The following is a 113,325-nucleotide window of genomic DNA, read 5'->3' as shown; positions in this document are numbered from 1 at the left end:
CGCAGGACTACGACGGCGGCGAGCTGCTCATCCAGCACCCGCAGGGCGAGCGCGTCGTGCGGCTGCCTGCAGGCGACATGGTGCTCTACCCCAGCTCCACGGTGCACCAGGTCACGCCCGTCACGCGGGGTGCCCGCGTAGCCAGCTTTTTCTGGATCGAAAGCATGGTGCGCTCGACCGAGCAACGCCAGTTGCTGTTCGACATGGACATGGATTTGCTCAAGCTGCGCAGCGCCATCGGCGAGAGCGCGCCCGCCGTCGTCGGGCTGACGGGCACCTACCACAACCTGCTGCGCATGTGGGCTGATGCCTGACTTAAAAACAATAGCTGCTTGCGCTTGATGGTATTGCCCTAGAGGCCATTTTGACTAAAACTTTTTCACTGCAGCGCCAGCCTATTCCAGAAGACACCGTGGCCCTGGCCGACTACGCGCAGCATGCACGCCAGCGCCTGGACGATCCCGCCTGGGCCTATTTCAGCGGCGGCGCTGCGGACGAAATCACACTGCGCGCCAACCGCAGCGCCTGGGACGGGCTCACCCTGCAGCCGCGCATACTGCGCTCTCTTGCCGGCGGCCACACCCGCACCACCCTGCTGGGGCGCACGCTGGCCCACCCCATTTTGTTGGCCCCGGTGGCCTACCAGCGGCTGGCCCACCCCGACGGAGAACGGGCCAGCGCCTATGCGGCCGCTGCGCTGGGTGCAGGCATGGTGCTCAGCACCCAGGCCAGCACGCCGCTGGAAGAAGTGGCCCAGGTCTTTCTGGACGACCCGGCGCGTGGCCCGCTGTGGTTTCAGCTCTACCTGCAGCACGACCGGGGCTTCACCCGCGCGCTGGTGCAGCGCGCAGAGGCCGCAGGCTACGAAGCCCTGGTGCTCACAGTAGACGCCCCCACCAGCGGTGCACGCGACCGCGAACGCCGCGCAGGCTTTCACCTGCCACCCGGCATTGCAGCGGTGAACCTGGCCGGGCTGGCTCCGCCGCCCCCTCAGCCGCAAACCACGGACGGTACCCACCTGCTGTGCCAGGGCCTCGTCGAGCACGCCCCCACCTGGGACGATGTGCAGTGGCTGCAATCACAGACGCGCCTGCCGGTGCTGCTCAAGGGCGTGCTGCACCCCCAGGATGCGCTGCAGGCGGCCGCCCTGGGCGTGGCTGGTCTGATCGTTTCCAACCACGGCGGCCGTACGCTTGACACGGCACCTGCCTCGGCCCATGCACTGGCGCGGATTGCCGATGCCCTGCAAGGCGCTCTACCGCTGCTGGTCGATGGCGGCATCCACCGCGGCACCGATGTGCTCAAGGCCCTGGCACTGGGCGCAACGGCCGTGCTGCTGGGCCGCCCCGCCATCTACGGGTTGGCCACCGCCGGCGCCACCGGTGTCGCCCATGTGTTGCGCCTGCTCTGCGACGAACTGGAAATGGCCATGGCCCTGACCGGCTGCGCCACGCCCGCGCATGCCAGCCGCGCCCTGCTCGAATAACCTGTGTTTATCCATCCCAAAGATCCACACATATTGCTAATGCGATGGATTCGCATTTATAATTTCATCACTTTATCCACCACTGACTGCCATGATCGTCTGTGTCTGCCGCCGGGTCTCTGACCGTGAAATCGCTCGCCACGTTCGTGCGGGCATGGGCTTTGACGAAATCCAGTTTGAACTGGGCGTGGCCACCCAGTGCGGCCAGTGCGAAGGCTGCGCACGCGATGTGGTGGCCCAGTGCCAAAGCAGCCACCCGGTTGCTGCATTGCACAATACAGCCGCATGCACACCGTCAACCTGCGCCTGTGCAGGTTGAGCCGCCATGGAGCTTTTCACTACACTGCTGATCTGCCTGCTGCTGGTAGTGGGTTCCCTGGGCTGGATTTTGCGCCGTTAAAAAACGCCTCATTTCTGCCGTGGTGCAGGCCTGTACTGCGCTGACTGCTATTCATTTTTTATGTCAACCTACGATCGATTCGAGCAACCCGGAGGGCTGAGTCGCACCGCTGTCATCGCCATCGGCGTGGTATTGCTGCATGTGGCTGGCCTGTGGGCCCTGCAAACCGGCCTGCTGCGCCGCGCCGTGGAAGTGGTCGTTCCCGTCGAGTTGTTGAGCGAGTTCATCACCCCGCCCGCGCCCAAGGTGGCACCGCCCCCGCCCCCCGCGCCCCCGCCGGTGCAGCCCGCGCCCAAAATTCAAAAGCCCCGCCCAGCCCCCATGCCCATGGCGGTGCCCGACCCCACGCCTGCGCCCAACGCCCCCCTGGGCGTGACGACACCACAGCCACCCGCGCCGCCCATCGAGGCGCCTGTGGAAGTGGCGGCACCACCGGCGCCCCCTGCCCCACCGGCCCCCGCGCGCATCGAACTGCCATCGAGCAACGCCGCCTACCTGCAGAACCCGGCGCCCAGCTACCCGGCCATCAGCAAACGCATGGGCGAACAGGGCAAGGTCATGCTGCGCGTACTCATTGGTACCGATGGTCTGCCGCAAAAGGTGGAGGTCCAGAAATCCAGCGGTTTCGACCGCCTCGACCGCCAGGCCCAGGACACCGTCAGGCGCTGGCGCTTCGTGCCCGGCAAGCGCAACGGCGTGGCCGAAGCCATGTGGTACCAGGTGCCCATCAATTTTGTTCTCGAATAATTTTCAGGAGTTCTCATGGAATCGCAATTCGGCCTTGCCAACGTCTGGACCCAGGGCGACTTCGTCACCCGGGCTGTCGCCGTGCTGCTGCTGGGCATGTCACTGGCCTCGTGGATCGTCATCCTGGTAAAGGCGCTGGACATCGTCAAATACAAGAAGCACGCCAGCGCGGTGCAAACCTTCTGGCACAGCGAAGACTTTGCCGCCGGGCTGACCCGGCTGGGCAGCGACCCCTCCAACCCCTTCCGCCAGCTCGCCATGGAAGGGCGCGAAGCCACGGCGCACCACCGCAACACCAAGGGCCAGTTGCATGAGAGCCTGGACATCAGCGACTGGATTACGGGCAGCCTGCGCAACTGCATCGACGGTTTTACCGCCCGCCTGCAATCGGGCCTGGCGATCCTCGCCTCGGTCGGCTCCACGGCGCCTTTCGTCGGCTTGTTCGGCACGGTCTGGGGCATCTACCACGCGCTGCTGGCCATTGGCACCTCGGGCCAATCCACCATCGACAAGGTGGCAGGCCCCATTGGCGAGGCCCTGATCATGACGGCGCTGGGCCTGGCGGTGGCCATTCCAGCCGTGCTGGGCTACAACGCCCTGGTGCGCGGCAACAAGCACATACTCATGCGCCTCAACAGCTTTGCCCATGACCTGCACGCCTACTTTGTGACCGGCGCCCGGGTGAATGCCCAGGGCGACAGCGGCAACGTGCGCCCGCTCAAGAAAGGCGCCTGACCATGGCCTTTGGTACCCAGGACGAAGCCGACGAGGTGATGAACGAGATCAACATGACGCCGCTGGTGGACGTCATGCTGGTGCTGCTCATCATCTTCATCATCACCGTACCGGTGATGAAGCATTCGGTGAATGTCGATCTTCCACGCGCAACCAACACGGCCGAAGAACTCAAGCCCGAGACGGTGCGCTTGAGCGTAGCGGCCGATGGCACCTACTACTGGAACGGCCAGACCATTGACGATGCCGAACTGGCCACCCGCCTGCAAGCCGAAGGCGCCCGCGAGCCGCAGCCCGACCTGCACATCCGCGGCGACCGCGAAGTGCGTTACGAACGCGTGGCCCAGGCTCTGGCCGCCGCCCAGCGCGCGGGCGTGCGCAAGATTGGTTTCGTGACCGATCCCCAAGAATAAAAAACTTCAAAATGTGCTGGACAGTTTGTTGAGAATGGTTATCATTACCTGCATCGCACAGCACAGCTTTTTGTTCCATGCACGCCACCACCCTGCACCTTCCCGTCCTGTTCAGCCAGACCCCGCCCGCAGCCTCCCCTGCCGCAGTGCCCCGTGAAGACCATCTGCCAGCGGTAGAAAGCCATGCCCTGCTGCAAGGCCAGAAGGCAGTCACCATCCACCACAACGGCGCTCTCTACCGCTTGCAGGCCACGCGCCTGGGCAAGCTGATTCTGACCAAATGAATTTCAGCGCGCCTGCCACAGCAACCCGCGTGCAGGGCGCAACGATCATCGTGGGGCGACTCCCGGACTGACAGTCCAGTCCGTGAGAGTCGTTTTTGCCAGCCAACGGTACTCCCGCGTAGCCAGGCTTTTTTTCCACCGATCCAGCAAAAAACCGGCCATTGGCCGGTTTTTTAATGAAAAGTGGCTGTAACGCCCTTCCATTAAGCGCTAGCAGCTCTTTATTCCATAGCAAAATATCGATTACAACCCGAGCGCAGCAATCCCGGCCTTGGCAATCTGAGCGTCTTCAGTCGATTTGACGCCGCTCACGCCCACGGCGCCCAGGCACTGCCCGTCCTTGAGGATCGGCACGCCACCTTCCAGCAAACCATCGATCGTTGGAGCGCTCAGGAAAGACGTGCGCCCGCCATTGACGATGTCTTCATACACCTTGCTCTCGCGGCGCCCCAGGGCTGCCGTGCGGGCCTTGGAAGGCGCGATGTGGGCAGAAATGGCCGCCGCGCCGTCCAGCCGCTGCAGTGAGAGCAGGTGGCCGCCGGCATCGACGATGGCAATGGTTACGGCCCACTGGTTTTTCAGGGCTTCGGCTTCGGCAGCGGCGGCAATTTTCTTGACGTCGGCCAGTTCAAGTTCAAAGGTGGTCTTCATGCGGTATGCGGCCTTGTGGGCCGTTGTTCAGTGGCCCGTGGGCCTGGGTGATGGAACCGAAAGGATAGCGCGGGGTCACACATCCGTCATTGGCTTGCAGGGCAAAAGAATCCTGACCCAAAACGAGGTAGTGCCCGCCATTGCAAATGGCTGTATGCATCACCATCTACAATCATGCGGCCTGCGCTGTGCAGGTCACTCAGGAGAGAAACGATGAACGATCGGGTCACCACCCTCCCCTCTGCGGACTATGGCTACGGCATTTCGCAGGAGCAGCGCCACAAGGTGATGCGCAATACCTACTGGCTGCTGGCGCTGAGCCTGCTGCCCACCGTCTTGGGGGCATGGCTGGGCGTGGCCACGGGCATCACCCAGTCGCTGCGCGGCGGCGTGGGCCTGATTGTCTTCATGGGCGGCGCCTTCGGCTTCATGTTCGCCATCGAGAAAACCAAGAACTCTGCCGCCGGTGTCCCCGTGCTGCTGGGCTTTACCTTCTTCATGGGCTTGATGCTGTCGCGCCTGATCGGCATGGTGCTGGGCTTCTCGAATGGCACCGAGCTCATCATGACGGCGTTTGCCGGCACGGCCGGTGTTTTCTTTGTCATGGCCAGCCTGGCCAGCGTCATCAAGCGTGACCTCTCGGGCATGGGCAAATGGCTGTTCGTGGGCGCCCTGGTGCTCATGGTGGGCGCGATGGTCAACGTGTTTGTCGGCTCGTCGGCCGGCATGATGGCCATCTCGGTGGCGGCCATTGGTATTTTCAGCGCCTACATGCTGTACGACCTCAAACGCATCCTGGACGGTGGCGAGACCAACTACATCAGCGCCACGCTGGCCCTGTACCTGGACCTGTTCAACGTGTTCCAGAGCCTGCTCGCTCTGCTGGGCATCATGGGCGGCGAGCGCGACTGATACCGCACCCAACCATCCTCGCAAAGGCTCCCTCGGGAGCCTTTTTGCTGGGCATATACCCGCAGCATGCCTCAACCCTGGCGCCGGGTTGCCGATAATGGAGAAAGATGTTCCCTCAAAAATCTGCCATGCCCCGCCGCATTCTTCTGGCCGCAACCGTGGTGTCACTGCTCTCGGGCTGTGATATTCCCGGGCTGGGCCCCGACCCCCGCATCGCTCAGCGCGAGGAGGAGGCCAAGGCCATCGGCGGCGCCTGCCGCCATGCGCTGCGCGGCCTGGAGGACTGCTACGCGCTCAACCCCAAAGCCAGCAAGGCCGCGGTCTTCAACGGCTGGAAAGACATGGATCTGTACATGCGCGAAAACAAGATCGAGGGCTCGCCCTCGGTCATGGGCAAGGCACCCGGCGCCGCGAAACCTGCGAGCGACATCGAAACGGAACCTGCAGAGAAAAAGTCCTGACCGCTCAGTCGGCATCCCGCTCGAACACCGCCATGCTCTCCACATGGGCCGTGTGCGGAAACATGTTGACCATGCCCGCTGCCGTGCAGCGGTAACCCGCCAGATGCACCAGCAACCCGGCATCGCGCGCCAGCGTGGCGGGGTTGCAACTCACATAGACGATACGCTTCGGAGGTGTCCAGTGTTCAGCCCCCGCAGGCAGCGGCGCAGCACCCTCGACTCCGCGGCGTGCCTGCTCGATGGCGGCCAGGGCCTGGGCCAGCGCAAAAGCGCCATCGCGCGGAGGATCAACCAGCCATTTGTCCGCCACCCCATCCTGCACCAGCATTTCAGGCGTCATCTCAAACAGATTGCGCGCTACAAAATTAGTAGCTGCCAGCGCATTACCTTCCTGCCTTAGGGCCGAATTTCTATCATAATTCTCGCGGGACCGCGCCACCAGAGTCTCACTGCCCTCGATGCCCAGCACCTCGCGGGCCTGGGTGGCCAAAGGCAAGGTGAAGTTGCCCAAACCGCAGAACCAGTCGATCACGCGCTCGTGCGGCTGCACATCGAGCAGGCGCAGGGCGCGCGAGACCAAAACGCGGTTGATATGCGGGTTGACCTGGGTGAAATCGGTGGGCTTGAAGGGCATGGTGATACCGAACTCGGGCAGCGCATAGGCCAGTTGCTCGCCGCCTTCATCAAGCAGGCGCACTGTTTCGGGGCCTTTGGACTGCAACCACCATTGCACGTTCTGCTCGGCAGCAAAACTGCGCAGGCGCACCAGATCCTCGCCGCTCAGCGGCTCCATGTGGCGTAGCACCAGCGCCGTCACGGTGTCGCCACAGGCCAGTTCGATTTGCGGGCAGGTGTCACGCGCATCGAGCGAAGTGATGAGTGCGCGCAGCGGCATGAGCAGGGCACTGACATGCGGCGGCAGCACCGGGCAAACTTCCATGTCGGCCACATAGCGGCTCTTACGCTCGTGAAAACCCACCAGCACGATCCCTTTTTTGATCACGTAGCGCACCGACAAGCGCGCCCGGTAGCGGTAGCCCCAAGTAGGCCCCTCGATGGGGCGCAGCAGCATTTCAGGCTTGACCTTGCCCAGGTGCCACAGGTTGTCTTCCAGCACCCGCTGTTTGACGGCCACCTGGGCGCCCACATGCAGGTGTTGCATCTTGCAGCCGCCGCAGGCGCCAGAATGCAGGCCGAAATGCGGGCATCCCGGCTGCACGCGCTGCGGTGATTCGCGGTGAATCGCTGTCAGGTGGGCCTGTTCCCAGTTGTTCTTCTTGCGGTAGGTGCTGGCGCTTACCCGCTCGAACGGCAAGGCTCCTTCCACGAAGACCACCTTGCCATCACTCTTGTGGGCCACGCCCTGGGCTTCAAGGTCCAGGGATTCAATCTCCAGCCAATCGGGCGTGGGGGAGGGCTGTTTTTCTGTCGGTTCACTCATGCTCTGATTGTCTCAGAGCCTCAGCGCGGCCGCCGCCGACCCCAAGGCGGGCTCAGCGGGATTTTTCCTGCCCGGCCTGTCGCGCCACGGGCAGCTTGTGCACTTCCACATCGCATCCATAGTCTTCGAGCGAAAACACCAGAGTGCCGCCAGGAAGCACCTCGGCCAAGGTCTCGTGCAGGGGACGGGACAAATCCACCGGTGGCTCGGGCGCGCGGTACACCACGCTTTTGTCAGGGCCATACACAACATAGCAGGCGGCAAAGGCGCCTTGGCTGAACAGGCCAGCCGCCAGGACAGCGGCGGCCATAGAGAGCATGCGCATTGGGTTTTTCTCCTTCTCTGGGGTTCTCTGGGGTTCTTTGCGGGCCATTATGCAGGCAGGCACCGCTGTTCAAAAGCATGGATTCAGTCCAGTGGCAGACGGGTGCTGTGCTTGACCTCTTCCATCACGGCATAGGTGCGTGTCTCGCGCACCCCCGGCAGTTGCCACAAAACGGCACCGGCAAACTCGCGGTAGGCATTCATGTCGGCGGTACGGGTTTTGAGCAGGTAATCAAAGCCCCCAGCGACCATGTGGCACTCCATGATTTCGGGGCGCACCTGCACCGCGGCCTTGAACTGGTCGAACACATTGGGCGTGGTGCGGTCGAGCAAAACCTCGACAAACACCAGCATGCCAGCCCCCAGCTTGAGCGGGTTGAGCCGTGCTTCATAGCCCACGATGAAGCCGTCGCGTGTGAGCCGCTGCACCCGTGCGAGCACGGCAGTGGGCGACAAGGCCACGCTTTCAGCCAGCTTGAGGTTGGCGATGCGTCCGTCATCCTGCAGGATTGCAAGAATTTTTCGGTCGATACGGTCCAGATCGGCCCCAAAGTCGCTCATGAATAGTGAATTGTTTTGTTTGTTCGGCGATATTTGACCATTAATTTTGCGCCCCACCGATGATGATCTCGCTGTATCGGGATCACTCTCTTCTTGCACGAAACCATCGCCATGAACCAGCCCCTCCACGCGCCTGCCGCCCCTGCCCTGCCCTTCGCCGCCTTTGCTCCACGCCCTGCAGATCAAGGTCCGTTGCGCGAGGCCATTACAGCGGCCTACCGCACGCCAGAGCCCGAGGCACTGGCCCCTTTGCTGGAGCAAGCTCAACTGCCGCCGGACCTGGACGCCGCCGCCCAGGCACTGGCCTTGCGCATTGCCGGCACACTGCGCCAGCGCAAAAGCTCGGCAGGCCGGGCAGGCATCGTGCAGGGGCTATTGCAGGAATTTGCCCTGTCGTCGCACGAGGGCGTTGCGCTGATGTGCCTGGCCGAAGCGTTGCTGCGCATCCCGGACAAGGCCACGCGCGATGCGCTGATCCGCGACAAGATCAGCAACGGCCAATGGGAGCAGCACCTGGGCAAAAGCCCCTCGCTGTTCGTCAACGCCGCCACCTGGGGCTTGCTACTGACCGGCAAGCTGGTCTCCACGCACAACGAGGGCAGCCTGTCGGCCTCGCTCGGCCGCCTGACGGCCAAGGGCGGCGAGCCGCTGATCCGCAAGGGCGTCGACATGGCCATGCGTATGATGGGCGAGCAGTTCGTCACGGGCGAGACCATTGGCGGAGCACTGGCCAATGCGCGCAAGATGGAGAGCGAAGGTTTCCGCTATTCCTACGACATGCTGGGCGAGGCCGCACTCACCAGCGAGGATGCGCTGCGCTATTACGCCTCGTATGAGCAGGCCATCCACGCCATCGGCAAGGCGTCCAACGGTCGGGGCATTTATGAAGGCCCCGGCATCTCGATCAAGCTCTCGGCTTTGCACCCGCGCTACAGCCGCGCACAGTGGGAGCGCGTGATGAATGAGCTCTACCCGCGCGTGCTGCGCCTGACCGAACTGGCGCGCCAGTACGACATCGGCTTGAATATCGATGCCGAAGAAGCCGACCGGCTCGACATTTCGCTCGATCTACTCGAACGCCTGTGCCATGCCCCCAGCCTGCAGGGCTGGAACGGCATCGGCTTCGTCATCCAGGCCTACCAGAAGCGCTGCCCGCGCGTGATCGATTTTGTGATCGACCTGGCCCGGCGCACACAACGGCGCCTGATGGTTCGGCTGGTCAAGGGTGCGTACTGGGACAGTGAGATCAAGCGCGCCCAGGTCGATGGCCTGGACGACTACCCGGTCTACACGCGCAAGACGCACACCGATGTGTCTTACCTTGCCTGCGCGCGCAAGCTGCTGGCCGCGCCTGAGGCCATTTACCCGCAATTTGCCACGCACAATGCGCAGACGCTGGCCGCCATCTACCACCTGGCCGGCAACAACTACTATGCCGGCCAGTATGAGTTCCAGTGCCTGCACGGCATGGGCGAACCGCTGTACGAGCAGGTGGTAGGCGCCGTCACGGTCGGCAAACTCGGGCGCCCCTGCCGCATTTACGCGCCCGTGGGCACGCACGAAACTCTGCTCGCCTATCTGGTGCGCCGCTTGCTGGAAAACGGCGCCAACACGTCGTTCGTGAACCGCATTGCGGATCATTCCATCGCATTGGACGAACTGGTGCGCAACCCCGTCGTGACAGTACAGCAAGCGGCTGCAGCAGAAGGCGCTTCAGGCCTGCCCCACCCACGTATTCCACTACCCCCGCAGCTCTACGGCACTGAACGCCCCAATTCCCGGGGGCTGGACCTGTCCAGTGAACACGAACTTGCCCGCCTGGCCCCCGCCCTGCAAGACAGTGCCCGCCAGCCCTGGCAGGCAGGCCCTCTGCTGGCGCAAGACGTAGCGCCCGCCCTTGCCGTGCCGGTGCGTAACCCGGCCGACCACCGCGACGTGGTGGGCCAGGTGTGCGAGGCTACCGAAAGCGATGTGGACCATGCCGTGGCCTGGGCCCACCAAGCCGCACCGCAATGGGCCGCCACGCCGCCCGCAGAGCGCGCGGCCACCCTGGCACGCGCGGCAGACTTGCTGGAGCAGCAAACGCCAGCACTGCTGGGCCTGCTGATGCGCGAGGCCGGAAAGACCTGCACCAACGCCATTGCCGAAGTACGCGAAGCGGTGGACTTCCTGCGCTACTACGGCGCCCGGGTGCAGCACAGCTTTGACAATACGACCCACATCCCACTGGGCCCCGTGGCCTGCATCAGCCCCTGGAATTTCCCGTTAGCCATCTTCATGGGCCAGGTGGCTGCAGCGCTGGCCGCAGGCAACACGGTGCTGGCCAAACCGGCAGAACAGACGCCTTTGATTGCGGCCCAGGCAATACGCACCCTGTGGCAGGCCGGCATTCCCCGTGCCGCCGTGCAACTGCTGCCCGGCCAGGGCGAGACGGTAGGCGCACGCCTGGTGGGTGACGATCGCATCATGGGTGTGGTGTTCACCGGTTCAACCGAGGTGGCGCGCATTTTGCAGCGCAGCATTGCGGGCCGGCTCGATACCGCAGGCAACCCCGTGGTGCTGATTGCCGAAACGGGTGGCCAGAACGCCATGATTGTCGATTCCTCGGCCCTGGTGGAGCAGGTGGTGGGCGATGCCGTGGCTTCCGCTTTTGACAGCGCAGGCCAGCGCTGCTCCGCATTGCGCGTGCTGTGCGTGCAAGAGGACGCTGCCGATCGGGTAGTGGCCATGCTGCAAGGCGCCATGGGCGAGCTGCGCCTGGGCAACCCCGACGCCCTGAAGGTCGACGTAGGCCCTGTCATCGACGCGCAGGCGCGCAGCGGCATCCTGGCGCACATTGATGCGCTGCGGGACAAGGGCCATCGTGTGTTCCAGCACCAGGCCCGCACAACGTTCGTGACGGAAAACGGCACTTTTGTACCGCCGACACTGATCGAGATCAGCAGCATCGTCGAACTTGAACGCGAAGTGTTCGGTCCCGTCCTGCACCTGGTGCGCTACGCCCGCAAAGATCTGCCGCGCCTGCTGCAACAGATCAACGCCACCGGCTACGGCCTGACACTGGGTGTGCACACGCGCATCGACGAAACCATCGCCCAGGTGGTGGACCAGGCCCGCGCAGGCAACGTTTATGTAAACCGCAACATGGTGGGCGCCGTGGTGGGTGTGCAGCCGTTTGGCGGCGAAGGTCTTTCAGGCACAGGACCCAAGGCGGGCGGCCCCATGTACCTTCTGCGCATGCTGTCCCGCTACCCCGCCGATGCACTGGCCACCACATTGGCACAAGACGACGCAGCGAGGCCGCGCAACGAAGCGCAGCGCCAGCCCCTGCTCGCCAACCTGCAGCTACTGGAAGACTGGGCACGCAGCCACAAGAACACAGCGCTGGAACACACCTGCCAGCACCTGGCCGCCACCACGCCCAGCGGGGTGCTGCGCACCCTGCCCGGCCCCACCGGCGAGACCAACAGCTACCAGATCCTGCCCCGCGAGCGCGTGCTGTGCCTGGCGAGCCAGGATGGCGATCTGCTGACCCAGCTGGCCTGCGTGCTCGCCACCGGCGGTCAGGCCCTGTGGCCGGTGCAGCACACCGACCTGCATGCCCGCCTGCCCGCCGCGCTGCAGGAGCGCGTGGCACTGGTGGCGCAGTGGCAGGCCGACGGCGTGTGGTTTGATGCCGTGCTGCACCACGGCGACAGCGATGCGCTACGCTCCGCCTGCCGCACCATCGCCATGCGCCCCGGCCCCATCGTGGGTGTGACCGCTCAGCCCGCAGGCGGAACGGAGGTGCCGCTGGAGCGTCTGGTGCTGGAACGCTCGCTCAGCGTGAACACGGCGGCGGCCGGCGGCAATGCCAGCCTGATGACCATCGGCTGATCCCCCGCCCAACAGACAAAACAGTCCGGGTGGTCGCATGCAGAAAAAAATAGTGGGAACAACTCCTGTGGCCGACCGTTGAATCAGACAAGGGTCGGCCTACGTCGGTCCCCATCCTTCAACTCTTGGAAATTACCATGCGATCTCCCCGCTTCCTTATCTGGACCCTCGCCATCGCGGCACCAATGGTTTCGTTTGCCGCCCCCCCGCACAGCCCGGATGCCATGGACCGGCACTCGGCCGCGTCACAGGGTGACCTCTACGGCCTGGATTTCGAAGCACGCTTCACGCCCTACCGCGACAGGGTCGCAGTACGGGCCGAAGCCCGGATGGCAGCACCCCATTTCAAGAACGAATCCGCCCCGCCAAGCATGGATACCCCTTCCCGGACCAATCGCGAGGTGGTTCGGACCGAGGCAGCCGCTGCCCAGCGCGCTCGCCAGATTCCGGTTGGTAACCTAGGCTAGGCCCACACGGCCGGGACACATGGGCGAGGCGGCCTGTACACAGTAGTCTCATGACCCCGGCTGCGCGCAAAAATATGGAACTTTTGCGCGTCCCGTTCGTTGACACTGGCAAGCACCATGAGATCCTTTCGCCATCTCGATGACGACGACTGCATCGCCCACGCACAGCGGGGCGACCGCGCAGCGTTCTCGGAGCTGGTGGGGCGCTACCAGGACCGCATCTACCGGTTCCTGGTGCGGCTCACACGCTCCCAGGACGACGCACGGGAGCTGACCCAGGAAACCTTCCTCCACGCCTACGAAGCGCTGGAGCGCTGGCGCCCCGAGGCGCGCTTCACGACCTGGCTGTTCCAGATCGCGCGCAACCAGGCCTTTGACTGGCTGCGGCGCGGCAAGCGGGTCGAATTCGTGGCGCTGGAAGACGACGACGAGGCCTCCCTGCCCGACCCGGCCCCCGCGCCCGATGCGGCGCTGGAAACCCGGCAGCGCTTTCATGCGCTGGAGCGGGCACTGGCACGCCTGCCCACCGAGCACCGGGAAATCCTGCTGCTGCGGGAGATCGAAGACATGTCCTATGAAGATATCGCGGCCGTGCTGGACATCGGCCTGGGCACCGTGAAATCACGCATCGCCCGGGCCCGCGCCGGACTGCTGGAAAAAATGCCGCGCTGACAGGAGGAAATGCCATGACTTGCCCCGGAACCGAAGAACTGTCCGCCTACGCCGACCACATGCTCGCACCGCGCGATCACGCGCAGCTCCAGCAGCACCTGCAGGGCTGCCCTGCGTGCCAGCACCGGCTTGGCGAACTGACGTCACTGCAACACGCACTGCGCGCGCTGCCGTCGCCCACGCTGGGCTTTGACCTCGCCTCCCGCCTGGAAGGCCGCCTGCGCCCCAGGCCACAACACCCACCGACCCGGCACTGGCTGGGCGACTGGGGCGGCTGGCTACCGGCGGGCCTTGCAGCCGGCATGGCGCTGGCCTCGGGCGTCTGGATGGGCGGCCTGCTGCTTGGCGGCGGGGCCGCCAGCACACGCCCGGCCACCATGGCGCGGGTGTTCGATCCGGTGCCGCCAGGCGGGCTGTGCGCCGCCGCTGAACTGTGCCGCCTGACGAAAGGAATGCCATGAACCGCAACCACTGGACCCGCTCTCTGCTGGCCATCTCCCTGTCGCTCAATCTGGGCATCGCTGGCGCCCTGCTCTGGCAATCATCCAGGCCCCGGCCGCAGACCGACCCGGTGCATCCAGCACCCCTGAACCTGCAGGACCACCTGGCGCTGAACGCCGAGCAGCGCGCGCGCTGGCAGGCACTGGAGCCAGACTTTCTGCAGGCACTGGCGGCCAACTGGCAGGCCATCCGCCAGCACCGCGAGGCGCTGGTCCGGCATATCTTTGCCGCCACACCCGACCGTACCGCCATCGACGCAGAGCAGGCTGCCATCGCTCGCCTGCAGGGTGCCCAGCAGCAACGTGTCATCGCGCAGCTGCTGGCTGAACGCGCCCTGCTGGACGAACACCAGCGCACGCGCCTGATGGAGTTGCTGCTCAACCGCTACGCCCAGGAAAGCACGGAGGAAGAACAGCTGCACCGGGACTGAAGCAGCGGCTCTGCAGCCCGCGGCAGCCATACAGAGAAAAAAGATGCAAAGAAAATGGAACATTTTCGGAGGCGGCTCGTTGAAACCAGTAAGGCCCCGCAATCGCGAGGCCCCAGTTTCCATCCACCCTCACGGAGTCCCCATGAAATCACCCATCGCCCTGATGCTCGCCGTTGCCCTTTCGTCCCCCCTGGCCGCGCTGGCCGCTACCGACGCCCATGACCACGGCAAGTCCGCCCCCCACAAGCTCGAACTGAATGCGGGCAAGAAATGGGGCACCGACGACGCGCTGCGCCAGGCCATGTCGACCATCCACCAAACGGTTTCGCAGACGCTGCCCACGGCCCATTCAGGCAAGGCAAAGGTTGCCGATTACGAAGCCTTTGGCAAGGACGTCACAGCGCAAATCACCTATATCGTGGAGAACTGCAAACTCGACCCCAAGGCCGATGAGCAACTTCACATCATCGTGGCAGACATGATGAGCGGCGTGGAAGCCGCCGAGGGCAAGGAAGGCGAGAAGAAACGCGCTGCGGGAGTCGTCAAGGTTGCCCAGGCCGCCAATGCATACGGCAAGCACTTCGACCATGCAGGCTGGAAGGCGATCAAGGTGCCGCACTGAAGGGCAGGTTGAACCGGAAAGAGCGGTGGAACTTACGCTCCCCGCTCGTTGGAATCTTCAATCCCAAAAACCGAGGTACGCACCATGTTCATTGTCATTATCGATTTCCCACCGATCCAGCCGGGCAAGGATGCCGAGTTTCGTGAGTGGTTTATCCAGACCAACGATGAGTTTGGAAAACATGAAGGATTCATTAGCCGACGGCTCTTGAACCCCCTCAAGGGCGGCAACTATGCGGCCATCGTGGAGCATGAGAGCCATGAAATTTTCATGAAAATGCACAGCACCCCCGCCCATGCCCAAGCCAGTGAGCGTGTTGCGCCCCTTTTTGATGGCCGCCGGACACCTCAGTTCTACGATGTGATCATTGGCTGAAAAACCGCACCCTGCCTCGCTAAAGCGTGTGCGTCACCATCTTGAATTCCGGATCATCGGCATAAGCCTTGATCGAGAAACCCAGGTTGCGCATAAGCTTGAGCATCTCTGGGTTGTTCGCCAGCACCAATCCTTCGATTTCAGCAAGCCCCTTGTCACGGGCGACATCCATGATGCTGAGCATCAGCCGTGAGCCCAGGCCTTTGCCACTGAAATCATCCGCGACCACCAAGGCAAACTCACAGCTGGAATGGTCGGGGTTGGTGATGTAGCGTGACACGCCAACAATGCGTTCGGTTTCGACGATTTCGCCATCCGGCCCTGCCTTGCGTTCCTTGAAGATGGCCACCAAAGCCATCTCACGGTCGTAGTCGATCAGGGTAAAGCGGGCCAGCATCATCGGCGGGAGCTGCGCCATGGATGAGATGAAACGGAAATAGCGACTCTCTGGCGAGAGGTTCTGCACCAGCGTCTGAAGCATCTGCGCATCGTCCGGCCGGATAGGGCGCACCGTGTATTCACCACCGCCGCGCAGCGGCCAGATCTGCTCGTAGCGCGCGGGATACGGCAGGATGGCCAAGTGGCCATACTGGCCGACACTGCCATTGCCGGAATGCGGGGCATGGTCGATCACAATGCGGGCGTCCACCGCCACGGCGCCTGACTCATCCACGATGATGGGGTTGATGTCCATCTCGCGCAGCTGCGGCAGCTGGCACACCATTTCTGACACACGCAGCAAAATTTGCTCCAGCGCCTCATGGTCTGCGGCCGTGGCACCGCGCCACTCTCCCAGCGTTTCGGCAACGCGCGAACGCTCGATCAAACGGCGCGCCAGAAACTGGTTGAGGGGCGGCAGTTCCATGGCACGGTCATTGATGAGCTCGATCATCGTGCCCCCGGCACCAAAGGTAATGACTGGACCAAAGGGATCATCCGTCACCAACCCAATGCACACTTCACGCCCCCGTCGTGCGCGCACCATGTTCTGCACGGTGACGCCATTGATGCGGGCATGGGGTTGCAGGCGCGCTACGCGCGCCACCATATCGGTATAGGTATCACGAGCGCTTGCGCCGTCTATTACGTTCAAGGCCACGCCCTGCACATCCGACTTGTGACTGATGTCGGGCGAGTCGATCTTGAGCGCCACCGGAAAACCCAGTTGCGTGGCGATCATCATGGCTTCGTGCGCGCTGCGCGCCAGAATGGTTTTGGTGACGGGTATGTGGAATGCCGCCAGCAGCGTCTTGGATTCCATCTCGGTGAGCACCTTGCGGCGCTCGGCCAACACACTCTCGATGACCAAACGCGCACCCTTGATATCCGGTTTGGCAAGGGCCGAGAGCGGTGGCGGCGTTTGCTGCAGCAGTTGCTGGTTCTGGTGGAAGGCGGCGATGTTGCCAAAAGCGCCAACCGCCGCCTCAGGAGTACGAAAACTCGGGATAGAGGCTTCAAGCAAGATGCCCCGGGCCGGGACCACGGTGGCGTCACCCATCCAGCAGGTCAGTAGCGGCTTGGTCATCTGGCGTTTGACTTCGGCCAACACGCGCGCCACGTCTGAAGGGTCCACACCGGACTTGGGTGAATGGATGGCCAGCACACCGTCAATCTGCCGGTCTTTGGAAGCGGCTTCAACGGCGATGCGGTAATGCTCGGCAGTGGCATCCTCCGACACATCAATCAAATCCGACAAGGAGGCCAGTTCTGGCAATTGCGGCTTGAGTGCAGCAGCTGATTCTGGCGAGAGCTTGCCCAAATCCAGAAAAATCTCGTTCACCCAGTCGGCCGCGAGGACACCGGGGCCGCCGCCATTCGTGACGATGGCCAGCCGCCGCCCCACAGGACGGTAGCGCGATGCCAGGCACTTGGCCGCAGAAAACAGCGCCACGAAGGACCGCACCCGCACAGCACCCGCCCGCCGCAAGGCGGCATCGAACACATCATCACTGCCCACGATGGTGCCGCTGTGGGTCTGCGCGGCTTCATTGCCCGCCGGCTTGCGCCCAGCCTTGAGCACCACCACGGGCTTGGCGTTGGCTGCCGACCGCAGAGCGCTCATGAAAGCACGGGCGCTGGTAATGCCCTCCATGTACACCACAATGCTGTGGGTTTGGGGGTCATTGGCCAGGAAATCCAGCACCTGCGCAATATCAATATCGGTGTTCGGTCCCAGCGACACCACGGAAGAAAACCCCACGGCATTGTTGCGCGCCCAATCCAGGATGGACGCTGTGAGCGCCCCCGATTGCGACACCAGTGCCAGTGAGCCGGTTCTGGCCAACGGCCCCGCAGCACTGGCATTGAGTTGCAAGGCCGGCCGCTGCAGCCCCAGGCTGTTGGGCCCCAGGAGGTACATGCCCTCGCGGTGGGCAATCTTTTTCAGTTGTGTGGCCAGGTCGGGGCCAATGCCACTCGAAACAATCATCGCCGCCCGGCAGGCCATGCGTCCCGCCACTTCCAGTGCCGCCGCCACATCGGCCGCAGGCAGTGCGATGACCGCCAAATCGGCGCGTGTCTGAACCAGATCGGCCAAGGAGCCCGTCGTTTTTTGCAGATCCACAAAGACCAGGCGTCCCGTATAACGCTGCGCTCTCAACGCTTCATGCAGCGCTTTGGCCTGAGAAGTCAAATGGGCGTCGTCTTCGCAGTCTCCGGCAAAGACAGCAACAGTTTCGGGAGAGAAAAGAGGGGTGAGGTAATGCTTTTCCATGATTTTCTCCGACAGCCGTATCAACGCACATCCGGCCTAGCTTCCTGCAGACTACAGGACACGGGCGCAACTTGCGCAGAAATGAAAACGGGCTACAGCATTTCTACTGTAACCCGTTGTCTTCTTTATATTTGGTCGGCGTGAAAGGATTCGAACCTTCGACCCCTTGCACCCCATGCAAGTGCGCTACCAGGCTGCGCCACACGCCGACAAGCCTGTGATTATAGGCCGAAAATTATGCGTCCAACGAAAGAAGCGCCCGAATTTCAAACAACTCTTTCTGAACAGCTTCCCAGCTCTGCAATCGACCCGTCAAAACCTCTTCGGGTGACGGGTCCATGGGCAACGCTGTATCGACTTGCATCTCCAAGGCAGGTCGCTGCGCATGGTGTGAATCCTGTAGTTGGTTGCGGGCGCCACTGATGGTGAACCCCTGGTCGTACAGCAAATCCCGGATGCGGCGGATCATCAACACTTCGTGGTGCTGGTAGTAGCGGCGGTTTCCACGCCGTTTCATGGGGCGCAACTGGGTAAATTCCTGCTCCCAATAGCGCAGCACATGGGGTTTGACGCCGCAAAGCTCGGCCACTTCACCAATAGTGAAATAGCGCTTGGCCGGAATGGAAGGAAGCAGCGTGCCCATGAATTCAGATCAGAAACAATGCAGCGACGGAAAACCCTTAAGCCTACTGCAGACGCACGTTAAACGCCACCCGGCTGCAGCAAATGAGCCACAACAACGGGGCCCGGCCCCCATCACTCAGGAGCGCCCTGGATCTGCTCCTTGAGCTTGCTGCTGGCATGGAAGGTGACAACGCGGCGCGCGCCAATGGGAATGGCTTCCCCCGTGCGCGGATTGCGGCCAGGGCGAGGCGCCTTGGTACGAATCTGGAAATTGCCAAACCCCGACAGTTTGACGTCCTCACCCTCCACCAGGCTTTGCGCGATCAGGTCAAAGAAGGCATCCACCATGTCCTTGGACTCGCGCTTATTAAGCCCGATGTGGTCAAACAACAGGTCCGCAAGCTGCGCCTTGGTCAGGGCCGGCGTTTCGAGACTCTCTACCGCAAATTCGATCACGTCACTGCTCCATTCCTGTTTTACACGCGCAGTCTTGCGCCGACTTGCTCTACCAGGCGGGTCAACACCGCTTGCATGGCTGCATCGATTTCAGCGTCCGTCAGGTTGGCGTCACCGCCTAACGTCAGGCGCACTGCAAGGCTCTTTTCGCCTGCTGCCAGGCTGTTGGATCCTTCGGCAGCGCCTTCATGCTTGGCGGGCTTGGGCCGATAGACATCGAAAAGCACGGCATTGCGCAACAGGGTGCCCGGCAATGCCGCCCGAATGGACGCCATGATATCGGCATGGGTCACCTGCTCGGCGACCACCACCGCCAGGTCGCGCTCGACCGACTGGTGCTTGGAAACCGGCTTGAACCGCGGCACCACGCGCCCCTGCACGGCGTTCAGGTCCAGTTCAAACAGCACGGGAACCTGGGCCAGCTCCCACGACTGGCGCCACTGCGGGTGCAACTCGCCGACAAAGCCGATGGCTTCGCCATCGAGCAGCACGCGGGCGCAGCGACCCGGGTGCATTGCAGGGTGTGCGGCCACTTCAAACTGCGGCTGCAAGGGTGCCAGCAAGGCTTCGATATCGCCCTTGACGTCGTAGAAGTCGACCGCCTGCTCCTTGCGTCCCCACTGCAGCCTATCGGCCGGGCCGCACGCCAGACCGGCAACGCGCACCGGCTGGTCGAACCCCTCCACCGTCGTATCGGTGTTTTCCACGGACGAATCACGCAGAAACACGCGGCCCATCTCAAACACACGCACACGCTCGGTGCGGCGATCAAGGTTGAACTTCAGCACCTGCAGCAGCGAACCCAGCAGCGTCGAGCGCATGACACCCATCTGGCTGGCAATCGGGTTGAGCAGCTTGATCGGGTTGGGATTGCCTGCCAGCCCATGCTCCCAGCGCTCCTCGACAAAGCTGAAATTGATGGTTTCCTGGTAACCCAAGCCGGCCAGCTGGCGCCGCACCGCAAACGGGCCGCGCCGGTTTTCAGCCTGCAACTTGGGGGTGATCGGGGCCAGCGGCGGGGTGGTGGGCAGCTGGTTGTAACCCACCATGCGTGCAACTTCTTCGATCAGGTCTTCTTCGATCGCAATGTCGAAACGGTACGAGGGCGGCACCACCGTGACCGTCGCATCGCCCAGCGACACGGACAACCCCAGGCGCTGGAGTGCGTCGGCGCACTGCGCCTGGGTGAGTGGCATGCCAATCACCTTGGCAGCGCGCGCTACGCGCAGCGTGACGGGCTGTGGAACAGGCATCCCTGCCTGCTGGTCCACCACGGGGCCGCAAACGGTTTCGGGTGTACCGCAGATCTCAAGGATGAGTTGCGTGATGCGCTCGATGTGTTCCACGGTGAGCTGTGGATCAACACCGCGCTCGAAACGGTGACCGGCATCGGTGGAGAAGTTGTAGCGGCGCGAGCGACCGGCAATCGCCTTGGGCCACCAGAAGGCGGCCTCGACGTAGATGTGGCGCGTGCCGTCGGACACGGCCGTGGCGTCACCGCCCATGATGCCGGCGAGCGATTCGACCTGTTGCTCGTCGGCGATCACGCCGACCTTCTCGTCCACTTCGACGGTGTTGCCGTTGAGCAGCTTGAGCTGCTCGCCCGCGCGGCCCCAGCGCACCTCCAGGCCGCCATGGATCTTGTCGAGGTCGAAGATGTGCGAAGGACGGCCCAGCTCGAACATCACGTAGTTGGAGATGTCCACCAGCGCGGTCACGCTGCGCTGACCGCAGCGCGCCAGGCGGTCCACCATCCACTGCGGGGTCTTGGCCTGCGTGTTGACGTTGCGCACGATGCGGCCCGAGAAGCGGCCGCACAGGTCGGGGGCGCTGACCTTGACGGGCAGCTGGTCGTCCAGCGCAACGGCCACTGCGGGAAACGCGGGCGCCTTGAGCGGCGCGCCGGTCAGGGCGGCGACCTCGCGCGCCACGCCGTAGACGCTCAGGCAATGCGCCAGATTGGGCGTGAGCTTGAGCGTGAACAGGGTGTCGTCGAGATTCAGGTACTGGCGGATGTCCTGGCCCAGCGGGGCGTCCAGCGGCAGCTCCAGGAGGCCGCCATGGTCTTCGGAGAGCTTGAGCTCGCGCGCCGAGCACAGCATGCCCTGGCTTTCCACGCCGCGCAGTTTGCCGACCTTGATGAGAAAGGGCTTGCCGTCCTCGCCGGGGGGTAGCTCGGCGCCCACCAAGGCGCAGGGCACGCGGATGCCCACGCGCGCATTGGGCGCGCCGCAGACGATGTTGAGCAGCTCGCCCTGGCCCACGTCCACCTGGCACACGCGCAGGCGGTCGGCATTGGGATGCTGCTGGGCGTCCTTGATCTCGCCCACGACGATTTTCGTGAACGGCGGCGCCACGCTCTGCAGCTCTTCAACCTCCAACCCTGCCATGGTCAGGGTGTCGGCCAGTTCTTGGGTTGTGAGCGGCGGGTTGCAGAATTCGCGCAACCAGGATTCAGGAAATTGCATAGTCAGACTTCTTTGGCGTGCTCTTAAAAAATGAGCTGCTTGCGCTTGTCAGGTATAGGTTTGATCAACAAAACAAGTTGAAAACCAATCAATATAAGCGCTGGCAGCTCACTTTTTTGTATTACTGGAACTGCGACAGAAAACGGATGTCACCGTCGAAGAACAGGCGCAGATCGTTCACGCCATAGCGCAGCATGGTGAGCCGGTCTGGCCCCATGCCGAAAGCAAAACCAATGTAGCGCTCGGGATCGAGCCCCATGTTGCGCACCACGTTGGGGTGCACCTGGCCGGAGCCAGCCACTTCGAGCCAGCGGCCGGCGAGCGGCCCGTCCTGGAACTGGATGTCGATCTCGGCACTCGGTTCGGTGAACGGGAAAAAGCTGGGGCGAAAGCGCAGCACCAGGTCATCGCTCTCGAAGAAAGTACGGCAAAACGCCGTAAAGATGACCTTCAGATCTTTAAAGCTCACGTTCTCGCCGATCCACAGGCCTTCACACTGGTGGAACATGGGCGAATGCGTGGCATCGCTGTCCACACGGTAGGTGCGGCCCGGCGCGATGACGCGAATTTCGGGCATGGGCTGGCCGGCGTCGAGCAGTGCGCGGTGGCGCTTGACATGCTGCACCGCGTGGCGGATCTGCATGGGGCTGGTGTGCGTGCGCAGCAGATGGGGCGCCTCGGGCGATCCGCCCTCGACGTAAAAAGTGTCGTGCATGGAACGCGCTGGGTGGTCTTCGGGCGTGTTCAGTGCGGTGAAGTTGAACCAGTCGGTCTCGATCTCGGGGCCCTCGGCCACGTCGAAACCCATCGAACCGAAGATACCCTCGATACGTTCGAGCGTCAGGGACACGGGGTGCAACCCACCCTGGCCTCGCTGGCGGCCCGGCAGCGTGACGTCCAGCGCCTCGGCCTTGAGCTGCGCCTGCAGTTCGGCGTCCTGGAGCGCCTGGCGGCGCGCCGTGAGCGCGGCCTCAATGGCCTGCTTGGTCACATTGATGGCGGCGCCGCGGGATTTCTTCTCTTCCACGGAAAGCTGTGCCATGCCTTTCATGAGTTCGGTCACACGACCGGACTTGCCCAGAAACTGGGCTTTGGCATTTTCCAGATCAGCGGGCGTGGCGCTTTGCGCGAACAACTGCTGTGCGCTTTCGACCAGAGAGTCCAACTCGTTCATATGCATTCTTCAAAAGAAACAAGGGCTAGTGCCTTTTCAAGCCCTAGCCCTTGTTGTTTAAGCGCTTGCAGCTATCAAAAAGATAGTTGCTCGCCGTGAACTCAGGCAGCCAGCTTGGCCTTGACCTGTTCCACGATGCTGCCGAAGGCAGCCTTGTCGTGCACCGCGAGGTCGGCCAGCATCTTGCGGTCGATCTCGATGGACGCCTTCTTCAGGCCGTTGGCGAACTGGCTGTAGGTCAGGCCCAGTTCACGGGCACCGGCATTGATACGGGCAATCCAGAGGCGGCGGAACACGCGCTTCTTGGCACGGCGGTCACGGTAGGCATATTGCCCCGCCTTCATTACCGCCTGTTTGGCGATCCGGAAAACATTACCGCGACGACCGCGAAAACCCTTAGCGAGGGCCAGAACCTTTTTGTGACGGGCATGGGCCGTTACACCACGTTTAACGCGAGGCATGTGAGTACTCCTTGTTCGTCAGTTGATTACAGGCCAGCGGAAGGCAACATCTTTGCGATGGAGCCCATATCGCCATCATGCACGCCGACAATGCCACGCAGGTGGCGCTTGTTCTTCGTGGTCTTCTTGGTCAGGATGTGACGTTTGAAGGCTTGGCCGCGCTTGACGGTGCCACCTGGACGAACGCGAAAGCGCTTTTTAGCGCTGCTCTTGGTCTTCATTTTGGGCATTTGAATGCTCCTATTTTTTGTGCTCGTGAGGCGTTTGCAAAACGATTTGCAAACTTGTTGGCCCCGAGCCACTTTTACCGGCAGGCTTTACAACCCACCGCAGAAAGGCGCTAGCGCCCCTCCTATGCCTGGTTTCATCGTCGCCAATGAAACCAGCCCATCTTGTGAATATCCCGCAGGCAAAGACTCAATCCGCAGAATCCGCACCTGCTGCGCCATCGGCAACAGGTTTGGGCGCAGCGGCCTTCTTGCGTGCCGGTGCAATCATCATGATCATCTGGCGACCTTCAAGGCGGGGAAACTGCTCCACCAGAATGGTATCGGCCAGATCATCACGCAGGCGATTGAGCAGGGCCAAGCCCAGATCCTGGTGCGTAATCTCGCGACCGCGGAAACGCAGCGTGATCTTGCACTTGTCGCCTTCCGCCAAAAAACGGCGAATATTGCGCAACTTGATGTTGTAGTCGCCATCGTCCGTACCGGGACGGAACTTGACTTCCTTGATCTCAATGACCGTCTGCTTGGCCTTGGCTTCCGCTGCACGCTTTTGTTCAATGTATTTGAACTTGCCGTAGTCCATCAGGCGGCAGACAGGCGGATTGGCCGTAGCGGCGATTTCTACCAGATCCACATCCAGTTCACCCGCCATGCGCAGCGCCTCCATGAGGCTGACCACACCGAGAGGCTCGTTTTCCGGCCCGGAAAGACGGACTTCCGGGGCCATGATTTCACGGTTCAGGCGGTGCTTGCGCTCTTCACGGTGGCGACGATCACGAAATTCAGTAGCTATGGCTTTCACCCTTAAATCAAAACGCTACAAAAAGCGTAGCTGCTAGCGCGCAACCAGCTTACGCTGGAGCGCATTTCAACCAAAAATTAGGTCTTGGATGCAATCGCCTGGGTGATGAGTTCAATAAACGCATCGACCGGCATCACGCCGAGGTCTTTGTTGCCACGGGCGCGTACTGCGACGGCACCAGCTACCCGCTCCTTGTCGCCAGCGACGAGGATAAAAGGCAGCTTTTGCATGGAATGCTCCCGTATTTTATACGTAATCTTTTCGTTACGCAGATCCAGCGCCACACGCAAGGGGTGTTGGGGCAGTGCTTTTTCCAGTTTTTCGGCAATTTCACGACAGTAATCGCTCTGCGCATCGGTGATATTGAGCACCGCCACCTGCACTGGCGCCAGCCAGGCCGGCAAGGCACCGGCGTGCTGCTCGATCAGAATACCGATGAACCGCTCCAGACTGCCGACGATGGCACGGTGCAGCATGATGGGTCGATGGCGCGCGCCATCCTCGCCCACATACTCCGCGCCCAGTCGCTCGGGCATGTTGGGATCCACCTGGATGGTGCCGCACTGCCAGGGGCGCCCCAATGCGTCCTTGAGCGTGTATTCGATCTTGGGGCCATAGAAGGCGCCTTCACCCGGCAAGTACTCGAACGCGCAGCCGGAAGCCCGCAAGCCTTCGGCCAACGCCTGCTCGGCACGGTCCCAGCTTTCTTCGGAGCCAATGCGCTGTTCAGGCCGGGTGGACAGCTTGTAGACGATGTCCGTAAAGCCAAAATCCTTGTACACCTTCTGCAGCAAAGTGGTGAACGCCACCACCTCGCCCTGGATCTGCTCTTCGGTGCAAAAAATGTGGCCATCGTCCTGTGTGAAGGCACGCACCCGCATGATGCCGTGCAAACCGCCCGTGGGTTCATTGCGATGGCACTGGCCAAACTCACCAAAACGCAGCGGCAGATCGCGGTAGCTTTTGATGCCCTGGTTGAAGATGATGATGTGGCCCGGACAGTTCATCGGCTTGAGCGCGTAATCGCGCTTTTCGCTTTCCGTGGTGAACATGTTCTCACGGTACTTGTCCCAGTGGCCCGTCTTCTCCCACAGGCCCTTGTCCAGAATTTGTGGCCCCTTGACTTCCTGGTAGCCGTTGTCGCGGTACACACGGCGCATGTACTGCTCCACCTCCTGCCACAGCGTCCAGCCCTTGGGGTGCCAGAACACCGTGCCGGGCGAATGCTCGTCGATGTGGAACAGGTCCAGTTCACGGCCCAGCTTGCGGTGGTCACGCTTCTCGGCCTCTTCCAGCATGGTCAGGTACTGCTGCAGCTCGTCCTTGGTGGCCCAGGCTGTACCGTAGATGCGCTGCAGCATTTCGTTGCGGTGGTCGCCGCGCCAATAGGCACCAGCCACCTTCATGAGCTTGAAGAACTTGAGCTTGCCCGTGCTCGGCACGTGGGGGCCGCGACACAGGTCTTCAAAAGCGCCCTCGCGGTACAGGCTCACATCTTCATTGCTGGGAATGCTGGCAATAATTTCTGCCTTGTAATGCTCGCCCAGGCCCTTGAAGTACTGTACGGCCTCATCACGCGGCAGCACCCGGCGCACCACAGGCTCATCCTTGGCCGCCAGTTCAGCCATGCGCTTTTCGATCGCAGCCAAATCTTCGGGTGTGAAGGGGCGCTTGTAGGCAAAGTCGTAGAAGAAACCGTGTTCGATCACAGGGCCAATCGTGACCTGCGCCTCAGGGAACAGCTCCTTGACCGCATAGGCCAAGAGGTGGGCCGTGGAATGGCGAATGACCTCCAGCCCATCGGCGTCCTTGGCCGTCACGATCGAGAGCGGGCTGTCCTGCGCAATCAAATAGCTCGTATCGACCACCTTATCGCCAATCTTGCCGGCCAGCGCCGCCTTGGCCAGACCGGCACCAATGGAAGCGGCGACCTCGGCCACCGTGACCGGGCCGGGATACTCGCGCTGTGAGCCATCGGGGAGCGTGATGTGAATCATGGAAGTCCTTGTCAAATCTTGTGTGGGTGCAATGCAGCGCTTCTCATGCAGAAACAAAAAAGCGCGGAACATGTCCGCGCTTTTTCAGGGAGAGGGTACAAATCCTGTGCAGGCGCGAACGGCCAGCCTCAACGGCCGGTAAACATCTCCGATGTAGTTCGCGGTGTCATAACCAGCATGCCTTTCTCGCCCTTGTGCATTAGTAACTGCGGTTATTTTAGCCTGTACGGGCAATTCCGGAAATCAGACAGCAATCAACATGCGTCGGTATCATGGCTCGTGGCCCATGGAACGGCACAGGAATCGTCGCATCCCCCTGTCAAAACTGACGGGAATAGATGAATCCCACATACGAGCGCCCGATCACAGGCATGAGGACATATTTATCGGTGACCCATGCCCCCAAGGCAGCACCTGCCGCATGGGAACCAATATCGAGCAACTGGCTTGACCGCTTCGCGCCACGCGAGATCTGGTAGGCCGATTCAAGCACGATGGCAGAGGTACTCAGGGCGAAGCCAATCCAAGCACGGTTCTCGGATTCGCTATAGAACCGCGTCACCGCACTGGCCAGCAACGCACCACCTGCGGCATGGCTCAATTCGCTCGTCAGGCCATCGTACGCATGGGCACTGCCCATCAACAGCCAAAGCGTCAGTATCCAAATTTTCTTCATATCGGCCTCGCTTGCAGCACATCGCGCCTTTCCATTCTAGGACTGCAATGGAGGATCGCAATATTCCAAGCGCGCGGCCGACACCAGCAGGGCACCAAAAGCAAAACCACCGGATGCCAAGGCACCAGGTGGTTTGCTGAGTTCTACTTTGGCATCCCCATGGACGCCAAAGCATCAGATCAGTGGAACTGCTCTTCTTCGGTGGAACCAGTCAAGGCCTTCACGCTGGAAGAACCGCCTTGGATCACGGTAGTCACGTCGTCGAAGTAGCCTGCGCCCACTTCTTGCTGGTGCGACACGAAGGTGTAGCCCTTCTCACGTGCTGCGAATTCGGGCTCTTGCACCATTTCCGTGTAGTGCTTCATGCCTTCGCCGCGTGCATAGGCATGGGCGAACTGGAAGGTGTTGAACCAGTTGATGTGGATGCCAGCCAGCGTAATGAACTGGAATTTGTAACCCAGTGCCGACAGATCTTCCTGGAACGAGGCGATCTGCTTATCGTTGAGGTTCTTCTTCCAATTGAACGAAGGCGAGCAGTTGTACGACAACAGCTTGCCAGGGCAGGCAGACAGCACGGCTTGGGCGAATTCGCGTGCGAAGCCGATGTCAGGCACGCCGGTTTCGCACCACACCAGATCGGCATAGGGAGCGTAAGCCACACCACGGCTGATGGATTGCTCCAGACCATTTTTGACACGGTAGAAGCCTTCTTGCGTGCGCTCGCCAGTCAGGAAAGGCTTGTCATTGGCGTCGTGGTCGGACGTGATCAGGTTGGCGGCTTCTGCGTCGGTGCGTGCCAGGATGATGGTGGGCACACCCATCACGTCGGCAGCAAAACGGGCCGAAATCAGTTTCTCGCAGGCTTCCTGCGTGGGCACCAGCACCTTGCCACCCATGTGGCCACACTTCTTCACGGCAGCCAGCTGGTCTTCAAAGTGCACACCGGCAGCGCCTGCGGCGATCATGTTCTTCATCAACTCAAAGGCATTGAGCACGCCGCCAAAACCAGCTTCCGCATCGGCCACGATGGGCAGGAAGTAGTCGATGAATTCCTGGTCGCCAGGGTTGATGCCACGGCTCCACTGGATTTCGTCCGCACGCTTGAAAGTGTTGTTGATGCGGCGCACCATGGTGGGCACCGAGTCGTAAGCGTACAGGGACTGGTCGGGGTACATGGTTTCCGACGTGTTGCCGTCAGCGGCCACTTGCCAGCCCGACAGGTAGACAGCTTCCAACCCAGCCTTGGCTTGCTGCATGGCTTGGCCGGCAGAGATCGCGCCGAAAGCGTTGACGTAACCTTTCTTGGCACCACCATTGACTTTTTCCCACAGCTTCTCGGCACCGCGCTGGGCCAGGGTGTGCTGGGGCTGCAGGCTACCGCGCAGGCGCACAACGTCGGCAGCGGTGTAACCGCGCTTGACGCCCTTCCAACGGGGGTTTTGGGCCCAGTCTTTTTCCAGGGCAGCAATTTGCTGTTCGCGACTCAGTTGTTGGGTCAGGGATTGGGGCATTTAATTACTCCGTCGGTTGATTGAAATTTATCGGTACAGCAAGTGCTGCGCATGGGTCTACTTTAAGTCTTCTATAAGACTTGCGCAATATCTTATGTCTTATAGAAGACTTAAATTTTCCACATAAAATCAACAACTTAGGTAAGTTATTCCATATTATGGAAGCAATTTTCTCTTAACGATAATCCACCTTGCAAGATCACCGGATGAAATTTCATATAGCAAAAACAAAAGATCACGATGCAGAATCTCCATAGACCTGTTTTTTCGCCCATCCAGATTGCCAGATCAGGGATGATGTGCGTCTATTCATCTCAGACGGTTTCGCATTGAGTCCACCTCCCAGCCGCCCTCTCGCCTATGGCTACCTGGCACTGAGCATGACTCTGGTGGGTTGCTACGTGGCGCTGTCCAAACCCCTGGCCGCCGTATTGCCCGTGTTTCTGCTGGCTTGGCTGCGGTTCGGCATCGGCGCCGTAGCCATGCTGCACTGGCTGCCCAAGCCGCCGGAAGAAGCGCCACTGGATGCACGCACCCGTTGGCTGCTGTTCGCCGAGTCGTTCCTGGGGAATTTTCTGTTCACGGTGTGCATGATTACCGGCGTCAAATGGGCGGGGGCCGTGACTGCAGGCGTCATCTTGGCGGCCATTCCAGCGGCGATTGCGGTCATGGGCTGGGTTTTTCTGAACGAACGGGTCACGCAGCGCACTGGGCTGGCAATCGCTTGTGCCATTCTTGGCATTGCACTTTTTTCACTCTCAAAACAAGAGCAGCTACCGCTTGCTACAAAAGCGTTTGGGACCGAAAACACCCAAGGAATGATCTGGCTGGGTCAGTTGCTTTTACTGGCAGCAGTGGTGTGTGAAGCAGCGTACTCGGTGATCGGCAAGAAGCTCACGGACACGCTGGGACCCAAGCGGATTTCGTCACTCATCAATCTGTGGGGGTTTGCGCTATCCACTCCGCTGGGGTTGTACGCGGCGTGGGATTTCGACTTTGCATCCGTGCAATGGAACACCTGGGTGCTCCTGGTGTTCTATGCACTCGCAGCCTGCATCTGGACCGTCTGGTTGTGGATGACGGGCCTCAAGACCGTGCCCGCCGCTCAAGGTGGTATTTTCACGGTCTTTCTACCTGTCAGCTCCACCCTGGTGGGTGTTGTGTGGCTGGGTGAGACGCTGCACGCACTGCAGTGGCTGGCCTGCGCAATTGCCTTGGCTGGAGTGCTGTTGGCCACCCTGCCGTCCCGGCTGGCGTGGCGAATTCGATCAGTGCAATGAGGTGGCGCCGACCACGATGCCGTCGGCATCGGCGTACAACCAATCCCCAGGGCGCACCACCACACCCTGAAGCACCACCACCACATCACGCTGGCCTTCGTTGCGCTTTTCCGTGGGCAAAGGCATCAGCGCCAACGCACGCACACCCACTGGGGCAGCATGAAGTTCGGCCGCATCCCGCACACAGCCATCCACCACGATGCCGGCCCAGCCATTGCGTGCAGCAGCAGTGGCCAGGTTTCCGCCCACCAAGGCGCGCCGCAGCGAGCCGCCCCCATCCACCACCAGCACTCGGCCATCGCCCGGGGTATCGAGCGCTGCCTTCACGAGCGAATTGTCTTCAAAGCATTTGACGGTCGTCACCATTCCAGCAAAAGCAGCAAGCCCGCCAAAGCTGGAAAAGACGGGCGGCAAGACCCGGAATGTGCCACTGTCGTTGCCCTTATGGGCATCACACAAGTCGCAGGTACTGAAGGCGGTAAGGAGGGTCATAGAGCGTCAGAAAAGTGAGGCTTCATCCATGAAATTTCAAACATATCGTTTGTGCAGCGCGGGCGACCGCCACCACGCCATGACGAAAAGGCTATGGCAGGTGGGTATTTCGTGGATTTAATTACAAGGGCTGGATTTGTGGCAGCCTGCCGGGCGCTGGTCTATGGGAAACGGGCAGCGATTCACTTCGAACGGTGACATCGCCAGCAAGGTCGTCATGGCACTTGAAACCATGGTAACGATCCAGAACACAAAGAATGCAATCGTGTAAACGCCTTCGCGCGACAGCGTGATGGGCTGACCGAACCAATGGAGATCCTGCGGATCGATGAAGGCAAAAACCAGCGCTTCGAGTACACCCGCCATCAAAAAGGCGGGCCAGGCAATCCACATCAAGCGTTGGGTCCACATCGTGCATTTCTCCTTGTCAGATCGATCGGGTAGAGCGCTGGTCCAGTGCCATGCACACTCAACGCGGCAGGCTGTGCTGCGGAGTGGCCGCATGGTTGCGACCCTTCATGGCAGGCACCAGGTTTTTTTCAGGCGACTCCAGCGTCTGGTTGATATTGATTCCACGCTGGTAATAATCTTCCGCAATCACTGGATCGGGCGTGCGTATGGCCAGCCAGAGCGTGATGAAGCTTGCGACAACCACCACGGTGGGTCCCCCCACGACCAGCCACATATAGCCAAACTTCCACCACGGCCGTGCATCGGTTTTGCGATCAGGGTTCAACGCCATAAAGGTGCTTTCAAATAAGAGGACATACAGGCGGTTGATGCCGCAGGATCAGCGGGGCACCAGAAAAACTGCTTTCTCATCGACGCGCGCGGCTGAATCAACGGCTGCGATATTGAAATGCACGGTATGCGAGCCCGGGGCGGCCGACCCATAAGGGATCTGCAACCGCACGACCACCCAGCGCGACTCCGCGGCCGCAATCTCGAATTCGGGCTCGGAGACCACTTCCAACCCCGTCAACCCTTGGGCACTGATGCGGTAACGCTGCGTTGTCTCGGTGGCATTCATGATTTGCAGGCGGTACGTGTTCTCCAGCTTGCCCCCCGCGACGATGCGCGACAAGGACGCCCGGTCACGCACCACGTCCACCTTCAAAGGCGTGCGCACCACCAAGCTGACCAGCATGCCCACACACAAGGCAACCAGCACTGCGCTGTAGATCAAAACCCGCGGACGAATGACCCGGCGCAGTATTTCTGCTTTTCCCCAACCCTTGCTGACACCGTTTTGCGTAGAGAAACGAATGAGCCCACTCGGGTAATGCATCTTGTCCATGACAGTGTTGCAGGCATCGACACACAGGCCACAGCCAATGCATTCGTATTGCAAGCCATCGCGGATATCGATACCCGTCGGACACACCTGGACGCACAACGTGCAGTCAATGCAGTCCCCCAGACCCTTGGCCTTGTGATCTACGGTTTTGATGCGTGGCCCCCGAGGTTCGCCGCGTGCAACGTCGTAGGTCACGATGAGGGTGTCGGGGTCGAACATCGCGCTCTGAAAGCGCGCATAAGGGCACATGTACATGCACACCTGCTCACGCAGGAAGCCGGCATTGCCATAGGTGGCAAAACCGTAAAACAGCACCCAGAAAATTTGCCAGCTGCCGCTCAAAGCCAGCAGCTCCGCACCCAGCTCACGGATGGGGACGAAATAACCTACAAAGGTGAAACCAGTCCAGACTGAAATCACGATCCAAGTGAATTGCTTCAGGGACTTTTTCCAGACCTTCTCAAAGGTCCAGGGGCTGCCATCGAGGCGCAGGCGTGCACTGCGATCACCCTCGATCTTGTGCTCGATCCACATGAAAATTTCTGTGTAAACCGTTTGCGGACAGGCAAAACCGCACCACAGACGCCCCGCCACCGCTGTAAACAAAAACAGCGACAGCGCCGAGATGATCAACAAACCCGTGAGGTAGATGAAGTCCTGTGGGTACAACACCAACCCGAAAATGTAAAAGCGCCGTGCCCCCAGATCGAACAGCACCATCTGACGCTGCCCCCATTCAAGCCACGGCAGCCCATAGAAAACCAACTGCGTCAAAACCACCATGAACCAACGCCACCGGGCAAAAAACCCGCTGATGGAGCGTGGATAGATTTTTCTCTGCGCTTCGAACAAGCTTCCCACGTCACTGTCCGTGGCGATGGGGATGACCTTGCGGGGTTTTCCGCTGGGTGTATTCATGGTGCAGACTTCTCAGAACAGGGAGGCAATCACAGCGCGATGGCGCCCACCGGCGCCACCGCTGTCAAACCAGGCATCAAGCCTTATTGTGCCGCCGCACCCGCCTTATGAGAGAGCCCCCACACATAGGCGGTCAGAACGCTCAGCTGTGCGTCCGTCAGCTTACCCGCCTGAGCGGGCATTTCGTTGACCTTGCCCTTGTTGATCATCGCAGTAATGGCCTCTTCGCCCCAGCCGTGCAACCAGATGTCATCGGTCAGATTGGGGGCACCCAAGGCCTGGTTACCCTTGCCGTCCATGCCGTGGCACGCGGCGCACGCAGCAAACTTGGGCTTGCCCAAGGAAGCGCGGAGCGAATCGTGCGGGCTACCCGACAGACTCAGCACATAGTGCGACAGGTTGCGCACGTCGTCTGCATTACCCACGGCCTCGGCCATGGGGGGCATGTTACCGACCCGCCCCTGGTGCAGGGTCTCACTGATCTTCTCGGGTGTACCGCCGTGCAGCCAGTCCCTATCGGTGAGGTTGGGGAAGCTCTTGCTGCCACGGGCATCAGAGCCGTGGCACTGGGCGCAGTTGTTCATGAACAGACGCTCGCCAATCGCCATGGCCGGACCATCGGCCGCGATTTGCTCGGGTGTCATGGCAGCAAAACGGGCATAGAGAGGTTCGATCTCGGCACGTCCCTTGTCCATTTCCTGTTGGTACTCACCCAGCTGAGTCCAGCCCAGCTTGCCAGCAAAACTACCCAGCCCCGGGTACAAGACCAGGTAGCCCAGCGCAAAAACAGTGGTCAACACGAACATCCACATCCACCAGCGGGGCATGGGGTTGTTCATCTCGGTCAGGTCTTCGTCCCAGACATGGCCCGTGGTGTTGTCACTGGTGGATACGACCTTCTTGCGCGCCGTGATCCACAGCAGCAGCATGCAGGCAATGATGCCAATGAGGGTCAGCCCGGCCACATAAACCGACCAGAAATTACTGGTGAAGTCACTCATGGTGTGTTCTCGTTCTGGTGGAAATCAATCTTGTTCAAAAGGAAGCCGTGCTGCTTCGTCAAACCGGGCACGGTTGCTGCGCGAATAGGCCCAGATTCCGATCCCGATGAAGCAGGCAAACGACAGCAACGTAAAAACGATGCGCAACGTAGTGATGTCCATAACCCGCTCCTATTTCAGCGCGCGGCCCATGCCCTGCAGATAAGCGACCAGGGCATCCATTTCCGTCTTCCCCTTGATTTCATCCGGCGCAGCAGCAATCTGCGCGTCGGTGTACGGCACACCCACCGTGCGCAAAGCCTTCATGCGCGGAGTCACATCCGAAGGATCCAGAGTGGTCTTCTCCAGCCAGGAATAGGCGGGCATATTGGACTCGGGCACCACATCGCGGGGATTGTTCAGGTGGATGCGATGCCATTCATCGCTGTACTTTCCACCCACACGGTGCAGATCGGGGCCGGTGCGCTTGCTGCCCCACTGGAACGGATGGTCGTACACGAACTCACCCGCCGTAGAGTAATGGCCATAGCGCAGGGTTTCTGCACGGAAGGGACGAATCATTTGCGAGTGGCAGTTGTAGCAACCTTCGCGCAGATAAATGTCGCGCCCCATCAGAGGCAGCGCTGCATAAGGCTCCACGCCCTTGACGGCCTCGGTGGTGGACTTCTGGAAGAACAGTGGAACGATTTCCACCAATCCACCGACAGCAACCACCAAGACGATCAGGACGATCATCAGGAAGTTGTTGGTTTCCACCGTCTCATGCGTGAAACCTTTGGAAGCATTGTTGTTTTGTGACATGTCGATTTACCTCGAATCTCAGGCGTGGGCAGGCTTGACTGCGGGGATGGTCACGGCCACCGAACGACCGGAAATGGCGGTCACCCACACATTCCAGGCCATGATCAGCATGCCCGTCAGGTACAGCACGCCACCCATGACACGGATCACATAGAAGGGATAGGTCGCCTTCACGCTTTCAACAAAGGTATAGGTCAAGGTGCCGTCGGTATTGACAGCGCGCCACATCAGGCCCTGCATCACACCGGCGATCCACATCGCTGCGATATACAACACGATGCCAATGGTGGCCAGCCAGAAGTGCAACTCAATCGCCTTGATGGAGTGCATTTTTTCTCGGCCAAACAGACGCGGAATCAGGTAGTACAGCGAACCCATGGTGATCAGACCCACCCAGCCCAAGGCACCCGAGTGCACGTGGCCCACGGTCCAGTCGGTGTAGTGCGAAAGTGCGTTGACAGTCTTGATGGACATCATCGGGCCTTCGAACGTGGACATGCCATAGAACGACAGCGAAACGATCAGGAAGCGCAGGATGGGGTCATCACGCAGTTTGTGCCAGGCCCCCGACAGGGTCATGATGCCGTTGATCATGCCGCCCCAGCTGGGCGCCAAAAGAATCAGCGAGAAAGCCATACCCACGGACTGCGTCCAGTCGGGCAATGCGGTGTAGTGCAGGTGGTGCGGACCTGCCCACATGTAGGTGAAGATCAGCGCCCAGAAGTGCACGATGGACAGGCGATAGCTGTACACCGGGCGGCCTGCCTGCTTGGGGATGAAGTAATACATCATGCCCAGGAAGCCTGCGGTCAGGAAGAAGCCCACGGCATTGTGGCCATACCACCACTGCACCATGGCATCCTGCACACCGGCATAGGCCGAGTAGCTCTTCATGAAGCCCGCCGGAATGGCCGCGCTATTGACCAGGTGCAAAAGTGCCACCGCCAGAATGAAGCCACCGTAGAACCAGTTGGCCACATAAATGTGCTTGACCTTGCGCATGCCAATGGTGCCGAAGAACACGATGGCATAAGAAACCCAGACCAACGTGATCAGGATGTCGATGGGCCATTCGAGTTCAGCGTATTCCTTGCCCTGGGTGTAACCCAGCGGCAGGCTGATGGCGGCAGCCAGAATGACCAGTTGCCAGCCCCAGAACGTGAACGATGCCAGAGGCCCGGCGAACAGCCGCGTCTGGCAGGTGCGCTGCACCACGTAATAGCTGGTGCCAATGAGTGCACTGCCGCCAAAGGCAAAAATAACCGCATTGGTGTGCAAGGGGCGCAACCGCCCATAGCTCAGCCATGGGATGCCGAAGTTGAGTTCAGGCCAAGCCAGCTGCGCGGCGATGAACACGCCAACCAGCATGCCCACCACCCCCCAGACCACGGCCATGATCGAAAACTGGCGCACTACCGTGTCGTTGTAGTGCGCCATTTGAGTGCTTTTTGGTGAATCCATCGGGTACCTCTTAGTTCTGTAGAAATAATAACCTTACTTACACTGTTGACATATTGACGCGCGTCAACCGTCCCGAAGAATCCGCTCGCCCTCTTGCTCGACGTTTTCGAACTGCCCGCGATAAACAGCCCACCACAGCCCCAGCAAAATCAGTAAAACCAGCGCTACTGACAAAGGAATCAGGAGATAAAGAATGTCCATAGCGTCAATCTCCACGTATCAGGCAGGTTGGGCCGCTACAGAGGCGGCCGACAGGGCAGTTGGGCTCGAACCGGCAACGCCCGGAAGAGCCGCCAGGGGCGATGTCAGGCGCGCTGCATTGAGAACGACGAGCAGCGAACTGAGCGCCATGCCCAGCCCCGCCAGCCAGGCTGGCATATAGCCCGCAATCGCCAGCGGCACGCACAATGCGTTGTACCCTGCGGCCCACCACAGGTTCTGGCGTACCACACGCAAAGTACGCCGGGCCAGGTCAATGGCCTGGGGCACGAGCGAAAGATCATCGCCCAACACCACAAAATCAGAGCGCGATTGCGCAAGAGGCACCGCGCGGCCAAAGGCGAACGATACATGCGCTCCGGCAAGCACCGGCCCGTCATTCAACCCATCGCCCACCATGGCGCTGCGGTGGCCTTGCTCTTGCAGACGCAGCAGCGCATCGAGTTTGTCTTGGGGTGAGCAATCGCCCTGCCATCGTGCAATGCCCGCCTGCGCCGCCAGCCGCGCCACGGCAGGCGCACGGTCGCCCGAGAGCAATTGCACGCCAATGCCCGCCTCGCGCAGAGCATTCATGACTGCTGCGGCTTCGGGACGCAAGTCTTCACTCAGGTCAAAGACAGCCAGTTGCTGCGGCACCTGACCCTCCTGCTGCCAGGCCAAAAACACTTGCTGGAGAGCTCCAGGCTCCTGCGCAGCAGCACTCCCCACGTGGCGCGCCGAACCCAACAGCAGGCGCCGTGCGGTACCCGCCCCGTCGGCGCTGTGCACCAGGGCGCTCAGCCCGGCGCCTGCCTCTTCCTGCACTTCATCGAATGACCAACGCGCAGAGTTCTCAAGCTTGCGGCGCGTGGCTTCAGCCACCAGGGCGCGCGAAACAGGGTGCAGCGAATGGCGCGCCAACGCAGCCGCCAGCGCCAGTGCTTCGTCGGCGGCCAGTTCCGCCTTGCCATGCACGCCGCGCACGGCCATGCCGTCGCGGGTGAGCGTACCCGTCTTGTCAAACACCACGGTATCAATGGACGCAAGGGCTTCCAGCCCCTGCAGGTTGCGCACCAGCACGCCCTGGCGCGCCAAGGCCCCAGCAGCCGACAGCATGGCCACGGGTGTCGCCAACGACAAGGCGCAGGGGCAGGTCACGATCAGCACTGAAACCGCCACCATCAAGGCATGGCTGGGATCGGTAGGCCACCACCACAATGCGGCGGCCCCTGCTGCCAGCAGCACCAGCACCAAGAATGGGCGCGCAACCTGGTCCGCAATGCGCGCCAGGCGGGGTTTTTGCAGCGAGGCGCTTTCCATCAGGGACACGATCTGACCAAACCGCGTCTCAGCCCCGACCTGTTTCACCTGCACCAGCACTGCCGACTGCAGGTTATAACTGCCCGCTGCCACTGTGCCACCCACGCCACGCGCCAGGGGCACGGACTCGCCCGTGAGCAGCGCCTCGTCTACCCGTGTGGTGCCTTCGGTAATGCTGCCGTCGCCCGGAAAGGCCTCGCCCGGCAGCACCCGCACGACATCGCCAGGCACCAGCCTACGCACCGCCACGCGCTCAAAGCTGCCGTCAGCACCACGCCGCTCCACGCTGTCGGGCAGGCGGTTCATCACCGCTTCGAGCGCGCCCACTGTGCGGTCGCGCAGGCGCAGCTCCAGCCAGCGCCCGGTGAGCAGAAAGAAAACAAACATGGTGAGCGAATCGAAATACACCTCGCGACCAAAAACACCATCGGGCTCAAACGTGCCCGCTGTACTGACCACAAAAGTGATGGCCATGCCCAACGCTACTGGCAGATCCATGCTCACGCGGCGCTGGCGGATGTCGCGCAGCGCATTTCCAAAAAACGGGCCACAGGAAAAAATCACCACGGGCAGCGTAATGACCCAGGATGCCCAGCGCAGCAAGTGCTCCATTTCGGCCGTCAAATCCCCGGGATCGGCGATGTAGGCAGGCCATGCGTACATCATGACCTGCATCATGCAGAACCCGGCCACCAGCCAGCGCCACAGGGCCTGGCGGTGCTCGCGCACGCGCTGCTCACGCGCCATGGCGTCCATGGCCGGCAAGGCCTGGTAACCGGCCTTGCGCACCGCGGCAAGCCACTGCGAAGGCAGCACCTGACCGGGCTGCCACACCACGCGAGCGCGCTGCGTTGCGGCGCTGACTTCGGCCTGCGCCACACCGGGGACGGCACGCAAGGCTTCTTCAATGGTCAGCGCACAGGTAGCGCAATGCATGCCCTTGACGACGACATGCGACTCCCATGCCGCGCTCTGCTGCGCCGTGTCGGCGCACTGGCGGCCAAACGACGCCCACTCCTGCGGGTCGTCGAGCAGCGTTTCCGCGCCCGGTCCGACAGGCAAAAACGGCACGGACGAGACAGCCGACGCCTCTCGCGTATCCGGAGCCGTTATGGAAATCATTGACATGGCGCAAGCTTACCGTCTTTGCACCTGGAATTGATTGACTTGAATCAACTCAAAAACCGAACTTTTTACTTTAATCAAAGCATTGCCACCCAAGGAGCCCTTATGTACAAACGCATTCTGATTGCCACCGACGGCTCGGAGCTGTCTGACAAAGCCGTGGAAAGCGGCCTCTCGCTCGCCGCGCTCACGGGAGCGACCGTGATCGCGCTGAAAGTGGTTCCCCGCTACCCACGCAGCTACTTTGAAGGGGGCCTGCCCGTAGACGCCAGCGATATTCGCCGCATCGAGAAGCAATGGAGCGATGCTGCGCAAGCCATGGTCGACGCTATCAAAGACAAGGGCGAAACCCAGGGCCTGACGGTGAAGGCCATAGTGGCCAAGTCCGACCTGGTAGCCGAGGCCGTGATTGCCGCTGCCAAGAAACACAAGTGCGACCTGATCGTGATGGCCTCACATGGCCGCAAAGGTATCAAGCGCTTGCTGCTGGGCAGCGAGACACAGCATGTGCTGACGCATTCGCACATCCCGGTGCTGGTGCTGCGTTAGAGCGACTCACAAAACTCTTCTGGCGTTGTTGCCGCGTCTTGTCGTACTACTCAGGTTGATCTGAACGTGCTGCCCGTGGCGGCACAACCATTGCATCACTCCACAAAGCCTGCACAAACGGGCGGTTCATCAGCACCCACAAAAGAACGGGTGCGAGAGCGGTAAAAATAAAAAGGTTGAAGTGGAAACCAAACTCCACCGCCTCCACCAGCCAAGTGGGCGCCCGGGTTTGCGCAAGCACATGGGCGCCGGAGCGATTGAAAACTTCATTGAGCCATTGCAGCGCCACGCTCACAGCCGAAACAACCAACATAGCCCCGGTTCCCAGCAACAGTTTTTGCACCAGTGCCGCAGGGCGTGAAGCAAGCAACATGGCCCACAGCATCACCAGGCCATAACCGTGGATTCGATACTCCACCACCGGCGCCAGCTTGCCCGATCGGCCCTGCCCTTGTTCGGCAATGAACTGCAGGCTGGTCAACAGCGTCGCCTGGGTTCCTGTGGGCTGGTAAATCACCACCCAATGGAACAAGTTGGATAAAGCCTCGCCCGCCATGTAAAACACTGGAACGGCCAGCCAAGGCGCAAGAAAAAAATACCACACCGGCATCAGGCACAGCAGCCCGGCCAGCGACAACAACAGGAACAGCGGCAAAGAATTAGATCGCATGGGCAGTGCGGGAAATTTCGGCCCGGGCCGCTTGCCGACCCACCCAGCGCATCCATAGCAACCAGACCACCAGCACATCGAGCATGATCAAAGCCTGCCACAAATAGAGGTGGGCAAACTCGAACCACTGCATGTTCCAGCGCCCCAGGTAATACAGGCTGATGATGCGCAGCAGGTTGGCCACCTGTATGGCACCAAAGCCTATGGCAAAGCCCCAGGCCTTTTGAGTCCAGGTGGCGGGGAAGGCCAAAACGCCCGCAATCAGCACGATCGCCGCCTCGATGCCATTGCACCCCGCTTCGATGGACACAGCAAAACCCGTCGATGGGCTGTAAAGCAGCCGCCCGGAATGCATCACATCCGGGTCGAAAGGGGTCATACACAAGAAGCTGAGGACGGCAAGCCAGTCCGACCAGGGGGCAATCACCGTGCGCTGCACGCTCTCGAGCATGTCGATGCGAAACAGGACCAGCAGGGAGACACCAAAAATACTAAAAAAACGCAACATGAGTCCACAAGTTTAAGCGCAGCATCACCCGTGCCCGCACTGGCCGACAGGATCAAGAGCAGATCACAAAACCCAGCAAAACGTTTCTGTTCTGGCGAGGCGCTGCGCTGCGCCGCAGGCAGTACAACCAGACGCAGCAACAACGCCAGAAGAGTTTTGTGAGTCGCTCTCAAAGACAGTGAAACGAATCGAACGGCCATCACCGCCTGCGCAGCACCCCCAGCGCGGCAATACCCATCAGGCCCGAGAGCAGCAGCATAGCCCATTCACCCAGGGTCGGAATGGCCTGCGCCGGCGCAAACTGCGCTGTGACGCTGGTGGCCGAAGTCACCGCAGCCAGGGTGCACGACGGGGTATTGCCGCTGCATTGGCCGCCCCAAGCCGTCAAGCGGTAACCTGTGTTGGGCGTGGCGGTGCAGGTGGCGCTGGCGCCATGCGGCACGGGGTTGGGGCTGCACACCACACTGCCACCGGCGCTGGCAGAAATGTTGATGGGGTACCTGGTCGGGGGCACGACACCAAAGCTCGCGTTAACCGTGCAGTTGGCCGTAACGGCCCCAGTGGTGTAGGGTACCGCCTGGTGCTGTCGGCAGCGGCCTCCATTGCGCTCCAGAGCCGCCAGCGACGGGGCATTTCGTCCGCTGATGCATTCGCACATTCGGGTGCTAGCGCTACGTTGATTTCGGGAATTTTTGGCCTCTATCGCTTATTCATCAAACGATAATAGCTACCACTTTAATAGCATTCATGCCCTTTATGTATACAGGGCGGCGTGTGCATTTTTTCAGGCAAACAGCCCCTGGTACTGCGCGCGCAGCAGGTTCTTTTGCACCTTGCCCATGGCGTTGCGCGGCAGCTCGGCGGCCACGAAGCAGCGCTTGGGAACCTTGAAGTTGGCCAGCTGGGACTTGAGCTGCGCAAGAATCACCTCGCCGTCCAGCACGGTACCCGGTTTGGCAATGACCACAGCCACGCCCACCTCACCGAAATCAGGGTGCGGCACACCGACCAGGGCGCTTTCCATCACGCCGGGCAGCTCGTTGATGGTGCCCTCGACCTCGGCCGGGTAGACGTTGTAGCCGCCGCTGATGATCAGGTCCTTGCTGCGGCCGACGATGCGCACGTAGCCGCGCTCGTCCACCACGCCCACGTCGCCGGTCTTGAACCAGCCATCGGGCGTGAACTCCTCGGCCGTCTTCTCGGGCATGCGCCAGTAGCCCTGGAACACGTTGGCGCCGCGCACCTGGATGTGGCCGGTCTCGCCCACGGCCAGCTCCCGGCCGTCGTCCCCCACCACACGCAGGCCCACGCCGGGCAGCGGGAAGCCCACGGTGCCGCCACGGCGCTCGTCCTGGCCTCCGTGGCGCGCATCGGCTTGGTAAGGGTTGGAGGTGAGCATGATGGTCTCGCTCATGCCGTAGCGTTCCAGGATGGTGTGGCCGGTGCGCTCCTGCCAGTCGCGGAAGGTTTCGATGAGCAGCGGCGCCGAGCCCGAAATGAACAGCCGCATGTGGCGCGCCGCCGCGTGCGTGAGCCTGGCCTCGCCCAGCATGCGCACATACAGCGTGGGCACGCCCATGAACACCGTGGCGCGCGGCAGCGCGGCGATCACGGCCTGAGGGTCGAACTTCGCCAGCCAGATCATCTTGCTGCCGCCCAGCAGCGCCGCATGGATGGCCACGAACAGCCCATGCACATGGAAGATGGGCAGCGCGTGGATCAGCACGTCGTCCTGGCGCCAGCCCCAGTAGTCATTGAGCACCACCGCGTTGGACAGCAGGTTGCCGTGCGTCAGCATCGCCCCCTTGCTACGGCCCGTGGTGCCGCTGGTGTAGAGAATGGCGGCCACATCGTCCGGGCCTTTGCGCGCCACCTCGTGCGTGTCGGCATAGTGCACGGCGCGCTCCAGCAGGCTGCCGTCGCGGTTCTCGCCCAGCGTGAACACATGGCGCGTGCCCGCCGTGAAGGCGATCTTCGACACCCAGCCAAAGTTGCCCGGCGTGCACACCACCACCGCAGGCTCAGCGTTGCCGATGAAGTATTCGATCTCGGCGCTCTGGTAGGCGGTGTTGAGCGGCAAAAAGACATAGCCCGCACGCAGCGTGGCCAGGTACAGCAGCAAGGCCTCGACGGATTTTTCCACCTGCACGGCGATGCGGCTGCCATCGGGCAGACCCAGCGAGCCCAGCAAATTGGCCATGCGCGCACTGGCGCGGTCGATGTCGCCCCAGGTGTAGTACAGCGGCGTGCCATCGGGCGCGGTGGTTTCGATGGCCGTGGCGTCCAGGTCGGCGGGAAAGGCCGCGCGCAGGGCGGCGAAGAGGCTTTCGTTGGGGGGCATTGTGGTCATGGCGGGGTCAAAACACAGGCGGGCGTTTGGCAAGGAAGGCGGTGATGCCCTCACGGTGTTCGGCACTGGGCGCGTAGGCGTATGGGTCCGCAGCGCTATGTGCTTCATTTTCGATAGCTGTTGGCGCTTGACCATCAAGCGCTGGAGGCATTTTTAATGCCCGAAGTGTCTGCTTGTTCAGGCGGGCGGCCTGGGGTGCCAGCGCGGCCACGCGCAGGGCGGTGCCCAGGGCCTCGGCGCCGAGCCGCTCGTCGGGCACCACGCGGCTCAGGAATCCACGCGCCAGCATCTCGGGCGCCGTAAAGGTGGCGGCTTCCAGCAGCATCTGGCGCGCCGTCAGCTCCCCCACGGCGCCCGCCACGAGCTGCGCCTCGCGCGGGGCCATCGGAAAACCCAGGCGCGCAATGGGTGCGCCAAAGCGCGAACCTGCTCCGGCAATGCGGATGTCGCAGCAACTGGCGATCTCCACGCCCGCGCCCATGCAGGCGCCATCGATGCGCGCCACGATGGGCACGTCGCAGTCGAGCATGGCCTGCAGAGCGCCCCAGACATCGTTCTCATGAAAGTCTCGCAACGCCGCCGGGTCGAAGCGAAAGGCTGGGTATTCCGAAATGTCTCCGCCTGCGCAGAAAGCGCCGCCCGCCCCTTCGATGAGCACGCAGCGCACCCTGGCATCCTGCTGGATGCCCAGAAAAACACTGCGCAACTGGCGCCACATGGCTCGCGACATGGCGTTGAGCCGCCCGCTGTTGCGCACGGTGACCAGCACTACACCGGCATCGCCGGCCTCTCCAGCGGCCCGCGCCGCCGCCACTTCTGCGGTTGTTTCCATGGATTCCTTCACTCCCCCACCCCCTGCGCCCGTTCAGCGCAAGGCGCTCAGACTTTCGATCTCGCGCGATGCGGCCACCTTGCCCTCGGCCAGCAGGCTGCGGTGCTTGTCGATGCGCTTGAGGTCGTACAAATAATTCACCATCAGTCCGTACGACTGCTTGTGGCCCTTGGCTGACGGGTCTCCCGCCCAATTGAGGCGCTCCACCCGTGCACCATTGCCCAGGTGGAAGCGCGCCACCGGGTCTACGGGCTTGCCATCCACCAGCTCGCGTGCCAGGTAGTGCGCAGCACACTGCAGCAGCAACTGGCGCACGGGCGAGCGTTCATCCAGCGCCTGCGCCTTGTCCACAGCTTCCAGCAGGTGCGAGGCCTGCGGCGGCTCGAAGCCCACTGCGCGGCCCAGCTCAGCGCGGCGCCGCTCGTCCAGGCGCTCGAGCATGGCGCCTGCATTTTTGCCCAGCCACGCACGGAAACCCGGAATCGGCGACAGCGTGGCAAAGGTGCGCAGGCGCGGAAACTCCTGCTGCAGCGTCTCCACGACATGCTTGATGAGCGAGTCACCAAAGCTCACGCCGCGCAAGCCGGTTTGCGTGTTGCTGATGGAATAAAAAATCGCCGTGGTGGATTTGCCGATATCCATGTGCGCGGCTGTCTCGTCGAGCAGCGGCGTAATGCTGCCGGAGATATGGTCCACCAGGGCCACTTCGACAAAAATCAAAGGCTCATTGGGCAGGCGCGGGTGGAAAAATCCATAGCAGCGGCGGTCGCTGTCGAGGCGGTTCTTCAAATCGGCCCAACTGCGGATGTCGTGCACGGCCTCGTACTGGATGAGTTTTTCGAGCAGCGAGGCCGGCGAATCCCACGAGAGGCGGCGCAACTCCAGGAAGGCCACGTCGAACCAGGTAGAGAACAGGTGCTCCAGCTCGGCATCGAGCGCCAGCAGGCGCTTGTCGCCTTTCAAGGCGCGCAGCAGTTCGGCACGCAAGTCCACCAAAAACCGCATGCCTTGCGGAAACACCGCAAAACGCTGCAGCAGGCGCGTGCGGGGCGAAACCATCGCGCGGCGCAGGCCGATTTCGGCCTGGCCCTGCTCTTCCGTGCCCGCCGCCGCCTCGTAACGTACACGGGCGGATTTGAAGCGCGTGGCGTCGGGCGCAAACTGCTCGCTCATCAGCAGCCACATGTCGCGCCGCTCGCCCGGTTCGGCCTGCGCGTACCAGGCGGCCACCGCCTGGGCGCGGGTCCCCCCTTCCATCTCGCTGACCCGGGGCGCCACCACCTCCTGCAGGTCGGCCAGCAGGCGGCGCAGGGCACGCGGCGCGAGTGCCTCGGTGCCACGGCGCAGCGTGGCCTGCAGGCGCTCATGGGTACTGCGCTCGGCCGCGGGTTTTGCGGCTACGGAGGCCGGGGCTGCATCGGCTGCGGGTCGGGCACCGCGCAGGCGCGAAACATTGCGGGTGATCCATTCGGGTGCGGTGGTCATGGGCTCCATCGAAAAAGACTGCGATTCCCCCGATTGTGTATCACCGCCATTGCGACAACACCAAAGCAAAAGCGCCGACCTGATCCGCAGATCCGTCGGCGCTTTCAGCAACAGTCCAAGTTATTCCAGTGGAGGCAGCCCCAGGTTCTGGCGCACGTTGCTGTTGATGATGCGCAACTCGGCCAGGCTGCTTTCAATGTGGGTGAGCTTTTGCTCCAGCTCGGCAATGGCGCCATCGGTGCGGGCAAGCACATAGCGCAGCTGCTGCTCGCGACCTTCGCCCGCCTGGCCATACATGTCCAGGTACTGCTTGATCTCGGCGAGCGACGAGCCAATGACCTTGGCGCGCAGGATCAGCGCCAGCCGCGCGCGGTCGCGCCGACTGTAAACACGGGTGCCATTGATGCGGCGCGGGCTGAGCAAGCCCTTGTCTTCGTAAAAGCGCAGGGTGCGCGGCGTCACATCAAAGGCATTGCACAACTCGGTGACGCCGAACAGCTCGGAGTCCTTGTCGTCCGAAAAATGATCGGCCAGCACCTGGCGCGCCGCCTCCGTGGCGGCGGCCTGCCGGTCGGCAGAGCCGGGGGTGCGGCCAGCCACCATGGTCAGACCACCCGCTGCAGCTTCATGGCGAGGCTCATGTCGCCGCTGACCTTGAACTTGCCACCCATGAAGCCGGTCACCGGATCGAGCTTGCCGGTGAGCAGGTTGTTCAGGTTTTCCAGCGTGATGGCCACGGTGCAGTCGGCATCACGGTCATTGTTGTCCACGGTATTGGGCGCCGCCGCACCGTCGATGACGATCTGGCCGTCAGCGCCGCAATCGAACTTGAGCACGGCGTTCAAACCGCTGTCGTCGCCCACTTTGGCGCGGATGGCGTCGGTGCATTCCTGGATGTTCATGGTGTTCCTTGTGAAGATGGGGTAAACAAGGTCAGCATCATAAGTGCAATGAGTTCCCATAACCAAAGGGAAAATACCTATAAGAAACTAGGTTGACGTAAACGTCATGCATTAGTCTAATACGTCATCCTTGATCTGCAATCGACATGAACCAGCCTACCCTTCCCCTTCAGACTCCCGCCCCGGCGCAGTACCACAGCATCTTTCGCGGCGGACTTTTCCAGGGCCGCACCTTGTGGGTGACCGGCGGCGGCAGCGGTATTGGCCGCTGCGTGGCGCATGAGCTCGCCTCGCTTGGTGCGCGCGTTGTCATCAGCGGGCGTACGCAGGAGAAGCTCGACCGCGTGGCGCAAGAGATCCGCGACGACGGCGGCCAGTGCGAAACCCAGGCCTTCGACATCCGCGACGAAGACGCGGTAAAAACTGCGGTAGCCGCCGTGGTGGCGCGCGTGGGCCGTATCGACGGACTGGTCAACAACGCGGGCGGGCAGTTCCCGGCGCCGCTGCAGGCCATCAGCAAGCGCGGCTTTGAAGCGGTCGTCAGCAACAACCTCACCGGTGGCTTTTTGATGATGCGCGAGGTGTTTCTGCAAAGCATGCAGGAGCATGGCGGCGCAATCGTCAACATGACGGCCGACTTTCGCAACGGCATGCCGGGCATGGGCCACTCGGGCGCGGCCCGCGCCGGCATGAGCAACCTGACCATGAGCGCTGCGTTTGAGTGGGCACAAGCGGGTGTGCGCGTCAATGCCGTATCGCCCGGCTGGGTGGCCTCCTCGGGCATGGACAGCTACGAAGGCCCTGTCCGGGCGATGATTAAAAAGCTGCGACAGCATGTGCCCATGCGGCGCCTGGCCACCGAGGCAGAAATCAGCGCGGCCATCGTCTTTCTGCTCAGCCCCGGTGCGGCCTTTATCAGCGGCGTCACGCTGCAGATTGACGGCGCGGCATCGCTGGGCAGCCCGGTCTTCCCGACCATGGACCACGACCGCTGCCCGCCGTTTGAGGGTTTTCACCGCGCGCAGACACCGGAGGTGCTGAACCCATGACTGCTCTGCGCACACTGATCGACGCACACAGCGACAGCTTTCGCCGCAATGCCGAGCGCATGGCCGAACGCCTCGCGCAGGTGCAAGGCCTGCAAGGCAAGGTGGTGGCCGAGTCGGCCTCCAAGCAAGGCAAGTTCGAGAAAAAAGGCCAGTTGCTTCCGCGCGAACGGGTTGCACGCCTGCTCGACCGGGGCAGCAGCTTTCTGGAACTCAGCGCCCTGGCCGGCTTGGGGATGCACGACGACGACGGCAAGAAGGCCGTGCTGGGCGGCGGCTCCATCGTCGGCATCGGCCAGGTGGCCGGCAAGCGCGTGCTCATTTCCGCCAGCGACAGCGCTGTCAAGGGCGGCACCGTGGCGCCCATGGGCCTCAAGAAAGGCCTGCGCGCGCAGGCCATTGCGTTGCAAAACAAGCTGCCGCTGATTGCGCTGGTCGAATCGGGCGGCGCCAATCTGATGTACCAGGCCGATATTTTTGTCGATGGCGGGCGCAGTTTTGCCAACCAGGCGCGCCTGTCGGCTGCGGGCATTCCGCAGATCGCGGTGGTGCACGGTTCGTCCACGGCAGGCGGCGCCTACCTGCCGGGTCTGTCCGACTATGTGGTGCTGGTGAAAGGGCGCTCAAGCATCTACCTGGCGGGCCCACCACTCGTCAAAGCAGCCATTGGCGAAGATGCGACCGACGAGGAACTGGGTGGCAGCGAGATGCACGCCAGCGTGACAGGCTTGGGCGAATACCTGGCCGAGAACGATGCGCACGCCATTGCACTGACCCGCGACCTGATGGACCACCTGCCCTGGGACGAGGCCAGTGCGCAGGGCGCCAGCGTGCGTGCGCCTTTGTTTCCCGCCGAGGAGCTGCTGGGCATCGTCCCGGCAGACGAGCGCGAGCCCTACGATGCCCGCGAGATCATCGCCCGCATCGTGGACGGCTCGCACTTCCTCGAATTCAAGGGGGCCTTCGACAGCGACACGGTGTGCGGCCATGCACGCATTGATGGCCACCATGTCGGCATCATCGCCAACAACGGCCCCATCCAGCCCACGGGCTCGGTCAAGGCGGCGCAGTTCATCCAGCTGTGCGACCAGAGCGGCACGCCGCTGGTGTTTTTACAGAACACCACAGGCTACATGGTGGGCACGGCGGCCGAGCGCGCCGGTGCCATCAAGCACGGCAGCAAGATGATCCAGGCCGTGGCCAATGCGCGCGTACCCAAGTTCACCATCGTAGTCGGCGGCTCGTTTGGCGCGGGCAACTACGGCATGTGCGGGCGCGGGTTCGATCCCGACTTCATCTTCACCTGGCCCAGCGCACGCACCGCCGTGATGGGCGGCGCGCAGGCCGCCATGGTCATGGAGATGATCAGCCGCAGCAAGCTCGAGCGCGCCGGTGTGCCGATGAACGAGCAGGCCGAAGCCGGTATCCAGGCCATGAGCGATCAGCTCAAGCGGCGCCTGGACCTTGAATCCGACGTGCTGTTTGGCACCGCCCGCCTGTGGGACGACGGAATCATCGACCCGCGCGACACCCGCAACGTGCTGGCGCTGTGCCTGGCGATGGCACGCGACGCCAGAGCGCGCGTGCTGCACCCCAACACCTTTGGCGTGGCACGCTTCTAAGCACCCTGCGCCGATCCCCCCTTTTTCTGGAGAAAACACCATGCAATTCACCCCCGAGCACGAGCAGATTTCCGACACCGTGCGCAAGTTTGTCGCCAACGAGATCAACCCCTTCACGGCCGAATGGGAAAAGGCAGGCATCTTCCCCGCGCGCGAGCTCTTCAAAAAGATGGGCGACCTGGGCCTGCTGGGCATCAAGTACCCCACCGAGTTCGGCGGCATGGGGCTGGACTTCAGCTACTCCATGGTGATGGCCGAAGCGCTGGGCGACTGCAACGTGGGCGGCGTACCCATGGCCATTGGCGTGCAGACCGACATGTGCACCCCAGCGCTGGCGCGCTTTGGCTCGGACGAACTGCGCAAGGAATTCCTGGCCCCGGCGATTGCCGGCGACATGGTGGGCTGCATCGGCGTGAGCGAAGTCACCGGCGGCTCGGACGTGGCCGCGCTCAAGACCACGGCCAAAAAGGACGGCGGCGATTACGTCATCAACGGCTCCAAGATGTGGATCACCAACGGCATGCAGGCCGACTGGTGCTGCCTGCTGGCCAACACCAGCGAGGGGCCGGTGCACTCGAACAAGTCGCTCATCATGGTGCCCATGGATGCACTCGGCATCACGCGCCAGAAGATCGAGAAGATCGGCATGCATTCGAGCGACACCGCGCAGCTCTTTTTCGACAACGTGCGCGTGCCCCAGCGCAACCTGATTGGCCAGGAAGGTGCGGGCTTCATGTTCCAGATGCTGCAGTTCCAGGAAGAGCGCCTGTACGGTGCGGCCAGCAGCCTGCGGTCCCTGGACAAGCTGATCGACCAGACCATCGAATACACCCGCCAGCGCCACACGTTTGGCCAGCCCATCCTGAACAACCAGGTGGTGCACTTTCGTCTGGCCGAGCTGCGCACCGAGGTGGAATGCCTGCGCGCGCTGACCTACCGCGCCGTCGAATCCTACGTTGCGGGCAAGGACGTGACCAAACTCGCCTCCATGGCCAAGCTCAAGGCCGGGCGCCTCTCGCGAGAAGTCACCGACAGCTGCCTGCAGTACTGGGGCGGCATGGGCTTTACGTTTGACAACCCGATCTCGCAGGCCTACCGCGACAGCCGCCTGATCTCCATCGGCGGCGGCGCCGACGAGATCATGCTGGGCATCATCTGCAAGCTGGAAGGCACCCTCCCCGGCAAGAAGAAATGAACACCCCCCTGAGCGGCTGCGCCGCTTCCCCCCGCTCTCGCATCGCTGGGCGATGCGGGCAGGGGGACGCTCCCAGCGCCCGTACTGGAGGGCACTGGCGGCCCTTGCGCGGGAGCCCTGGCCTGGGCCGCGTCCAATCACACGCTGCGCACAAGACAAAGTGCGATGCCCTCATCAACAACAAGCAACAAATGCTATGTCTTTTATAGCTATTAGCGCCGTATCTACGGGCCCCGTGCTCAAAATCACCTTGAACCGTCCCGACGTGCGCAATGCCATGTCGCTGGCCATGGTGGAGGAGCTGCGGCGCGCCCTGGCGCAGGCCGAAGCCAGCGTGGGCAGCGCCCACCCCACCCGCGTGGTGGTGTTGCGCGGCGCGGGCGGGCATTTCTGCGCGGGGGGCGACCTCAAGGACATGGCCATGGCCCGCATGCGCGCCCTGGAATCGCCAACGGGCACCGACCTTGTCCACGATCCTGTGGCCGAGGTCAACGCCGCTTTCGGCCGCATGTGCGCGGCTTTTGCCGACACGCCGCTGGCCGTGGTGGCGGTGCTGGAGGGCACGGTGATGGGCGGCGGCTTTGGTCTGGCCTGCGTGGCCGATGTGGCCATTGCCACCGAAACGGCCCACTTCCGACTGCCGGAAACTGCGCTCGGCGTGGTACCCGCGCAGATTGCACCTTTCCTCGTCGAGCGGCTGGGCTACTCCCAGGCCAAGCGCCTGGCCGTCACCGGCGGGCGATTGGATGCGGCACAAGCCCTGGCCATTGGCCTCGTGCACCAGCAGGTGCAAACCACCGAAGTGGACAGTGCCGTACAGGCCGTGCTGGCCGACATTCTGGCCTGCGCACCCGGGGCCCTGGCCGCCACCAAGGCGCTGATGGCCAAGGCGCGCTGGAACCCTCCCGCCGATTTGGTGGACGAGGCTGCAGCGCTCTTCTCACGCGCTGTGCAAGGCCCCGAAGGCCAGGAAGGCACCAGCGCATTTCTGCAGAAACGCAAACCGACTTGGGTTCCGGCATGACTTTTTCGAAAATACTGATTGCAAACCGGGGGGAGATCGCTTGCAGGGTTATTAAGACCGCTCGCGCACTCGGCTACCGCACCGTCGCCGTGCATTCCGACGCCGATGCCCAAGCTCCCCATGTCGCCCTGGCCGATGAATCGGTGCACATCGGCCCGGCACCGGCGACCGAAAGTTATCTGTCGATCGATGCCTTGTTGCAAGCCGCGCGCCTCACCGGCGCCGATGCGGTGCACCCGGGCTACGGCTTCCTGTCCGAGCGCGCCGATTTTGCGCAGGCGTGCGCGGGCGCCGGTCTCGTCTTCATCGGCCCACCCGCATCGGCCATTACGGCCATGGGCGACAAGGCCGTCGCCAAGCGGCGCATGGTCGACGCCGGTGTGCCCTGCGCGCCTGGCTACCTGGGCGAAGACCAGAGCGACGAATGCCTGCTGCGCGAAGCCGCCCGCTTGCAAGCCCCTTTGCTCGTCAAGGCCGTGAACGGCGGCGGCGGTCGCGGCATGCGCCTGGTGCGTGACCTGGCCGAGGTGCCCGAAGCCTTGGCGGGAGCCCGGCGCGAAGCCACCAGCGCGTTTGGCGACGGCTCACTGATGCTGGAGCGCCTGATTGAAGGCGGGCGCCATATCGAGATCCAAGTGTTTGCCGACGCGCATGGCAACGCCGTGCACCTGGGCGAGCGCGACTGCACCGCGCAGCGCCGCCGCCAGAAGGTCATTGAAGAAGCGCCCTCCCCCATCGTCTCGCCGCAGATGCGCGCGCAGATGGGCGCAGACGCCGTGGCCGCCGCCCTGGCGGTGGGCTACCGCGGCGCGGGCACGGTGGAGTTCATCGTGGACAGCGAAAACCGCCACTACTTCCTGGAAATGAACACCCGTCTGCAGGTGGAGCACCCGGTGACCGAATGCATCACCGGCCTGGATCTGGTCGAGTGGCAGTTGCGCGTGGCAGCGGGCGAACCCCTGCCGCTGCAGCAGCAGGACATCCGCCTCGACGGCCACGCCATCGAGGTGCGGCTCTACGCCGAAGACCCCTACAACGGCTTTGCCCCGCAGACCGGCCCGGTGCAGTTCTGGCGCCCCGAGCTCGCCCTGGCAGGCCGTGCACGGGGGCAATGCGCCTTTGGCGAGGTGCGCATTGACGCTGGCATTCGGGAAGGTGGCTCCATCACCCCCTGGTACGACCCCATGGTGGCCAAGCTGATCGCGCACGGCCGCGACCGCAACGACGCTATCCGCCGCCTGATGGCCGCACTGGAAGACAGCCCGCTGCTGGGGGTGCGCAACAACGCACGCTTCCTGCGCGATCTGTTGGACCACCCCGACTTTCGCGCAGCGCGCATGCACACCGCGACCATCGACCAATGGATGCAGGAAGGCGTTGCTCTGCTGCAAGCGCCGCAAGCGGACGCCAATACCTGGGCCCTGGCTGCTGCTGCACTGGTGGCGCAAACCTCGGACGCCTTGCGGCCCGACAGCGTGGCCGCCTGGAGCACCACGCTGGCTTTGCAAGGCACGGCCGAAAGCCAGGCCGTGCGCATCCGCCCCCACGGTGCGCGGGTGACGGTGGAGCTGGCCAGCGGCGAGGCCTTCGACTTTGAGCACATTGCCTTGCAAGACCACCGCCTGCACTACCGCCGGGGCGGTGTGCAGCGGCAGGCCCTGTGCTTGCTGCACGGTGGCCGGGTCACGCTGGCCTTGGGCGCTGCGGTGTTTGTGTTCGAAGAAAAATCACCCTTCCCGCAAACCGACCAGGCCCTTGACCCGCGCAAACTGCGCTCGCCCGTGGCAGGTACCGTCTGCGCCATCTCCGTGGCCGTGGGCGACCAGGTCAAGGCAGGCCAGCCCCTGCTCTGCGTAGAGGCCATGAAGATGGAAATGTGGCTCAGCGCCCGCGCTGATGGCACCGTTACCGCCCTGCATGCAGCGCTCAAAGGCAGCGTGGCTGCAGGCAGCGTGCTCGCAGAACTTGAACTCACCACCGAAGAGACCACACCATGAGCAACAACAAAGCCATCCTGACCTGCGCCCTCACCGGCGTGCTGACCAACCCCTTGCAGCATCCCGTACCCGTCACGCCCGAGCAGATGGCCGCACAGGCCCGCCAGGCATTTGATGCCGGTGCTTCCATCATGCATGTGCACATCCGCTCCCAGCAAGAAGGCATGGGCCACATGCCCAGCTGGGACCCCGATGTGGCACAAGAAATTGTGGACGCCATCCGCCAGGCCTGCCCGGGCGTCATCATCAACCTGACCACCGGCGTCGTCGGCAAGGACATCAGCGGGCCACTCGCCTGCATCCGCCGCGTGCGCCCCGAAATCGCTGCCTGCAACGCGGGCAGCCTGAACTACCTCAAGCTCAAGGAAGACGGCACCTGGGCCTGGCCGCCCATGGTGTTCGACAACCCGGTGGCCAAGGTGCAGCAGTTTCTTGACGTCATGGCCGAGTGCGGCACGCACCCCGAGTTCGAGTGTTTCGACGTGGGCATCGTGCGCTCGACCACCATGTACATCAAGAACGGCATGCTGAGGCCCGAGATGGGCCGCCCCGAATACAACCTGGTGATGGGCGTGGCCTCGGGCATGCCCTGCGATGCGCAATTGCTGGAGCTGCTGCCCCAGTGGATGGCACCGGGCGCCGTTTGGCAGGCCACGCTGATCGGCCGCCAGGAAATCTGGCCTGTGCACCAAAAAACCGCCGACATGGGCGGCATGCTGCGCACCGGGCTGGAAGACACCTTCTACCTGCCGGACGGCAGCCGCGCTGGCGGCAACGGCCCGCTCATCGAGGCCCTGGCGCAATGCGCGCAGAACGCCGGGCGCGGCATCGCATCGCCCGCTGAGGCGCGGCAGATGCTTGGGCTGAAAGCCTGACAACGGTGGTCAAGCCAAGGCCCCATAGAAGGGCCAGGCCAAGCGCGGCGACGCCGCGCTGAATAAACAAAAGCCAAGGAGACAAAAAACATGCCCATCACCGACGCGCGCAAGGCGCCCCTGGCGGCCCGCGACAGCCAGTTCGCCAGCATTCCTGCACGCCTTTTGCGCACCGCTGCGCGCCAGCCCACGCATCCCGCCTACTACGTGCGCGATGCCACTGGCTGGCAGGCCACGAATTGGGGCGACTATGCCGCCCAGGTGCGCCAGGCCGCGCGCGCCCTGGTGGCGCTGGGTGTGCAGCCGGGCGACGCCGTGTGCATCCTGGGCTTCAACCGGCCCGAATGGACCACGATGGATCTCGCAGCGATGATGGTGGGCGGCGTGGCGGCCGGCATTTACTGGAGCAGCGCGGCCAACGAAATCGCCTACATCGTGGAGCACAGTGGCTGTGCGGTTCTGTTGGTGGAAAACCCGCAGCAGTGGCAGAAGGCGGCAGCGGAGCCCCAATCCCTGTCCCGCCTGCGCGCCACGGTGATGATGCGGCGCGCCAGCACTGAACTGCCCGCACAGGCCTCCAATGGCATCAACCCTCCCATGGACTGGGAGGCTTTCATGGCGCTTGGCGCCGACATGGAGCACGATGGCGAGGTGCAGCGGCGCCTGGACGCCATTGAAGAAAGCGGCATTGCCACGCTGATCTACACCTCCGGCACCACGGGCCACCCCAAAGCCGTAGAGCTGAGCCATGCCAACCTGAGCTGGACCTCGGCCGGGCTCTCGGCCGCGTTCGCGGTGACGCCACAAGACCGTTTGATTTCCTACCTGCCGCTGGCCCATGTGGCCGAACAAATGGGGGCCATCTGCAACCATGTATTGGCGGGCTATCAGGTGTACTTCGCCAATTCGCTGGAGACCCTGGGCGAGCATTTGCAGGAGGTACACCCCACCATCTTCTTTGGCGTACCCCGTGTCTGGGAGAAGATGCAGGCGGCCATTACCAGCAAGCTGGACGCCGCCACCGGCACCAAGGCGGCCCTGGCACGCTGGGCGCTGCATGCCGGGCGCGACTGGCATGCCAAGGCTTTGCAAGGACAGGAGCCCGGTGCCTGGCGGGACATGAAAAAGCGCTTGGCGGGCAAGCTGGTGCACAAAAAGGTGCAAAAGGCGCTGGGTTTTGACCAGGCGCGCATCCTGCTCTCGGGCGCTGCACCGATCTCCGTGGAGAACCTGCAGTTCTTCACCAGCCTCGATTTGGTCATTGGCGAGGTCTATGGCCAGTCGGAAGACAGTGGCCCCACCGCCATCAGCCTGCCGGGCTTCATCCGCATCGGAGCCGCAGGCAAGCCCCTGCCCGGCGTACAGGTGCGCATTGCCGAAGACGGCGAAATCCTCGTCAAAGGGCCCAATGTGTTCAGGGGCTACAAAGGCCGCCCGGAAGCCACGGCCGAGACGCTGCAGGACGGCTGGCTGCACAGCGGCGATCTGGGCCGTATCGACGAAGACGGTTTCATCTACGTGACCGGCCGCAAGAAGGACCTGCTCATCACCTCGGGCGGCAAAAACATCTCACCCGGCAACATCGAGGCCGATCTGATGAACCTGCCCCTGGTGGAGCATGCGGTGGTCGTGGGCGACTCGCGCAACTACCTGGCCACGCTGCTGACGCTCAAAACCGATGTGCTGCAGAGCTTTGCGCAGCAGCACGACCTGCCAGGCACGCTGGCGCAATGGCGCACAAGCCCCCAGGTGCACGAAGAACTACAGCGCGGAATCGATGCCGTCAACGCGCGGCAGGCGCGCGTAGCCCACATCCGCAAGTTCAGCGTCATCCAGGACGACTTCTCCATCGACAACGGCTGCCTCACGCCCACGCAAAAAATCCGCCGCAACGTGGTGCAGCGGCAGTACGCGGCCGAGATCGAAGCGCTTTACCGCGATACCGCGAACCCGGTCTAGTTGCGCGCAGCACGCCGGCCGCAATACAGCCACATCCCGGTTCCTGCCAGGACCATGGGCAGGCACAGCCACTGGCCCATGCTCATACCCAGGGACAACAGCCCTAAAAAGCTGTCGGGTTCACGGAAATACTCGGCAATGAAACGCAGCACGCCATACCCCACCAGGAACGCGGCGGCCACCTGGCCCTGCGGGCGTTCGCGGCGGGCGTAGAGCCACAAGAGAACGAACAGCAGCAATCCTTCCAGCAGAAACTGGTAAATCTGCGAGGGATGCCGGGGCTGCAAGGACCCGCTCTGCGCAAACACCATGCCCCAGGGCAGATCGGGGCTGGAAAAGCGCCCCCACAGCTCCCCATTAATGAAGTTGCCCACCCGCCCCGCCGCCAGGCCCGTGGGTACACAAGGCGCCACAAAATCCGCCACCTGCATCCAGGGGCGTTTGCGTGAATGGGCAAACCACAGCATGGAGGCAATCACGCCCAGCAGGCCGCCATGAAAGCTCATGCCACCTTGCCAGATGGCGAAAATTTCCAGCGGATGGCTGGCGTAATAGCCCGGCTTGTAGAACAGGCAGTAGCCCAGGCGCCCGCCCAGCACGACGCCCATCACGCCCAGGAAAAGAATGTCCTCCACGTCTTTGCGCGTCCAGGCGCCAGGGCCAGTGATGGATGCAAAGGGTTCATGGCGCAGGCGCTGCAGGCCGAGGAACATAAACAATCCGAAGGCGGCGAGATAGGTCAGGCCATACCAGTGGATGGCAACCGGGCCCAGTTGCAAGGCGACGGGATCAATGTGGGGGTATGTCAGCATGTTGGGCGGTATTGTGCCCGCGCCTGCGCGATACTGGCACCAGAAATGGAGGAAACACTATGCAAGGCCACCCCGAAGTCATCGCTTATTTCAAGGAACTGCTGCGCGGTGAGTTGGCAGCGCGCGACCAGTACTTCATCCACTCACGCATCTATGAAGACCTGGGCCTTACCCGCCTGTTTGCCCGCATGGACCACGAGATGCAGGAAGAAACGCAGCACGCCGATGCCCTGCTGCGCCGCATCCTGTTCCTGGGCGGTACGCCCGACATGCGGCCCAGAGAGTTTGCTTTTGGCCGTACCGTGCCCGAAATGCTGCAAAAAGACCTGGCACTGGAGTACGAGGTGCGCGCAGCCCTGCAAAAAGGCATGGCGCTGTGCGAGAGCGTGGCCGACTACGTGGGCCGCGACTTGCTGCTGGCCCAATTGCGCGACACCGAGGAAGACCATGCCTACTGGCTGGAAAAGCAACTGGGCCTGATCGAGAAGATCGGTCTGGAGAACTACCTTCAGAGCCAGACCGGAGCATCGTCCTGACTGATCTGACAACGGCTAAAAATATCAGTCAAATTGGCCTCTAACGCTTACCCCATAAGCGCAACAAGCTATTCATAAGATAGCAAAATGCCGTCTCAGCATTCGCTGGAACGGCATTTTTTAGATGGACCTGGATGCGCCGAATCAGTCGTCCAGCAGCGACAAGTCGCGCACCGCGCCCTTGTCTGCCGACATCACCAGCTTGGCATAGGCCTTGAGTGCAGCCGACACCTTGCGCGGGCGCGGCTGGGCAGGCTTCCAGCCCTTGGCATCCTGTTCGGCGCGGCGTTTGGCCAGTTCTTCATCGGACACCAGCACGTTGATGCTGCGGTTCGGGATATCGATGCGGATGCGGTCACCATTGCGCACCAGGCCAATCGCACCACCGGCTGCGGCCTCGGGTGAGGCATGGCCAATGGACAGACCCGAGGTTCCGCCGGAGAAGCGCCCGTCGGTCAGCAGTGCACAGGCTTTGCCCAGGCCTTTGGACTTGATGTAGCTGGTGGGGTAGAGCATCTCTTGCATGCCGGGGCCGCCTTTGGGGCCTTCGTAGCGCACGATCACGATGTCGCCCGCCTTGACCTTGTCGTCCAGAATATTGGCCACCGCTTCGTCTTGCGATTCGGTCACGTGGGCCGGGCCTTCAAACACCATCAGTGCGTCATCCACACCTGCCGTTTTAACCACGCACCCCTTGAGCGCAATGTTGCCCACCAGCACGGCCAGGCCACCCTCTTGCGAAAAAGCATGCTCGCCGGAGCGAATGCACCCCTGGGCGCGGTCCAGGTCCAGGCTGGGCCAGCGGGTGCTCTGGCTGAAGGCCGTCTGGGTAGGGATGCCACCCGGGCCAGCCATATAGAAGGTTTTGACGGCATCCGACGGGTTGCGGGCAATATCCCACTCGTCCAGCGCATCCTTCAGGGTCTTTGCGTACACCGTGGGTGTATCGGTGTGCAGCTTGCCTGCGCGGTCGAGCTCACCCAGGATGGCCATGATGCCTCCAGCGCGGTGCACGTCTTCAATGTGGTACTTGTCGGTATTGGGCGCCACTTTGCACAGCTGCGGCACAACGCGCGAGAGGCGGTCAATGTCGGCCATGGTGAAGTCGATCTCGGCCTCTTGCGCAATCGCCAAAATGTGCAGGATGGTGTTGGTCGAGCCGCCCATGGCAATGTCCAGCGTCATGGCGTTCTCAAATGCCTTGAAGCCCATGGAGCGCGGCAGGATGCTGCTGTCCTCTTGCTCGTAGTAACGTTTGCACAGGTCCACCACCAAGCGCCCGGCGCGCTTGAACAGCTGTTCACGGTCGGAGTGCGTCGCCAGCGTGGTGCCGTTGCCGGGCAGCGAGAGGCCCAGGGCCTCGGTCAGGCAGTTCATGGAGTTGGCGGTGAACATGCCCGAGCAGGAGCCGCAGGTGGGGCAGGCGCTGCGCTCCACCTCAGCCACGTCGGCGTCGGACGCTGTGTCATCAGCCGCCATCACCATGGCGTCGATCAGGTCGAGTTTTTTGAACGTCAGGGAGTGCGTGCCTGGCGTGGCCAGCTGGACCTTGCCCGCCTCCATGGGGCCGCCCGACACGAACACCACGGGAATATTGACGCGCATGGCGGCCATGAGCATGCCGGGGGTGATCTTGTCGCAATTGGAGATGCACACCATGGCGTCGGCGCAGTGGGCATTGACCATGTACTCGACCGAGTCGGCAATGATGTCGCGGCTGGGTAGCGAGTACAGCATGCCGTCGTGGCCCATGGCAATGCCGTCGTCCACGGCAATGGTGTTGAACTCCTTGGCCACGCCGCCTGCGGCCTCGATCTCGCGCGCCACCAGTTGCCCCATGTCCTTGAGGTGCACATGTCCAGGCACGAACTGTGTGAAGGAATTGACGACCGCGATGATGGGCTTCTGGAAGTCATCATCTTTCATGCCGGTGGCGCGCCACAGGGCACGCGCACCGGCCATGTTGCGTCCGGCGGTGGAAGTTTTGGAACGGTAGGCTGGCATGGTGTCGAATCGTCCGTGGGGCGGTTAAATAAAAGGGAATTTTTGATTATGTCGCAGGGATTTTCCGACCAAGCCGTGCGACAAAGACCAGCACAACCGCAACAGGGTCATGCACAACGCGAACCGGGTTCGCTCGCGGTATCAAAAGACTACGCCAGCACTACAGGCACCGGCTTTTAGAGCGGATCACAAAACCCAGCGAAGCGGTTCTGGCGAGGCGCTGTGTCGCAGGCAGTACGGGTATTACGACAAGATGCGGCAACGACGCCAGAAACGTTTTGTGAGTCGCTCTTAGCGCGGCTTGCGCGGGCGCATGCCCAGCGCTTCCTTGTGCTTGTCGATACGGTCCTGCTTGCGTTGGTCCATTTTTTCCATCGCTTTGCGCTTGGTATAGCCGGTGCTGTCGGCCCAGGCCCACCACAAAAATGTCAGGCCAAACGGTGTCAGCACCCACCACCAAGACCATGCGGCAACAGGGCCGATTTCAAGGTATTTGAGAAGTGCCAGAATGATTCCCAAGCCAAGCATGTACATGATAATCCTCAAAAGATGCCGTAATGGTATGGCTGCAGTCAACCTGAGTCATTACAATCGCGTTGCATCAATGTAACCCAACCCAGAGGAAAGACCACGATGAAGCGCACCCTGATTACCCTCGCTATGACGCTGGCTGTTGCCGCTCCTGCCTTGGCCGATGAGGCGCTGGCCAAGTCCAAGAACTGCATGGCCTGCCACGCAGTGGACAAGAAGCTCGTGGGCCCTGCCTACAAGGAAGTGGCAAAAAAGTATGCTGGCCAGAAAGACGCTGAAGCGACCCTGATCACCCACGTCATGAAGGGCAGCAAAGGCGTGTGGGGCCCAGTGCCCATGCCCGCTAACGCCCAGGTCAACGAAGCCGAAGCCAAGAAGCTGGTCGACTGGGTTCTGTCGCTCAAGTAATTCGGTCTTTGGTCACACGGTTTGCCAACCCGTTGGCAGCCCCCCCCGAAACCGCCGCAACCCTGCCAAGGACGCGGCGGTTTTTGTTTGTGGTTGTCGCCACATAAGAAAAAGGCGCCTCGCGACGCCCCTTTTTTATTCAGCCAAAACGCGCTGCGCGCTGCCGCCTTGCGGCGGCTGCTTGATCAATTGGTTTCAGCCAATTGATTGAAACTAACGGGATTTTGGCGAACACATCACGTCGCTGCGCGACATGAGTGCTCTCCGAATCCGGCGAAGGCGCCATGCGCCTGCCGCCTTGCGGCGGCTGCTTGATCAATTGGTTTCAGCCAATTGATCAAGAATCGCCGGATTCTCCAACGTACTTGTGTCTTGGGTGATGGCTTCGCCCTTGGCGATGGAGCGCAGCAAGCGGCGCATGATCTTGCCGCTGCGGGTCTTGGGCAGGTTGTCGCCGAAGCGGATGTCCTTGGGCTTGGCGATGGGGCCGATTTCCTTGGCCACCCAGTCGCGCAACTCCTTGGCGATCTGCTTGGCTTCCTCGCCCGTGGGGCGGCTGCGCTTGAGCACCACGAAGGCGCAGATGGCTTCGCCCGTCACATCGTCGGGGCGCCCCACCACAGCGGCTTCTGCCACCAGATCCGTCTTTGCTACCAGGGCCGATTCGATTTCCATGGTGCCCATACGGTGGCCCGAGACGTTGAGCACGTCGTCGATGCGGCCCGTGATGCGGAAGTAGCCACGATCAGCGCTGCGCACCGCGCCATCGCCAGCGAGGTACGTCGTGCCACCCATCTCATCGGGAAAATAGCTCTTCTTGAAGCGCTCCGGGTCACCCCAGATCGTGCGGATCATGCTGGGCCAGGGGCGCTTGATGACCAGCATGCCACCCGAGCCATTAGGAATGTCATTGCCCGTTTCGTCCACGATGGCGGCCATGATGCCGGGCAAGGGTAGCGTGCAGCTGCCGGGCACCAGCGGCGTCGCGCCAGGCAGCGGAGTGATGACATGGCCACCGTTTTCGGTCTGCCAGAACGTGTCCACCACGGGGCAACGCTCGCCACCGACGTTTTTGTAGTACCACATCCAGGCTTCGGGATTGATAGGCTCGCCCACGCTACCCAGGATGCGCAGGCTCGACAGATCCGAACGCGCAGGATGCACCGCGGGATCAGCATCGGCCGACTTGATGAGCGAGCGGATCGCTGTGGGGGCTGTGTAGAACACCGTGCACTTGTGGCGCTCAATCATCTGCCAGAAGCGACCAGCGTTCGGGTAGGTGGGGATGCCCTCAAAAATGATCTGCGTAGCCCCTGCAGCCAAGGGGCCGTAGGTGACATAGGTATGGCCAGTGATCCAGCCGATGTCGGCCGTGCACCAGAACACGTCGCTGGGCTGGATATCGAAGGTCCACTCCATGGTGGCCTTGGCCCACATCAAGTAGCCCGCGGTGCTGTGCTGCACACCCTTGGGCTTGCCCGTCGAGCCCGAGGTGTAGAGGATAAACAGCGGATGTTCGGCGCCCACGGCGACCGGCTCGCAAATGTCGGACTGGCCTTCCATCGCCTGGCTGAAAGTGAGGTCGCGCCCGGCCACCATGTTGCAGGCCGTCTTGGTGCGCTCGAACACCAGCACGTTGCGCACGTTCTCGCAATTGCCCATGGCCAGGGCTTCGTCGATGATGGCCTTGAGGGGCAACTCCTTGCCGCCGCGCAGTTGGGCGTTGGCGGTAATGACGACACTGGCGCCCACGTCAATGACGCGCTCATGCACAGCCTTGGCCGAGAAACCGCCAAACACCACGCTGTGGATGGCGCCAAGGCGCGCACAGGCCTGCATGGCCACCACGCCTTCGATGGTCATGGGCATGTAGATCAGCACGCGATCGCCCTTGCCCACGCCCAGCGCAGCGAGTGCATTGGCGAAGCGGCTGACCCGCACCAGCAGCTCCTTGTAGGTGACACGGGTCACCGAGCCGTCATCGGCCTCGAAGATGATGGCGGTCTTGTTCTCGGCGGGCGTGCCCATGTGGCGATCGAGGCAGTTGGCCGAGGCATTGAGCTCGCCGTCTGCATACCACTGGTAAAACGGCGCATTGGATTCGTCCAGGGTCTGCGTGAACGGCTTGGTCCACTGCAGGTGCTCGCGGCCCAGGCGCGCCCAGAAGCCCTCGTAGTCCGCTTCGGCTTCGGCGCACAGGGCCTCGTAGGCAGGCATACCGGAAACGCGGGCGGCCTGCACGGTGGCGTCCGCAGGTGGGAAAACGCGGTTTTCCACCAGAGTGGATTCAATGGCATTCGATGGCGCGCTCATGGGTGTGTCTCCTGAAAATCGGTGAAGGTTCACCCGAGACTGTCCATGCACGCACTTACATGCTACTGACTGGGCCCTCACAGCCCCGTTTTGCCACCCGCCGAGTCGGCGGGACAGCCGCAGCCCGATCAGGCGGCCAGTAAACGCGCTCGCGCAGCCTTGTATTCGTCGCGCAAACGAGCCACCAGCGCCGCTGTGGTCGTCACAGCCTGCACTGCGCCAATGCCCTGGCCGCAGCCCCAGATGTCCTTCCAGGCCTTGGTGGAGTTGCCACCAAAATTCATCTTGCTCGGATCGGACTCGGGCAGATTGTCAGGGTCCATGCCCGCCGCTCGGATCGACGGTGCCAGGTAGTTGCCGTGCACGCCTGTGAACAGGTTGCTGTAGACGATGTCGTCTGAATTCCCATCGACGATGGCCTGCTTGTAAGCATCGCTGGCGCGCGCTTCTTCCGTCGCGATGAAGGCCGAGCCGATGTAGCCAAAATCAGCGCCCATGGCTTGTGCCGCCAGCACAGCATCGCCCGTGGCGATGGCGCCGCTGAGCGCCAGCGGGCCGTCGAACCACTGGCGGATTTCCTGCACCAGGGCAAAGGGGCTCTTCACCCCGGCATGGCCACCTGCGCCTGCTGCCACTGCGATCAGGCCATCGGCCCCCTTCTCGATGGCCTTGTGCGCAAACTTGTTGTTGATGATGTCGTGCAGCACGATGCCACCCCAGGCGTGCACCGCCTGGTTCACGTCTTCACGCGCACCCAGGCTGGTGATGACGATCGGCACCTTGTACTTGGCGCAGACCTGCATGTCGTGCTCCAGCCGGTCGTTGCTCTTGTGCACGATCTGGTTGATGGCAAACGGCGCTGCGGGTTGCTCCGGGTGCGCCTTGTCCCAGGCGGCCAGGGTTTCGGTGATCTCGGCCAGCCATTCGTCCAACTGTTCGGCAGGACGGGCATTGAGCGAGGGCATGGCGCCCACAATGCCGGCCTTGCATTGCTCGATCACCAACTGGGGGTTGCTGATGATGAACAAGGGCGACCCAATGACGGGCAGCGAGAGCTTTTGCAGAACCGGTGGCAGTTTGGACATGGCAACTTTCGCAGAATTAAAAATATGAGTGAAATGAGCCTGTAACGCCCTATTCAAGAGCGCAGCAAGCTATTGTTTTCATAGCAAAATTTAGAACGAATCCAGCGCAAGGGCCGTTACGCTGTCAGCGCCTTCAACGATGCTGTCGCGCAAACCGGCCGCCTTGACCAGGATGTGTTCTGCATAGAACTGCGCTGTGGCAATCTTGGCACGCATAAAGGCCTCGTCCTGTCCCTTGTGCAACAGTTCCTGCGCCACCAGCAGCGCGCGGGCCATTTGCCAGCCCGCCACCAAATTACCCGCCAACATAAGGTAGGGCACGCTACCAGCAAACACCGCATTGGGCGATGCCTTGGCGCCGCCGCAAACAAAGTCCACCACGTCCAGAAAAGCCTTGCGCGCAGCGCCCAGGCGACTGGCCATGGCCAGGGCCGCAGGGGTTCCACTGGCCTGCAATTCGCTTTCAGTCTGGGCGATCTGAGCAGCCACGCCACGGGCAGTCTGGCCACCGTCGCGCGCCGTCTTGCGGCCCACAAGGTCGTTGGCCTGGATGGCGGTCGTACCCTCGTAGATGGTCAAAATTTTTGCGTCACGGTAGTACTGGGCCGCACCGGTTTCCTCAATGAAACCCATACCGCCGTGCACCTGCACGCCCAGGCTTGCAACCTCGATGCTCATCTCGGTGCTATAGCCCTTGACCAGCGGCACCATGAATTCATAGAACGTGGCGTTTTCCTTGCGCACCTCGGCGTCCGGGTGGTGGTGCGCCGCGTCGTAGGCGGCAGCGGCCGTGCTGGCCATGGCGCGGCAGCCTTCGGTGGTGGCGCGCATGGTCATGAGCATGCGCTTGACGTCGGGGTGGTGGATGATGGCCGCGCTGGCGTTGATGCTGCCGTCCACGGGGCGGCTCTGCACGCGGTCCTTAGCGTACTGCACGGCCTTCTGGTAGGCGCGCTCGGCGATGGCGATGCCCTGGATACCGACGCCATAGCGGGCGGCGTTCATCATGATGAACATGTACTCGAGGCCACGGTTTTCCTGGCCCACGAGGTAGCCCACGGCGCCGCCGTGGTCGCCAAACTGCAGCACGGCCGTGGGACTGGCCTTGATGCCCAGCTTGTGCTCGATGCTGACGCAGTGCGCGTCGTTGCGCGCGCCCAGGCTGCCGTCCTTGTTCACCAGGAACTTGGGCACAACAAACAGGCTGATGCCCTTGACGCCCTCGGGCGCGCCCTGCACACGGGCCAGCACGAGGTGGACGATGTTCTCGGCCATGTCGTGCTCGCCCCAGGTGATGAAAATCTTGGTGCCGAAGACCTTGTAGGTGCCGTCGGGCTGCGGCTCGGCCTTGGTGCGCACCAGCGCCAGGTCAGAGCCGGCCTGCGGCTCGGTCAGATTCATGGTGCCGGTCCATTGGCCGGAAATGAGTTTTTCCAGATAGATGGCCTTGAGCTCGTCGCTGCCAGCTGTCAACAACGCTTCGATGGCGCCGTCGGTCAGCAGCGGACACAACGCAAAGCTCATGTTGGCGCTGTTGAGCATCTCCATGCAGGCTGCGCCAATGGTCTTGGGCAGGCCCTGGCCACCAAAGTCCTGTGGATGCTGCAGACCCTGCCAGCCACCTTCGGTGAGCTGACGGAAGGCATCCTTGAAGCCAGGCGTGGCTGTCACAACGCCGTCCTTCCAGGACGAGGGATTCTTGTCCCCCTCGAAATTCAGCGGTGCCAGCACACCCTCGGTGAACTTGGCGCACTCCTCGAGCACGGCGGTGGCCGTGTCCAGGCCTGCGTCCTCAAAGCCTGGAATCTGTGCGACCTGTTCGATGTGGGCCAGGTGCTGCATGTTGAACAGCATGTCCTTGACGGGGGCGGTGTAGCTCATGGGGTTCTCCGGGAGATGCAAAAGTCAAAAAAAAGGCATCGCAAGCGATGCCTTTTCGCGCACGACAGTGCTTTACAGGGCCTTGACCAGTTCCGGCACGGCCGTGAACAGGTCGGCTTCCAGGCCGTAGTCGGCCACGCTGAAGATCGGCGCTTCGGGATCCTTGTTGATCGCCACGATCACCTTGGAGTCCTTCATGCCGGCCAGGTGCTGGATGGCGCCCGAGATGCCTGCGGCAATGTAGAGCTGCGGCGCCACGATCTTGCCGGTTTGCCCCACTTGCAGGTCGTTGGGGGCGTAGCCTGCATCCACTGCAGCACGGCTGGCACCAATGGCAGCGCCCAGCTTGTCGGCCAGCGGAGTCATGACTTCGTCGAACTTTTCCTTGCTGCCCAGTGCCCGGCCACCCGAGACGATGATCTTGGCTGCGGTCAGTTCTGGGCGATCGTTCTTGGCTATTTCGCGGCCCACGAAGCTGCTCTTGCCGGAGTCGGCGACAGCGGCCAGGCTCTCCACGGAGGCGCTGCCACCGGTGGCAGCAGCGGCGTCGAAACCGGTCGTGCGCACGGTGATGACCTTGGTGGCGTCAAGGCTCTGCACGGTGGCAATGGCGTTACCGGCGTAGATGGGGCGCTCGAACGTGTCGGCGCTGACCACCTTGCTGATTTCGCTGATCTGGCCCATGTCGAGCTTGGCGGCCACGCGCGGGGCTACGTTCTTGCCAGCCGCGGTGGCGGGGAACAGGATGTGGCTGTAGCTGCTGGCAACGGCCAGCACCTGGGCGGCAACGTTCTCGGCCAGGCCCTGTTCGAGGGCTGCGCTGTCGGCGTGCAGCACCTTGGCGACGCCAGCCACCTGGGCGGCGGCGGCGGCGGCGGCGGCGGCGTTGTGTCCGGCCACAAGCACATGCACGTCACCACCGCACTGCACAGCGGCAGTGATGGTGTTGAGCGTGGCGCCCTTGATGCTGGCGTTGTCGTGTTCTGCGATAACGAGTGCGGTCATTTTTTGTTCTCCTTAGATGACTTTGGCTTCGTTCTTGAGCTTTTCGACCAGGGCGGCCACGTCTGCCACCTTGATGCCGGCGCCGCGCTTGGCAGGCTCGGATACCTTGATGGTCTTGAGGCGCGGTGCAACATCGACCCCCAGGTCTTCAGGCTTGACGATGTCGAGCGGCTTCTTCTTCGCCTTCATGATGTTGGGCAAGGTGACGTAGCGCGGCTCGTTCAGGCGCAGGTCGGTCGTGACCACGGCAGGCAGAGACAGTGACAAGGTCTCCAGGCCGCCATCCACCTCACGGGTGACGCTGACCTTGTCGCCATTGATCTCGACCTTGGAGGCAAAAGTCGCCTGGGGCAGATCGGCCAAGGCTGCCAACATTTGACCCGTCTGGTTGGCGTCGTCGTCGATGGCCTGTTTGCCCAGAATGATGAGCCCGGGTTGCTCTTTGTCCACCAGGGCCTTGAGCAGCTTGGCCACAGCCAGGGGTTGCAGTTCCTCGGTGGTTTCGACCAGGATGGCACGGTCTGCGCCGATGGCCATGGCCGTGCGCAGGGTTTCCTGGCATTGGGCCACGCCGCACGAAACAGCAATGACTTCGGTGACCACGCCTTTTTCCTTCAGGCGCACGGCCTCTTCGACGGCGATTTCGTCAAAGGGATTCATGCTCATCTTCACGTTGGCGATGTCTACACCCGTGCCGTCCGACTTGACGCGGACCTTCACGTTGTAATCCACCACGCGCTTGACAGGGACCAAAACCTTCATTGCTGCGGCTCCTAAAGTTGATTGAATTGACGTTTACGTAAACCAGAACATTTTATGCCGCAGTGCAGCGAAAGCACGAGACTCTTTGCCAGAACCTGATGACAAAAAAAAGAACGATCGTGCTTTTTGGCGATTATAGGCCAGCAGGCCCCCTGCTTGTCCAGCACTTTAGTCGGCCAGCGCCCGGTCTGAGCCCGCCAGGGGCATCTGCCCCGGAGCAGCGCCCGTCAAATGCAGCACCCGCTGGGGAAAGGGGATGTCGATACCGTGCGCCCGCAAGGACCGCAGAATGGCCAGATTAACCTGGGAGCGCAAACCCATCTGTCCATTCTCGGGGTCGGCAATCCAGAACCCCACGGTGAATTCGAGCCCGTCGGCACCGAAGGCCGACAGCGCCACGCTAGGGGCGGGATCGCGCAGGACGCGGCTGCTCTCCAGCGTGGCATCGGCAAGCAGGCGCAAGACCAAGTCCACGTCGCTGTCGTAACCCACGCTGACCACGGTCGAGGACCAGACACGCGGGTCCGCCAGGGTGAGGTTCTCAACCCGGCTGGTGGTGATCATCTCGTTGGGTACGACGGATTCACGGCCTCCAAGCGACCGGATGACCGTGTAGCGCGACTTGATATCCGTAACGCGCCCCTCAAACCCGTCCACGCGCACGTTGTCACCGATGCGTATGCTGCGTTCGGCAAGGATGACAAAGCCGCTCACATAGTTCGCCGCCAGCTTCTGCAAGCCCAAACCCACTCCAACGCCAATGGCACCGCCCAGTACCGACAGCGCCGTCAGGTCGATACCCACGGCAGACAAGGCCACGATCAGACCCACAAAAACCAGCAGCGCACGGGTAGCGTTGCTGACGGCCTTGCGCAGCGACAGTTCGCCGCCCGTGGCCGAACGCAGCAAGCGGGCCTCGATGGCGGCCGACAACCACAAGGACAGCAGCAGCACCGCCGCCGCTGTCAGCGTGCCTTCGATGAGGGTGCGTACCGACAGCGTGCTGTTGCCCACCTTCCAGGTGATTTCGCCCAGCTCTTGCAGCACCATGGGCAGCAAGCCTGTGACCCACAGCACCATGACCAGCCAGGCCAGCCAGGAAATGCTGCGCTCGATCGGCCGCACCCAGCCCGCCTGCGGAAAAGCGGCCTGCAGCACTTTGACCCCCATGCGGATGACCACCAAGGCCACCAGCACAGGGATCGCCACGGCAAACGCCGCCAGCGGCATCCATTGCTGCACCAGGGTGCGCGCAACATAGGCCAACGCCAGCAGCACCAGCGGAAACAAAACACCATCGATCACATTGCGGCCAAACAGTATGGAGCGGGCATCGGTCGTGCGTGCGCCCCGGCGCAGCACAGACACCAGCGCCCAAGCCAGCACGGCGCACAGGGCGAGCACGCCCAGTTCGATCAATACGCTGGGCTGCGTGAATGCCTCCAGCCATGCGTCCACCCCATCCACCAGCAAGGGCTGCACCCTGGTGGCCATCAGCACTTCCAGTGGGGTTTGCGTTTCTCCGCAAAAGCGCGGGCGCCCTCTTGTGCGGCTTCATCCATCATGTTCACGGCCATGGTCTGGCCCGCGAGCTGGTAGGCAGCGTCCAGGCCCAGTTCGCGCTGGCGGTACACCAGGGCCTTGCCCATGGCCACGGCAACGCGGGGTTTTTCCAGAATGGACTGGACAAGTTTCTCCACCTCGGCGTCGAGCGCATCGACCGGCACCACGCGGTTGACCAGCCCTTCGCGCAGTGCCGTGGCGGCATCGATGAAATCGCCGGTCAGGAGCATTTCCATGGCGCGCTTGGCAGGCACGTTGCGCACCAGGGGCACGCTGGGCGTGGAGCAAAACAGGCCGTAGTGGATACCACTGGTGGCAAAACTGGCGCTATCGACCGCCACCGCCAGGTCGGCCTGTGCAACCAACTGGCAGCCCGCTGCCGTAGCCATGCCATGCACCCGCGCAATCACCGGAACGTCGAGCTTTTGCAGCGACAGCATCATGCGGCTGCACTGGGCAAAAAGCTGCTGGTACCAGCCCAACTCCGGGTGCGCGGCCATGTCCTTGAGGTTGTGGCCAGCGCAAAAGGCCTTGCCCGCGCCCGCCAAAACCACCACGCGCACGGACCCATCGCCCACCAGCGCATCCAGCGCCTGCTGCAGGGCTGTCAACATGTCGGAGCCCAGGGCATTGAAACGTGCGGGATCGTTCAGGGTGAGCGTGACCACGCCCCGTGCGTCACGGGACGTGAGCAGTAATTCACCAGCGCTGGAAGTCGTCATGTGTATTTCTCCTGAGCGTTGCATTGGGCAAATTCGAAAAATGGGCGCTGTTTACGCCAGGGCCACCGAGGAGCTGGCTTTGCCAGGCCTCTGGTGGCGTTCCCCTGGGGGGGGGAAGACGCCGCAGGCGGCACAGGGGGAGCTATAAATCCGCCAGCACGCGCACATGGGCTTCCACGCTGCGCGCCAGAGCATTCATCACATAGCCGCCTTCCAGACAGGAGACGATGCGCCCATTGGAGAAACGGCGCGCCACGTCCTTGATGCGCTGCGTGATCCAGGTGTAGTCCTGCTCAGTCAAGCCCAGCTGACCCATGTCGTCATCGCGGTGCGCATCAAAACCGGCGCTGATGAAGATCATCTCGGGCTTGAACGCCTCCAGGCGCGGAATCCACATCATCTCGATCAGTTCGCGGATATCCATCCCGCGTGTGTAGGCTGCCACCGGCACGTTGAGCATGTTGGCGGCAGGGGCCTGGTCACCGCTGAAAGGGTAAAACGGGTGCTGAAAGAAGCCGACCATGAGCGCACGATCGTCACCTGCCAGGATATCCTCCGTGCCGTTGCCGTGGTGCACGTCGAAATCCACCACCGCCACACGCTGCAGGTTGTAGCGCTGCAGCGCGTACTTGGCAGCCACTGCCACGTTGTTGAAGAAACAAAAACCCATGGCCTTGTCGCGCATGGCATGGTGGCCTGGTGGGCGCACCGCGCAGAAGGCGTTTTCCAGCTCACCGGCCATGACCGCATCGGTGGCAGCCAGCGCAGCCCCGGCCGAGCGCAGCGCTGCGGCCCAGGTGTGCACATTCATGGAGGTATCGGGATCCACCTGCGTATAAGCCGGGCCGCCGGCCTCCACTTCTTCGCGCAGCCAGTCGGTCAGGCCGCGCATGGCCGCGATGTGCAGACGGCCATGGGCCAGTTCGATGTCGGCCAACGCCGCCTCAGGCGCCTCGTAGCGCTCCAGGGCGTCGATAACACCGGTCACCAACAGACGGTCTTCGATCGCATCGAGTCGCCCCGGACACTCGGGATGGCCTGGGCCCATTTCATGTTTCCAGCAGTCGCGGTGGGAAAAATAACCTGTCTTGCCCATTGCCTTGTCTCCACGCGTCAGAATTTCGGATAACGTCACGCCATGCCAACCCAGCACAAAATCAAATCCATTTTGGATCAGCTTAACACGGTGATCGTGGGCAAAAACGCCCGCGTACAGGACTGCGTGGCCTGCCTGTTGGCAGGCGGTCACCTGCTGATCGAGGATGTGCCTGGCGTGGGCAAGACCACACTGGCACACGCCCTGGCCCACACCTTTGGCCTGCAGTTTGCGCGCGTGCAATTCACGGCCGACCTGATGCCCAGCGACCTGATCGGCGTCTCGGTCTACGAGCGCGGCAAGGAAGCTTTCATGTTCCACCCCGGGCCGGTATTCGCCCAGGTGCTGCTGGCCGACGAGATCAACCGCGCCAGCCCGAAGACGCAAAGCGCCCTGCTCGAAGCCATGGAAGAAAAGCAGGTATCGGTCGAAGGCGCCACACGCGCACTGCCCGAGCCCTTTTTCGTCATTGCCACGCAAAATCCGCACGACCAATTGGGCACATATGCGCTGCCCGAGTCGCAGCTCGACCGCTTCCTCATGCGCATCTCGCTCGGTTACCCGGACCGCGCAGCCGAGCGCCAACTGCTCGCGGGCAGCGACCGGCGCGCCATGGCCAGCACCATGCTGCCGCTGCTTTCGGCCGAAGAGCTGGCCCACCTGCAACAGCAGGTGCTGGCCGTGCACGCGGCCGATCCGCTGCTGGACTATGTGCAGGACCTGATCACCGCCACGCGCTCGGGCCGCTGGTTTCTGCAAGGCCTCTCGCCACGCGCCGGCATTGCCCTGGTGCGCGCAGCCAAGGCGCAGGCGCTGATCAGCGGGCGCGATTACGTGGCGCCCGACGACGTGCAGGCCATCATCGCCCAGACGATCGCCCATCGCCTGGTACCCGTGGGCGATGCAGGGCGTGGTGCCGTCGAGCAAGTGCAGGCCATGGTCCAGTCCGTCGCGCTGCCTTGACGGCAGTGCCGCACGCAGGCCCGCCACACCCGATGGAACGCGCACACCCGCACCGTCCCTGGTGGCCTGACGCCCTCAACCCGTTGGCTGCCGTGCAACGGCGCTTTACGCGCTGGTGGCAGGCGCGCCTGCCGCTGGCCGACACCACGGTGCTCACGCAGCGCAATGTGTACATCCTGCCCACGGGGGCGGGTTGGATGCTGGCGCTCACCTTGCTGGTGCTGCTCGTGGCGTCCATCAACTTCCAGCTCAACCTGGGCTACCTGCTCACTTTTTTGCTAGCAGGCAGCGCCGTGGTGGGCATGCACATCTGCCACGCCACGCTGCGCGGCCTGACCCTGCACCTCAAGCCCCCGGAGCCCCATTTTCTGGGCCACAGCGCCACGCTGGAGGTGCAGCTCAGCAGCGAACGCCGCACCCCGCGCCACAGCATCGCGCTGGCCGTGCATGGCAGCGGGCACTGGGCCTGGACCGATGTGCCTGCCCAGGGCACGGCCAACGTGCAGGTAGCCTTTGCCGCGCCCCACCGTGGCCTGCACCGCGTGCCCACGCTGACGGCAGAGACCCGCTTCCCCCTGGGCACCTTCCGTGTCTGGACCGTGTGGCGCCCCGCCGCTGAAGTGCTGGTCTACCCCGCACCCGAACCGGGCGCTCCACCGTTGCCACCAGGCGAGCCCCGCGCGGGCGGCACGGGCAGTGCGCCCCACCAAGGCACCGGCGAATTTGAAGGCGTGCGCGCCTACCGCCGGGGCGATCCGCTGCAACTGGTGGTCTGGAAGAAGGCCGCACAGGCCCTGGCCAGCGGCTCCGACGCACTGGTCAGCCGCGATGCCCAGCAATCGCAGCGCCATGAACTCTGGCTGGACTACGCCCACACGGGCCTCGCCAACCCCGAGGCGCGCCTCTCGCGCCTGGCCGCCTGGGTACTGCAGGCCGACCGGCTGGGCCTGGACTATGGCCTGCGCCTGCCAGGCCAGGAAGTCGCCCAAGGCAACGGCCCGGCCCAGCGCCGACGCTGCCTGGAGGCGCTGGCGCTATGCTGAGAGAAATATCAATCAAATATACCTCAAGCGCTTATATATCAAGCGTGAACAGCTATATTTACAATAGCACATTGGGGGCTGTATGAGCCTGCGCCAAACCCTTGCTGCGCTGCCACGCGATGCCCGCGACACCCTGTTCCTGCTCGCCGTCATTGCCTGGGTGATTGCACCGCAGACCGACGTGCTGCCGCTCTGGACCACAGCACTGGCCGCCACGCTGCTGGTCTGGCGCGGCTGGCTGGCCTGGACGCTGCGCCCCTTGCCCCGCACCTGGCTGCTGCGCATTTTGCTGGTGCTGGCCGTGGCGGGCACGGTGCTTACGCACCGCACCATCCTGGGGCGTGACGCCGGCCTCACCCTCATCGTCGTGTTGCTGGCCCTCAAGACACTGGAAGCCCGTGCCCAGCGCGACGCAATGGTCATCTTCTTCCTGTGCTTCTTCACGATGCTCAGCAACTTTTTCTATTCGCAGTCCCTGCTCACCGCCGCCGCCATGCTGGTGGCGCTGCTCGGTCTGCTGACGGCCCTGGTCAATGCCCACATGCCGGTGGGTCGGCCACCGCTGATGCAGTCGCTGCGCACGGCCGCCACCATGGCGCTGCTGGGCGCGCCCATCATGGCGGCGCTGTTCATGTTCTTCCCGCGCATGGCGCCGCTGTGGGGCGTGCCGGGCGACACCCTGACCGGCCGCACCGGCTTGTCGGGCAGCATGAAGGTGGGCTCCATCGCCGAGCTGGCCCTGGACGACCGCGTAGCGCTGCGGGTGCGCTTTGACGACCCAAAAATCGAACCACCCCAATCGGTGTTGTACTTCCGCGGCCCGGTGCTCTCCAGCTTTGACGGGCGCGAATGGCAGGCCGACCCGGTACGCGAGGACAGCGCCTTTGCTGGCCGCATGGGCCTGCCCGCGCAGCTGCAGGTGCAGGGCCCATCGCTGCGCTACGAAATCACGTTGGAGGCGCACCAGCGCCCCTGGCTGCTGCTGCTCGAAGCCGCGCCCGAGAAGCCCGAGGTGGCAGGCATGAATGTCTTTATGACGCAAGACCTGCAGTGGGTGGCATCGCGCCCCATCACCGACATCGTGCGCCTGCGCGCCGAAAGCTACCCGCGGTTCAGCCACGGCCCGCGTACCGCCACCCCGGCCTTGCGCTTCATGACGGCGCTGCCGCAGGGCCTGAACCCGCGTACCCTTGCGCTGGCCCAGCAAATGCGCGCCAACCCGGCCCTGGCAGCCGGTGGCACCCAGGCGCTGGTGGACGCCACGCTGCAGCGCCTGCGCACCGGTGGCTACGAGTACACGCTGGAGCCCGGCGTGTACGGAGAGCACACGGCCGATGAATTCTGGTTCGACCGCAAGTCCGGCTTTTGCGAACACATCGCATCGGCTTTCGTGGTGCTGATGCGCGCCATGGATGTGCCGGCACGCATCGTCACCGGCTACCAGGGCGGTGAGCGCAACCCGGTCGATGGCTACTGGACCGTGCGCCAGAGCGACGCCCATGCCTGGACCGAAGTCTGGATGGAAGGCCGTGGCTGGGTACGGGTCGACCCCACAGGCGCCGTATCCCCCGGGCGCGTAGGCCAGTTCCAGCGCCTGCAAGCCCCCCGTGGAGCCATGGCCAATGCAGTGGGCACAATGCTGAGCCCCGGTACTGTGCAGCGCCTGCGCGCCGTATGGGAAGCCGCCAACAACCGCTGGAACCAGTGGGTGCTGAACTACACGCAAAGCCGCCAGCTTGACCTGCTGCGCGCCATGGGCTTTGACGCCCCCGACTGGCAAGACCTGGCCCGCGTGCTGGCGGGGCTGATCGTCGCCGCCGCAGCGGCCGCTGCCGCCTGGACGCTGTGGGAGCGCTTGCAGCACGACCCCTGGCTGCGCCTGCTGGCCCGCGCCCGCGCACGCCTGGAGCGCAGCGGCCTACCCACCACGGCCAGCATGCCGCCCCGCACGCTGGCGGCACACGCCCAAGCCCGCTTTGGCGCCCCTGCCGACGACGCCGCTGCCTGGCTGCTGCGCCTGGAGCAACTGCGCTACGCCCCTCCCTCCACATCCCGGGTGCAGGCCCTGGGCCAGCTGCGGCGCGATCTGCGCCGCCTGCGCTGGCCTGCCCCACGCCGTCCTTCATGATGCAGAAATTTCTCTCGATTGCTCTTCTTTCAATAGCTGCTACCGCCCTATCTACGGGCGTAAATGCCAAAAATCCCTCTAAAAAGCAAGCCGCAGCAACCCGCGCCGCCGAGCCGACCGGCACGCCCTACGCCCGCCGCGCCGACGCCATGCAGTTTGCCGACGACCTGGCCGAGCGCCGCGACCTGGACCGCGAATGGGTGCGCCAGGCCATCGGCCAGGCGCGTTTTCTGGCGCAAGTGCCGCGCCTGGTATTGCCACCGGCCAAAGGTACAGCGAAGAACTGGCAGGCCTACCGCAACCGCTTCATCGAGCCGGTGCGCATCCGCGCCGGGGTGCGCTTCTGGCAAGAGAATGGCGCCGCGCTGGCGCAGGCCGAGCGCGAATACGGCGTGCCCGCCGAGATCATCGTCGGCATCATTGGCGTCGAGACCATCTACGGCCAGCACATGGGCAACTTCCGGGTGATGGATGCGCTGGCCACGCTGGCCTTCGATTTCCCGGCCGAGCACCCGCGCGCGCAGGAGCGGGCAGCCTTTTTCCAGCGCGAGCTGGAGCAGTTCCTGAGCCTCATGCACCGCACGGACACCGACCCCTTCACCCCGCGCGGCAGCTATGCCGGTGCCATGGGCCTGGGCCAGTTCATGCCATCGAGCTGGGCGCGGTACGCCGTGGACTTCGACCGCGACGGCCACATCGACCTGTATGGCAGCGCTCAGGACGCCATCGGATCGGTGGCCAACTACTTCATCGCACACGGCTGGACACCCGGCATGCCCACGCACTTTGACGTACGGCCCGAGGGCAGCGCCGCGCAAACCGACGAACTGCTGGTGCCCGACATCCTGCCCACCTTCAGCGCCGCCAGCATGCAGGCCCGGGGCGCCGTGCTGGACGAGGCAGGCGCCCGCTACACCGGCCCGCTGGCCCTGGTCGAACTGCAAAACGGCGACAACCCGCCCAGCTACGTGGCAGGCACGGAAAACTTCTACGCCATCACGCGCTACAACTGGTCCAGCTACTACGCCATGGCCGTCATCGGGCTGGGCCAGGCCGTGGCCGCAGCGCGCCGTTGACCCCCAACCCGCCGTGACCGACCCGCACCTGCCTGCCCTGCACGCCACGGCCCCCGGCCTGTACCGCCACTACAAAGGCGGCTGGTACGAGGTGGTCGCCACCGTGCGCTGCAGCGAGACCCTGCAAGGCATGACGCTCTACCGCCCGCTCTATGGCGCAGGCCTGACCGATGGCACGCTATGGGTACGGCCCGCCGCGATGTTTAACGAATCGGGCCACTTTGCCGGCAAGGTACAGCCGCGCTTCGTGCGCCACGAACCCGCGCAGCTGCTACTGGCCGACCTGCCCACCGCGCACGCACTCATCGCCCACCTGCGCGGGCAGGCGCAGCGGCAAGGCAGCCTGCCGTTGGACACAGCCCTGCGCCCGCCACCGCCCGAGCCCAGCACTTGCTGCGGGCGCGGCTGCAACGGTTGCGTGTGGGAGGGCTTTTACACCGCTCTGCACCACTGGCGCGAGGACGCCATCGCCTTCTTGCAGCGCAACGAAGCACCTTCCGCAGCCCGCTGAACCGGCCGGGCATGGGAAATACCCTGAGCATTTTGGTTGCCCACGGGTAGAAAAAGCCGTCACCATGCAGGACAAGGAGACCCTGCATGCCGATGCCACAGCTGTCCGGACTGGACGCCCTGTTTCTCTACATGGAGAAGCCCGAAATGCCCATGCACGTGGGCGCCATGCACCTGCTCGAACTTCCCAAAGGCTACCGGGGCCGCTATGTCAGCGACCTGCGGCGGCTGTATGCCGCGCGCATGCCTGCCCTGCCTGCGCTGCGTCGGCGCCTGTGGTGGATGCCCTTGAACCTCGCCAACCCGGTCTGGGTGGATGCCGAGCCCGACCTGTCGTACCACATCATCGAACACAAGCTGCCGCGCCGCGCGGCAGGCGGACCACCAAGCGACGCCCGCACGCTGCTGGAAGAAAAAATTTCGTTGCTGCACCCGCAACTGCTCGACCGCAGCAAACCGCTGTGGCGCATGCATGTCATCGAAGGCCTGCCGCGCAGCGCGCAGGGCCTCAAGCAGGTGGGGCTGTATTCGCAGTTGCACCACGCTGCGGTGGATGGCCAGGCGGCGGTGGCGCTGGGCAATGTGCTGTACGACCTGACGCCTGAACCCCGCGCAATCGCACTGCGCCCCTCACGGCGCAGCAAGGTCTTTGGTATCGGCATGGTGGAGATGCTGCGCGGAGCCCTCGGTAACGAGGTTGGCCAGGTGGCGCGTCTGGTGCGCGAACTGCCGGCCACGCTGGGCACAGTGGCCGGTGCAGCCAAGGACGCATTGACCAGCCAACGCCTGCGCGGCAAAGGCTCGGGCAACGTCACGCTGGCCCCGGCCACCCCCATGAACGTGACCGTGGGCACCACACGGGCCTTTGCAAGCGCCAGCCTGCCGCTGCCAGAACTCAAGGCCCTGGCACGCGCGCACGGTGCAACGCTGAACGATATGGTGCTCATGCTGTGCGCGGGCGCGCTGCGCAGCTACCTGCTGCTGCACCAAAAACTCCCGCGCAAGAGCCTGGTGGCAGCCGTGCCCATTTCGCTGCGCCCGCAGGGCGACACCCGTCCGGACAACCAGGCCTCGATAAGCCTGATCAGCCTGGGCACGCACCTGGCCGATCCGGGCCAACGCCTGGCGCACATCCGTACCGCCAGCGGCGCGATGAAAACCACCATGGGACGCATGAAAAGCATCCTGCCGACCGACTTCCCGTCCATCGGCATCCCCTGGTTGATCGAGGCAGCGGCCACGCTGTATGGCAAGGCCCGCGCGGCCGACCGCTTGCCCCAGGTGGCCAACGTGGTGATTTCCAACGTGCCCGGCCCCCAGGTGCCGCTGTACCTGGCGGGTGCACGCATGCTCGCCAACTGCCCCACCAGCATCGTGGTACACGGCCTGGCCCTGAACATCACGGTGCAAAGCTTTGACGCACACATGGATTTCGGCCTCATGGCCGACGCGGCGGCGCTGCCCGATATAAAGGCACTGGCCAAAGCTCTGGACGCCGCTCTGGACGAGCTGCGCACTCTGCCCCACCCGCAGCCCGCCCCGCCAGCGGCCCGCCCACGCCCCCCTGCCCCGGCAGCTGCCAAGGTGTCGCGCAAGCGACCCGTCTCTCGGGTAAATGCCACCCGGAGAGGCGCTTGACATCTTTACCATGGTGCCATGGCCTCCACCTCAGAATGTGTCCCCATGCCCGCACATACCCGCCGCAAGACCCACGTCACACCCACCGAAGACGCCGGTCTGGACCTGATGCCACCGGGCCTCAGGCTGATGCTGCTCGAAGCCCGTGCGCCCTGGGAAGCCATGGCCATGGCCGCCGTCTCGCCATGGCTCTCGCGCATGCCGCCAGGCGACGGGCATGCGGTGCTGGTCTGCCCCGGCCTGGGCGCATCGGACCTCACCACCCTGGCCCTGCGCCGGTTTCTGAAAAAACTGGGCTACCAGGCCTATGGCTGGAAGCAGGGCCTGAACCTGGGCCCCCGTGAGGGCGTTGTCGAAGGCTGTCTGGAGCGGCTCGAGGCACTGCACCGGGAGCATGGCGGAAAAATCAGCCTGATCGGCTGGAGCCTGGGTGGCATTTACGCACGCGAAATGGCCAAGGAAATGCCGGACCTGGTACGCGGTGTCATCACCTTGGGCACCCCGTTCACCGGCCACCCCAAGGCCACCAATGCCTGGCGTTTCTACCAAATGGTGAGTGGCCAAAACGCCCACGACGAAGAGTTGCTGGCCGAAGTGCGCAAGCCCCCGCCAGTGCCCACCACGTCGATTTACAGCAAGACCGACGGCATCGTGTCCTGGCAGTGCAGCATCAACCCGGCGCGGCATGCCCACACCGAGAATATCGAAGTGCGCGCCAGCCACATCGGCATGGGCATGAACCCGCTGGCCATGTATGCCATTGCCGACCGTCTGCGCCAGGAACCCGACCAATGGCGGCGATTTGACGTACAGGGCGCGCGGCGCTGGTTCTTCAAGGTGGCGCACCAGCCTGAGGCCGTCACACGGTGGTATTGAACCTAGAAACAGCAGTTGACCGCTTTGTATCTCTTGCTGGGCCGCATGAAAGCTATCGTTGATGACTCCAATAACGTTCACCTGATGGGGGAGAGCGCTATGCACCCACCAGCACCGCGCTCAGGGCGCCATGCGGCGTTGTTCCTCCTTGCGGGCAGGAGCCCGCCGCGTCGTCTCGCCTTGCCTGACACCCAGATCACGGCACCGGCGGGCACATCCAACTGCCGTTTCTAGGTTGAAACAGCGGGCTGCCTGACCCATGCAAATCCAGGCCAATGGACTGCACATCGAGGTGGACGACCAGGGCCCCGCTGGGGGCCCGGTGGTCTTGCTCATCATGGGTTTGGGCATGCAGCTCATTGCCTGGCCGCAGGCGCTGGTGGATGGGCTTGTAGCGCGCGGCTTTCGTGTGCTGCGCCTGGACAACCGCGACATCGGCCTGAGCCAGGGTTTTGACCATGCGGGGGTTCCGCACATGGCACTGGCAGGCCTGCGCCACCTGCTGCACCTGCCGGTGCGCTCACCCTATTGCCTGGCCGACATGGCACGCGACGCCCTGGGCGTGCTCGACGCGCTGGGCATCGCCCAGGCCCATGTGTGCGGTGCCTCCATGGGCGGCATGATCGCCCAGCATCTTGCCGCCACCGCCCCGCAGCGCGTGGCCAGCCTTACGCTGATGATGACCACCAGCGGCGCCCGTTCACTGCCCAAACCCCGCTGGGTCCTGCAACGCACCCTGATGTCCCGTCCGGCGGGGCCTGGCGAAGATGCCGCCGTCGCCTGGATCGTGCACCTGTTTGGCGCCATCGGCAGCCCCGGCTACCCGGCCAACGCAGACACCCTGCGCGAGCGTGCCTTGGCCTCGGTGCGCCGCGCCTGGCACCCAGCGGGCTCGGCCCGGCAATTGCTGGCCATCGTGGCCGACGGCGACCGCACGCCCTTGCTGGCCCGCATCACAGCACCCACGCGCATCGTGCATGGCCTGGACGACCCGTTGGTACCCGTGGCCAGCGGCCAGCAACTGGCGCAGCACATTGCGGGCGCGCAGACGGACTTTATTCCCGGCATGGGCCACGATCTGCCGGATATGCTGCTCGGGCACTTCGCCACGGGCATCGCAGAGAACGCAGCGCGGGCACACCCCTGAGCGGACTTGGAGCGCCAAAGCCGCAGACAGTGCTGTAGCACGGCAAGGCGAAGCAACAACAAGGATGGTTTAGAAACAGCATCACCTTGCAATCCGGTATCACAAACCCCCTGCCCAGCGCCGCAATGGGGTTCGCGCCACAATGTGCAGCCCCGTTCTCGACGCTCCTCCTCCACCATCACCCTGCATGCCTGCCACTCCCCCCTTCGTTTCCGACGCAGACGCCATCGTCCGCGTGCGCGGCCTGAGCAAAACCTATGCGGGTGGATTTCAGGCGCTGAAAAATGTAAACCTGGACATCCGGCGCGGTGAGATTTTCGCCCTGCTCGGCCCCAACGGTGCGGGCAAGACCACGCTCATCAGCGTCATTTGCGGCATGAGCAACGCCACCGAGGGCACGGTGACCGCCGACGGCCATGACACGGTGCGCGACTACCGCACCGCCCGCGCCGCCATTGGCCTGGTGCCGCAGGAGCTGCACACCGATTCGTTCGAGACCGTGTGGGCGACAGTGAGCTTTAGCCGCGGGCTGTTTGGCAAAGCGCCCAACCCGGCGTTCATTGAGAAGATTCTGAAAGACCTGTCACTCTGGGACAAGAAGGACAACAAAATTCTTCAGCTTTCGGGCGGCATGAAACGGCGCGTGCTCATTGCGAAGGCCCTGTCGCACGAGCCAAAGATTTTGTTCCTCGACGAGCCCAGCGCCGGGGTGGACGTAGAGCTGCGCCACGACATGTGGCGCCTGGTGCGTGAATTGCGCGATGCCGGCACCACCATCATCCTGACCACGCATTACATCGAAGAGGCCGAAGACATGGCCGACCGCATTGGCGTGATCCGCAAGGGTGAGCTGATCGTGGTGGAAGACAAGCACGTACTGATGCGCAAGCTCGGCAAGAAGCAGCTCACGCTCACCCTGCAGCAGCCCATGGAGCGCGTGCCAGACGCCTTGGCACGCTGGCCGCTTGCCCTGTCACAGGATGGCCAGCAGCTCATCTACAGTTTTGACACGCAGCAGGAAGACACCGGCATTGCCGCACTGCTGCGCGCGCTGGGCGAACTGGGCATTGACTTCAAAGACCTGCATTCCAGCGAAAGCTCGCTCGAAGACATCTTCGTCAGCCTGGTCCACGACACGAAAGCACCGCAAGCATGAAGGGCCTCAATCTGCACGGCGTGCGCGCCATCTACGCCTTTGAAATGCACCGGGCGTTTCGCACCTGGATGGGAAGCCTGGTGGCACCGGTGCTCTCGACCGCACTGTATTTCATCGTCTTCGGCTCGGCCATCGGTTCGCGCATGGGTGACATTGGCGGCGTAAGCTATGGCGCCTACATCATCCCCGGACTGTTGATGCTGTCACTCTTGTCCGAGAGCATTTCCAACTCGGCGTTTGGCATCTACATGCCCAAGTGGTCAGGCACCATTTACGAGCTGCTGAGCGCACCGGTGAACTGGGTCGAGGTGCTGCTGGGCTATGTGGGAGCGGCGGCAACCAAGTCGCTTCTGGTGGGCGCTCTGATTCTCACAACAGCACGGTTTTTTGTACCCTACGAGGTCGCGCACCCGGTATGGATGGTGGGCTTCCTGGTGCTCACGGCGATCACCTTCTGCCTGTTTGGTTTCATCATCGGTTTGTGGGCCGACAGTTTTCAAAAACTGCAGATCATTCCGCTGCTGGTGATCACGCCTCTCACCTTCCTGGGCGGTGCGTTCTACAGCATCAACATGCTACCGCCGCTGTGGCAGAAGGTGTCGCTGTTCAACCCGGTTGTCTACCTCATCAGCGGCCTGCGCTGGGCGTTCTACGGTCAGGCTGACGTGCACATCGGCGTGAGCGCGGGCATGACACTCGCGTTCATGGCGATATGCCTTTGCGTGGTGTGGTGGGTGTTCAAGACCGGGCACCGTATCCGCAAGTGAGCCTTGAAACAGCCGTCACACCAGCTTGCGAATCGGTTGATGGCGCCAGATTTTTCGGTAGTAGGTCGCTTGCAACAACAGCATTGCAGCAAAGGCGATCGGGTAGCCCATCCACACGCCCCTCAGCCCGAACTTCTGGCTGAGCAACCACGCGGCGGGAACCTCAACCAAAGCGATACAGGCAATCGCAATACCAGTGGGCACCAGCACTGCGCCGCTGGCCCGCATGATTCCTGACAGGGCCGAGGCCATGCCGAAGATCACCGTGCTCCACAGCATGATGTGCAGCAGCTCCTGCGCCACCTCGATCACGGCCGGGTCGGTGATGAAAAAACCCATCAGCATGCGCGAAAAAAAGTAGCCCAGCAGCACCAGCGCGCCTGTGAGCACCACGTTCATCCACAGCGCCGTACGCACGATCGCGCCCAGCGTGTGCAGGCGTCCGGCGCCAATGGCCTGCGCACCCAGGATGGAGGTAGTGATGGCAATCGAGATGGCTGGGAACTGCACATAAGCCACCACCTGGTTCACCGCACCATAAGCGGCCGTGGCCTGCGAGCCATAGCCATTGACCAAGCCCAGCAGGGCCAACTCGGCGAGCGAGATCACGATCATCTGCACCCCGGTAGGGATGCCCACGCGCAGCACGCCGCGCAGCAAGGCGAGGTCAATGCGCAAATGTGGAATCAACGCACGCCCCGGCGCGAGCGGGCTATGGAGGCGCACCAAGCGCCAGCCCAGCCAGGTCGTGGCCACCACAAAGGACACCACGGTGGCAGCCGCGCCGCTGGCCACACCCAGCTGCGGCAAACCCGCCCAGCCACGAATGAGCGCGGGCGTGAGCACCAGCCCAATGCCCGCGGAAATCAGCAGCGTGTAGAGCGGTGTGACCGTATCGCCCACCCCGCGCAGCATGGCCGTGGCCAGCAGAAACACGAACAAGCCGGGCATGGCAATCAGGATGATGCGGGCGTACTGCGTGGCGTCTTGCAAAATGTCGGCCGGAGTGCCCAGCGCACGCAGCATGGGGCCGGTAAAGCTCCCGCCCAGCACCGCCACAAACACACCAAACACCACGCCCACGGTGAGCGTGGTACCGGCCACGGCACGCACACGGTCGACCTTGCCTGCACCCCAGGCCTGGCCAATCAGCACAGAGGCGCCCGCACCCAACCCGATCATGAAGGCGATGAAAAAGAACATGACCGGGAAGAAACCAGAGACCGCCGCCAGCGCTTTCACGCCCAGCATCTGACCGAGGTAAATGTTGTTGAGCGTGCCTGAGAGGGACTGCAGGATGTTGCTCGCCAGCATGGGGGCGAGGAACACCGCAAACACACGCCAAAGCGGGCGTGTGCCCGCAGGGGCCGCACCGGGCGCCTGCTCAGGAGGCCGCATTGTCTTCACTCCACGACGCAGCAGCCAGACCCTGCAAATAATGCGAAACATCCACAGGCCAAGGTGCTACCAACGCGGCAAAGCGCTTCTGGTCGCCCGCAAACAGCGCGCGTGCGGCCTCCTCGAAACCCTCCAGTGATCCTGCCATGGCGGTCATGAAGCGGTAGGTCGCTTCACGTGATTCGCGTACCGTATCACGCCCCTGGTGAATGCGCCGTGCTTCTTCCACCAAGCGGCGCAAGGCGACCGAGGCGCCGCCGGGCTGGCGGCTGAGCCAGTCCCAATGGCGCGGCAAGAGCGTGACCTCGCGCGCCACCACGCCCAGCTTGGGGCGGCCAACACTGCGCGGTGCACTTTCTGGTGCGGGCTCTGCATCTGCACCCAGCGCAGGTTCGCGCAGATCCAGATCCACCAACGCACCGCTGGTGTCGTCAAAAATCAAAACCGATGCACCGCCCTGGTATTGCCGCATTTGTGCAAAGACCTCTTCCCGGCTGCCATGGGCAATGCGCTCAAACCCGCCAAACGCGGTCAGGGTGCGGGCGCTCATGGACGATCCCCGTTGTAGCCGCTGTCGCCATGGCAAGGGGTCTCCTCGCGCCATAGTTGCAGCATGCTGTCGAGTTCAGCCGCGTAATCAAAAAGTGGATCGTCCCGCTCCTTGATGTGATCCAGCACGGCAAAGCTGAAAGCCTCGGCACCATGCGCAATCCAGTCTTGCTGCAGCGATTTGTTGCGGTGTGAGCGCATTTTCAACTCGAACCGCATGCGGTTCATCGCGCCATCGAGGTTGAGGCTGCCGCCCACGTAAACCCGGCCATTGGTCTGGTTCGTCAGGGCGAAAACACCCGCAGGCGGACGCGAGTCCTTGTATTGGCGCACCAGTGCGCGGCGCGGCGAAAGGGCGGCGTGGGCAGGCAATGAGGAAGTCATACCTTTTATTTTACCCGGGCAATATTTATTGCGCAATATACCCGGGTAAAAAACCGTTCTTTAAAAACGCTGCATCTGGCAGCTGTGCGGCTGCTGGGTCTGCGCTGCGGGAATATCGCGCACCACGCGGAAGCCATAACCCGAGCCTTCCACATCAAACTTGACGCCCGGAGCGCCCTGCTTTTCCATCAGGCCCACCACCAGCGGCTGCTGGAACTGGTGGTCGGCAGCGCGCATACGGCCACTGCGTCCGGCCAGTTGCACATGGGCTTTTTCCATCTGGCGTGCAACGGCTGTGGAGTCCACGCTGCCTGCAGCTTCGATGGATTGGGCCAGCGCTTCGACCATGAGCTGCATGCGCATGTGCACATAGTCGTCTTGCGGCTTGGGAAAGCGCGCCCGGAAGGACTGGTAGAACGCTTCGCTCTGGGCGCCCGGCACATTGGGCATCCAGTCGGCCACAGCGATCACTTTGTCGATGCCGGCATCGCCCATAGCCGCGGGGGCGCCCAGTGCGTTGCCATAAAAGGTGTAGAAGCTGCCGGTGTAACCCACCTCGCGCGCTGCCTTGACGAGCAGCGTCAGATCGTTGCCCCAGTTGCCGGTGATGACCGCCTGCGCGCCACTGGTCTTGATCTTGACGGCATAGGGAGCAAAGTCTTTCACCCGGCCCACGGCGTGCAGTTCGTCACCCACGATGGCCACATCGGGGCGCTGGGCGGCCAGCTGCTTCCTGGCCTCACGCAGCACGGCCTGGCCAAAGCTGTAGTCCTGGCCAATCAGATAGACACGCTTGAGGGCATCGTCGGCACGCAACACGCCCATCAGGGCGGCCATGCGCATGTCGGCATGGGCATCAAAGCGGAAATGCCAGAAGCTGCACTTCTCGTTGGTGAGGATGGGGTCCACCGCCGAATAGTTGAGAAACAGCACGCGCTTGTCCGGCTCACGCTCGTTGTGCTTATTGATGGCATCGATCAGCACGGCTGCCGTGGCCGATGAATTGCCCTGCATGACGACGCGCGCGCCGTCATCGATGGCGGCGCGCAGCGCCGACAGGGCCTCTTCGTTCTGGCCCTTGCTGTCGTAGCGCGCAAGCGCCAGGGCGCGCGCGCCACCGGCCTCTGACGGCAGCAGCACACCACCGCGGGCATTCACCCGATCCACGGCCCAGAGGATGTTGCGAAACACCGCCTCTCCCGTGTTGGCAAATGCCCCGGACAGGCTCTCGATCAACGCGACCTTGACGGGTTGTGCGGTACGCGCCACCGGTGCTGCCGTTTGCGCATGGCTGGCGGTCACGGCACACGCAGCAGCAAAGGCCACACCGACGGCAAAACGCCATGGTGTCTGGACAGCGATTTTCAACGGGGCCAGGTGAAAATTCAGCATATTTTTAGATCCTTGAAATCGGCATGGGCACACCTCAAGTCAAGGGCATGCGGTCAACACCACGCACGCCGCGCAGTTTATAGGAGTTAACCCTGATGCTTTTCTCGCCCATGATGACCCGTCGCGCAGCCTGCGCTCCCCGCTCTGCCGATATGGCATTGCAGCGTTTTTTGCTGGACGCAATGCCTGCAGCCCCGGCCCGCCGCACTCCGGGCTACACCGTGGCGCAGGATGAAAAGGCCACCACGCTGCAGCTCGACGTGCCAGGCCTGGCCCGCGAGCAACTCCAGATCACCATCGAAGGTGCGCAAGTGCAGGTCAAAAACACCGAAGGTGCGCCGCGCCAGGTGAATCGCGCCTGGGAGCTGCCCACGCCCATCGACGCCGCCGCCAGCTCGGCCAAGCTGGAGCACGGCGTGCTCACCCTCACCCTGGCCCGCCAGGCCCCCGGCGCGCGCGCCGTGGAGCTGACGGTGCATTGAGGCCCCCGCACCGTAAGCTATTTTTTCGATAGCTGCTAGCGCCCGCTGTGTATACGCTGCGGGCGTTTTTTATTCCAAAACCTGCAAGCGCCGCCCCGGCTGTGCGCCACACGCCCAGCGCAGGTCACAGCGCATCGAGCGGACTCAAAATACCGCGTCCGCCCTTGTTGAGCACATGGGTGTAGATCATGGTCGTGCCCACGTCGGCATGACCCAAAAGCTCTTGCACGGTGCGGATGTCGTAGCCCGCCTGCAGCAAATGCGTGGCAAACGAGTGGCGCAGCACGTGCGGCGACACCGGCTTGTCGATCTGCGCGCGCCGCGCCGCCTCGCGCACCGCGCGCTGCACCGATTCGGGGTACACATGGTGGCGCCGCTCCAGCAATTGGCCCGTGCGCGCATCCGGGCGCGGGTCGATGGCCCGCACCGGCGACGGAAACACCCATTGCCACGCCCAACTTTTGTCGGCATTCGGGTATTTGACGGCCAGTGCATGCGGCAAATACACGCGGCCCAGGCCTGCGGCCAAATCCTTCTCATGCAGCGCGCGCGCCTTTTGCAACTGCGCCTGTAGCGGGGCCATCAGGTTCTCCGGCAACACAGTGACGCGATCCTTGCCGCCCTTGCCCTCGCGCACCACAATCTCGCGCCGCGCAAACTCCACATCCTTGACGCGCAGGCGCAGCCCTTCCAACAGGCGCATCCCCGTGCCGTACAGCAACTCTGCCACCAAGCCAGCGGTTCCATCCATGTGCTGCAACAGCGTGCGCACCTCGGTAGGCGTCAGCACCACGGGCAGGCGGCGCGGCCGCTTGGCCTGCACCACCTCATCCAGCCAGGGCAAATCAACCCCCAACACCTGCTTGTACAAGTACAGCAGCGCGGCCTTGGCCTGGTTCTGGGTGGAGGCCGACACCTGCCGATCCACCGCCAGGTGGCTCAGAAACGCCTCGACCTCCGCCGCGCCCATATCCTGGGGGTGGCGCTTGCCGTGGTAGACAATGAAGCGCCGCGCCCAGTCGATATAGGCCTGCTCGGTGCGAATGCTGTAATGCCGGGTGCGCAGGTGAATGCGCAAACGCTCCAACAGCTTGGGCTGGCGCAGCGCCGGTGCATCGCCGGCAGTTGGCAGGTTTGCGGGATCGGTCGGCATCCGCAAAATTTTAGGTTTGCCTAAATAACAACCCATTGGGGTTTACCTGGGAGGACTGGGAGATGCGTTGCGTTATCAGACCGTTCCACGTAGCATCACTGTCGTCTAATTCTAGTTAGCCTGCGAAAAACCTGCATTATTTAGGCCCATGTTTTATTCACCAGCGTTTATCTTCTCAAGCGGTTATTCGTTGGGTTTTGGGTTTCTCGCCGGGCTTCGCCTTTGGGCGCTGCGCCAGTTTCAAGCCTTTTTGGCCGCTAGCCCTTGCACCGCTTGCGCCACCAGCTATCATTTTTCGAGCAGTGCGTCGCTTCCGTGGCACACTGCTTTTTCGCGGTTTGCGCTCGTCGTCAATTCAGCAGTTTCTGTTTTGGCTTCTGGGTCTAACTGCGCAGTCAAGCCGACCTGCCTTCGGCAGGCGTCTTACTTTCTTTCGTTAGGCCGTTTGATACACAAGCGTTATATTTGTCAAAAAAATCAGGATAGAACTTAAATGTCACAGAAGCTAATTCTTGTTAAATACGAGCTAGAGGATGACATCCCTATCGATGAAAGCTCAGAAAATTTGATGTCGTCATATGCTCCTCCTGAACTTATCAACTGGGCAATCGAGAAAGGCTTAATTTCCGAAATAAATATAAAAGAGTCATCAGGAGAGGTTGCCGATATACCAGTATCTATGATAGATGACAGGGAAAACAGCCACTTGGAAGATATTTTTCAACACATTGAAGCCGAACTAATTGGGCATGTAGAGAGCGCACACTCTTATATCTCTGAAGGCTTATTGATACCTAAAGAGCTTGATAAACATTTTTCTGAACTTCACATTTGGCTAGAGGTTCGCAATCTTCTCAAGGAAAAGAAAGAAAAATATAGCAACAACAATATCAAGCTTGTTGTAGGGTAGCACGATGTCAAAACATTCCGAAAAAGGTAGAAAAGGTGAGCTCGCGGTAACTGGCATACTCTCCAATATCGGCGTCCACGAGCCAAGCATAGAGGTTGTTAGGGCAAACACAACTACAACACCCGAAAGTGGCGTAGATATAGCACTCAAATGTCCGCACAATTTATCTCAGAAGCTTGATCAGATTGTTAGCAATGGAAGCTCAGAAATAGCCTTGGCAAACTCACAGATCGATGTTCGAGTGCAGGTTAAAAATTACTCCGGACCAATAAATAAAGCAGTCGCACAAAGTTTTGTAGATGATATTCAAAAAAATCAAAACTTTTCCGAACACTGGGGGGTCGGCGGAACGAGGCTAACAAAAGGCGCACATGAAGTTTTAGAAAAGGCGAATGAAATCGCTCCTGCAAAATGGTACACAGCTTCAGATATAGAAAAAATACAGGCCCAGTATCCTGCAATACCTTTCACAAGAATTAATAGCATTGATGAAAAATGAGAAATAGCCTAACAAATAAATCCAGCCGACGCCCGCAAGCGGGCGCGGCTGATTTCAAGCGTTAGAGATCACTACACCTGCACCACGAACTCATGACAGATACTGTTCCCCCATCTGATTACTACTCGCACCTTCTGAGCATTTGGGATACCGAAGAGTCACTGCGTGAGCGAGCTCGCTCTTTGTTTCTGGCACTACAAGGGGCGCTCTTAGCTGCCGCAACCATATTCTTTCAATCTAATCGCGGACTATTTATTTATTTTTCATTCCTCTTCGCATTTCTTGCATTTGAGTGGTTTAAGGTCACCACTGCTCGCGCACGACGGTTAGCGTTCGTTATATGGGCCGTAACCAAGTTCGAAAAGGAGGGTTTTGTCGTGGAGGGGGTGATGTCTTGTCTCCGCACTCTCACTGCAAAGTTGGAGTATGGCGATATCTCGCTGCTCAAAGACAAAACTTTCCCAAGTATCTTCCATGAATATCGTTCTGCAGACTTCTTTGTTCTTGGCGGCACCATTTCCCTATGGTGCCTCCTTGCATCAATTGCCTACTCGTCGCTATCCGAGGTGGAACTGTTTGGAAGTTGGATTCTTGAGCTCGTGGGGGCGAAGTGACCTCTAACCTTTCGTATATGGACTCCCCCACAAGTTCAAGAAACTGATCGATATTTTGGTTGTTGGGGAAGCGCCTGCAGTCGTATATCCGGCATCTAAAATGGGATCGTATTTGTCCCGTGCCGACATGGAATCTGCGTCACCAATGCGCCAGTCGCTACGAACGGCAGGCAAGCTGCCGGAAGAGTTATCGGCGTCTATCGGTGTGGGGTGAACCCTATTGGCCATGATGGTCGATCAATCTCGTCACAAGCGTGGATGGGTGTTCAGTTTCTTCTCGATAACGGCTGTTTTGGATGTTGGCATTCAAGCGGGCATCGCAAAACTCTCCCTGCTGATCTTCTTGCCTAGGCGCACGGTAGGTTCATCAAACGCCACCTTGTCGCGCAGCGTGGCATAACAAATCCGCGCCAGTTTGTTCGCCAGCGCGCACGCCGCCTTGTTGTGATTGCTGCGGGCTTGCACATCCAGTGCCCAGCGGCGCACCCCACAGACCTCGCGCCCCGCGTTATCCGCCACCTTGGAGGCGCGCAGCACGCTCCTGGCGCCATGCGTGAGCAACATACGCAAGTAGCGGTCCCCTTTCTTGGAGATGTGCCCCAGGTAGCGGGAATTACCCGAGCTGTACTCTTTCGGTGTCAGCCCAAACCAGCTGGAGAAATGCCTAGCATCCTTGAAGTGGCTCACATCACCGGATGTAGCTGCCACCATCGCAGTCGCGGTCAGCAGGCCAATACCGGGAATCGACAGCAGCGTAGTGCAGGCCGGGCTGAGCCTGGCCAGCGCAGCCAACTCGCGCTCCAGTTGGGCAATGCGTGCTTCCAAAAGACGAATCTCCTCAATCAACAACTTGGCGGTGCCGCGAATCAAGTCCGGCACGGCCGTGTTGGGGTCGGCCAGCACACGGCTGATTGCTTCAATGCCGGTGCGTGCTCCCACTGGGATGGCAATGCCAAACTCACGGCAGAACCCACGAAGGGCATTGATGCGCGAGGTGCGGGTACCCATCCAAAGGCTGCGGATGCGGTGCATACCCTGCAAGGCCTGTTGTTCCACCGACTTGATGCGCACCGGGCGCATGTCGGAAGCACGGGCGGCTTCCAGCAGCGCTGCCGCATCGGCAGCATCGGTCTTGTTGCGCTTGACGTAGGCACGGATGTACTGGGCGGGTAGCAAGCGCACCTCGATGCCCAGGCCGTTGAGCCAGCGTCCCCAGTGGTGGGCTGAGCCACAGGCTTCCATGATGACCAGGGAAACGTCACGGTTGACAAACCAGCGCTCAAACTGGGTGCGGGTGAGGCGATGGGTTTCAACCACGCGCCATTGATCATCGGCCACGGCGAGTTGAAACACGGACTTTGCAAGATCGACGGCAACGGTAGTAGCATTCATGTCGGACTCCTTACGTTGAACAACCTGATCTCCACGCCAATGAAAACCAGGACGCAAATGTTGCGCAAAAAGACGGGGGAGTCCATCCCATCACTCAAGCGGACCCGCATTCTGCGGGCCGCTTACCTTGGCCGTTAGCGCACTACAAGTGAAGGATTATTAAATGCCAAAAATTGATCTCCCAAGCAATTGGGTCTGCAACGGCACTGAACTCAAGCCTAAGGTCGGAGCATCTTCCTCAAATACTTGGCTTCTTTCTGGAAACGAAATCAAGCCTAAAACTGGTGCTTCGTCATCAAACACATGGGTATGGGACGGAAAGGAATTGAAGCCCAAAACTGGAGCAAGCTCATCAAACACTTGGGTGATAGATGGCAGCAAAGCAAAACCCAAGGTTAGCGCTAGTACATCTAACACCTATGACACGAGCGGGCACCCAATTTTGGTTATTGCAGGAAAACTGGTGTTACGCCTTTGGTGAACCGCTCTAACACTTCGTATATGGACTCCCCCACAAGTTCAAGAAACTGATCGATATTTTGGTTGTTGGGGAAGCGCCTGCAGTCGTATATCCGGCATCTAAAATGGGATCGTATTTGTCCCGTGCCGACATGGAATCTGCGTCACCAATGCGCCAGTCGCTACGAACGGCAGGCAAGCTGCCGGAAGAGTTATCGGCGTCTATCGGTGTGGGGTGAACCCTATTGGCCATGATGGTCGATCAATCTCGTCACAAGCGTGGATGGGTGTTCAGTTTCTTCTCGATAACGGCTGTTTTGGATGTTGGCATTCAAGCGGGCATCGCAAAACTCTCCCTGCTGATCTTCTTGCCTAGGCGCACGGTAGGTTCATCAAACGCCACCTTGTCGCGCAGCGTGGCATAACAAATCCGCGCCAGTTTGTTCGCCAGCGCGCACGCCGCCTTGTTGTGATTGCTGCGGGCTTGCACATCCAGTGCCCAGCGGCGCACCCCACAGACCTCGCGCCCCGCGTTATCCGCCACCTTGGAGGCGCGCAGCACGCTCCTGGCGCCATGCGTGAGCAACATACGCAAGTAGCGGTCCCCTTTCTTGGAGATGTGCCCCAGGTAGCGGGAATTACCCGAGCTGTACTCTTTCGGTGTCAGCCCAAACCAGCTGGAGAAATGCCTAGCATCCTTGAAGTGGCTCACATCACCGGATGTAGCTGCCACCATCGCAGTCGCGGTCAGCAGGCCAATACCGGGAATCGACAGCAGCGTAGTGCAGGCCGGGCTGAGCCTGGCCAGCGCAGCCAACTCGCGCTCCAGTTGGGCAATGCGTGCTTCCAAAAGACGAATCTCCTCAATCAACAACTTGGCGGTGCCGCGAATCAAGTCCGGCACGGCCGTGTTGGGGTCGGCCAGCACACGGCTGATTGCTTCAATGCCGGTGCGTGCTCCCACTGGGATGGCAATGCCAAACTCACGGCAGAACCCACGAAGGGCATTGATGCGCGAGGTGCGGGTACCCATCCAAAGGCTGCGGATGCGGTGCATACCCTGCAAGGCCTGTTGTTCCACCGACTTGATGCGCACCGGGCGCATGTCGGAAGCACGGGCGGCTTCCAGCAGCGCTGCCGCATCGGCAGCATCGGTCTTGTTGCGCTTGACGTAGGCACGGATGTACTGGGCGGGTAGCAAGCGCACCTCGATGCCCAGGCCGTTGAGCCAGCGTCCCCAGTGGTGGGCTGAGCCACAGGCTTCCATGATGACCAGGGAAACGTCACGGTTGACAAACCAGCGCTCAAACTGGGTGCGGGTGAGGCGATGGGTTTCAACCACGCGCCATTGATCATCGGCCACGGCGAGTTGAAACACGGACTTTGCAAGATCGACGGCAACGGTAGTAGCATTCATGTCGGACTCCTTACGTTGAACAACCTGATCTCCACGCCAATGAAAACCAGGACGCAAATGTTGCGCAAAAAGACGGGGGAGTCCATCCCATCACTCAAGCGGACCAGCTAAAGCTGGCCGCTTACCTTAACCGTTAGTCCAGAAGCCTCAAAAAAGGAGCCAACGTGTCAGCAAAACGGAAAGTAAAAGATGCTTTGAGCGCTGTAGAGGATGCATTACGTGCATTGCAACGGGCTTCGGCTACCGTACCAAATGAACCCAATATTTCCAGAGCAATCAGAGAGCTTCGTGATGCCGAAACGCTTTTGCAACGAGCGGCCCGGGAAGTCAGTCGTTTGGAATCTCAATAGCAACCACTGGGTCTCTCAAGAAACACCAGATAACTGATTGATTTTCATGGTGTTTTCAAGCGATGTTGTCGGAGGGCACGAGCTGCATGCCCATGGCTTTGGCCTTTTGGGCGAGGTTGTGCAAGACCCGCTGGCGGTAGCGCTCCTCGAAGTAATCCTGCCCCCGGTCGGTGTATTCCTGCCCGTGGGTGAGCATGGCGTAGATCAGTCGGGCCAGCTTGTGGGCAGCGGCCGTCACGGCCTTGGGTTTGTCCATGCGCGCGCACATGCGACGGTAGTACGCACCCAGCGCCGACTGGCTCGAACGCAGGGCCGCTGCCGCCAGCCGCAGCGCCTGGGCCGCGCGGTTGGCGCAGCGCTTGGTTTTGCCACTCATGACCTTGCCCCCGGTGATCTTGGTGCCCGGACACAAACCCAGCCAGGAGGCGAAGTGCTTGTCGCTGGGGAACTTGCACATGTCGGCGCCCACCTCGGAGACCACCACCAGCGCGGTGGTCACGTCGATGCCGTCGATGCGGGTGAGGTCCACACCGCACATCTGAAAGAGCTGGGTGCGCAGATCGAACTTGGGGGCATTGCGGGCGCGCCCGCGCTTCTTGCCTTGGGCCGGTTCGTCTTCGCGCAAATGCAGGGCCTGCAACTGCGCCTGAATCTGCGCGCCCCCGGGCGGACCGGTGCTGTGGTGGTTTTTCATTCATGCCGCAAGGCATCGATCGGGTCCATGCGCGCCGCGCGCCGCGCCGGGAAGTAACCAAACAGCACGCCAATACCCGCCGAGAACACGAAGGACAGCAGATTCACCCCCGGGTTAAACAGGTAGGGCACCCCCATGACCTTCGATAGAACGATCGATGCCCCCGTGGCCAGCACAATGCCCAGCAGCCCGCCCAGCGCGGCCAGCACAACGGCCTCGATGAGGAATTGCAACAGCACCTCGCGTTCCAGCGCGCCAATGGCCAGGCGCAGCCCGATCTCGCGTGTGCGCTCGGTCACGCTCACCAGCATGATGTTCATGATGCCGATGCCGCCCACCAGCAGGCTCACGGCTGCCACGGCACCCAGCAGCATGGTCATGACCTTGGTGGTACCTGAGAGCGTGTCGGCCAGTTGCTTGGTGTCAAGCACGTTGAAGTTGTCTTCGTCTGCGTCAGCCAGCTTGCGCCGCTCGCGCAGCAGTTGGGTCAGGCTGGCTTTCACACGGTCGGGGTCGCTGCCGTCCTGCATGGACACCAGCAAGGTCTGCACCCGCGTGCTGCCGGTCACGCGGCGCTGCAAGGTCTTGAGCGGCACCAGCACCAGGTCGTCCTGGTCATTGCCAAAAGCGCCCTGCCCTTTGGAGCCGAGCACGCCCACCACTTCGCACGAAAACGCCTTCACACGCACTTGCTGGCCCAAGGCGTCGCTTGTGCCAAACAGCTCGCGCTGCACGGTTGCGCCGATCAGGCACACGGCCGCCCCGGCACGCAGCTCGTCATCGGTGAACTCACGGCCCTGGCTGACCACCCAGTTGCCCGTCTGCAGCCAGGCGTTGGTGCTGCCAATGACGCTGGACGTCCAGTTGCGTCCACCGGCGACCACGGTGGCGCCGGTACGCCCCTCGGGCGCCACGGCGCGAACGCCACCGATCTGCTGGGCAATGGCATCGGCATCCACATCCTTGAAGGCGGGCGCCCCGCCACTGCCCGGCCCCATGCGCTGGCCGGGCCGCACCTGCAGCAAATTGGTGCCCAGACCGGAGATCTGGTTCTGCACGGCCATGGTGGCGCCATTGCCCAGCGTGACCATGGTGATAACGGCGCTCACACCAATCACGATGCCCAGAATGGTCAGAAACGAGCGCATCAGGTTGCGCCGAATGGAGCGCAGCGCCAGCAGCAAGGTGTTGAACAACATCAGGACGCCTCCAGCGCCGCAGCGCGCAGGTCTACCGGGTGCGGGTTGAGGGTGTCGCTGTCCACCACGCCATCGACAAAGCGCACGATGCGGCGGGCGTACTGCGCCATGTCGGTCTCGTGGGTCACCATGAGCACGGTGATGCCCAGGTCGTCGTTGAGCTTCCAGATCAGTTCCATGATCTCGTGGCTGCGCTGCGTATCGAGGTTGCCGGTGGGCTCATCGGCCAGCAGCACGGCCGGTTCGGTAACGATGGCGCGGGCAATGGCCACGCGCTGTTGCTGCCCGCCCGACAGTTCGCCCGGCGTATGGTGCTCCCAGCCTTTGAGGCCCACCGCATCGAGAGCGCGCGCCGCTGCAGCATGGCGGGCGCGGGCCGACTCGCCGCGGTACAGCAGGGGTAGTTCGACGTTTTCCTGCGCCGAGGTGCGTGCCAGCAGGTTGAACCCCTGGAACACAAAACCGAAATAGCGCCGCCGCAGGCGCGCCCGCTCGTCGCGCGAAAGCGACTCCACGCGCACGCCCTGAAACAGGTATTCGCCCGCAGTGGGCCGGTCCAGGCAGCCCAGCGTGTTCATGGCGGTGGACTTGCCCGAGCCACTCGGCCCCATGATGGCCACGAAGTCGCCACGCGCAATGTCCAGGTCCACGCCCTTGAGGGCCGCAAACGCCAGCGTACCTTCGCCGTACACCTTGGTCACCCCCCGCAAGCGGATCAGGGGAACATCCGCAGCCGCGCCAGCAGCGGTGCGCGTTGTGATGCCGGGCTCACTCATGGAGCCGCCCCCGCGCTGCGCTGGTCCGTAATGACCGCCATGCCGGGCGCTAGCTGTTCGCTGGCCACTTCGGTCATGCGGCCATCGCTGATGCCCGTGGTCACATCCACGGCCTCGGGCGATCCATCCTTGAGTATCCAGATCTGGCGGGTTTTCACTGCCGTATCGGTCTTGTCGCCGCCGCTCGGGCGGCGGGAACCGCTGCGCGGCATGCGCGGCATCAACTGCGTCATGATGCCGCCAGACGATGCGGCGGGACGGGCCCCAGCGGCGTCCCCGGCCGCAGACACGGGGACAAAGCGCAGCGCCGTGTTGGGCACCATGAGCACATCGTTGCGCTCGGTCGAGGTGATGGTGGCGGCGGCCGTCATACCGGGGCGCAGGCTGAGGTCGGAGTTGTCCACCTGCAGCCAGGCAATGTAGGTGACCACGTTGTCGGTCTTGGTCGAACCATAGGCCACGCGGGTGATGGTGGCCGGGTACTTGCGGGACGGGTAGGCGCTGACCGTAAAACTGGCCTTCTGTCCTTCGCGCACGGCGCCCACATCGGCTTCGTCCACATTCACCTGCAATTGCAGCTGGGCCAGGTCTTCGGCCACGGTGAACAAGGTGACGGCCTGCAGCGAGGCGGCCACCGCGTTGCCGGGGTCCACGGTGCGCGTGAGCACCACGCCATCGATGGGCGAACGGATGGACGCCTTGGACAGGTTGGTCTCATCGGTGGACAGTGCGGCCTTGGCGTCCTCCACGCTGGCACGGGCGCTGGTCTCGTCGGCCCGCGCACGCTCCACATTGGCGCGGCCGGTGTCCAGTTCGGCGGCCGATGGCACCTTGCCGCCCGACAAGCGGGCCACTTCTTCCAGCCGTGCCAGGTTGGCCTGCGCCTCGCGCGTCGTCGCCCCCGATTGGGCCAGCCGGGCATGCGCCGAAGCGAGCGAGGCGCGCGAGCGCAGCACCTGGGACGAAAGCTTGGCCGTGTCCAGCTCCACCAAGACCTGGCCTTTTTTGATCTTGTCATTCACGTCCACCAGAACGCTGCGCACCGTGCCCGACAACTCGCTACCCACGTTCACCGAGCGGGTGGGCTGCAGCGTGCCGTTGGCCGACACCGTGAGGGTGAGATTGCCACGCCGCACCTCTGCGGTCACATAGGTCGGCGCCGCCTTGCTGCGCTTTTGCACCTGCCAGTAATACAGCCCGCCGGCCAGCAGTGCGGCGCAAACCAGTGCCAGCCACAGCGCGGGGCGCTGCCACCAGCGGCGCGCCAGTTTGTCGCCCAGCAAGGCCTGCAAATCGGCGACGGCACTGCTGGAAGGGTTGTCGGTGTTTTTGTTGGATGTGGTCATGGCATGAATATCAAAGAGGTCACGCACAGCCCGTGCACGCTGCGCTGCATTGCAGGAAAAGTCACTGCCAGCCGCCCCCCAGCGCCTTGTACAGGCGCACATGGCCGGCCCCCGCATTGGCGATGGAAGTGGCCACGCTGTCCTGCGTGGAGAGCAGGGTGCGCTGGGTGTCCAGCACCGCCTGGAAGTCGATCAAACCACTTTCGTAGCGGTTCTGCGCCAGGAGCGCAGCATTGCCAGCCGCATCGGCGGCGGCCTGCAGGCGCACCAGGCGTGCGCGCTCGCCGCGCAGGGCGACCAGCGCGTCTTCCACGTCCTGGAGGGCGGTCAACACCGTGGCTTCGTAGCCCACACGGGCCTGCTCCAGCGCCGCCTCCTGCACACGCACCTGTGCGCGGGCGGCACCTCCATCGAACAGGGGCACCGAAATACCGGCCAACAAGGCCTGGGCCACAGAGGCGCCATCGCCCATTGCCCCCAAGGTCAGTGCCCGCAGGCCCAAAGAGCCACTGATGCGAAAGCTGGGGTAGCGCGCGGCATCCGCCTGCGCAACACGCGCCAGCGCAGCAGCGATGCGCTCTTCGGCCTGGCGTACATCCGGCCGCTGGCGCAGCGTTTCCGCGGGAATAGCCAGCACCAGATCGTCGGATGGCTGGGGCACGGGGCGCTGGCTGGCAAGCAGCGCATCGAGGGCGCCTGGCGCCCTGCCGGTCAGCACCGCCAGCGCGTGGCGGCTTTGCGCCAGGCTGGCTTCGAGCTGCGGAATCTGCGCCGCAGTCTGCTCTGCGGCGGCGCGGGCCTGCTCAGACACCAGCGATGTGGTCAAGCCGGCCTGCACGCGCCAGTCGGTCATTTGCAGGGTCTCACTTTGGCTGGCCAGGTTGCGCCGCGCAATGGACAGCCGCTCTTGCTGGCCCCGCAGGGTGATGTAGTTGAGGGCCACTTCGGCCGCCAACGACACCTGCACCTGCTCCAGGCTGGCTTGCGCGGCACGGGCGTCGGCCTCGCTGGCATCGACGCCCGCGTGCTGGCGCCCAAACACATCAGGCTCCCAGGCTGCATCAAAACCCAGCTGAAAACTATTGCCCGTGCTACCCCCCGAGCGGCTGCGCTGCGCCGAGCCCGAAGCATTCACGCTGGGCAGCAGGCCCGCCTGCTGCACCTGCGCCTGCGCCCGCGCTTGCTGCAAGGCGGCCTGCGCGCTTCGCACACTGGTATGGGCCTGCAATGCCTGCGCAACCAGGTCCGTCATCTGCGGGTCACCAAAACGTTCCCACCACTGGGCCAGGGAGGTGGCAGCAGCAGCGGGTGCGGTTCGGGTGTCGGACGCGGACCACGCAGCGGGAACAGGCGGCGTGGGCAGCGCCGTACCAGGCGGCACCGTGGACGCGCATCCCGCCAGTACGGCCAGTACGGCAGCCAGGCCGGCCGCAGCCATCGGCTCACGGAAATAACGGTAGGAAAAATTCATGGCCTTGGAAGAACAATCAAAAAACACCCGTAGGGCACACCACATGAAAGCATTGTGCCGGGGCGTCTTGTCGTGCTGGCTGCACGCAGGTGAAGTCTGTGTAAAGACCTTCGCCACCGCAAACAGGTCCATTCACAGGTTCGATGGCCGGCCTTTGGGCCCCAGTGTCAGTGTTTGCGTGCCTGTGCCCGCAGGGCGTGGTGGGCGGGTCGCTCCAGGCAGCGCGCCAGCCACTCCCGGGTGACTGGAAAGGCATCCATCAACGCGCGCGCAGGCCGCGCCCAGCCCAGCACGCTGGCCACGCACAGGTCGGCCACGGTAAACCGACCGGCCGCTAGAAAAGGCTGGCCCTGCGCGCTTTGCTGCGCCAGGTGCTGCTCGAGCACCCGCAGCGGCACACGCAGGCGTTTTTCAGCGGCCTCGGCCAAGTCGCTCTTGCGCTGCTCGGGCGGCATGGCCACGCGGTGCATCAGCACGGTCAAGGCGTCTTTTTCCACTTCGGTCACCGACCAGAAACTCCAGCGCAGCGCCTGCGCGTCTTCGCGCGGCGTGGCCGGTGCAAGGTCGCTGCCATCGCCCTTGCCATGGTGCCGCGCCAGGTACAGGGCGCAGGCCATGCTTTCCCACACCACGACCTCGCCCTCGGGCCGGTGGTCCACCAGCACCGGAATGCGGCCATTGGGATTGAGCGCCAGAAAGGCGGGCGTGCGCGTGGCGCCGCCCTGGTAAGGAGTTTCTACAAGGTCAAACGCCAGGCCCAGCTCGGCGGCGACCCACAGCGGGCGCACGGCGCGGGATGCGGCAATGCCGTAAATCGTCAAAGGCATGGAACCGGGCTCCTTTGATACGTGGCGGCACCAGTCATCGTTTTTCCAGCCACCACTGGATCACATACTTGGCCAAAAAACCCAGGAAACCCACGCCCAGGCCCAGGAAAATCACAAACGTGCCAAAGCGGCCTGCCTTGGACTCCCAGGCCAGATGTCCGATGATGAAAACCATGAACAGGATGAACGCCCCCACCCCGTAGGTAAGAAAAAATCCCGCGATCTGCGCCTCGGTATAGCCAAAAATCACGATGCTGCTCCGTTGCGTTGCTTCGCATCCGCCTCTGGGGGCCATACGCCTGGCTCGCGCAGCGGCAGGCTGGAGACATCCACCAGATCGCGGTACGCGTGCCAGCTGGCATGGCCCAGCACAGGCATGACCACGGCCAGGCCCAGCATCATGGGCACCATACCGAACAAGGTCAGCGCTAGGATCAAGGCCGTCCACATGGCCATCGTGGCCGGGTTGGCCAGCACAGTCTGCCAGCTCGTAAGCACGGCCTGCCACAGGCCCACACGGCGGTCGAGCAGCAGCGGCATGGCCACCACACTGGAGGCAAAAATGGGCGCTGCCAGCAGGCTGCCCAGCGCCAGCCAGAGTACGAAAAGTGTGTTGTCCGGCGCCAGCACCACATGCGTGATGAAATCGATGGGGCTGAGTATGGGCACCGGTGCCAGCAGCGTGATGAGCGCGGACGACACGAGCACCCAGCCCGTGCCCGCCAGCGCCAGCAGGGCGCCAAACTGCACAAGGCACCAGTAATCGTTGCCCCACTTGCTGCGGTGGCTGTTCTGCCAGAACAGCCAGGTGCGCACCACCACGGCCAAGCCAGCGGGCTCGCCGCGCTCCAGCGTCCGGCTCAGCACATAAAAGCTGGTAGCCAGCACGGGCGCCACCACCAGAAAACCCGACATTGCCCCGGCCAGCAGCCAAAAGCGGTCATGGGCCACCACAGCGATCAGCATGCCCAGCACCGCCAGCACCAGCCCATGCACCAGGCTGGCAGCGCCCGAGTGCAACATGTCGCGCCAGCCCAGCACCAGCCAGGTCAATGGCTGGGTGAAGGCAACGGAACGCACCTGGGGCAGCACAGCGGAGGGTTTGGGCATAACGCAATCAAAGGGAGGAAGTGACGGGGACAGGGGCCAGCAGCGGGACGAGCGCATGCAGGCTGGCCACCACGGCATGGGGCTTTGGGCCGGGGTGTGGCCAGTCTGCGCCCTCGCGGTTGAGCCACACGGTCTGCATGCCTGCACGCAAGGCGCCCAGACCGTCGAGATGGGCATCATCGCCGATGTGCAGGACCTGGGCCGCAGACACCCCCGCCGCCTGGGCCCCATGGTGAAAGATGCGCGCATCGGGCTTGGCGGCACCGACCTCGCGCGCGCTGATGGCCGCATGAAAATAGCGCCCCAGACCCACCCGCTGCAGGTCGGCATTGCCGTTGGACAGCGCCACCACGGGCCAGCGGCTGCTGAGGTATTCGAGTGCGGGCAACGCATCCTCGAACAAATCCACGCGCTGGCGCTCATCAAAAAACACTTCGAACGCAGGCTCGGCCAGCGCAGGATCATCGCCCGCCTGCGTGAGCGCCATACGGATGGACTCGCGGCGCAGCGCGCTCAGGTCGTGCCGCAAATCGGGGCGCAACTGTTCCATGCGGTTGCGAATGGCGCGCAGCGCCCCGGGCATGGCATACAGCGCATGGGTGGCGGGCGCATGCTCGGCCAACCAGGATTGCAGGACCGACTCGGCACGCGCGATCGTGGGCCAGATGGGCCACAAGGTATCGTCCAGATCCAGCGTAATGGCACGGATGCGGGAGAGATCGAGGGGGTTACAAGACATGGTGAAACAAGTGGCAGAGCGTTCAAACAAGAATACCCCACGGCACAAGCCCTTGCAGGGCGCAGGATGCCGCACAGTCGGCCCATCGCAATGGCTGGCCCTTGACACTCGACAAGAAAAACACCGATCGTTACCTCGATAATTTCACCGTGACGTTCCGCGCCCCTCGCTCCCGCAAACTACCGCTGTCCATGGTTTTGTCCATGGTGGCGCTGTTTGCCCAGCTCTGGATGGGGCAGGTCAGCGCCGGGCACATGGCGCAAATGCTCTCCGAGCAGTTCATGCTGGGCGACGTCTGCAGCGCGCAAACCATGGCCGGTGAGTTGCCCGGCAGCCTCCCCTCAGACCACACCATGGGCGGCACCCTGGGCTGCCCGGTGTGCAGCGTGGCCGCCGCCAGTTTCACGGCGGGTAGCAACCCGGTCGTGCAAGAGCCACCGCCCCTGCTGGCGAATTACGGCTCCCGTTTCACATCCGCGACCCCTCGGGCGCTGCGGCACAGCAATGTGCGACCGCCAGCGCAGGCCCCTCCGGCGGCCTGAACTGCTGTCTTACTCACTTGGTTTGCCCGCGGCCCTCCAGCCGCGGGCATAGCCGCCTGGGCCTGGGCCCACCCCCTCTTTTTGCTCCATTGCCATGACCTCCCACATCTGTACCCGCGCCCACCACGGCCGTGCGCCCACCCTGTCCCTGCGCCCCCTGTGCGCCTTGCTCGCTGCCCTGCCCTTCGCCGCCCTGGCACAAGATGCCGCACTGCAAACCATTACCGTCAAGGCACCCAAGGCCGCCGTACAGCCCGTGGGCGCCGCTGCGGCCGATGCCGAGGCCCTGCAGTCGGGCCGGGCCTCCAGCAGCGACACCGCCAGCCTGCTGCGCAACCTGCCCGGTGTGAGCCTGTTTGGCGCCGGTGGCGTCTCCAGCCTGCCCAGCGTGCACGGTCTGTCCGACGACCGCCTGCGCATCCAGGTGGATGGCATGGACCTGGTCTCGTCCTGCGGCAACCACATGAACCCGCCCCTGTCGTACATCGACCCCACGCGCGTGGGCAGCGTGCGCCTGTTTGCCGGCGTCACCCCGGTGAGCGTCGGCGGCGACAGCATTGGCGCCACCATCCAGGTTGACTCCCCCGCCCCCGAATTTGCCGCGCCCGGCCAGGGCCGTCTGCTCAAGGGACAAGCGGGCACCTTCTACCGCAGCAACGGCAACGGCATGGGCGCCAACCTCTCGGCCACCTACGCCACCGAACAAATGAGCCTGCGCTACGACGGCTCCACCGCCCAATCCGACAACTACAAGGCCGCGCGCGACTTCAAGGCGGCAGGCCCCGCCGCCAGCAACAAGCCCACGCAGTGGCTGGGCGGTGACGAGGTGGGATCGTCGAGCTACAAGACCCGCAACCATTCGCTGGCCTATGCACTGCGCAGCGACGAACACCTGGTCGAGATGCGCCTGGGCCTGCAGGACATCCCCTACCAGAACTACCCCAACCAGCGCATGGACATGACCGGCAACGACAGCCACCAGTTCAACCTGCGCTACCAGGGCCAATACGCCTGGGGCCAGCTCCAGGCACGGGCTTACCACGAGAAAACCCGCCACAGCATGAACTTTGGCGAGGACAAGCAATTTTGGTACGGCCCCGCCGGCAACGTACCCGGCATGCCCATGGACACCGAAGGCAAGACCACGGGCCTGCAGGTCAAGGGCGACATCGCCCTGTCGACGCGTGACACCCTGCGCGTGGGCGCCGAGCTGCAAAACTACCGCCTGGACGACTGGTGGCTGCCGTCCGGCGGCGGCATGGCGCCCAACACGTTCTGGAACATCCGCGAGGGCCAGCGCGACCGCGCGGATGTGTATGGCGAATGGGAAGCCCGCTGGACCCCGCAATGGCTCTCGCAAATCGGCCTGCGCAGCAGCCATGTGCGCAGCAACAGCGGCGCCGTGCAGGGCTACAACGCCAACTACAACATGGAGGCCAACGCCTTCAACGCCCGCGACCGCAAGCGCAGCGACAGCAACGTCGATATGACCGCCCTGGCGCGCTACACCCCCAGCGCCAACGCCAGTTACGAGTTCGGCTTTGCGCACAAGACACGCTCGCCCAACCTGTACGAGCGCTACACCTGGTCCACCGGCGGCATGGCCATGCGCATGATCAACCTGGCAGGCGATGGCAATGGCTATGTGGGCAACATGGACCTCAAGCCTGAGACCGCCAACACCCTGAGCGCCACCGCCGACTGGCACGACGCCACGGGCGAGCAGTGGGGTGTGAGGTTCACCCCCTACCTGACCTATGTGAACAACTACATCGACGCGCGGCGCTGCAGCGGCAGCGGGGCCATGTCGGCATGCACACCCGCCAACCAGACGGCCACGACCGGTTTTGTCTACCTGCAGTTTGCCAACCAGGACGCACGCCTGCACGGTTTTGACCTCTCGGGCTTTACCGACCTGGGCCGCACGGCAAACTGGGGCCAGTTCGCACTGAGCGGCGTGGTCAGCTATGTGCACGGCACCAACCGCACCACCGGCGACAAGCTCTACGGCACCATGCCGCTCAATGCGCGCGCTGCCCTCAGCCAGCGCCTGGGCGCCTGGACGGGGACCGCCGAACTGGTCATGGTCACCGCCAAGACCCGCGTCTCCGCCGTGCGCAACGAGCTGCCCACGGCCGGATACGGCCTGGTCAACCTGCGCGGCAGCTACGAATGGAAGCAGGTGCGCCTGGACTTCGGCATCGACAACCTGTTCGACCGCTTCTACAACCACCCCCAGGGCGGCGCCTATGTGGGCCAGGGCCAAACCATGGCAGGCACCGCCGTGCCATGGGGCGTGCGTGTGCCCGGCATGGGCCGTTCGTTCAACGTGGGCGTGACCGTGAAGTTCTAACGCACCAAGGGCCAAGGCGGCGGGGCCCTTGACCGCCGCCAAGTTACTCCAATATTCATAGCACCTCGCGCTTGCCAATCAAGCGCCAGGTGCTTTTTTTATGTTGAAAGACCATCACAGCCCTCCATGGAATTGCGTCGCTTCGACAAAGGTCAACTACCTGGCCAGGGTGCTATGCCGCTGCACCGATACAGGACATGCCAAACCCGGCAAAGCCATGGCCATCATCTCGGTACCTCTGGAGAAAACCGTGCTCTCGCACGAGAACAGGGCCTTGGTGCGCAGGCCGTTTTACACCCCGTAAACTGGTACGCTAGACACAAGCCCTGTGCGCGCTGCCCCCGCCCCGCCAGCACCCGCAGAACGATAGCGACACCATCGATCAAGGAATTCCCATGAGCAAGGAACTGACCCCCTCCCAGCACGAAGAAATCAAGGCATTGCTGCTGGCGCGCCGCAACGAACTCCAGGGGCAGATGCTGCAAAACCGCGAAAACCTCGCGCCTCCGACGTCCGATGAAGGCGGCATGGTGCAGCGCAATGTGGCACGCGAAGTGGACCAGGCCCTCACCGACATCGATGCAGGCGACCTGGCGCGTATCGACCGCGCCCTCGAAGCCCTGGCCGACGGCAGTTATGGCCATTGCGGTGAATGCGGCTGCGCCATCCCATTCGAGCGCCTGAAGATCGAACCCCAGACGCAGCACTGCGTGGCCTGCAAGTCCCGCTGGGAAAAATCGGCAGGGCAGGCCGGCACGCACCACTGAACGCATTGATCCCCGCATGGCCTGCACGCCCCGCAGGCCATGCCGTGTGCGCGAGAATGCGGCATGCCTTTTCAAACCGAACCCGCCTACACCCACGGGCAAGCCACCCGCACCGCCATCTTGCTGTGCAACCTGGGCACACCCGATGCGCCCACCGCACCCGCGCTGCGCCGCTACCTGGGGCAGTTTCTGTCGGACCAGCGCGTGGTCGAGATTCCCAAGGCCGTGTGGTGGCTCATTCTGCACGGCATCATCCTGCGCACCCGCCCTGCCAAATCGGCCGCCAAGTACGCCAGCATCTGGACGCCCGAGGGCTCTCCCCTGGCCGTGTGGACAGAAAAGCAGGCCAAGCTGCTGCGCGGCTGGCTGGGCGAGGCGGGCTACAACGTGCTGGTACGCCCCGCCATGCGCTACGGCAACCCATCCATCGCCAGCCAGCTCGACGCCCTCAAGGCTGCAGGAGCAACGCGCATCCTGATCCTGCCGCTGTACCCGCAGTACTCGGGCACCACCACGGCCAGCGTGTTTGACGCCGTGTATGCCTGGGCGGGGCGCCAGCGCCATGTGCCTGAGCTGCGCTTCGTCAACCGCTACCACGACGATCCCGGCTACATCGACGCCCTGGCCCGCCGCATCGAGGCACACTGGCGCACGCACGGCCAGCCCGATCAATTGGTGATGAGCTTTCACGGTGTGCCAGAACGCACCCTGCACCTGGGCGACCCTTACCACTGCGAAAGCCACAAGACGGCCCGCCTGCTGGCCGAGCGCCTGGGCCTGCGCAAAGGCCGCTACCAGCTCACCTTTCAATCACGCTTTGGCAAGGCCAAGTGGCTCGAACCCTATACCGAGCCCACGCTCATCAAAATGGCCCAGTCGGGCGTGGGCCGGGTCGATGTGGTGTGCCCGGGCTTTACCGGCGACTGCCTGGAAACCCTGGAAGAAATTGCCCAGGAAGCACGCGAAGCCTTCCTGCACGCAGGCGGCAAAGAGTTCCACTACATCCCCTGCCTGAACGATAGCCCGGAATGGATTACGGCCCTGAGCCGCATTGCGCAGCAGCACCTTGCGGGCTGGCCCGTGCAGGTGGACAGCGACCGCACCCTGGCCGACGCCCGCGCCCATGCGCTCGACGGTGGCGCACCCTCCTGAACGAAAACTCTATTTTTGATAGCTTCCAGCGCTTACCCAGTAAGCGTTAGAGCCTAAAAACATACAAATATTTTTGCCTATGCCTGCCACCCTGCTTGTCCCCGCCCAGTTGCGCCTGACCATCGCTCCCACCAGCCTGGGCTTTGCCAGTACCGCCGAACTGCAGGGCCTGTCCTTGCCCTGGATCGGCCAGGAGCGTGCCGAGGCCGCCGCGCGCTTTGGGCTGGGCATGGAGCAGCCGGACTACAACCTGTTCGTGCTGGGCGAGGTCGGCAGCGGCCGCACATCGTTGCTGCACCAGGCCATGCAGCAGGCAGCGGCGCTGCGCACGGTCCCCCCGGACCTGTGCTACCTGCACAACTTTGACGCCCCCGAGCGCCCGCGCGCCCTGCGCCTGCCTGCGGGACAGGGGCGCCTGCTGCGCCAGGGCATGGAGAAGGTCACGCGCATGCTGCTCACCGAGATCCCCAAACGCCTGGACGGCGCCGACTTTCGGGCCGAGAGCGAGCGCATCGAAAAGGCCTACGAAACCCAGGAGTCCCAGGCCTTTGCCGCCCTGGACGCCCTGGCCGAAGGGCTGCAGTTTCGCCTGACGCGCGAGGGTGGGCACATGGTGTTCACGCTCATCGGTCCCGAGGGCCAACCCCTGACCGAAGCCGACGCCCACGCGCTCTCGCGTGAGCGCCGTGCCGAAATCGAAACCGCAGAGCAGCAGCTGCGCGCCGAGATCGCCCGCTTTCTCGATGCGACCCGCCCGCTGGAACGCCAGCGCGATGAGGCCCTGGAGCAACTGCGCCGCCAGGTCACCAAACCGCTGCTCGACCATGAGCTGCAAGAGGTGCGCAACAGCCTGCGCAAGCAGATCAAGGACACCGTCAAGCTGGGCCAGTGGCTCGACCAGATGCACCAACAGGTACTCGACCGCCTGGCGCTGTTCATCCCCATCGAGGGTACGGACGGTGCCGACGACGAACGCAAGGACGAGCTTGACGAACTGCTCGCCCGCTGCCGCGTGAACCTGGCGGTGGACAACGACGGCCTGACCAGTGCGCCCGTGCTCATCGAAGACAACCCGCAACTGCGCAACCTGTTCGGCAGCATCGAATACCAGGCCGAGGCCGACGCCCTGCTGGCCGACTTTTCGTGCATCCATGCGGGCAGCCTGCTCAAGGCGCATGGGGGGTTTCTCATGCTGCACCTGCGCGATCTGCTGGGCAACGAGGGGCTGTGGGAGCGGCTGCGCCGCTTTCTGCGCTGCAGCCGTCTGCAGATCGAAGAATCAACGTCCTCGCACAGCAGCATGGCCACCGTTTCGCTGCAACCCGAACCGGTGGACGTGCAGGTCAAGATCGTGCTGATCGGCTCGGTCGAAGAGTATTACGCCCTGCAAGAAGCCGACCCCGAAGTGGCGCGGCGCTTTCGGGTCAAGGTGGACTTTGCCGAGGCCTTCAACGCCACGCCCGAGACCCGCCAGACCACCGCCGTGTTCATTGCCCACACCGGCAAGAAGCGCGGCCTGCCCGATTTTTCTGCCGGAGCCGTAGCGCGCATGCTGGAGCAAGCGCACCGCGAAGCCGACGACCAACGCCGCCAGAGCGCCCTGTTTGCCCACACCGAGGCCCTGGCCATCGAAAGCGCGGCCCTGTGCCGTGCCCGTAGCGGCACCTGGGTGGAAGCCGCCGACATTGAAGCCGCCCTGCAGGCCCGCACCCTGCGCCATAACTACCCCGAGCAGCGCCTGCACGAAACCATCACCGATGGCGAACGCCTGCTGTCCCTGCACGGCATGCATGTGGGCCAGATCAACGCCCTGACCCAGATCGACCTGGGCGACTACCGCTTCGGTTTTCCGGTGCGCATCACCGCGCGCGCCTTTGCCGGGCACGAGGGGCTGCTCAACATCGAGCGCGAAGTCGAGATGTCGGGCCCCATCCACGACAAGGGCGTGCTCATCCTGCACAGCTACCTGATGGCGCTGTTTGGCCACATCGCGCCGCTGGCGCTCAATGCCTCCATCGTGTTCGAGCAGGAATACAGCGGCGTGGAGGGCGATTCGGCCTCGTGCGCCGAGCTGTATGCGCTGCTCTCCTCGCTCTCGGGCCTGGCCCTGCGCCAGGGCATTGCCGTCACCGGCGCGCTCAACCAGCACGGCGATGTGCTGCCCGTGGGCGGCATCAACGAGAAGATCGAAGGGTGGTTTAGCGCCTGCGAAGCCGCGGGCCTGGACGGCACGCAAGGCGCGCTGATCCCGGCACGCAACCAGCAGCACCTGATGCTCGACCAGCGCGTGATCGATGCCGTGGCACAGGGGCGCTTCCACATCTGGACGGCTGCCCATGTCAGCGACGGCATCGCACTGCTCACCGGCCAGGCGCCTGGCATGCAGGCCGGCGTGGCCACCGGCGAAGAAGGCAGCGTGGTGGCACGCGCCGAGCACACCTTGCGCGCCTTCCGCCGCGCCTGCCAGGCCGCTGGCCGCACCCGCGCACGCAGCCCGGGCCGCCTGCGCAGCCCCCTACAGCGCGAAAGCAGCGACACGCCATGACCACCGCAACACCCGCGCAGGACCCCCAGGCCTTTCTGCGCGGGCTGTTCGCCGCCGCCGTGGCGCGTGCGCAGCCCGCACACACCCTGGCACCCTTTCTGCCACCGCCGCCGACCGGGCGCACCGTGGTCATCGGCGCAGGCAAGGCCAGCGGCGCCATGGCCGCGGCACTCGATGCCCTGTGGCCGCCGCAGGCACGCCTGAGCGGCCTGGTGGTCACCCGCTACGGCCATGTGCCCACCGCCTACCGCAGCGCACCCGGCCGCATTGAAGTGGTGGAGGCAGCCCACCCCGTACCCGACGCCGCAGGCCAACGCGCGGCCCAGCGCATGGCCGCGCTGCTGCAGGGCCTGGGTGCGGGCGACCTGGTGATTGCCCTGGTTTCCGGCGGGGGCTCTGCGCTGCTGTCACAACCCGCCGAAGGCCTGGCGCTGGCCGACAAACAGGCCATCCACCAAGCCCTGCTGCGCAGCGGCGCCGCCATTGACGAGATGAACTGTGTGCGCAAGCACCTCTCGGCCATCAAGGGTGGGCGCCTGGCGCAGCTCGCCGCACCGGCACGCATGGTCACGCTGCTCATCAGCGACGTCCCCGGCGACGACCCGGCCGTGATCGCCAGCGGACCCACCGTGCCCGACCCCACGACCTGCGCGCAGGCCTTGGCGATTTGCGAGCGCTACCGCATCGCCCTGCCTCCGGCCGCCCTGGCCGGGCTGCGCAGCGGCGCGTTTGAAACACCCAAACCCGGCGACGCACTTTTTGCAAACCACGCCATGCACATGGTCGCCACGCCGCAACAAAGCCTGGAGGCCGCTGCCGCACAGGCACGTTCGCAAGGTGTCGCGGCTTATATCCTGTCCGATGCCATCGAAGGCGAGAGCCGCGAAGTAGCGAAGGTGCACGCCGCCCTGGCCCGCCAGGTGGCGCGGCACGGCCAGCCGTTTGCACGGCCCTGCGTCATCCTCTCGGGCGGCGAAACCACCGTTACCCTGCCCCCTCCCGGCGCTGCCCAGCCTGGCCGGGGCGGCCGCGCCAGCGAATTTTTGCTGGCCTGCGCGGTGGCGCTGCAGGGCGCCCCCGGCGTGTATGGCCTGGCGGCCGATACCGACGGCATCGATGGCGTGGAAGACAACGCCGGGGCACTCATCTGCCCAGACACTTTGGCCCGCGCCCACGCACAGGGCATCAGCCCCGCCGCCCACCTTGACCGCCACGATGCCTACGGTTTTTTTGCGACGCTGGGCGATTTGCTGGTGACGGGCCCCACCTTCACCAATGTGAACGATTTCCGGGCGCTCTACGTCGCCTAGCGTAAATTTTCACTAAAAAGTGGCTCTAGCGCTTACCTGGAGAGCGTTAAAAGCTATTATTTACATAGCAAACAAAGAGGCTGCTGCACTGGTAACAAGAGCCGCCGCCCTAAAAACCAGCGGGTATCCAGACGTATCCTGCGGTGTCACCGTTGTGACGAATCTAGCCCTGCATGCGGGTTTGCCTGAACGCGGCGCGTCCTGTGACAGACAGATACTTCCTGGCGCACACGCCGGGCATCCCCTGCCTCCCGTCCTCCAACTTACCGAGACCCTGCCCATGTCCACCACCCGCCGCCACGTTCTCCAGACCACTGCCGCCGTTGCCGCCCTGGGCGCTCCGGCCTGGGTGCGTGCCCAATCCGAGCCTTGGCGCATTGGCCAGACGGCCGCGCTGACGGGCCCTCTGGCCTTTCCGTTCGTGGAGATGAACAAGGGCATCGCCGCCGCCTTCAAGGAGGTCAACGATAAGGGCGGCATTGAGGGCCGGGTCGTTGAATTCAACAGCCTCGATGATGGTGGCTCGCCTGAAAAGGCCGCCGCCAACACCCTGCAACTGGTCCAGAAGAACCAGGTTTTCAGCATGTTTGCCTGTGGCGGCACCACCAGCGTGATGGGTGCACTCAAAGTGCTGGAGCAGGCCAAGGTGCCGCTGATTGCCCCCGCCACCGGCTCAGACGCGCTGCGCCCCTACAACCCGCTGGTGTTCCATACCCGCGCGACCTACGGACAGGAGCTGAACAAGATCGTGCGCCAGCTGGGCTCCACGGGCTTTACCAAGTGCGCCGTGGCTTATTTCGACAACCCCTTTGGCAAAGCCACGCTGGCCGCCTTCGAGGCTGCAGCGCGCGAGCACAAAAACACCGACTGGAAGGCCTTTCTCATTGCAGAAACCCCCGAAGGCGTCGCCAAGGGCATCGATGAAATCGTGCAATGGCAGCCTACCGCCGTGATTTCGCTGGCCATTGGCGCCAGCGGCATTCCGTTCTACAAAGGCTTGCGCCTGCGCTGGAAGGCCCCGGCCTTCTCGATCTCGTTCCTGGGCTCGCGCCCGCTGCTGGCAGCGCTGGGCGAGGCGGCCACCGGCATCACTGTGGCGCAGGTGGTGCCCAACCCCAGCAACCCGTCCATTCCCGTGGTGCGGGCCTACCAGGAAGCGATCAAGAAACTCGGTGGCGTCGAAGTGGGTTATTCGTCGCTGGAAGGCTATGTGAATGCCCGCATCCTGCTCGAAGCCCTGCGCCGTGCAGGCCGCAATGGCACGCGCGAGAAACTCGTAGAAGCCATGCACTCGATGCGCCCCTACGACATGGGCGGCTTCGAGGTGCGCTACGGCCCGAACGACCACAGCGGCACCGATTTTGTCGAGCTGACTTACTTCAACGGAGAGCGGTTCCGGCGCTGAAACCCTATTTGTAGAAACCGCAGGAGATCACCAGGCCATCGACGCCCACGGCCTGCACATAGGCCGACTTGGTCATGGTTGCACGCGTCAGCGGGTGCTGCCACTGGTAGTCCACCCATCCCGTGCCGGGGTTCTGTCCCAATTTCATGATCTCGCGCACAAAGTAACGGCCCTGCACATCCTTTACCTGGGTGCCATCGACGCCAATCACCCGTGGATTGCCGCCGTTGGCCACGATGGTGCCGCTGCCATCGCACATCCCGAGGTACAGGTCGCGGTCCACAAACCGACCCTGCGGGTTATTGATTTCCTGCTTGCCACGCTCGACACCGTGTGTTCGCACAAACTGCGCTCCGACCTCGGCCAGCGCCCGGGCCTGTTCGACGTTGCCGAACTCACGGGCGCCCAGTTCCCAGGCACCCACCGCCTCGGACAGCTGCAGCGCCTGCGCCTGCAGGCTGCTCGCTGTCTGGGTCGCGGCAGCCACCAGCGTCACGTTCTGCTGGGTCGCCTCATCGATCTGCAGGAAGGCGCGGTTGACTTCTTCCAATCCCGCGCTCTGCTCCTCGCTGGCATTGACGATCTCTCCCATGATGCGGGCCACATCCTGCACCTGCTCCACCATGCCCGCCATGGACGCCCCCGCCTGTTCGGCCAGCTGGTTGCCGCTCTCGATGCGCGCCACGGACTCGCCAATGAGCTGTTTGATCTCGTGCGCAGCCGTGGCGGCCCGTTGGGCCAGCGCGCGCACCTCTCCCGCCACCACGGCAAAGCCACGGCCCTGCTCTCCGGCACGGGCCGCCTCCACGGCAGCATTGAGGGCCAGAATATTGGTCTGAAAAGCAATGCCGTCGATCACGCCCGTAATGTCGGCAATGCGGCGTGAGCTGGCACGGATGGCCGCCATGGTCTGCACTACATCCCCCACTACCTGCCCGCCCTGGCGGGCAGCAGCGGACGCCGCTCTCACCAGACCGTGGGCCTGGCGAGCGTTGTCGGCATTCTGGCGCACCGTGGCGGTGAGCTGCTCCATGGACGAAGCGGTCTGCTCCAACGCGGCGGCCTGTGCGCCCGTGCGCTGCGAAAGTGCGCTGTTATCCCCGGCCACGAAGCCCGAGGAAGTGGCAATCGCCGTGGTGCCCAGGCGCACCTTGACCACCACCTGAAAAATCTGCTCTCCCAGATCGGCCAGGCCTTGCTGCAGCAAGGCCATGCCGCCGCGCGTCTGCACCGGCAGGGGCTCATCCAGACGCCCTTGCAACAACCGCTCGACCGAGCCCTGCACGAGCGCCAGCCCGCGCACCAAGCGCCGTGCACCATGCAGACCCACAGCCCCGGCCAGACTGGCCAAAACCAGGCCCACCAGGCCCAGCACCTTCGCCTGCCCCCATCCCGCCAGCAATGCCAGGGCCAAGGCAACCGCCAGCGCCCACAAAACCAGGACCATCAGAGCAAGCCGCTTCAAGTCTTTGTGCATGGGCGTTTTCCTTGGCTCGGTCTGGCCGTCAGGCGCTGCGCTCTGCCTGGTCCAGAAAGCGATCCACCAGCGCGTAGTGCTCCGGCACATTCAGCGCCGGGGCATGGCCGCAACCGGCCACCTCAACCACCTGCGCCAGGCCGCGCAGCGCCGGGCCACGCTGCATCATTTCGACCGTGGTTTCGGGCAACACCAGGTCGGAATCGACGCCGCGCAGGCACAGCACCGGAATGTCCAGCTGGTCGTAGTGGTCCCAGATCAGGTAATCGTTTGCATGCTGCGTGAACTGCTGCACCATGGCCGGGTCGTAGTGCGGCGTGACGCGCCCATCGGGCAAGCGGCGGGTGGAGGTCTCTGTCAGGCGGCGCCACTGGGCGTCGCTCAGCCAGCCATAGGGCCGGTACACCTGCCGAAAAAAGGCTTCCAGCTCCGCCACGGTGTCAAACACCGGAGGCTGCCCCGCATAGGCCTTGATGCGCTGCAGCGCGGCATCGGCCAGCTGCGGGGCGTTGTCGTTGAGCAGCAGGCTGGCAATGCGCCCCCGCAGTGCAGGCTCGAACAGGCCGGACGCGCACACCGTGCCAATCGCGCCCCCCATGGAGGTACCGATCCAGTGGGCCTTGTCGATGGCCAGTTGCTCAAACAGCGACGCCGCAACGCGCGCATAGAACGAAAGCTGATAGTCCTGCGCCGGTTGGCGGCTCCACTGGCTCAGCCCGCGCCCGATGGTGTCGGGGCAGATCACGCGGTAGCGCGGCGCCAGGTGCGCGGCCAGGTCGTCCATGTCGCGCCCGGTGCGCGCCAGGCCGTGCCAGGCAATCACCACGGGGGCATCGGGCGCACCCCACTCGGTGTAGTGGATTTCATAACCGGCACAGGTAGCGTAGCAAGAGGTGGGAGACATGGTGCGTGGTCTGGTGAAGCATGGGAAGGCATTGGCGCGGCCCATGGGCCGCGCCCTTCGGGTGGCCCCCGTCAATCCGGGATGGCAATAGCCCCCGCCGTGACGGCAATGGCATCACCCGCTGCAGGCACCATTGCCAGCGGCGGCACGTTGGCAGCGGTGATGGCCGGTGCTTTGCCTGGCAGGCCACCGCGTGGCACGGTGCGCACCACCTGGCTGGCGGGCAGCGCCTTGCCGCTGGCAAGGTGGTCGTACATGGCGTCCAGGGCACGGTTCAGGTAGACATGCAGTGGCACGTAGCGGGTGTCGTAGC

The 113,325-nt window shown here is 63.0% G+C and carries 113 protein-coding genes, 1 tRNA gene and 1 pseudogene (2 of these 115 running past the window's edge); 51 read left to right on the top strand and 64 right to left on the bottom strand.

Features of this window, described 5'->3' with window-relative positions; genetic code table 11:
* The 7 genes from C8D04_RS01630 to C8D04_RS01600 form a co-directional block, all read left to right on the top strand.
* Positions 1–314, top strand: the 3' portion of a protein-coding gene (locus tag C8D04_RS01630) for a Fe2+-dependent dioxygenase (RefSeq protein ID WP_116003307.1). The gene continues 376 nt to the left of window position 1, outside the view; the window shows 314 of its 690 coding nt (coding positions 377–690); the start codon falls outside the window, past its left edge; it ends in the stop codon at positions 312–314.
* A 50-nt stretch (positions 315–364) separates the two neighbouring features.
* A complete protein-coding gene (locus C8D04_RS01625; protein ID WP_116003306.1) occupies positions 365–1,486 on the top strand; it encodes an alpha-hydroxy acid oxidase in 1,122 nt (373 codons plus the stop codon).
* Between the two features lie 91 nt (positions 1,487–1,577).
* Positions 1,578–1,805, top strand: coding sequence for a (2Fe-2S)-binding protein (locus tag C8D04_RS01620; protein WP_116003305.1), 228 nt, complete (start codon positions 1,578–1,580; stop codon positions 1,803–1,805).
* Between the two features lie 141 nt (positions 1,806–1,946).
* Positions 1,947–2,633 (top strand): energy transducer TonB, encoded by a 687-nt coding sequence (locus tag C8D04_RS01615; protein ID WP_116003304.1) that lies wholly within the window; start codon positions 1,947–1,949, stop codon positions 2,631–2,633.
* Between the two features lie 15 nt (positions 2,634–2,648).
* Complete coding sequence (locus C8D04_RS01610; RefSeq protein ID WP_116003303.1) at positions 2,649–3,368, top strand: MotA/TolQ/ExbB proton channel family protein; 720 nt, start codon at positions 2,649–2,651, stop codon at positions 3,366–3,368.
* A 2-nt stretch (positions 3,369–3,370) separates the two neighbouring features.
* A complete protein-coding gene (locus C8D04_RS01605) occupies positions 3,371–3,781 on the top strand; it encodes a biopolymer transporter ExbD (RefSeq protein ID WP_116003302.1) in 411 nt (136 codons plus the stop codon).
* 77 nt (positions 3,782–3,858) lie between these two features.
* Entirely contained in the window at positions 3,859–4,065 is a 207-nt protein-coding gene (locus tag C8D04_RS01600) for a hemin uptake protein HemP (RefSeq protein ID WP_116003301.1), read from the top strand.
* A gap of 243 nt (positions 4,066–4,308) precedes the next feature.
* Here C8D04_RS01600 and C8D04_RS01595 read toward each other — a convergent pair whose 3' ends face one another.
* Complete coding sequence (locus C8D04_RS01595) at positions 4,309–4,716, bottom strand: heme-binding protein (RefSeq protein ID WP_116003300.1); 408 nt, start codon at positions 4,714–4,716, stop codon at positions 4,309–4,311.
* Between the two features lie 213 nt (positions 4,717–4,929).
* Here C8D04_RS01595 and C8D04_RS01585 point away from each other — a divergent pair, with 213 nt between their 5' ends.
* Positions 4,930–5,628, top strand: a complete 699-nt coding sequence (locus tag C8D04_RS01585) for a Bax inhibitor-1/YccA family protein (protein ID WP_116003298.1) — start codon at positions 4,930–4,932, stop codon at positions 5,626–5,628.
* A 128-nt stretch (positions 5,629–5,756) separates the two neighbouring features.
* The gene (locus C8D04_RS01580) at positions 5,757–6,089 is read left to right on the top strand and encodes a hypothetical protein (protein WP_233521074.1); all 333 of its coding nucleotides are present in this window, start codon (positions 5,757–5,759) and stop codon (positions 6,087–6,089) included.
* 4 nt (positions 6,090–6,093) lie between these two features.
* Here the strand turns inward: C8D04_RS01580 and rlmD are convergent, their stop codons facing one another.
* From rlmD to C8D04_RS01565, 3 genes are all read right to left on the bottom strand, one after another.
* Positions 6,094–7,530: a 23S rRNA (uracil(1939)-C(5))-methyltransferase RlmD gene (gene rlmD / locus C8D04_RS01575; RefSeq protein WP_116003296.1), complete on the bottom strand. Its 1,437-nt coding sequence runs from the start codon at positions 7,528–7,530 to the stop codon at positions 6,094–6,096.
* A 52-nt stretch (positions 7,531–7,582) separates the two neighbouring features.
* Entirely contained in the window at positions 7,583–7,855 is a 273-nt protein-coding gene (locus tag C8D04_RS01570) for a hypothetical protein (protein ID WP_116005948.1), read from the bottom strand.
* An 83-nt stretch (positions 7,856–7,938) separates the two neighbouring features.
* The gene (locus C8D04_RS01565) at positions 7,939–8,415 is read right to left on the bottom strand and encodes an Lrp/AsnC ligand binding domain-containing protein (RefSeq protein WP_116003295.1); all 477 of its coding nucleotides are present in this window, start codon (positions 8,413–8,415) and stop codon (positions 7,939–7,941) included.
* A 111-nt stretch (positions 8,416–8,526) separates the two neighbouring features.
* Here C8D04_RS01565 and putA point away from each other — a divergent pair, with 111 nt between their 5' ends.
* The 7 genes from putA to C8D04_RS01530 all read left to right on the top strand — a co-directional run bounded on the left by putA (position 8,527) and on the right by C8D04_RS01530 (position 15,358).
* Positions 8,527–12,291, top strand: coding sequence for a trifunctional transcriptional regulator/proline dehydrogenase/L-glutamate gamma-semialdehyde dehydrogenase (putA, locus tag C8D04_RS01560; RefSeq protein ID WP_116005947.1), 3,765 nt, complete (start codon positions 8,527–8,529; stop codon positions 12,289–12,291).
* 185 nt (positions 12,292–12,476) lie between these two features.
* The gene (locus C8D04_RS18775; protein WP_243405754.1) at positions 12,477–12,758 is read left to right on the top strand and encodes a DUF4148 domain-containing protein; all 282 of its coding nucleotides are present in this window, start codon (positions 12,477–12,479) and stop codon (positions 12,756–12,758) included.
* A gap of 117 nt (positions 12,759–12,875) precedes the next feature.
* Positions 12,876–13,430 carry a sigma-70 family RNA polymerase sigma factor gene (locus C8D04_RS01550; protein ID WP_116003294.1) on the top strand — a complete coding sequence of 185 codons (555 nt, stop codon included), beginning with the start codon at positions 12,876–12,878 and terminating at the stop codon, positions 13,428–13,430.
* Positions 13,431–13,444: 14 nt separating this feature from the next.
* Positions 13,445–13,891, top strand: coding sequence for a zf-HC2 domain-containing protein (locus C8D04_RS01545; RefSeq protein WP_116003293.1), 447 nt, complete (start codon positions 13,445–13,447; stop codon positions 13,889–13,891).
* Positions 13,888–14,361 carry a periplasmic heavy metal sensor gene (locus C8D04_RS01540; RefSeq protein ID WP_116003292.1) on the top strand — a complete coding sequence of 158 codons (474 nt, stop codon included), beginning with the start codon at positions 13,888–13,890 and terminating at the stop codon, positions 14,359–14,361. Before C8D04_RS01545 ends, C8D04_RS01540 begins: the two co-directional genes overlap by 4 nt.
* Before the next feature lie 142 nt (positions 14,362–14,503).
* Positions 14,504–14,983 (top strand): hypothetical protein, encoded by a 480-nt coding sequence (locus C8D04_RS01535; RefSeq protein ID WP_116003291.1) that lies wholly within the window; start codon positions 14,504–14,506, stop codon positions 14,981–14,983.
* 84 nt (positions 14,984–15,067) lie between these two features.
* Complete coding sequence (locus C8D04_RS01530; protein WP_116003290.1) at positions 15,068–15,358, top strand: antibiotic biosynthesis monooxygenase; 291 nt, start codon at positions 15,068–15,070, stop codon at positions 15,356–15,358.
* Positions 15,359–15,377: 19 nt separating this feature from the next.
* On the opposite strand, the gene C8D04_RS01525 is transcribed toward C8D04_RS01530, so the two are convergent.
* The 12 genes from C8D04_RS01525 to aceA form a co-directional block, all read right to left on the bottom strand.
* A complete protein-coding gene (locus tag C8D04_RS01525; RefSeq protein ID WP_199562955.1) occupies positions 15,378–18,071 on the bottom strand; it encodes a bifunctional acetate--CoA ligase family protein/GNAT family N-acetyltransferase in 2,694 nt (897 codons plus the stop codon).
* A gap of 132 nt (positions 18,072–18,203) precedes the next feature.
* Positions 18,204–18,280 (bottom strand) — tRNA-Pro (locus tag C8D04_RS01520).
* Positions 18,281–18,306: 26 nt separating this feature from the next.
* The gene (locus tag C8D04_RS01515) at positions 18,307–18,714 is read right to left on the bottom strand and encodes a MerR family transcriptional regulator (protein WP_116003289.1); all 408 of its coding nucleotides are present in this window, start codon (positions 18,712–18,714) and stop codon (positions 18,307–18,309) included.
* A gap of 113 nt (positions 18,715–18,827) precedes the next feature.
* Positions 18,828–19,151 carry an integration host factor subunit alpha gene (locus tag C8D04_RS01510; protein ID WP_116003288.1) on the bottom strand — a complete coding sequence of 108 codons (324 nt, stop codon included), beginning with the start codon at positions 19,149–19,151 and terminating at the stop codon, positions 18,828–18,830.
* 20 nt (positions 19,152–19,171) lie between these two features.
* On the bottom strand, positions 19,172–21,619 hold the full coding sequence (gene pheT, locus C8D04_RS01505) for a phenylalanine--tRNA ligase subunit beta (RefSeq protein WP_116003287.1): 2,448 nt from the start codon (positions 21,617–21,619) through the stop codon (positions 19,172–19,174).
* Positions 21,620–21,740: 121 nt separating this feature from the next.
* Positions 21,741–22,793 carry a phenylalanine--tRNA ligase subunit alpha gene (gene pheS, locus C8D04_RS01500; RefSeq protein ID WP_116003286.1) on the bottom strand — a complete coding sequence of 351 codons (1,053 nt, stop codon included), beginning with the start codon at positions 22,791–22,793 and terminating at the stop codon, positions 21,741–21,743.
* A gap of 101 nt (positions 22,794–22,894) precedes the next feature.
* Entirely contained in the window at positions 22,895–23,254 is a 360-nt protein-coding gene (rplT, locus tag C8D04_RS01495) for a 50S ribosomal protein L20 (RefSeq protein ID WP_106447603.1), read from the bottom strand.
* Positions 23,255–23,280: 26 nt separating this feature from the next.
* Positions 23,281–23,484 (bottom strand): 50S ribosomal protein L35, encoded by a 204-nt coding sequence (rpmI, locus tag C8D04_RS01490; RefSeq protein WP_116003285.1) that lies wholly within the window; start codon positions 23,482–23,484, stop codon positions 23,281–23,283.
* A 187-nt stretch (positions 23,485–23,671) separates the two neighbouring features.
* Positions 23,672–24,283 carry a translation initiation factor IF-3 gene (infC, locus tag C8D04_RS01485; protein WP_116003284.1) on the bottom strand — a complete coding sequence of 204 codons (612 nt, stop codon included), beginning with the start codon at positions 24,281–24,283 and terminating at the stop codon, positions 23,672–23,674.
* A gap of 77 nt (positions 24,284–24,360) precedes the next feature.
* Positions 24,361–26,280 carry a threonine--tRNA ligase gene (gene thrS / locus C8D04_RS01480; RefSeq protein WP_116005944.1) on the bottom strand — a complete coding sequence of 640 codons (1,920 nt, stop codon included), beginning with the start codon at positions 26,278–26,280 and terminating at the stop codon, positions 24,361–24,363.
* A gap of 319 nt (positions 26,281–26,599) precedes the next feature.
* Positions 26,600–26,956 (bottom strand): hypothetical protein, encoded by a 357-nt coding sequence (locus C8D04_RS01475; RefSeq protein WP_116003283.1) that lies wholly within the window; start codon positions 26,954–26,956, stop codon positions 26,600–26,602.
* Positions 26,957–27,135: 179 nt separating this feature from the next.
* Complete coding sequence (gene aceA, locus C8D04_RS01470) at positions 27,136–28,467, bottom strand: isocitrate lyase (protein ID WP_116003282.1); 1,332 nt, start codon at positions 28,465–28,467, stop codon at positions 27,136–27,138.
* Between the two features lie 329 nt (positions 28,468–28,796).
* On the opposite strand from aceA, the gene C8D04_RS01465 reads away from it, so the two are divergent.
* On the top strand, positions 28,797–29,747 hold the full coding sequence (locus tag C8D04_RS01465) for a DMT family transporter (protein ID WP_255415498.1): 951 nt from the start codon (positions 28,797–28,799) through the stop codon (positions 29,745–29,747).
* Here C8D04_RS01465 and rraA read toward each other — a convergent pair.
* The 10 genes from rraA to C8D04_RS01415 all read right to left on the bottom strand — a co-directional run bounded on the left by rraA (position 29,736) and on the right by C8D04_RS01415 (position 38,363).
* Entirely contained in the window at positions 29,736–30,239 is a 504-nt protein-coding gene (gene rraA, locus C8D04_RS01460) for a ribonuclease E activity regulator RraA (protein WP_116003280.1), read from the bottom strand. The genes C8D04_RS01465 and rraA overlap by 12 nt on opposite strands.
* A gap of 117 nt (positions 30,240–30,356) precedes the next feature.
* A complete protein-coding gene (locus tag C8D04_RS01455) occupies positions 30,357–30,650 on the bottom strand; it encodes a hypothetical protein (RefSeq protein ID WP_116003279.1) in 294 nt (97 codons plus the stop codon).
* 58 nt (positions 30,651–30,708) lie between these two features.
* A complete protein-coding gene (locus C8D04_RS01450; protein WP_116003278.1) occupies positions 30,709–30,981 on the bottom strand; it encodes a FixH family protein in 273 nt (90 codons plus the stop codon).
* 48 nt (positions 30,982–31,029) lie between these two features.
* Positions 31,030–32,454 carry a cytochrome c oxidase accessory protein CcoG gene (ccoG, locus tag C8D04_RS01445; protein ID WP_116003277.1) on the bottom strand — a complete coding sequence of 475 codons (1,425 nt, stop codon included), beginning with the start codon at positions 32,452–32,454 and terminating at the stop codon, positions 31,030–31,032.
* Positions 32,455–32,537: 83 nt separating this feature from the next.
* Positions 32,538–33,455 carry a cytochrome-c oxidase, cbb3-type subunit III gene (ccoP, locus tag C8D04_RS01440; RefSeq protein WP_116003276.1) on the bottom strand — a complete coding sequence of 306 codons (918 nt, stop codon included), beginning with the start codon at positions 33,453–33,455 and terminating at the stop codon, positions 32,538–32,540.
* A 24-nt stretch (positions 33,456–33,479) separates the two neighbouring features.
* Complete coding sequence (locus C8D04_RS01435; RefSeq protein WP_116003275.1) at positions 33,480–33,617, bottom strand: cbb3-type cytochrome c oxidase subunit 3; 138 nt, start codon at positions 33,615–33,617, stop codon at positions 33,480–33,482.
* Between the two features lie 9 nt (positions 33,618–33,626).
* The gene (gene ccoO, locus C8D04_RS01430) at positions 33,627–34,256 is read right to left on the bottom strand and encodes a cytochrome-c oxidase, cbb3-type subunit II (RefSeq protein WP_116003274.1); all 630 of its coding nucleotides are present in this window, start codon (positions 34,254–34,256) and stop codon (positions 33,627–33,629) included.
* 18 nt (positions 34,257–34,274) lie between these two features.
* A complete protein-coding gene (ccoN, locus tag C8D04_RS01425) occupies positions 34,275–35,717 on the bottom strand; it encodes a cytochrome-c oxidase, cbb3-type subunit I (RefSeq protein ID WP_116003273.1) in 1,443 nt (480 codons plus the stop codon).
* A 63-nt stretch (positions 35,718–35,780) separates the two neighbouring features.
* Positions 35,781–35,918, bottom strand: a complete 138-nt coding sequence (gene ccoS, locus C8D04_RS01420) for a cbb3-type cytochrome oxidase assembly protein CcoS (protein ID WP_116003272.1) — start codon at positions 35,916–35,918, stop codon at positions 35,781–35,783.
* 18 nt (positions 35,919–35,936) lie between these two features.
* Entirely contained in the window at positions 35,937–38,363 is a 2,427-nt protein-coding gene (locus tag C8D04_RS01415) for a cation-translocating P-type ATPase (RefSeq protein ID WP_233521072.1), read from the bottom strand.
* Positions 38,364–38,465: 102 nt separating this feature from the next.
* On the opposite strand from C8D04_RS01415, the gene C8D04_RS01410 reads away from it, so the two are divergent.
* On the top strand, positions 38,466–38,909 hold the full coding sequence (locus tag C8D04_RS01410; protein WP_116003270.1) for a universal stress protein: 444 nt from the start codon (positions 38,466–38,468) through the stop codon (positions 38,907–38,909).
* A 46-nt stretch (positions 38,910–38,955) separates the two neighbouring features.
* Here the strand turns inward: C8D04_RS01410 and C8D04_RS01405 are convergent, their stop codons facing one another.
* The 8 genes from C8D04_RS01405 to C8D04_RS01370 form a co-directional block, all read right to left on the bottom strand.
* Positions 38,956–39,579: an exosortase H-associated membrane protein gene (locus C8D04_RS01405; RefSeq protein WP_133243597.1), complete on the bottom strand. Its 624-nt coding sequence runs from the start codon at positions 39,577–39,579 to the stop codon at positions 38,956–38,958.
* Positions 39,569–40,087, bottom strand: coding sequence for an exosortase H (gene xrtH / locus C8D04_RS01400; protein WP_116003268.1), 519 nt, complete (start codon positions 40,085–40,087; stop codon positions 39,569–39,571). The genes C8D04_RS01405 and xrtH overlap by 11 nt, the downstream gene beginning before the upstream one ends.
* 199 nt (positions 40,088–40,286) lie before the next feature.
* Positions 40,287–40,745, bottom strand: a complete 459-nt coding sequence (locus tag C8D04_RS01395; RefSeq protein WP_116003267.1) for an IPTL-CTERM sorting domain-containing protein — start codon at positions 40,743–40,745, stop codon at positions 40,287–40,289.
* Positions 40,746–40,871: 126 nt separating this feature from the next.
* Positions 40,872–42,428, bottom strand: a complete 1,557-nt coding sequence (locus C8D04_RS01390) for a malonyl-CoA synthase (RefSeq protein ID WP_116003266.1) — start codon at positions 42,426–42,428, stop codon at positions 40,872–40,874.
* A gap of 16 nt (positions 42,429–42,444) precedes the next feature.
* The gene (locus C8D04_RS01385) at positions 42,445–43,269 is read right to left on the bottom strand and encodes an enoyl-CoA hydratase-related protein (protein ID WP_116005943.1); all 825 of its coding nucleotides are present in this window, start codon (positions 43,267–43,269) and stop codon (positions 42,445–42,447) included.
* A 33-nt stretch (positions 43,270–43,302) separates the two neighbouring features.
* On the bottom strand, positions 43,303–44,754 hold the full coding sequence (locus tag C8D04_RS01380) for a malonyl-CoA decarboxylase (RefSeq protein WP_116005942.1): 1,452 nt from the start codon (positions 44,752–44,754) through the stop codon (positions 43,303–43,305).
* 120 nt (positions 44,755–44,874) lie between these two features.
* Complete coding sequence (locus tag C8D04_RS01375) at positions 44,875–45,357, bottom strand: MerR family DNA-binding transcriptional regulator (RefSeq protein WP_116003265.1); 483 nt, start codon at positions 45,355–45,357, stop codon at positions 44,875–44,877.
* 2 nt (positions 45,358–45,359) lie between these two features.
* Positions 45,360–45,656 (bottom strand): SCP2 sterol-binding domain-containing protein, encoded by a 297-nt coding sequence (locus C8D04_RS01370; protein ID WP_116003264.1) that lies wholly within the window; start codon positions 45,654–45,656, stop codon positions 45,360–45,362.
* Positions 45,657–45,802: 146 nt separating this feature from the next.
* Between C8D04_RS01370 and C8D04_RS01365 the strand changes: the two genes are divergently transcribed.
* The 7 genes from C8D04_RS01365 (at position 45,803) to C8D04_RS01335 (ending at position 55,374) form a co-directional block, all read left to right on the top strand.
* Positions 45,803–46,705 (top strand): SDR family oxidoreductase, encoded by a 903-nt coding sequence (locus C8D04_RS01365; RefSeq protein WP_116003263.1) that lies wholly within the window; start codon positions 45,803–45,805, stop codon positions 46,703–46,705.
* Complete coding sequence (locus tag C8D04_RS01360) at positions 46,702–48,324, top strand: carboxyl transferase domain-containing protein (protein ID WP_116003262.1); 1,623 nt, start codon at positions 46,702–46,704, stop codon at positions 48,322–48,324. The genes C8D04_RS01365 and C8D04_RS01360 overlap by 4 nt, the downstream gene beginning before the upstream one ends.
* Before the next feature lie 40 nt (positions 48,325–48,364).
* Entirely contained in the window at positions 48,365–49,519 is a 1,155-nt protein-coding gene (locus C8D04_RS01355; protein WP_116003261.1) for an acyl-CoA dehydrogenase family protein, read from the top strand.
* 196 nt (positions 49,520–49,715) lie between these two features.
* Positions 49,716–50,543, top strand: coding sequence for an enoyl-CoA hydratase-related protein (locus C8D04_RS01350; protein WP_116003260.1), 828 nt, complete (start codon positions 49,716–49,718; stop codon positions 50,541–50,543).
* Complete coding sequence (locus C8D04_RS01345) at positions 50,540–52,540, top strand: biotin carboxylase N-terminal domain-containing protein (RefSeq protein WP_116003259.1); 2,001 nt, start codon at positions 50,540–50,542, stop codon at positions 52,538–52,540. Before C8D04_RS01350 ends, C8D04_RS01345 begins: the two co-directional genes overlap by 4 nt.
* Entirely contained in the window at positions 52,537–53,415 is an 879-nt protein-coding gene (locus tag C8D04_RS01340) for a 3-keto-5-aminohexanoate cleavage protein (protein ID WP_116003258.1), read from the top strand. Before C8D04_RS01345 ends, C8D04_RS01340 begins: the two co-directional genes overlap by 4 nt.
* 90 nt (positions 53,416–53,505) lie before the next feature.
* Positions 53,506–55,374 (top strand): long-chain fatty acid--CoA ligase, encoded by a 1,869-nt coding sequence (locus C8D04_RS01335; RefSeq protein ID WP_116003257.1) that lies wholly within the window; start codon positions 53,506–53,508, stop codon positions 55,372–55,374.
* On the opposite strand, the gene lgt is transcribed toward C8D04_RS01335, so the two are convergent.
* Positions 55,371–56,186 (bottom strand): prolipoprotein diacylglyceryl transferase, encoded by an 816-nt coding sequence (gene lgt / locus C8D04_RS01330; protein ID WP_116003256.1) that lies wholly within the window; start codon positions 56,184–56,186, stop codon positions 55,371–55,373. The two genes, C8D04_RS01335 and lgt, sit on opposite strands and share 4 nt — an antisense overlap.
* A gap of 59 nt (positions 56,187–56,245) precedes the next feature.
* Between lgt and bfr the strand changes: the two genes are divergently transcribed.
* Complete coding sequence (gene bfr / locus C8D04_RS01325; protein WP_116003255.1) at positions 56,246–56,722, top strand: bacterioferritin; 477 nt, start codon at positions 56,246–56,248, stop codon at positions 56,720–56,722.
* A gap of 144 nt (positions 56,723–56,866) precedes the next feature.
* On the opposite strand, the gene ilvD is transcribed toward bfr, so the two are convergent.
* Both ilvD and C8D04_RS01315 read right to left on the bottom strand, forming a co-directional pair.
* The gene (ilvD, locus tag C8D04_RS01320) at positions 56,867–58,726 is read right to left on the bottom strand and encodes a dihydroxy-acid dehydratase (protein ID WP_116003254.1); all 1,860 of its coding nucleotides are present in this window, start codon (positions 58,724–58,726) and stop codon (positions 56,867–56,869) included.
* Positions 58,727–59,017: 291 nt separating this feature from the next.
* On the bottom strand, positions 59,018–59,260 hold the full coding sequence (locus C8D04_RS01315; RefSeq protein WP_116003253.1) for a TIGR04438 family Trp-rich protein: 243 nt from the start codon (positions 59,258–59,260) through the stop codon (positions 59,018–59,020).
* Between the two features lie 99 nt (positions 59,261–59,359).
* On the opposite strand from C8D04_RS01315, the gene C8D04_RS01310 reads away from it, so the two are divergent.
* Positions 59,360–59,665, top strand: a complete 306-nt coding sequence (locus tag C8D04_RS01310) for a c-type cytochrome (RefSeq protein ID WP_116003252.1) — start codon at positions 59,360–59,362, stop codon at positions 59,663–59,665.
* Between the two features lie 315 nt (positions 59,666–59,980).
* On the opposite strand, the gene acs is transcribed toward C8D04_RS01310, so the two are convergent.
* The 8 genes from acs to C8D04_RS01270 form a co-directional block, all read right to left on the bottom strand.
* The gene (acs, locus tag C8D04_RS01305) at positions 59,981–61,978 is read right to left on the bottom strand and encodes an acetate--CoA ligase (RefSeq protein ID WP_116003251.1); all 1,998 of its coding nucleotides are present in this window, start codon (positions 61,976–61,978) and stop codon (positions 59,981–59,983) included.
* Between the two features lie 128 nt (positions 61,979–62,106).
* Positions 62,107–63,063 (bottom strand): nitronate monooxygenase family protein, encoded by a 957-nt coding sequence (locus tag C8D04_RS01300; RefSeq protein WP_116003250.1) that lies wholly within the window; start codon positions 63,061–63,063, stop codon positions 62,107–62,109.
* A gap of 90 nt (positions 63,064–63,153) precedes the next feature.
* On the bottom strand, positions 63,154–64,944 hold the full coding sequence (locus C8D04_RS01295) for an acyl-CoA dehydrogenase (RefSeq protein ID WP_116003249.1): 1,791 nt from the start codon (positions 64,942–64,944) through the stop codon (positions 63,154–63,156).
* 72 nt (positions 64,945–65,016) lie between these two features.
* A complete protein-coding gene (locus tag C8D04_RS01290; RefSeq protein ID WP_116003248.1) occupies positions 65,017–65,949 on the bottom strand; it encodes an FAD-binding protein in 933 nt (310 codons plus the stop codon).
* Positions 65,950–65,961: 12 nt separating this feature from the next.
* A complete protein-coding gene (locus C8D04_RS01285) occupies positions 65,962–66,711 on the bottom strand; it encodes an electron transfer flavoprotein subunit beta/FixA family protein (protein WP_116003247.1) in 750 nt (249 codons plus the stop codon).
* 168 nt (positions 66,712–66,879) lie between these two features.
* The gene (locus tag C8D04_RS01280; protein WP_116003246.1) at positions 66,880–68,205 is read right to left on the bottom strand and encodes a mechanosensitive ion channel domain-containing protein; all 1,326 of its coding nucleotides are present in this window, start codon (positions 68,203–68,205) and stop codon (positions 66,880–66,882) included.
* The gene (locus C8D04_RS01275; RefSeq protein WP_116003245.1) at positions 68,205–68,996 is read right to left on the bottom strand and encodes an enoyl-CoA hydratase; all 792 of its coding nucleotides are present in this window, start codon (positions 68,994–68,996) and stop codon (positions 68,205–68,207) included. Before C8D04_RS01275 ends, C8D04_RS01280 begins: the two co-directional genes overlap by 1 nt.
* A 142-nt stretch (positions 68,997–69,138) precedes the next feature.
* Entirely contained in the window at positions 69,139–70,092 is a 954-nt protein-coding gene (locus C8D04_RS01270) for a histone deacetylase family protein (protein WP_116003244.1), read from the bottom strand.
* Positions 70,093–70,134: 42 nt separating this feature from the next.
* Here C8D04_RS01270 and C8D04_RS01265 point away from each other — a divergent pair, with 42 nt between their 5' ends.
* From C8D04_RS01265 to C8D04_RS01220, 11 genes and pseudogenes are all read left to right on the top strand, one after another.
* Positions 70,135–71,055: a MoxR family ATPase gene (locus tag C8D04_RS01265; protein WP_116003243.1), complete on the top strand. Its 921-nt coding sequence runs from the start codon at positions 70,135–70,137 to the stop codon at positions 71,053–71,055.
* A gap of 32 nt (positions 71,056–71,087) precedes the next feature.
* The gene (locus C8D04_RS01260; RefSeq protein WP_116003242.1) at positions 71,088–72,098 is read left to right on the top strand and encodes a DUF58 domain-containing protein; all 1,011 of its coding nucleotides are present in this window, start codon (positions 71,088–71,090) and stop codon (positions 72,096–72,098) included.
* Positions 72,099–72,180: 82 nt separating this feature from the next.
* On the top strand, positions 72,181–74,226 hold the full coding sequence (locus tag C8D04_RS01255; RefSeq protein ID WP_116003241.1) for a DUF3488 and transglutaminase-like domain-containing protein: 2,046 nt from the start codon (positions 72,181–72,183) through the stop codon (positions 74,224–74,226).
* Positions 74,226–75,302 carry a lytic murein transglycosylase B gene (gene mltB, locus C8D04_RS01250; RefSeq protein ID WP_116003240.1) on the top strand — a complete coding sequence of 359 codons (1,077 nt, stop codon included), beginning with the start codon at positions 74,226–74,228 and terminating at the stop codon, positions 75,300–75,302. Before C8D04_RS01255 ends, mltB begins: the two co-directional genes overlap by 1 nt.
* Positions 75,303–75,315: 13 nt before the next feature.
* Positions 75,316–75,555, top strand: a pseudogene (locus C8D04_RS18870) (DUF1653 domain-containing protein); the annotation flags it as partial.
* A 51-nt stretch (positions 75,556–75,606) separates the two neighbouring features.
* The gene (locus tag C8D04_RS01245; RefSeq protein ID WP_233521223.1) at positions 75,607–75,813 is read left to right on the top strand and encodes an oxidoreductase-like domain-containing protein; all 207 of its coding nucleotides are present in this window, start codon (positions 75,607–75,609) and stop codon (positions 75,811–75,813) included.
* Positions 75,814–75,899: 86 nt separating this feature from the next.
* Entirely contained in the window at positions 75,900–77,450 is a 1,551-nt protein-coding gene (locus tag C8D04_RS01240) for a wax ester/triacylglycerol synthase family O-acyltransferase (RefSeq protein ID WP_116003239.1), read from the top strand.
* Positions 77,451–77,495: 45 nt separating this feature from the next.
* A complete protein-coding gene (locus tag C8D04_RS01235) occupies positions 77,496–78,326 on the top strand; it encodes an alpha/beta fold hydrolase (protein ID WP_116003238.1) in 831 nt (276 codons plus the stop codon).
* A 259-nt stretch (positions 78,327–78,585) separates the two neighbouring features.
* Positions 78,586–79,473 carry an alpha/beta fold hydrolase gene (locus C8D04_RS01230; protein WP_116003237.1) on the top strand — a complete coding sequence of 296 codons (888 nt, stop codon included), beginning with the start codon at positions 78,586–78,588 and terminating at the stop codon, positions 79,471–79,473.
* A gap of 187 nt (positions 79,474–79,660) precedes the next feature.
* Entirely contained in the window at positions 79,661–80,629 is a 969-nt protein-coding gene (locus tag C8D04_RS01225; protein WP_116003236.1) for an ABC transporter ATP-binding protein, read from the top strand.
* Positions 80,626–81,396: an ABC transporter permease gene (locus tag C8D04_RS01220; RefSeq protein WP_116003235.1), complete on the top strand. Its 771-nt coding sequence runs from the start codon at positions 80,626–80,628 to the stop codon at positions 81,394–81,396. Before C8D04_RS01225 ends, C8D04_RS01220 begins: the two co-directional genes overlap by 4 nt.
* 15 nt (positions 81,397–81,411) lie before the next feature.
* Here the strand turns inward: C8D04_RS01220 and C8D04_RS01215 are convergent, their stop codons facing one another.
* From C8D04_RS01215 to C8D04_RS01200, 4 genes are read right to left on the bottom strand one after another with little or no spacing between them, the layout of a single operon-like run.
* A complete protein-coding gene (locus C8D04_RS01215) occupies positions 81,412–82,794 on the bottom strand; it encodes an MATE family efflux transporter (RefSeq protein WP_199562953.1) in 1,383 nt (460 codons plus the stop codon).
* The gene (locus tag C8D04_RS01210) at positions 82,781–83,344 is read right to left on the bottom strand and encodes a DUF2239 family protein (protein ID WP_116003234.1); all 564 of its coding nucleotides are present in this window, start codon (positions 83,342–83,344) and stop codon (positions 82,781–82,783) included. Before C8D04_RS01210 ends, C8D04_RS01215 begins: the two co-directional genes overlap by 14 nt.
* Entirely contained in the window at positions 83,341–83,727 is a 387-nt protein-coding gene (locus C8D04_RS01205; protein WP_116003233.1) for a GIY-YIG nuclease family protein, read from the bottom strand. Before C8D04_RS01205 ends, C8D04_RS01210 begins: the two co-directional genes overlap by 4 nt.
* A gap of 60 nt (positions 83,728–83,787) precedes the next feature.
* Positions 83,788–85,119 carry a branched-chain amino acid ABC transporter substrate-binding protein gene (locus C8D04_RS01200; RefSeq protein ID WP_116003232.1) on the bottom strand — a complete coding sequence of 444 codons (1,332 nt, stop codon included), beginning with the start codon at positions 85,117–85,119 and terminating at the stop codon, positions 83,788–83,790.
* A 95-nt stretch (positions 85,120–85,214) separates the two neighbouring features.
* Here C8D04_RS01200 and C8D04_RS01195 point away from each other — a divergent pair, with 95 nt between their 5' ends.
* Complete coding sequence (locus C8D04_RS01195; protein WP_116003231.1) at positions 85,215–85,601, top strand: Hsp20/alpha crystallin family protein; 387 nt, start codon at positions 85,215–85,217, stop codon at positions 85,599–85,601.
* Positions 85,602–85,725: 124 nt separating this feature from the next.
* Here C8D04_RS01195 and C8D04_RS01190 read toward each other — a convergent pair whose 3' ends face one another.
* On the bottom strand, positions 85,726–86,754 hold the full coding sequence (locus C8D04_RS01190; protein WP_116003230.1) for an integron integrase: 1,029 nt from the start codon (positions 86,752–86,754) through the stop codon (positions 85,726–85,728).
* A gap of 148 nt (positions 86,755–86,902) precedes the next feature.
* Between C8D04_RS01190 and C8D04_RS01185 the strand changes: the two genes are divergently transcribed.
* The 4 genes from C8D04_RS01185 (at position 86,903) to C8D04_RS01175 (ending at position 88,777) form a co-directional block, all read left to right on the top strand.
* A complete protein-coding gene (locus C8D04_RS01185; protein ID WP_116003229.1) occupies positions 86,903–87,247 on the top strand; it encodes a DUF1010 domain-containing protein in 345 nt (114 codons plus the stop codon).
* Positions 87,248–87,664, top strand: a complete 417-nt coding sequence (locus C8D04_RS01180) for a hypothetical protein (RefSeq protein WP_116003228.1) — start codon at positions 87,248–87,250, stop codon at positions 87,662–87,664.
* 4 nt (positions 87,665–87,668) lie between these two features.
* Complete coding sequence (locus C8D04_RS18515; protein ID WP_133243596.1) at positions 87,669–88,163, top strand: hypothetical protein; 495 nt, start codon at positions 87,669–87,671, stop codon at positions 88,161–88,163.
* A gap of 92 nt (positions 88,164–88,255) precedes the next feature.
* A complete protein-coding gene (locus C8D04_RS01175; RefSeq protein ID WP_116003227.1) occupies positions 88,256–88,777 on the top strand; it encodes a hypothetical protein in 522 nt (173 codons plus the stop codon).
* Between the two features lie 306 nt (positions 88,778–89,083).
* Here the strand turns inward: C8D04_RS01175 and C8D04_RS01170 are convergent, their stop codons facing one another.
* On the bottom strand, positions 89,084–90,169 hold the full coding sequence (locus C8D04_RS01170) for an IS110 family transposase (protein WP_116003225.1): 1,086 nt from the start codon (positions 90,167–90,169) through the stop codon (positions 89,084–89,086).
* A gap of 163 nt (positions 90,170–90,332) precedes the next feature.
* On the opposite strand from C8D04_RS01170, the gene C8D04_RS01165 reads away from it, so the two are divergent.
* Positions 90,333–90,650: a hypothetical protein gene (locus C8D04_RS01165; protein WP_116003226.1), complete on the top strand. Its 318-nt coding sequence runs from the start codon at positions 90,333–90,335 to the stop codon at positions 90,648–90,650.
* Positions 90,651–90,959: 309 nt separating this feature from the next.
* On the opposite strand, the gene C8D04_RS01160 is transcribed toward C8D04_RS01165, so the two are convergent.
* The 10 genes from C8D04_RS01160 to C8D04_RS01110 form a co-directional block, all read right to left on the bottom strand.
* Positions 90,960–92,045, bottom strand: a complete 1,086-nt coding sequence (locus tag C8D04_RS01160; RefSeq protein WP_116003225.1) for an IS110 family transposase — start codon at positions 92,043–92,045, stop codon at positions 90,960–90,962.
* A 405-nt stretch (positions 92,046–92,450) separates the two neighbouring features.
* Complete coding sequence (locus tag C8D04_RS01150) at positions 92,451–93,089, bottom strand: transposase (RefSeq protein ID WP_116003224.1); 639 nt, start codon at positions 93,087–93,089, stop codon at positions 92,451–92,453.
* A complete protein-coding gene (locus C8D04_RS01145) occupies positions 93,086–94,288 on the bottom strand; it encodes an ABC transporter permease (protein WP_116003223.1) in 1,203 nt (400 codons plus the stop codon). Before C8D04_RS01145 ends, C8D04_RS01150 begins: the two co-directional genes overlap by 4 nt.
* Positions 94,288–95,064: an ABC transporter ATP-binding protein gene (locus C8D04_RS01140; RefSeq protein ID WP_116003222.1), complete on the bottom strand. Its 777-nt coding sequence runs from the start codon at positions 95,062–95,064 to the stop codon at positions 94,288–94,290. Before C8D04_RS01140 ends, C8D04_RS01145 begins: the two co-directional genes overlap by 1 nt.
* A complete protein-coding gene (locus tag C8D04_RS01135) occupies positions 95,061–96,410 on the bottom strand; it encodes an efflux RND transporter periplasmic adaptor subunit (RefSeq protein ID WP_116005939.1) in 1,350 nt (449 codons plus the stop codon). Before C8D04_RS01135 ends, C8D04_RS01140 begins: the two co-directional genes overlap by 4 nt.
* Before the next feature lie 61 nt (positions 96,411–96,471).
* Positions 96,472–97,881, bottom strand: a complete 1,410-nt coding sequence (locus C8D04_RS01130; protein WP_233521071.1) for an efflux transporter outer membrane subunit — start codon at positions 97,879–97,881, stop codon at positions 96,472–96,474.
* 167 nt (positions 97,882–98,048) lie between these two features.
* On the bottom strand, positions 98,049–98,708 hold the full coding sequence (locus C8D04_RS01125; protein WP_116003221.1) for a glutathione S-transferase family protein: 660 nt from the start codon (positions 98,706–98,708) through the stop codon (positions 98,049–98,051).
* A 34-nt stretch (positions 98,709–98,742) separates the two neighbouring features.
* Complete coding sequence (locus C8D04_RS01120; protein WP_116003220.1) at positions 98,743–98,958, bottom strand: DUF2788 domain-containing protein; 216 nt, start codon at positions 98,956–98,958, stop codon at positions 98,743–98,745.
* Positions 98,955–99,818 (bottom strand): DUF2189 domain-containing protein, encoded by an 864-nt coding sequence (locus C8D04_RS01115; protein WP_116003219.1) that lies wholly within the window; start codon positions 99,816–99,818, stop codon positions 98,955–98,957. Before C8D04_RS01115 ends, C8D04_RS01120 begins: the two co-directional genes overlap by 4 nt.
* 7 nt (positions 99,819–99,825) lie before the next feature.
* Positions 99,826–100,557, bottom strand: a complete 732-nt coding sequence (locus C8D04_RS01110) for an HAD family hydrolase (RefSeq protein WP_116003218.1) — start codon at positions 100,555–100,557, stop codon at positions 99,826–99,828.
* 101 nt (positions 100,558–100,658) lie between these two features.
* Between C8D04_RS01110 and C8D04_RS01105 the strand changes: the two genes are divergently transcribed.
* The 7 genes from C8D04_RS01105 to C8D04_RS01075 all read left to right on the top strand — a co-directional run bounded on the left by C8D04_RS01105 (position 100,659) and on the right by C8D04_RS01075 (position 110,631).
* The gene (locus C8D04_RS01105) at positions 100,659–101,099 is read left to right on the top strand and encodes a DUF2946 family protein (RefSeq protein ID WP_133243595.1); all 441 of its coding nucleotides are present in this window, start codon (positions 100,659–100,661) and stop codon (positions 101,097–101,099) included.
* A gap of 94 nt (positions 101,100–101,193) precedes the next feature.
* Positions 101,194–103,452: a TonB-dependent receptor gene (locus C8D04_RS01100; RefSeq protein WP_116003216.1), complete on the top strand. Its 2,259-nt coding sequence runs from the start codon at positions 101,194–101,196 to the stop codon at positions 103,450–103,452.
* 395 nt (positions 103,453–103,847) lie between these two features.
* Entirely contained in the window at positions 103,848–104,219 is a 372-nt protein-coding gene (locus C8D04_RS01095) for a TraR/DksA family transcriptional regulator (protein WP_116003215.1), read from the top strand.
* A 63-nt stretch (positions 104,220–104,282) separates the two neighbouring features.
* Positions 104,283–105,371 (top strand): ferrochelatase, encoded by a 1,089-nt coding sequence (hemH, locus tag C8D04_RS01090; RefSeq protein ID WP_116003214.1) that lies wholly within the window; start codon positions 104,283–104,285, stop codon positions 105,369–105,371.
* A 79-nt stretch (positions 105,372–105,450) separates the two neighbouring features.
* Positions 105,451–107,916 carry an ATP-binding protein gene (locus C8D04_RS01085; RefSeq protein WP_116003213.1) on the top strand — a complete coding sequence of 822 codons (2,466 nt, stop codon included), beginning with the start codon at positions 105,451–105,453 and terminating at the stop codon, positions 107,914–107,916.
* Positions 107,913–109,226, top strand: a complete 1,314-nt coding sequence (locus C8D04_RS01080; protein WP_116003212.1) for a glycerate kinase — start codon at positions 107,913–107,915, stop codon at positions 109,224–109,226. Before C8D04_RS01085 ends, C8D04_RS01080 begins: the two co-directional genes overlap by 4 nt.
* Positions 109,227–109,506: 280 nt before the next feature.
* Entirely contained in the window at positions 109,507–110,631 is a 1,125-nt protein-coding gene (locus C8D04_RS01075; protein ID WP_116003211.1) for an ABC transporter substrate-binding protein, read from the top strand.
* A gap of 4 nt (positions 110,632–110,635) precedes the next feature.
* Here C8D04_RS01075 and C8D04_RS01070 read toward each other — a convergent pair whose 3' ends face one another.
* From C8D04_RS01070 to C8D04_RS01060, 3 genes are all read right to left on the bottom strand, one after another.
* Positions 110,636–112,108, bottom strand: a complete 1,473-nt coding sequence (locus C8D04_RS01070; RefSeq protein WP_147301769.1) for a methyl-accepting chemotaxis protein — start codon at positions 112,106–112,108, stop codon at positions 110,636–110,638.
* A gap of 28 nt (positions 112,109–112,136) precedes the next feature.
* Positions 112,137–113,012 carry an alpha/beta hydrolase gene (locus C8D04_RS01065; protein WP_116005937.1) on the bottom strand — a complete coding sequence of 292 codons (876 nt, stop codon included), beginning with the start codon at positions 113,010–113,012 and terminating at the stop codon, positions 112,137–112,139.
* Positions 113,013–113,083: 71 nt separating this feature from the next.
* On the bottom strand, positions 113,084–113,325 hold the final stretch of the coding sequence (locus tag C8D04_RS01060) for a D-(-)-3-hydroxybutyrate oligomer hydrolase (RefSeq protein WP_116003209.1). Its footprint extends 1,882 nt past the window's final position; only the last 242 of its 2,124 coding nucleotides appear in the window; its start codon lies beyond the right edge, outside the window; the stop codon is at positions 113,084–113,086.

This window comes from Simplicispira sp. 125 (assembly GCF_003096555.1).
Taxonomy (GTDB): Bacteria; Pseudomonadota; Gammaproteobacteria; order Burkholderiales; family Burkholderiaceae_C; genus Simplicispira.
Note: the sequence above shows the minus strand (reverse complement) of the source record. Positions and strands in the feature narration are given on the sequence as shown.

Coding starts and splice junctions, on each gene's coding strand:
- C8D04_RS01620 (WP_116003305.1), top strand. CDS start 1,578: ATGATCGTCTGTGTCTGCCGCCGGGTCTCTGACCGTGAAATCGCTCGC.
- C8D04_RS01615 (WP_116003304.1), top strand. CDS start 1,947: ATGTCAACCTACGATCGATTCGAGCAACCCGGAGGGCTGAGTCGCACC.
- C8D04_RS01610 (WP_116003303.1), top strand. CDS start 2,649: ATGGAATCGCAATTCGGCCTTGCCAACGTCTGGACCCAGGGCGACTTC.
- C8D04_RS01605 (WP_116003302.1), top strand. CDS start 3,371: ATGGCCTTTGGTACCCAGGACGAAGCCGACGAGGTGATGAACGAGATC.
- C8D04_RS01600 (WP_116003301.1), top strand. CDS start 3,859: ATGCACGCCACCACCCTGCACCTTCCCGTCCTGTTCAGCCAGACCCCG.
- C8D04_RS01595 (WP_116003300.1), bottom strand. CDS start 4,716: ATGAAGACCACCTTTGAACTTGAACTGGCCGACGTCAAGAAAATTGCC.
- C8D04_RS01585 (WP_116003298.1), top strand. CDS start 4,930: ATGAACGATCGGGTCACCACCCTCCCCTCTGCGGACTATGGCTACGGC.
- C8D04_RS01580 (WP_233521074.1), top strand. CDS start 5,757: ATGCCCCGCCGCATTCTTCTGGCCGCAACCGTGGTGTCACTGCTCTCG.
- rlmD (WP_116003296.1), bottom strand. CDS start 7,530: ATGAGTGAACCGACAGAAAAACAGCCCTCCCCCACGCCCGATTGGCTG.
- C8D04_RS01570 (WP_116005948.1), bottom strand. CDS start 7,855: ATGCGCATGCTCTCTATGGCCGCCGCTGTCCTGGCGGCTGGCCTGTTC.
- C8D04_RS01565 (WP_116003295.1), bottom strand. CDS start 8,415: ATGAGCGACTTTGGGGCCGATCTGGACCGTATCGACCGAAAAATTCTT.
- putA (WP_116005947.1), top strand. CDS start 8,527: ATGAACCAGCCCCTCCACGCGCCTGCCGCCCCTGCCCTGCCCTTCGCC.
- C8D04_RS18775 (WP_243405754.1), top strand. CDS start 12,477: ATGGTTTCGTTTGCCGCCCCCCCGCACAGCCCGGATGCCATGGACCGG.
- C8D04_RS01550 (WP_116003294.1), top strand. CDS start 12,876: ATGAGATCCTTTCGCCATCTCGATGACGACGACTGCATCGCCCACGCA.
- C8D04_RS01545 (WP_116003293.1), top strand. CDS start 13,445: ATGACTTGCCCCGGAACCGAAGAACTGTCCGCCTACGCCGACCACATG.
- C8D04_RS01540 (WP_116003292.1), top strand. CDS start 13,888: ATGAACCGCAACCACTGGACCCGCTCTCTGCTGGCCATCTCCCTGTCG.
- C8D04_RS01535 (WP_116003291.1), top strand. CDS start 14,504: ATGAAATCACCCATCGCCCTGATGCTCGCCGTTGCCCTTTCGTCCCCC.
- C8D04_RS01530 (WP_116003290.1), top strand. CDS start 15,068: ATGTTCATTGTCATTATCGATTTCCCACCGATCCAGCCGGGCAAGGAT.
- C8D04_RS01525 (WP_199562955.1), bottom strand. CDS start 18,071: ATGGAAAAGCATTACCTCACCCCTCTTTTCTCTCCCGAAACTGTTGCT.
- C8D04_RS01515 (WP_116003289.1), bottom strand. CDS start 18,714: ATGGGCACGCTGCTTCCTTCCATTCCGGCCAAGCGCTATTTCACTATT.
- pheT (WP_116003287.1), bottom strand. CDS start 21,619: ATGCAATTTCCTGAATCCTGGTTGCGCGAATTCTGCAACCCGCCGCTC.
- pheS (WP_116003286.1), bottom strand. CDS start 22,793: ATGAACGAGTTGGACTCTCTGGTCGAAAGCGCACAGCAGTTGTTCGCG.
- rplT (WP_106447603.1), bottom strand. CDS start 23,254: ATGCCTCGCGTTAAACGTGGTGTAACGGCCCATGCCCGTCACAAAAAG.
- rpmI (WP_116003285.1), bottom strand. CDS start 23,484: ATGCCCAAAATGAAGACCAAGAGCAGCGCTAAAAAGCGCTTTCGCGTT.
- thrS (WP_116005944.1), bottom strand. CDS start 26,280: ATGATTCACATCACGCTCCCCGATGGCTCACAGCGCGAGTATCCCGGC.
- C8D04_RS01475 (WP_116003283.1), bottom strand. CDS start 26,956: ATGAAGAAAATTTGGATACTGACGCTTTGGCTGTTGATGGGCAGTGCC.
- aceA (WP_116003282.1), bottom strand. CDS start 28,467: ATGCCCCAATCCCTGACCCAACAACTGAGTCGCGAACAGCAAATTGCT.
- rraA (WP_116003280.1), bottom strand. CDS start 30,239: ATGACCCTCCTTACCGCCTTCAGTACCTGCGACTTGTGTGATGCCCAT.
- C8D04_RS01455 (WP_116003279.1), bottom strand. CDS start 30,650: ATGTGGACCCAACGCTTGATGTGGATTGCCTGGCCCGCCTTTTTGATG.
- C8D04_RS01450 (WP_116003278.1), bottom strand. CDS start 30,981: ATGGCGTTGAACCCTGATCGCAAAACCGATGCACGGCCGTGGTGGAAG.
- ccoG (WP_116003277.1), bottom strand. CDS start 32,454: ATGAATACACCCAGCGGAAAACCCCGCAAGGTCATCCCCATCGCCACG.
- ccoP (WP_116003276.1), bottom strand. CDS start 33,455: ATGAGTGACTTCACCAGTAATTTCTGGTCGGTTTATGTGGCCGGGCTG.
- C8D04_RS01435 (WP_116003275.1), bottom strand. CDS start 33,617: ATGGACATCACTACGTTGCGCATCGTTTTTACGTTGCTGTCGTTTGCC.
- ccoO (WP_116003274.1), bottom strand. CDS start 34,256: ATGTCACAAAACAACAATGCTTCCAAAGGTTTCACGCATGAGACGGTG.
- ccoN (WP_116003273.1), bottom strand. CDS start 35,717: ATGGATTCACCAAAAAGCACTCAAATGGCGCACTACAACGACACGGTA.
- ccoS (WP_116003272.1), bottom strand. CDS start 35,918: ATGGACATTCTTTATCTCCTGATTCCTTTGTCAGTAGCGCTGGTTTTA.
- C8D04_RS01415 (WP_233521072.1), bottom strand. CDS start 38,363: ATGTCAATGATTTCCATAACGGCTCCGGATACGCGAGAGGCGTCGGCT.
- C8D04_RS01410 (WP_116003270.1), top strand. CDS start 38,466: ATGTACAAACGCATTCTGATTGCCACCGACGGCTCGGAGCTGTCTGAC.
- C8D04_RS01405 (WP_133243597.1), bottom strand. CDS start 39,579: ATGCGATCTAATTCTTTGCCGCTGTTCCTGTTGTTGTCGCTGGCCGGG.
- xrtH (WP_116003268.1), bottom strand. CDS start 40,087: ATGTTGCGTTTTTTTAGTATTTTTGGTGTCTCCCTGCTGGTCCTGTTT.
- C8D04_RS01395 (WP_116003267.1), bottom strand. CDS start 40,745: ATGTGCGAATGCATCAGCGGACGAAATGCCCCGTCGCTGGCGGCTCTG.
- C8D04_RS01390 (WP_116003266.1), bottom strand. CDS start 42,428: ATGCCCCCCAACGAAAGCCTCTTCGCCGCCCTGCGCGCGGCCTTTCCC.
- C8D04_RS01385 (WP_116005943.1), bottom strand. CDS start 43,269: ATGGAAACAACCGCAGAAGTGGCGGCGGCGCGGGCCGCTGGAGAGGCC.
- C8D04_RS01380 (WP_116005942.1), bottom strand. CDS start 44,754: ATGACCACCGCACCCGAATGGATCACCCGCAATGTTTCGCGCCTGCGC.
- C8D04_RS01375 (WP_116003265.1), bottom strand. CDS start 45,357: ATGGTGGCTGGCCGCACCCCCGGCTCTGCCGACCGGCAGGCCGCCGCC.
- C8D04_RS01370 (WP_116003264.1), bottom strand. CDS start 45,656: ATGAACATCCAGGAATGCACCGACGCCATCCGCGCCAAAGTGGGCGAC.
- C8D04_RS01365 (WP_116003263.1), top strand. CDS start 45,803: ATGAACCAGCCTACCCTTCCCCTTCAGACTCCCGCCCCGGCGCAGTAC.
- C8D04_RS01360 (WP_116003262.1), top strand. CDS start 46,702: ATGACTGCTCTGCGCACACTGATCGACGCACACAGCGACAGCTTTCGC.
- C8D04_RS01355 (WP_116003261.1), top strand. CDS start 48,365: ATGCAATTCACCCCCGAGCACGAGCAGATTTCCGACACCGTGCGCAAG.
- C8D04_RS01350 (WP_116003260.1), top strand. CDS start 49,716: ATGTCTTTTATAGCTATTAGCGCCGTATCTACGGGCCCCGTGCTCAAA.
- C8D04_RS01345 (WP_116003259.1), top strand. CDS start 50,540: ATGACTTTTTCGAAAATACTGATTGCAAACCGGGGGGAGATCGCTTGC.
- C8D04_RS01340 (WP_116003258.1), top strand. CDS start 52,537: ATGAGCAACAACAAAGCCATCCTGACCTGCGCCCTCACCGGCGTGCTG.
- C8D04_RS01335 (WP_116003257.1), top strand. CDS start 53,506: ATGCCCATCACCGACGCGCGCAAGGCGCCCCTGGCGGCCCGCGACAGC.
- lgt (WP_116003256.1), bottom strand. CDS start 56,186: ATGCTGACATACCCCCACATTGATCCCGTCGCCTTGCAACTGGGCCCG.
- bfr (WP_116003255.1), top strand. CDS start 56,246: ATGCAAGGCCACCCCGAAGTCATCGCTTATTTCAAGGAACTGCTGCGC.
- ilvD (WP_116003254.1), bottom strand. CDS start 58,726: ATGCCAGCCTACCGTTCCAAAACTTCCACCGCCGGACGCAACATGGCC.
- C8D04_RS01315 (WP_116003253.1), bottom strand. CDS start 59,260: ATGTACATGCTTGGCTTGGGAATCATTCTGGCACTTCTCAAATACCTT.
- C8D04_RS01310 (WP_116003252.1), top strand. CDS start 59,360: ATGAAGCGCACCCTGATTACCCTCGCTATGACGCTGGCTGTTGCCGCT.
- acs (WP_116003251.1), bottom strand. CDS start 61,978: ATGAGCGCGCCATCGAATGCCATTGAATCCACTCTGGTGGAAAACCGC.
- C8D04_RS01300 (WP_116003250.1), bottom strand. CDS start 63,063: ATGTCCAAACTGCCACCGGTTCTGCAAAAGCTCTCGCTGCCCGTCATT.
- C8D04_RS01295 (WP_116003249.1), bottom strand. CDS start 64,944: ATGAGCTACACCGCCCCCGTCAAGGACATGCTGTTCAACATGCAGCAC.
- C8D04_RS01290 (WP_116003248.1), bottom strand. CDS start 65,949: ATGACCGCACTCGTTATCGCAGAACACGACAACGCCAGCATCAAGGGC.
- C8D04_RS01285 (WP_116003247.1), bottom strand. CDS start 66,711: ATGAAGGTTTTGGTCCCTGTCAAGCGCGTGGTGGATTACAACGTGAAG.
- C8D04_RS01280 (WP_116003246.1), bottom strand. CDS start 68,205: ATGGCCACCAGGGTGCAGCCCTTGCTGGTGGATGGGGTGGACGCATGG.
- C8D04_RS01275 (WP_116003245.1), bottom strand. CDS start 68,996: ATGACGACTTCCAGCGCTGGTGAATTACTGCTCACGTCCCGTGACGCA.
- C8D04_RS01270 (WP_116003244.1), bottom strand. CDS start 70,092: ATGGGCAAGACAGGTTATTTTTCCCACCGCGACTGCTGGAAACATGAA.
- C8D04_RS01265 (WP_116003243.1), top strand. CDS start 70,135: ATGCCAACCCAGCACAAAATCAAATCCATTTTGGATCAGCTTAACACG.
- C8D04_RS01260 (WP_116003242.1), top strand. CDS start 71,088: ATGGAACGCGCACACCCGCACCGTCCCTGGTGGCCTGACGCCCTCAAC.
- C8D04_RS01255 (WP_116003241.1), top strand. CDS start 72,181: ATGAGCCTGCGCCAAACCCTTGCTGCGCTGCCACGCGATGCCCGCGAC.
- mltB (WP_116003240.1), top strand. CDS start 74,226: ATGCAGAAATTTCTCTCGATTGCTCTTCTTTCAATAGCTGCTACCGCC.
- C8D04_RS01240 (WP_116003239.1), top strand. CDS start 75,900: ATGCCGATGCCACAGCTGTCCGGACTGGACGCCCTGTTTCTCTACATG.
- C8D04_RS01235 (WP_116003238.1), top strand. CDS start 77,496: ATGCCCGCACATACCCGCCGCAAGACCCACGTCACACCCACCGAAGAC.
- C8D04_RS01230 (WP_116003237.1), top strand. CDS start 78,586: ATGCAAATCCAGGCCAATGGACTGCACATCGAGGTGGACGACCAGGGC.
- C8D04_RS01225 (WP_116003236.1), top strand. CDS start 79,661: ATGCCTGCCACTCCCCCCTTCGTTTCCGACGCAGACGCCATCGTCCGC.
- C8D04_RS01220 (WP_116003235.1), top strand. CDS start 80,626: ATGAAGGGCCTCAATCTGCACGGCGTGCGCGCCATCTACGCCTTTGAA.
- C8D04_RS01215 (WP_199562953.1), bottom strand. CDS start 82,794: ATGCGGCCTCCTGAGCAGGCGCCCGGTGCGGCCCCTGCGGGCACACGC.
- C8D04_RS01210 (WP_116003234.1), bottom strand. CDS start 83,344: ATGAGCGCCCGCACCCTGACCGCGTTTGGCGGGTTTGAGCGCATTGCC.
- C8D04_RS01205 (WP_116003233.1), bottom strand. CDS start 83,727: ATGACTTCCTCATTGCCTGCCCACGCCGCCCTTTCGCCGCGCCGCGCA.
- C8D04_RS01200 (WP_116003232.1), bottom strand. CDS start 85,119: ATGCTGAATTTTCACCTGGCCCCGTTGAAAATCGCTGTCCAGACACCA.
- C8D04_RS01195 (WP_116003231.1), top strand. CDS start 85,215: ATGCTTTTCTCGCCCATGATGACCCGTCGCGCAGCCTGCGCTCCCCGC.
- C8D04_RS01190 (WP_116003230.1), bottom strand. CDS start 86,754: ATGCCGACCGATCCCGCAAACCTGCCAACTGCCGGCGATGCACCGGCG.
- C8D04_RS01185 (WP_116003229.1), top strand. CDS start 86,903: ATGTTTTATTCACCAGCGTTTATCTTCTCAAGCGGTTATTCGTTGGGT.
- C8D04_RS01180 (WP_116003228.1), top strand. CDS start 87,248: ATGTCACAGAAGCTAATTCTTGTTAAATACGAGCTAGAGGATGACATC.
- C8D04_RS18515 (WP_133243596.1), top strand. CDS start 87,669: ATGTCAAAACATTCCGAAAAAGGTAGAAAAGGTGAGCTCGCGGTAACT.
- C8D04_RS01175 (WP_116003227.1), top strand. CDS start 88,256: ATGACAGATACTGTTCCCCCATCTGATTACTACTCGCACCTTCTGAGC.
- C8D04_RS01170 (WP_116003225.1), bottom strand. CDS start 90,169: ATGAATGCTACTACCGTTGCCGTCGATCTTGCAAAGTCCGTGTTTCAA.
- C8D04_RS01165 (WP_116003226.1), top strand. CDS start 90,333: ATGCCAAAAATTGATCTCCCAAGCAATTGGGTCTGCAACGGCACTGAA.
- C8D04_RS01160 (WP_116003225.1), bottom strand. CDS start 92,045: ATGAATGCTACTACCGTTGCCGTCGATCTTGCAAAGTCCGTGTTTCAA.
- C8D04_RS01150 (WP_116003224.1), bottom strand. CDS start 93,089: ATGAAAAACCACCACAGCACCGGTCCGCCCGGGGGCGCGCAGATTCAG.
- C8D04_RS01145 (WP_116003223.1), bottom strand. CDS start 94,288: ATGTTGTTCAACACCTTGCTGCTGGCGCTGCGCTCCATTCGGCGCAAC.
- C8D04_RS01140 (WP_116003222.1), bottom strand. CDS start 95,064: ATGAGTGAGCCCGGCATCACAACGCGCACCGCTGCTGGCGCGGCTGCG.
- C8D04_RS01135 (WP_116005939.1), bottom strand. CDS start 96,410: ATGACCACATCCAACAAAAACACCGACAACCCTTCCAGCAGTGCCGTC.
- C8D04_RS01130 (WP_233521071.1), bottom strand. CDS start 97,881: ATGAATTTTTCCTACCGTTATTTCCGTGAGCCGATGGCTGCGGCCGGC.
- C8D04_RS01125 (WP_116003221.1), bottom strand. CDS start 98,708: ATGCCTTTGACGATTTACGGCATTGCCGCATCCCGCGCCGTGCGCCCG.
- C8D04_RS01115 (WP_116003219.1), bottom strand. CDS start 99,818: ATGCCCAAACCCTCCGCTGTGCTGCCCCAGGTGCGTTCCGTTGCCTTC.
- C8D04_RS01110 (WP_116003218.1), bottom strand. CDS start 100,557: ATGTCTTGTAACCCCCTCGATCTCTCCCGCATCCGTGCCATTACGCTG.
- C8D04_RS01100 (WP_116003216.1), top strand. CDS start 101,194: ATGACCTCCCACATCTGTACCCGCGCCCACCACGGCCGTGCGCCCACC.
- C8D04_RS01095 (WP_116003215.1), top strand. CDS start 103,848: ATGAGCAAGGAACTGACCCCCTCCCAGCACGAAGAAATCAAGGCATTG.
- hemH (WP_116003214.1), top strand. CDS start 104,283: ATGCCTTTTCAAACCGAACCCGCCTACACCCACGGGCAAGCCACCCGC.
- C8D04_RS01085 (WP_116003213.1), top strand. CDS start 105,451: ATGCCTGCCACCCTGCTTGTCCCCGCCCAGTTGCGCCTGACCATCGCT.
- C8D04_RS01080 (WP_116003212.1), top strand. CDS start 107,913: ATGACCACCGCAACACCCGCGCAGGACCCCCAGGCCTTTCTGCGCGGG.
- C8D04_RS01075 (WP_116003211.1), top strand. CDS start 109,507: ATGTCCACCACCCGCCGCCACGTTCTCCAGACCACTGCCGCCGTTGCC.
- C8D04_RS01070 (WP_147301769.1), bottom strand. CDS start 112,108: ATGCACAAAGACTTGAAGCGGCTTGCTCTGATGGTCCTGGTTTTGTGG.
- C8D04_RS01065 (WP_116005937.1), bottom strand. CDS start 113,012: ATGTCTCCCACCTCTTGCTACGCTACCTGTGCCGGTTATGAAATCCAC.